This is a genomic window from Methylobacterium sp. WSM2598 (assembly GCF_000379105.1).
Classification (GTDB): Bacteria; Pseudomonadota; Alphaproteobacteria; order Rhizobiales; family Beijerinckiaceae; genus Methylobacterium.
In genome coordinates this window covers 6568381-6679914 of the sequence record NZ_KB900609.1, presented here as the reverse complement: position 1 = coordinate 6679914, position 111534 = coordinate 6568381, and the positions used below count along the sequence as shown (strand labels likewise).

General features: G+C 73.0%; 104 protein-coding genes, 1 tRNA gene and 1 pseudogene (2 of these 106 cut by a window edge). 60 read left to right on the top strand and 46 right to left on the bottom strand.

The window, feature by feature from the left end; genetic code table 11:
- The 6 genes and pseudogenes from MET2598_RS0131060 to MET2598_RS0131040 all read left to right on the top strand — a co-directional run.
- On the top strand, nt 1-144 hold the final stretch of the coding sequence (locus tag MET2598_RS0131060; protein ID WP_210163412.1) for a hypothetical protein. 1377 nt of this gene lie to the left of the window's left edge; only the last 144 of its 1521 coding nucleotides appear in the window; the start codon falls outside the window, past its left edge; it ends in the stop codon at nt 142-144.
- Nucleotides 126-1799, top strand: a complete 1674-nt coding sequence (locus MET2598_RS0131055) for a Dyp-type peroxidase (RefSeq protein ID WP_018263504.1) — start codon at nt 126-128, stop codon at nt 1797-1799. Before MET2598_RS0131060 ends, MET2598_RS0131055 begins: the two co-directional genes overlap by 19 nt.
- Nucleotides 1800-1858: 59 nt before the next feature.
- Nucleotides 1859-3031 carry a cytochrome P450 gene (locus tag MET2598_RS37675; protein ID WP_157182292.1) on the top strand — a complete coding sequence of 391 codons (1173 nt, stop codon included), beginning with the start codon at nt 1859-1861 and terminating at the stop codon, nt 3029-3031.
- Between the two features lie 174 nt (nt 3032-3205).
- The gene (locus tag MET2598_RS43930) at nt 3206-3457 is read left to right on the top strand and encodes a recombinase family protein (protein ID WP_084673963.1); all 252 of its coding nucleotides are present in this window, start codon (nt 3206-3208) and stop codon (nt 3455-3457) included.
- 604 nt (nt 3458-4061) lie between these two features.
- The gene (locus tag MET2598_RS0131045; RefSeq protein WP_018263501.1) at nt 4062-4580 is read left to right on the top strand and encodes a winged helix-turn-helix domain-containing protein; all 519 of its coding nucleotides are present in this window, start codon (nt 4062-4064) and stop codon (nt 4578-4580) included.
- Between the two features lie 17 nt (nt 4581-4597).
- Nucleotides 4598-5134: pseudogene (locus MET2598_RS0131040) on the top strand (IS630 family transposase); the annotation flags it as partial.
- A gap of 54 nt (nt 5135-5188) precedes the next feature.
- Here MET2598_RS0131040 and MET2598_RS0131035 read toward each other — a convergent pair.
- The 4 genes from MET2598_RS0131035 to MET2598_RS0131020 all read right to left on the bottom strand — a co-directional run bounded on the left by MET2598_RS0131035 (nt 5189) and on the right by MET2598_RS0131020 (nt 7651).
- Entirely contained in the window at nt 5189-5515 is a 327-nt protein-coding gene (locus MET2598_RS0131035) for a 3'-5' exonuclease (protein ID WP_018263499.1), read from the bottom strand.
- 428 nt (nt 5516-5943) lie between these two features.
- Nucleotides 5944-6021 (bottom strand) — tRNA-Pro (locus MET2598_RS0131030).
- Between the two features lie 117 nt (nt 6022-6138).
- Complete coding sequence (locus MET2598_RS0131025; RefSeq protein ID WP_012335910.1) at nt 6139-6621, bottom strand: peroxiredoxin; 483 nt, start codon at nt 6619-6621, stop codon at nt 6139-6141.
- Nucleotides 6622-6745: 124 nt separating this feature from the next.
- The gene (locus MET2598_RS0131020) at nt 6746-7651 is read right to left on the bottom strand and encodes a protein-disulfide reductase DsbD domain-containing protein (protein ID WP_012335911.1); all 906 of its coding nucleotides are present in this window, start codon (nt 7649-7651) and stop codon (nt 6746-6748) included.
- 166 nt (nt 7652-7817) lie between these two features.
- On the opposite strand from MET2598_RS0131020, the gene MET2598_RS0131015 reads away from it, so the two are divergent.
- Nucleotides 7818-8450 (top strand): YqgE/AlgH family protein, encoded by a 633-nt coding sequence (locus MET2598_RS0131015; RefSeq protein WP_012335912.1) that lies wholly within the window; start codon nt 7818-7820, stop codon nt 8448-8450.
- A 157-nt stretch (nt 8451-8607) separates the two neighbouring features.
- Here the strand turns inward: MET2598_RS0131015 and MET2598_RS0131010 are convergent, their stop codons facing one another.
- On the bottom strand, nt 8608-9564 hold the full coding sequence (locus tag MET2598_RS0131010) for a hypothetical protein (protein WP_018263498.1): 957 nt from the start codon (nt 9562-9564) through the stop codon (nt 8608-8610).
- A 449-nt stretch (nt 9565-10013) separates the two neighbouring features.
- On the opposite strand from MET2598_RS0131010, the gene dnaK reads away from it, so the two are divergent.
- The 11 genes from dnaK to MET2598_RS0130955 all read left to right on the top strand — a co-directional run bounded on the left by dnaK (nt 10014) and on the right by MET2598_RS0130955 (nt 21232).
- On the top strand, nt 10014-11933 hold the full coding sequence (gene dnaK, locus MET2598_RS0131005; protein WP_012335914.1) for a molecular chaperone DnaK: 1920 nt from the start codon (nt 10014-10016) through the stop codon (nt 11931-11933).
- A gap of 227 nt (nt 11934-12160) precedes the next feature.
- Complete coding sequence (dnaJ, locus tag MET2598_RS0131000; protein ID WP_012335915.1) at nt 12161-13324, top strand: molecular chaperone DnaJ; 1164 nt, start codon at nt 12161-12163, stop codon at nt 13322-13324.
- Between the two features lie 169 nt (nt 13325-13493).
- Nucleotides 13494-14120 (top strand): class I SAM-dependent methyltransferase, encoded by a 627-nt coding sequence (locus tag MET2598_RS0130995; protein ID WP_026191026.1) that lies wholly within the window; start codon nt 13494-13496, stop codon nt 14118-14120.
- A gap of 136 nt (nt 14121-14256) precedes the next feature.
- Nucleotides 14257-14691 carry a GlcG/HbpS family heme-binding protein gene (locus MET2598_RS0130990; RefSeq protein WP_012335917.1) on the top strand — a complete coding sequence of 145 codons (435 nt, stop codon included), beginning with the start codon at nt 14257-14259 and terminating at the stop codon, nt 14689-14691.
- 97 nt (nt 14692-14788) lie between these two features.
- The gene (locus MET2598_RS0130985) at nt 14789-15037 is read left to right on the top strand and encodes a hypothetical protein (protein ID WP_012335918.1); all 249 of its coding nucleotides are present in this window, start codon (nt 14789-14791) and stop codon (nt 15035-15037) included.
- A gap of 445 nt (nt 15038-15482) precedes the next feature.
- On the top strand, nt 15483-15623 hold the full coding sequence (locus MET2598_RS42425; RefSeq protein ID WP_012335919.1) for a hypothetical protein: 141 nt from the start codon (nt 15483-15485) through the stop codon (nt 15621-15623).
- Nucleotides 15624-16010: 387 nt separating this feature from the next.
- Nucleotides 16011-17195, top strand: a complete 1185-nt coding sequence (locus MET2598_RS0130975) for a septal ring lytic transglycosylase RlpA family protein (RefSeq protein ID WP_018263496.1) — start codon at nt 16011-16013, stop codon at nt 17193-17195.
- Between the two features lie 376 nt (nt 17196-17571).
- Nucleotides 17572-18780: a D-alanyl-D-alanine carboxypeptidase family protein gene (locus tag MET2598_RS0130970; protein WP_012335921.1), complete on the top strand. Its 1209-nt coding sequence runs from the start codon at nt 17572-17574 to the stop codon at nt 18778-18780.
- Nucleotides 18777-19457 (top strand): dTMP kinase, encoded by a 681-nt coding sequence (gene tmk, locus MET2598_RS0130965; RefSeq protein WP_012335922.1) that lies wholly within the window; start codon nt 18777-18779, stop codon nt 19455-19457. Before MET2598_RS0130970 ends, tmk begins: the two co-directional genes overlap by 4 nt.
- On the top strand, nt 19447-20490 hold the full coding sequence (locus MET2598_RS0130960) for a DNA polymerase III subunit delta' (protein WP_018263495.1): 1044 nt from the start codon (nt 19447-19449) through the stop codon (nt 20488-20490). The genes tmk and MET2598_RS0130960 overlap by 11 nt, the downstream gene beginning before the upstream one ends.
- A 391-nt stretch (nt 20491-20881) precedes the next feature.
- Nucleotides 20882-21232, top strand: coding sequence for a YunG family protein (locus MET2598_RS0130955; RefSeq protein ID WP_018263494.1), 351 nt, complete (start codon nt 20882-20884; stop codon nt 21230-21232).
- A gap of 9 nt (nt 21233-21241) precedes the next feature.
- Here MET2598_RS0130955 and MET2598_RS0130950 read toward each other — a convergent pair whose 3' ends face one another.
- The gene (locus tag MET2598_RS0130950; RefSeq protein WP_018263493.1) at nt 21242-22015 is read right to left on the bottom strand and encodes an SDR family NAD(P)-dependent oxidoreductase; all 774 of its coding nucleotides are present in this window, start codon (nt 22013-22015) and stop codon (nt 21242-21244) included.
- A gap of 251 nt (nt 22016-22266) precedes the next feature.
- Here MET2598_RS0130950 and MET2598_RS0130945 point away from each other — a divergent pair, with 251 nt between their 5' ends.
- Nucleotides 22267-23274 carry an LLM class flavin-dependent oxidoreductase gene (locus MET2598_RS0130945; RefSeq protein ID WP_012335926.1) on the top strand — a complete coding sequence of 336 codons (1008 nt, stop codon included), beginning with the start codon at nt 22267-22269 and terminating at the stop codon, nt 23272-23274.
- A 184-nt stretch (nt 23275-23458) separates the two neighbouring features.
- Complete coding sequence (locus MET2598_RS0130940; RefSeq protein ID WP_018263492.1) at nt 23459-25162, top strand: lysine--tRNA ligase; 1704 nt, start codon at nt 23459-23461, stop codon at nt 25160-25162.
- Between the two features lie 9 nt (nt 25163-25171).
- Here MET2598_RS0130940 and MET2598_RS41685 read toward each other — a convergent pair whose 3' ends face one another.
- The 3 genes from MET2598_RS41685 to MET2598_RS0130925 form a co-directional block, all read right to left on the bottom strand.
- Nucleotides 25172-25330 carry a hypothetical protein gene (locus tag MET2598_RS41685; RefSeq protein WP_157182291.1) on the bottom strand — a complete coding sequence of 53 codons (159 nt, stop codon included), beginning with the start codon at nt 25328-25330 and terminating at the stop codon, nt 25172-25174.
- Nucleotides 25327-25611 (bottom strand): hypothetical protein, encoded by a 285-nt coding sequence (locus MET2598_RS0130930; protein ID WP_012335929.1) that lies wholly within the window; start codon nt 25609-25611, stop codon nt 25327-25329. The genes MET2598_RS41685 and MET2598_RS0130930 overlap by 4 nt, the downstream gene beginning before the upstream one ends.
- A gap of 67 nt (nt 25612-25678) precedes the next feature.
- The gene (locus MET2598_RS0130925) at nt 25679-26104 is read right to left on the bottom strand and encodes a hypothetical protein (protein WP_036271078.1); all 426 of its coding nucleotides are present in this window, start codon (nt 26102-26104) and stop codon (nt 25679-25681) included.
- Nucleotides 26105-26311: 207 nt separating this feature from the next.
- Between MET2598_RS0130925 and MET2598_RS0130920 the strand changes: the two genes are divergently transcribed.
- Genes MET2598_RS0130920 through MET2598_RS0130910 form a run of 3 tightly spaced genes read left to right on the top strand, consistent with a single transcriptional unit; the run spans nt 26312 to nt 29534 of the window.
- On the top strand, nt 26312-26611 hold the full coding sequence (locus MET2598_RS0130920; RefSeq protein WP_012335931.1) for a hypothetical protein: 300 nt from the start codon (nt 26312-26314) through the stop codon (nt 26609-26611).
- Nucleotides 26611-28545 carry an AAA family ATPase gene (locus tag MET2598_RS0130915; protein ID WP_018263490.1) on the top strand — a complete coding sequence of 645 codons (1935 nt, stop codon included), beginning with the start codon at nt 26611-26613 and terminating at the stop codon, nt 28543-28545. The genes MET2598_RS0130920 and MET2598_RS0130915 overlap by 1 nt, the downstream gene beginning before the upstream one ends.
- Nucleotides 28542-29534: a hypothetical protein gene (locus MET2598_RS0130910; RefSeq protein ID WP_012335933.1), complete on the top strand. Its 993-nt coding sequence runs from the start codon at nt 28542-28544 to the stop codon at nt 29532-29534. The genes MET2598_RS0130915 and MET2598_RS0130910 overlap by 4 nt, the downstream gene beginning before the upstream one ends.
- A 246-nt stretch (nt 29535-29780) precedes the next feature.
- Here MET2598_RS0130910 and MET2598_RS0130905 read toward each other — a convergent pair whose 3' ends face one another.
- The gene (locus MET2598_RS0130905) at nt 29781-31184 is read right to left on the bottom strand and encodes an aminotransferase-like domain-containing protein (protein WP_018263489.1); all 1404 of its coding nucleotides are present in this window, start codon (nt 31182-31184) and stop codon (nt 29781-29783) included.
- 137 nt (nt 31185-31321) lie between these two features.
- On the opposite strand from MET2598_RS0130905, the gene MET2598_RS0130900 reads away from it, so the two are divergent.
- Complete coding sequence (locus MET2598_RS0130900; RefSeq protein WP_198293078.1) at nt 31322-32206, top strand: DMT family transporter; 885 nt, start codon at nt 31322-31324, stop codon at nt 32204-32206.
- 34 nt (nt 32207-32240) lie between these two features.
- On the opposite strand, the gene MET2598_RS0130895 is transcribed toward MET2598_RS0130900, so the two are convergent.
- Nucleotides 32241-33179, bottom strand: a complete 939-nt coding sequence (locus tag MET2598_RS0130895) for a hypothetical protein (protein ID WP_018263488.1) — start codon at nt 33177-33179, stop codon at nt 32241-32243.
- On the bottom strand, nt 33151-35556 hold the full coding sequence (locus MET2598_RS0130890) for a YfhO family protein (RefSeq protein WP_018263487.1): 2406 nt from the start codon (nt 35554-35556) through the stop codon (nt 33151-33153). Before MET2598_RS0130890 ends, MET2598_RS0130895 begins: the two co-directional genes overlap by 29 nt.
- A gap of 176 nt (nt 35557-35732) precedes the next feature.
- On the opposite strand from MET2598_RS0130890, the gene MET2598_RS0130885 reads away from it, so the two are divergent.
- The 5 genes from MET2598_RS0130885 to MET2598_RS0130865 all read left to right on the top strand — a co-directional run bounded on the left by MET2598_RS0130885 (nt 35733) and on the right by MET2598_RS0130865 (nt 40632).
- Nucleotides 35733-36296 (top strand): nitroreductase family protein, encoded by a 564-nt coding sequence (locus MET2598_RS0130885; RefSeq protein WP_018263486.1) that lies wholly within the window; start codon nt 35733-35735, stop codon nt 36294-36296.
- Nucleotides 36297-36475: 179 nt separating this feature from the next.
- Nucleotides 36476-37102 carry a flavin reductase family protein gene (locus MET2598_RS0130880; RefSeq protein ID WP_012335939.1) on the top strand — a complete coding sequence of 209 codons (627 nt, stop codon included), beginning with the start codon at nt 36476-36478 and terminating at the stop codon, nt 37100-37102.
- A gap of 115 nt (nt 37103-37217) precedes the next feature.
- Nucleotides 37218-38249, top strand: coding sequence for a lytic transglycosylase (locus tag MET2598_RS0130875; RefSeq protein WP_036271077.1), 1032 nt, complete (start codon nt 37218-37220; stop codon nt 38247-38249).
- A 28-nt stretch (nt 38250-38277) separates the two neighbouring features.
- Nucleotides 38278-39498, top strand: coding sequence for a DUF2336 domain-containing protein (locus tag MET2598_RS0130870; RefSeq protein WP_012335941.1), 1221 nt, complete (start codon nt 38278-38280; stop codon nt 39496-39498).
- Nucleotides 39499-40194: 696 nt separating this feature from the next.
- A complete protein-coding gene (locus MET2598_RS0130865) occupies nt 40195-40632 on the top strand; it encodes a MucR family transcriptional regulator (protein ID WP_018263484.1) in 438 nt (145 codons plus the stop codon).
- Nucleotides 40633-40839: 207 nt separating this feature from the next.
- On the opposite strand, the gene lpdA is transcribed toward MET2598_RS0130865, so the two are convergent.
- From lpdA to MET2598_RS0130840, 5 genes are all read right to left on the bottom strand, one after another.
- On the bottom strand, nt 40840-42714 hold the full coding sequence (lpdA, locus tag MET2598_RS0130860) for a dihydrolipoyl dehydrogenase (RefSeq protein WP_018263483.1): 1875 nt from the start codon (nt 42712-42714) through the stop codon (nt 40840-40842).
- 12 nt (nt 42715-42726) lie between these two features.
- Nucleotides 42727-44049 carry a dihydrolipoyllysine-residue acetyltransferase gene (gene aceF / locus MET2598_RS0130855; RefSeq protein ID WP_018263482.1) on the bottom strand — a complete coding sequence of 441 codons (1323 nt, stop codon included), beginning with the start codon at nt 44047-44049 and terminating at the stop codon, nt 42727-42729.
- A gap of 116 nt (nt 44050-44165) precedes the next feature.
- Nucleotides 44166-46835: a pyruvate dehydrogenase (acetyl-transferring), homodimeric type gene (aceE, locus tag MET2598_RS0130850; protein WP_018263481.1), complete on the bottom strand. Its 2670-nt coding sequence runs from the start codon at nt 46833-46835 to the stop codon at nt 44166-44168.
- Between the two features lie 274 nt (nt 46836-47109).
- A complete protein-coding gene (locus MET2598_RS0130845; protein ID WP_012335946.1) occupies nt 47110-47862 on the bottom strand; it encodes a YoaK family protein in 753 nt (250 codons plus the stop codon).
- Between the two features lie 160 nt (nt 47863-48022).
- Nucleotides 48023-48289, bottom strand: coding sequence for a DUF6489 family protein (locus tag MET2598_RS0130840; RefSeq protein ID WP_012335947.1), 267 nt, complete (start codon nt 48287-48289; stop codon nt 48023-48025).
- Between the two features lie 495 nt (nt 48290-48784).
- Between MET2598_RS0130840 and MET2598_RS0130835 the strand changes: the two genes are divergently transcribed.
- Together MET2598_RS0130835 and MET2598_RS0130830 are read left to right on the top strand one after the other, a co-directional pair.
- Nucleotides 48785-49084, top strand: coding sequence for a GCG_CRPN prefix-to-repeats domain-containing protein (locus tag MET2598_RS0130835; protein ID WP_018263480.1), 300 nt, complete (start codon nt 48785-48787; stop codon nt 49082-49084).
- Nucleotides 49085-49484: 400 nt separating this feature from the next.
- Nucleotides 49485-49685: a hypothetical protein gene (locus MET2598_RS0130830; RefSeq protein WP_012335949.1), complete on the top strand. Its 201-nt coding sequence runs from the start codon at nt 49485-49487 to the stop codon at nt 49683-49685.
- A gap of 24 nt (nt 49686-49709) precedes the next feature.
- On the opposite strand, the gene MET2598_RS0130825 is transcribed toward MET2598_RS0130830, so the two are convergent.
- The 4 genes from MET2598_RS0130825 to MET2598_RS0130810 form a co-directional block, all read right to left on the bottom strand.
- On the bottom strand, nt 49710-50153 hold the full coding sequence (locus MET2598_RS0130825) for a hypothetical protein (RefSeq protein ID WP_012335950.1): 444 nt from the start codon (nt 50151-50153) through the stop codon (nt 49710-49712).
- Between the two features lie 101 nt (nt 50154-50254).
- Nucleotides 50255-50509, bottom strand: a complete 255-nt coding sequence (locus MET2598_RS0130820; RefSeq protein ID WP_012335951.1) for a hypothetical protein — start codon at nt 50507-50509, stop codon at nt 50255-50257.
- A gap of 89 nt (nt 50510-50598) precedes the next feature.
- On the bottom strand, nt 50599-54210 hold the full coding sequence (mfd, locus tag MET2598_RS0130815) for a transcription-repair coupling factor (RefSeq protein ID WP_018263479.1): 3612 nt from the start codon (nt 54208-54210) through the stop codon (nt 50599-50601).
- 159 nt (nt 54211-54369) lie between these two features.
- Nucleotides 54370-54666 carry an FAD assembly factor SdhE gene (locus MET2598_RS0130810; RefSeq protein WP_018263478.1) on the bottom strand — a complete coding sequence of 99 codons (297 nt, stop codon included), beginning with the start codon at nt 54664-54666 and terminating at the stop codon, nt 54370-54372.
- A 172-nt stretch (nt 54667-54838) separates the two neighbouring features.
- Between MET2598_RS0130810 and recG the strand changes: the two genes are divergently transcribed.
- Nucleotides 54839-56953 (top strand): ATP-dependent DNA helicase RecG, encoded by a 2115-nt coding sequence (recG, locus tag MET2598_RS0130805; protein ID WP_018263477.1) that lies wholly within the window; start codon nt 54839-54841, stop codon nt 56951-56953.
- Nucleotides 56954-56974: 21 nt separating this feature from the next.
- Here the strand turns inward: recG and MET2598_RS0130800 are convergent, their stop codons facing one another.
- Complete coding sequence (locus tag MET2598_RS0130800) at nt 56975-57316, bottom strand: hypothetical protein (protein WP_012335955.1); 342 nt, start codon at nt 57314-57316, stop codon at nt 56975-56977.
- Nucleotides 57317-57497: 181 nt separating this feature from the next.
- Nucleotides 57498-58775, bottom strand: a complete 1278-nt coding sequence (locus tag MET2598_RS0130795) for an AMP-binding protein (protein ID WP_018263476.1) — start codon at nt 58773-58775, stop codon at nt 57498-57500.
- A gap of 248 nt (nt 58776-59023) precedes the next feature.
- On the opposite strand from MET2598_RS0130795, the gene MET2598_RS0130790 reads away from it, so the two are divergent.
- Nucleotides 59024-59785 carry an invasion associated locus B family protein gene (locus MET2598_RS0130790; protein ID WP_012335957.1) on the top strand — a complete coding sequence of 254 codons (762 nt, stop codon included), beginning with the start codon at nt 59024-59026 and terminating at the stop codon, nt 59783-59785.
- 136 nt (nt 59786-59921) lie between these two features.
- Here MET2598_RS0130790 and hspQ read toward each other — a convergent pair whose 3' ends face one another.
- Complete coding sequence (gene hspQ, locus MET2598_RS0130785) at nt 59922-60269, bottom strand: heat shock protein HspQ (RefSeq protein WP_012335958.1); 348 nt, start codon at nt 60267-60269, stop codon at nt 59922-59924.
- Nucleotides 60270-60433: 164 nt separating this feature from the next.
- Nucleotides 60434-61483: an HpcH/HpaI aldolase/citrate lyase family protein gene (locus tag MET2598_RS0130780; RefSeq protein ID WP_018263475.1), complete on the bottom strand. Its 1050-nt coding sequence runs from the start codon at nt 61481-61483 to the stop codon at nt 60434-60436.
- A gap of 671 nt (nt 61484-62154) precedes the next feature.
- Between MET2598_RS0130780 and MET2598_RS0130770 the strand changes: the two genes are divergently transcribed.
- Together MET2598_RS0130770 and MET2598_RS0130765 are read left to right on the top strand one after the other, a co-directional pair.
- A complete protein-coding gene (locus MET2598_RS0130770) occupies nt 62155-63456 on the top strand; it encodes an SLC13 family permease (RefSeq protein WP_012335960.1) in 1302 nt (433 codons plus the stop codon).
- 265 nt (nt 63457-63721) lie between these two features.
- The gene (locus MET2598_RS0130765; RefSeq protein WP_018263473.1) at nt 63722-65044 is read left to right on the top strand and encodes a patatin-like phospholipase family protein; all 1323 of its coding nucleotides are present in this window, start codon (nt 63722-63724) and stop codon (nt 65042-65044) included.
- 7 nt (nt 65045-65051) lie between these two features.
- Here the strand turns inward: MET2598_RS0130765 and hisI are convergent, their stop codons facing one another.
- Together hisI and folE are read right to left on the bottom strand one after the other, a co-directional pair.
- On the bottom strand, nt 65052-65459 hold the full coding sequence (gene hisI / locus MET2598_RS0130760) for a phosphoribosyl-AMP cyclohydrolase (protein WP_018263472.1): 408 nt from the start codon (nt 65457-65459) through the stop codon (nt 65052-65054).
- Nucleotides 65459-66118, bottom strand: coding sequence for a GTP cyclohydrolase I FolE (folE, locus tag MET2598_RS0130755; protein ID WP_012335963.1), 660 nt, complete (start codon nt 66116-66118; stop codon nt 65459-65461). Before folE ends, hisI begins: the two co-directional genes overlap by 1 nt.
- A gap of 264 nt (nt 66119-66382) precedes the next feature.
- Here folE and MET2598_RS0130750 point away from each other — a divergent pair, with 264 nt between their 5' ends.
- The 3 genes from MET2598_RS0130750 (at nt 66383) to thrS (ending at nt 69248) form a co-directional block, all read left to right on the top strand.
- Nucleotides 66383-66835 carry an iron-sulfur cluster assembly scaffold protein gene (locus tag MET2598_RS0130750; RefSeq protein WP_012335964.1) on the top strand — a complete coding sequence of 151 codons (453 nt, stop codon included), beginning with the start codon at nt 66383-66385 and terminating at the stop codon, nt 66833-66835.
- On the top strand, nt 66832-67137 hold the full coding sequence (yidD, locus tag MET2598_RS0130745) for a membrane protein insertion efficiency factor YidD (RefSeq protein WP_018263471.1): 306 nt from the start codon (nt 66832-66834) through the stop codon (nt 67135-67137). Before MET2598_RS0130750 ends, yidD begins: the two co-directional genes overlap by 4 nt.
- 98 nt (nt 67138-67235) lie before the next feature.
- Nucleotides 67236-69248 carry a threonine--tRNA ligase gene (thrS, locus tag MET2598_RS0130740; protein ID WP_018263470.1) on the top strand — a complete coding sequence of 671 codons (2013 nt, stop codon included), beginning with the start codon at nt 67236-67238 and terminating at the stop codon, nt 69246-69248.
- Between the two features lie 15 nt (nt 69249-69263).
- Here thrS and MET2598_RS0130735 read toward each other — a convergent pair whose 3' ends face one another.
- Entirely contained in the window at nt 69264-69566 is a 303-nt protein-coding gene (locus MET2598_RS0130735) for an alkylphosphonate utilization protein (protein WP_018263469.1), read from the bottom strand.
- A gap of 78 nt (nt 69567-69644) precedes the next feature.
- On the opposite strand from MET2598_RS0130735, the gene MET2598_RS0130730 reads away from it, so the two are divergent.
- Nucleotides 69645-70091, top strand: a complete 447-nt coding sequence (locus MET2598_RS0130730; RefSeq protein ID WP_012335968.1) for an NUDIX hydrolase — start codon at nt 69645-69647, stop codon at nt 70089-70091.
- 64 nt (nt 70092-70155) lie between these two features.
- Here MET2598_RS0130730 and MET2598_RS0130725 read toward each other — a convergent pair whose 3' ends face one another.
- On the bottom strand, nt 70156-70827 hold the full coding sequence (locus MET2598_RS0130725) for a hypothetical protein (protein WP_012335969.1): 672 nt from the start codon (nt 70825-70827) through the stop codon (nt 70156-70158).
- A 347-nt stretch (nt 70828-71174) separates the two neighbouring features.
- On the opposite strand from MET2598_RS0130725, the gene MET2598_RS0130720 reads away from it, so the two are divergent.
- The 7 genes from MET2598_RS0130720 to MET2598_RS0130690 all read left to right on the top strand — a co-directional run bounded on the left by MET2598_RS0130720 (nt 71175) and on the right by MET2598_RS0130690 (nt 76481).
- Nucleotides 71175-71954, top strand: a complete 780-nt coding sequence (locus MET2598_RS0130720; protein ID WP_018263468.1) for a hypothetical protein — start codon at nt 71175-71177, stop codon at nt 71952-71954.
- A 384-nt stretch (nt 71955-72338) separates the two neighbouring features.
- Complete coding sequence (locus MET2598_RS0130715) at nt 72339-72764, top strand: response regulator (protein WP_012335971.1); 426 nt, start codon at nt 72339-72341, stop codon at nt 72762-72764.
- Between the two features lie 281 nt (nt 72765-73045).
- The gene (locus MET2598_RS0130710) at nt 73046-73255 is read left to right on the top strand and encodes a NepR family anti-sigma factor (RefSeq protein WP_012335972.1); all 210 of its coding nucleotides are present in this window, start codon (nt 73046-73048) and stop codon (nt 73253-73255) included.
- Nucleotides 73256-73430: 175 nt separating this feature from the next.
- Nucleotides 73431-74669 carry an alpha/beta hydrolase family protein gene (locus MET2598_RS0130705; RefSeq protein WP_018263467.1) on the top strand — a complete coding sequence of 413 codons (1239 nt, stop codon included), beginning with the start codon at nt 73431-73433 and terminating at the stop codon, nt 74667-74669.
- Between the two features lie 22 nt (nt 74670-74691).
- A complete protein-coding gene (locus MET2598_RS0130700) occupies nt 74692-75294 on the top strand; it encodes a glutathione S-transferase (protein ID WP_018263466.1) in 603 nt (200 codons plus the stop codon).
- Nucleotides 75295-75347: 53 nt separating this feature from the next.
- Nucleotides 75348-75542, top strand: coding sequence for a hypothetical protein (locus MET2598_RS0130695; protein ID WP_012335975.1), 195 nt, complete (start codon nt 75348-75350; stop codon nt 75540-75542).
- A 150-nt stretch (nt 75543-75692) separates the two neighbouring features.
- A complete protein-coding gene (locus MET2598_RS0130690) occupies nt 75693-76481 on the top strand; it encodes an SDR family NAD(P)-dependent oxidoreductase (protein WP_012335976.1) in 789 nt (262 codons plus the stop codon).
- Nucleotides 76482-76500: 19 nt separating this feature from the next.
- On the opposite strand, the gene MET2598_RS0130685 is transcribed toward MET2598_RS0130690, so the two are convergent.
- The 3 genes from MET2598_RS0130685 to MET2598_RS41680 form a co-directional block, all read right to left on the bottom strand.
- A complete protein-coding gene (locus MET2598_RS0130685; RefSeq protein ID WP_018263465.1) occupies nt 76501-77370 on the bottom strand; it encodes a MipA/OmpV family protein in 870 nt (289 codons plus the stop codon).
- A 393-nt stretch (nt 77371-77763) separates the two neighbouring features.
- Nucleotides 77764-78993, bottom strand: a complete 1230-nt coding sequence (locus MET2598_RS0130680) for an amidinotransferase (protein WP_018263464.1) — start codon at nt 78991-78993, stop codon at nt 77764-77766.
- 32 nt (nt 78994-79025) lie between these two features.
- Nucleotides 79026-79289 (bottom strand): hypothetical protein, encoded by a 264-nt coding sequence (locus tag MET2598_RS41680; RefSeq protein WP_157182290.1) that lies wholly within the window; start codon nt 79287-79289, stop codon nt 79026-79028.
- Here MET2598_RS41680 and MET2598_RS0130675 point away from each other — a divergent pair.
- From MET2598_RS0130675 to hpnK, 5 genes are all read left to right on the top strand, one after another.
- A complete protein-coding gene (locus MET2598_RS0130675) occupies nt 79288-80364 on the top strand; it encodes a flippase-like domain-containing protein (protein WP_012335979.1) in 1077 nt (358 codons plus the stop codon). The two genes, MET2598_RS41680 and MET2598_RS0130675, sit on opposite strands and share 2 nt — an antisense overlap.
- Nucleotides 80365-80369: 5 nt before the next feature.
- Nucleotides 80370-81035 carry a Tgt2/MlaC family protein gene (locus tag MET2598_RS0130670; protein WP_236728844.1) on the top strand — a complete coding sequence of 222 codons (666 nt, stop codon included), beginning with the start codon at nt 80370-80372 and terminating at the stop codon, nt 81033-81035.
- Between the two features lie 63 nt (nt 81036-81098).
- On the top strand, nt 81099-82286 hold the full coding sequence (hpnI, locus tag MET2598_RS0130665) for a bacteriohopanetetrol glucosamine biosynthesis glycosyltransferase HpnI (RefSeq protein WP_018263463.1): 1188 nt from the start codon (nt 81099-81101) through the stop codon (nt 82284-82286).
- A 41-nt stretch (nt 82287-82327) separates the two neighbouring features.
- Complete coding sequence (gene hpnJ, locus MET2598_RS0130660; protein ID WP_012335982.1) at nt 82328-83767, top strand: hopanoid biosynthesis associated radical SAM protein HpnJ; 1440 nt, start codon at nt 82328-82330, stop codon at nt 83765-83767.
- Nucleotides 83764-84639: a hopanoid biosynthesis-associated protein HpnK gene (gene hpnK / locus MET2598_RS0130655; RefSeq protein ID WP_018263462.1), complete on the top strand. Its 876-nt coding sequence runs from the start codon at nt 83764-83766 to the stop codon at nt 84637-84639. The genes hpnJ and hpnK overlap by 4 nt, the downstream gene beginning before the upstream one ends.
- Nucleotides 84640-84672: 33 nt before the next feature.
- Here hpnK and MET2598_RS0130650 read toward each other — a convergent pair whose 3' ends face one another.
- Nucleotides 84673-87321 carry an MMPL family transporter gene (locus MET2598_RS0130650; protein ID WP_018263461.1) on the bottom strand — a complete coding sequence of 883 codons (2649 nt, stop codon included), beginning with the start codon at nt 87319-87321 and terminating at the stop codon, nt 84673-84675.
- Nucleotides 87322-87977: 656 nt separating this feature from the next.
- Here MET2598_RS0130650 and hpnH point away from each other — a divergent pair.
- The gene (gene hpnH, locus MET2598_RS0130645) at nt 87978-89132 is read left to right on the top strand and encodes an adenosyl-hopene transferase HpnH (protein ID WP_018263460.1); all 1155 of its coding nucleotides are present in this window, start codon (nt 87978-87980) and stop codon (nt 89130-89132) included.
- Here the strand turns inward: hpnH and MET2598_RS0130640 are convergent.
- From MET2598_RS0130640 to dxs, 10 genes are all read right to left on the bottom strand, one after another.
- Nucleotides 89055-89789 carry a phosphorylase gene (locus MET2598_RS0130640; RefSeq protein ID WP_036271076.1) on the bottom strand — a complete coding sequence of 245 codons (735 nt, stop codon included), beginning with the start codon at nt 89787-89789 and terminating at the stop codon, nt 89055-89057. The two genes, hpnH and MET2598_RS0130640, sit on opposite strands and share 78 nt — an antisense overlap.
- Nucleotides 89790-90017: 228 nt before the next feature.
- Complete coding sequence (locus MET2598_RS0130635; protein WP_063824149.1) at nt 90018-90875, bottom strand: NAD-dependent epimerase/dehydratase family protein; 858 nt, start codon at nt 90873-90875, stop codon at nt 90018-90020.
- A 287-nt stretch (nt 90876-91162) separates the two neighbouring features.
- Nucleotides 91163-91798 (bottom strand): YdcF family protein, encoded by a 636-nt coding sequence (locus tag MET2598_RS37670; protein ID WP_157182289.1) that lies wholly within the window; start codon nt 91796-91798, stop codon nt 91163-91165.
- A 245-nt stretch (nt 91799-92043) separates the two neighbouring features.
- Nucleotides 92044-93075 (bottom strand): TIGR03885 family FMN-dependent LLM class oxidoreductase, encoded by a 1032-nt coding sequence (locus MET2598_RS0130620; RefSeq protein WP_012335988.1) that lies wholly within the window; start codon nt 93073-93075, stop codon nt 92044-92046.
- A 121-nt stretch (nt 93076-93196) separates the two neighbouring features.
- Nucleotides 93197-95188 (bottom strand): squalene--hopene cyclase, encoded by a 1992-nt coding sequence (gene shc / locus MET2598_RS0130615; protein ID WP_018263454.1) that lies wholly within the window; start codon nt 95186-95188, stop codon nt 93197-93199.
- 115 nt (nt 95189-95303) lie between these two features.
- On the bottom strand, nt 95304-96578 hold the full coding sequence (hpnE, locus tag MET2598_RS0130610; RefSeq protein ID WP_018263453.1) for a hydroxysqualene dehydroxylase HpnE: 1275 nt from the start codon (nt 96576-96578) through the stop codon (nt 95304-95306).
- On the bottom strand, nt 96578-97432 hold the full coding sequence (gene hpnD / locus MET2598_RS0130605; protein WP_018263452.1) for a presqualene diphosphate synthase HpnD: 855 nt from the start codon (nt 97430-97432) through the stop codon (nt 96578-96580). The genes hpnE and hpnD overlap by 1 nt, the downstream gene beginning before the upstream one ends.
- A complete protein-coding gene (gene hpnC / locus MET2598_RS0130600) occupies nt 97429-98313 on the bottom strand; it encodes a squalene synthase HpnC (RefSeq protein ID WP_012335992.1) in 885 nt (294 codons plus the stop codon). Before hpnC ends, hpnD begins: the two co-directional genes overlap by 4 nt.
- A complete protein-coding gene (gene hpnA, locus MET2598_RS0130595) occupies nt 98310-99347 on the bottom strand; it encodes a hopanoid-associated sugar epimerase (RefSeq protein WP_012335993.1) in 1038 nt (345 codons plus the stop codon). The genes hpnC and hpnA overlap by 4 nt, the downstream gene beginning before the upstream one ends.
- A 173-nt stretch (nt 99348-99520) precedes the next feature.
- Nucleotides 99521-101485 (bottom strand): 1-deoxy-D-xylulose-5-phosphate synthase, encoded by a 1965-nt coding sequence (gene dxs / locus MET2598_RS0130590; protein ID WP_018263450.1) that lies wholly within the window; start codon nt 101483-101485, stop codon nt 99521-99523.
- Between the two features lie 374 nt (nt 101486-101859).
- On the opposite strand from dxs, the gene MET2598_RS0130585 reads away from it, so the two are divergent.
- From MET2598_RS0130585 to ettA, 4 genes are all read left to right on the top strand, one after another.
- Entirely contained in the window at nt 101860-102081 is a 222-nt protein-coding gene (locus MET2598_RS0130585) for a hypothetical protein (RefSeq protein ID WP_012335995.1), read from the top strand.
- Nucleotides 102082-102109: 28 nt separating this feature from the next.
- Nucleotides 102110-102991: a DNA/RNA non-specific endonuclease gene (locus MET2598_RS0130580; protein ID WP_018263449.1), complete on the top strand. Its 882-nt coding sequence runs from the start codon at nt 102110-102112 to the stop codon at nt 102989-102991.
- A gap of 12 nt (nt 102992-103003) precedes the next feature.
- Nucleotides 103004-103267, top strand: coding sequence for a hypothetical protein (locus MET2598_RS0130575; protein WP_018263448.1), 264 nt, complete (start codon nt 103004-103006; stop codon nt 103265-103267).
- 207 nt (nt 103268-103474) lie between these two features.
- Nucleotides 103475-105127 (top strand): energy-dependent translational throttle protein EttA, encoded by a 1653-nt coding sequence (gene ettA, locus MET2598_RS0130570; protein WP_012335998.1) that lies wholly within the window; start codon nt 103475-103477, stop codon nt 105125-105127.
- A gap of 76 nt (nt 105128-105203) precedes the next feature.
- On the opposite strand, the gene MET2598_RS0130565 is transcribed toward ettA, so the two are convergent.
- Entirely contained in the window at nt 105204-106373 is a 1170-nt protein-coding gene (locus tag MET2598_RS0130565) for a polysaccharide biosynthesis/export family protein (protein WP_012335999.1), read from the bottom strand.
- A gap of 257 nt (nt 106374-106630) precedes the next feature.
- Between MET2598_RS0130565 and MET2598_RS0130560 the strand changes: the two genes are divergently transcribed.
- On the top strand, nt 106631-107896 hold the full coding sequence (locus tag MET2598_RS0130560; RefSeq protein ID WP_012336000.1) for an alpha/beta hydrolase: 1266 nt from the start codon (nt 106631-106633) through the stop codon (nt 107894-107896).
- Between the two features lies 1 nt (nt 107897).
- The gene (locus MET2598_RS0130555; RefSeq protein ID WP_018263447.1) at nt 107898-108713 is read left to right on the top strand and encodes a Cof-type HAD-IIB family hydrolase; all 816 of its coding nucleotides are present in this window, start codon (nt 107898-107900) and stop codon (nt 108711-108713) included.
- Between the two features lie 39 nt (nt 108714-108752).
- Here the strand turns inward: MET2598_RS0130555 and MET2598_RS0130550 are convergent, their stop codons facing one another.
- Complete coding sequence (locus tag MET2598_RS0130550) at nt 108753-109331, bottom strand: tyrosine phosphatase family protein (RefSeq protein WP_012336002.1); 579 nt, start codon at nt 109329-109331, stop codon at nt 108753-108755.
- A 213-nt stretch (nt 109332-109544) separates the two neighbouring features.
- Here MET2598_RS0130550 and MET2598_RS0130545 point away from each other — a divergent pair, with 213 nt between their 5' ends.
- Nucleotides 109545-110624 (top strand): TRAP transporter substrate-binding protein, encoded by a 1080-nt coding sequence (locus MET2598_RS0130545; RefSeq protein ID WP_012336003.1) that lies wholly within the window; start codon nt 109545-109547, stop codon nt 110622-110624.
- Nucleotides 110625-110627: 3 nt separating this feature from the next.
- Here MET2598_RS0130545 and MET2598_RS0130540 read toward each other — a convergent pair whose 3' ends face one another.
- Nucleotides 110628-110816, bottom strand: coding sequence for a hypothetical protein (locus tag MET2598_RS0130540; protein ID WP_012336004.1), 189 nt, complete (start codon nt 110814-110816; stop codon nt 110628-110630).
- A gap of 321 nt (nt 110817-111137) precedes the next feature.
- Here MET2598_RS0130540 and MET2598_RS0130535 point away from each other — a divergent pair, with 321 nt between their 5' ends.
- Nucleotides 111138-111534, top strand: the beginning of a protein-coding gene (locus tag MET2598_RS0130535) for a deoxyribodipyrimidine photo-lyase (RefSeq protein WP_018263446.1). Its footprint extends 1001 nt past the window's final position; 397 of the gene's 1398 nt are visible here — the first part of the coding sequence; its start codon is at nt 111138-111140; the stop codon falls past the right edge of the window.

Here is a 111534-nt window from a genome sequence, read left to right as displayed (position 1 = left end):
TCTCGAGCCATCAGCCGGTTCTGGTACAGCGCCTATCGCGATCTCACCGTAGATCAGATCGAGCGCAATCACCGGATCGCTAATGGATTGCGCAAGCGGACTGTCAGTGAGGAGGAGGCAAGGGCATGGCTGGCGGAGCTGTGAGCACGCGGACGGAAGGCGAGCCCCGACCGAACTGGAAGTTGGCCGATCCGGTCGCCAAGTGCACGCAGGGCCTCGTCGCGAGTGGATTTGCGCATCTTCCATTCGGTCGCGCACTCTTTCTCGAATTTGCGTGGGACGACCGTGTGCAGGGCGGTATGTGGATGCGCCAACTCGCTCAAAGGGTTGAGATCAACGACGGGGCGCCGGACGAGAAGACGCCGTGCGCTGCGGCGCTTGCCTTCACCTGGACCGGCCTACAGAGGATGGCGCTCGACGCGCGGGCACTCGCCTCATTCTCGCGACCGTTCCGCGAGGGGATGTTCCAGGAGGACCGCCTGCGCCGCCTTGGCGACCGTTGGAGAGGCAAGTGGTGCCAGACCGTCATCAAGGGCGGCCCACGATGGAGCGGGAATGTCCCGCTTAATGATCCAACCCGGCCAGACCACAATTGGATCGGCGCGACCACGGTTCCGCGTTCTGGCCCGGCGGAGGAGGACGTGCGCACGCCGCTTACGGTGCACGCTCTCCTGCTTCTTTACACCAGAACGATGGAGGAGGCAGAAGCTTGGTCCCAGCGCGTGCGGGAACTGCTCGGCGAAGCGGGCGTCGTAGTCGTTCACGAACTTGACCTGCTGCTCGATGTTCAGAAAAAGGAGGGATTCAGCCGCGAGCATTTCGGCTTCGCGGATGCCCTCTCGCAACCCATCCCATTCGGCCTGAAGGAGCCGACGAACGAATCCGAGCTGGTGCGCTTCAACGGCGCGCCCGCGCCGAAAGATCCAGTCCAAGGCGTACCCCTCGGCGAGATCCTGATGGGATACCAGAACGGCCACAGCGAGCCGGCGCCCGGCCCTGTGGTGGCCCGTCAGAAAGAGGGCGATCTAAGCGCCGTAGACACGCGAATTGAGAAGGCCGGCCTGCCCGAACACTCGCTGGCCGAAGGGTTCGCCGATCTCGGGATCAACGGCAGCTATCTCGTCGTGCGCGAGCTGAAGCAGGACGTTGCCGCCTTCTGGAACTCCTTTCATGCCAATGCGACGCGCCTCAAGGAGGCTGATCCGAGTATCGGCAACATCGACGCCAGGTGGCTCGCGGAGCGGGCGGTCGGGCGCAGCATTGACGGACACTTACTCTGTCCTGGAAACGTCACTCTGCCACCAGATCGGTATCGCATGCCCGACAGCAGCTTTCGGTTCAGTGTGTCCGACCCGCGCGGGCTCGGCTGTCCGCCGGGCAGCCATATCCGCCGCGCCTTCCCGCGGGACGGACTATCTCACTTCTCGACCGAGGAGAGTCACGAGACTATGCTGCAGGCGGCCAACAATCACCGCATCCTGCGCCGGGGCCGCAAATATGGCACCGAAATTGCCAATCTTTGCGAGGACGATGAAGCGGATCGCGGCCTGCTTTTCATGTGTCTAAACACGGATATTGAGCGTCAATTTGAGTTCGTCCAGCAGAATTGGCTGCTGAACTCCACCTTCTCGACGCTTTTCAATGAGGTCGATCCCCTGGTTGGACCCGCGGGTCCTCTCACGATCCCGCAGGATCCATTGAGACGTACCGTGCACGTAGAGACCTACGTTCAGTTGGTCGGCGGCGAGTACTTCTTTTTGCCGAGCATGCCGGCACTACGTTACTTGTCGCTGCTATGAACATTTTAACTTTGAACAAATACTTTCGGCAACAGCCCAGCGGTATCCGCGGTTGGCTGATGGACAGGGCGCTATCCACCGCCCCGTTCGTCATGAGCGTGCTGCGGCGGTGGGCCCCGATTGCAGGCTTTCGCTCTGTCTGGATTGTCACGCGTTACGACGACGTGCTGGAGGTGTTCGGCAATGATCGCGTCTTTAGCGTCCCGTACGCCGACAACCTCCGAGTGATCACCGGGAATCAGCCCTTCTTCCTCGGAATGGGCAACACGCCCGAGTATCGCGAGCAGCTGAATGCCATGCGGGCAGTGGTGCGCCCAGATGACCTACCCAGGCTTGGCGCCGAGGCCGAAGCGCGTGCCCGGGCGCTTATCGAGGAGGCGGGCGGGTGCGTGGACGTGGTCACGCTCGTCCGGCGCGTGAGCTTTGGGCTCATTGGCGACTATTTTGGCGTCCCGGAACCGAAGGACGGAAGCCTTGCTGTTTGGGGCTCTCGGCTATTTGAGTTTCAGTTCACCGGGTCGCTCACCGACGTCGCGTGGGTCGCCGAGGCGGACGAGATCGCGCGCGCGTTCCGCGACCATATCGACCGGGCGATCGCGACCAGGAAAGCCGCGCGCGGCCGCGTGGACGACGTGCTTGAGCGCTGCCTCGCGCTGCAGGCCGCAGGCCAGCCAGGCTACACGGACCCGGAGATCCGCACCGCGCTCCTCTGCATGGTAGTCGGCGGGCCGCCACAACCGCCGATGGTGGTGCCGCAGGCATTGGAGCAGCTGCTCCGCCGCCCAGAATGGCTGGCCCAGGCCCGCCAGGCGGCGCGTGCGGGCGACGACGCCCGCCTGCACGACATCGTCTTTGAAGCAATGCGATTCGATCCGCTCGCTCCTGGGCTCAAGCGCACTGCCCTCCAGGACTGTGAGCTCGCATCCGGCACCAAGCGAGCGAGAACGATCCCGAAAGGCGCAACGGTTATCGCCTCGTTTGCATCTGCTATGATGGACGGGCGCCGCATACCGGAACCGCGCCTCTTCGATCCGGACCGTCTGCCTTACGAATACATTCATTTCGGCCACGGCCTCCACGAGTGTTTCGGGCAGCACATCAATCACGCGACACTGCACCGGATGTTGAAGCCTCTGCTCGCGACAAGGGAGCTCCGCCGCGCGCCAGGAGCATCCGGCCACCTTCGCAAACGTGGCGCTTTCGCACAAAAGCTCGATATCATCACCTCGTAAGGCCGCAAAGACCCTGCCGACATTCCGAATTGTGACCGCCTACAGGCTCGCGATCCACACCGGACTGCCAGCTCGGTTGCTTTGAGAAACGGCCACCAAACGTTCGATGTCCGCCGTCAGCGCCCGTAGGACAGAGAGGTGGCTTGGTATGTCTGAACAGCGCCCTGGGTCTGGATAAGTGGGATCCTGCCGGGTTCAGGTGGCTGCGGCAAGCAACCCATCGACACAGCTGAGGATTTAAAGCGACGGGGAATCGGCCTTGAATCCGTGCCTGACGCCATTGACACCTCGTCGCCCGGCGGGATGCTCGTCTTTCACATGCTGGGCGCCATTGCCGAGTTCGAGCGGGCGCAAATCCGCGAGCGCACAACAGCAGGGTTGGCAGAGGCACGCCGGAGGGCCGCGTGGGGGGGCGACCGAAGCTGATGGAACCAAAGCATGTAGCTGCCGCCCGTGCGTTGCTGACGGATGGCTCTCGCACCTCGAAGGAGGTTGCTGCCCACTTTAACGTTTTGAAGGCCACCTTTTACCAGCATCTCGGCGCGGAGCCGTCCTTGCGAATGTCATGATTTAGACCAAAAGCTTAGCTCTCTCGGCATAGAGGTGCCGCTTGCCTCCGACCGTGATAGGACCCATCCAATTCCACTGAGGCGGCGATCAGCTTCCCTATAACCCCTTGGGCTTTCGTTCTCACAGCTTATGGTTTGGCGGCTTTGCTCAGCCTATTGCCTGTGCTGATAGCTAGGTTGCGCGGCGTACAACTTCATGCTGGCGGCCCCGCCTTTGACGATTTTCCTCATTTTTCCGAGGACAGCAAAAACCGTCTCAAGCAAAATTATGACCGCATGCGCGGAACATTAGGATTTTGGAAGCAACAAGCGGTCAAATATGAACGCATTCACATATGCTGCATGCTGTGGACAATCGTGTTGTCAGGCATAATACCGCCGCGCTCTGGCGTTAACTCGAACGTGAGTTGGTCGTGACGCACGTCTGTGCTGGCCTGCGGCCTGTGCAGCAGGAGGCCGCCATGGCACGACCGGGCCTGACGATCCGCACCGACCTCGCGAGCGCCGCCGCGTTGCGTCGCTTGGCCCGGCGTGAGCCCCGCCGCCGCACGATGCAGCGCCTCCTGGCCGTGGCCAACGCGCTGGAGGGCATGAGCCGCGCCGAAGCGGCGCGGGCGGCCGGGATGGAGCGCCAAACCCTGCGCGACGCGGTGATCCGGTTCCATGCCGAGGGGCTGGCCGGGCTGGTGGATCGTCCGCACGGCCACAGGCGGGAGATCCTCAGCGAGGGCGAGCAGGCGGTGCTGGTGCAGCGCATCCTGGTCGGGCCGGATCCCGAGCAAGGGGAGCCGTCGAGCTGGACGCTGCCGGACCTCTGCCGCTTCATCGAGGAGCGGTTCGACAAGACCATGGGCCCGCAATCCATGTCGCGGGTCGTGCGTCGGCTCGGGCTGTCGAAGCAGAAGGCCAGGCCCGTTCACCCGAAGCGGGACGCCCGTGCCGCTGCCGCTTTCGCCAAAAGGGGCTTCGCACCGCCGTAGCGGCGGCGGCCCAAGCCCATCCGGACAAGAGGATCGCGCTCTGGTTCATGGACGAGGCGCGCGTGGGCCAGAAGGGCCGGACCGGCCACCGCTGGTGGGTGCGCGGCCAACGCCCGCCAGGGCTGTGCGACAAGCGCTTCGCCTCGGCTTACATCTTCGCGGCCGTGCGGCCTGCCACCGGGGAGGACTTCGCCCTCGTGCTGCCGCGGGTCTGCACTCCGGCCATGGACCGCTTCCTGACCGACTTTGCGGCCAGCATCCCGGCCGACACCCACGCTGTGATGGTGCTGGACGGCGCTGGCTGGCACGATCCGCGCGCGGTGACGCTCCCGCCCAACCTCACCCTCGTGCCCCTGCCGCCCTACAGTCCCGAGTTGAACCCGGTCGAGCGCGTCTGGCTCTACCTGCGCGAGCGCTACCTCTCCCATCGGCTCCTGGCCGATTACGAGGCCGTCGTGGAGGCGTGCTGCCGGGCCTGGAACGCTCTCGCGGCAGAGACCGGCCGCATCAAGTCCCTCTGCGCATACCCCTACCTCGAACAGATCAGTTCATAAGCGCGGCGGTATCAACCAGTGTTTCCAAACCGAATCGGCATATCCTAACGGGATTCAGATGCAGGCACAGGCGCAATGCCTCGGAGCGTCGCTCCTCGTGCCTTCTCCGGAGAAAAATGACTCCTGAAGCTTATAGTGCCATACAGGCATTGATGCGCTCAGCTCGACTAGGAGTTCTGAGCCCGGCTTGACGTCTGACACGAAGAGGCGGTCCCGGACCCTGGTGGCCGCCGCATAGAGTAGCCGGCGGTCGGTCGCGACCACCTCGTCGAGTTCGAACGCGTCGGCGACGTCGTCCACGCGCTCGGTAAGTGGCAGGACGCCCTCGTCGCAGCCGATGAGGGCGAAGGCGCGGAATTCTTGCCCCTTCGCGAGGTGCATTGTCCCGAGCAGCGCCGCTGTCCCATTGCTCCCGGTCTCCCCCGAGCAAGCGCACGGAAAGTCCAGCCGCTTCAGCCACGGCCCTTGCCCGATTGATCTGCGCCTCGGAGCGGACGAAGAGGCCGATCGCCGCTGGTCTAATACCGGCGCGCCTTTGATCTGATCCGTCCATACGAACCATGCTGCGCGGAGGTGCGGGGGCGAGGAGAATGCGTCAACTCAAACGCGCGACGGTATGATACCTGCCATCGCAGAGCGGCCGAATAGCGCAGCCGGTCCGAGTGCGAGTAGCTCCCGCGGCGACTGAGCATGGGACGGCGGTAAGGTGAGAACCTCGACACCCCAGTCACGGCTTACTATTGGCTTACTAAGCCCAATCTGCAGTAAGCCGGTAGCAACGGACTGTCACCTAAGTCATTGATTTTCAATGGTCGGAGCGGCGGGATTCGAACCCACGACCCCTAGTCCCCCAGACTAGTGCGCTAACCGGGCTGCGCTACGCTCCGACGGCCCGAGGCGGTCGAGGCCGCCCGTGAGCCCGGGGGTCTTAGCCGGCCCGGCTCGGCCGCGCAACCCCTTTCGCGGGCCCTCCGCCGCCGCGGCGGCGGAGGGCCCGCGACGCCTCAGAGCGACTTCAGCAGCGCCTCGGCGCTCGACACCTCGGCCTTCGAGGGCGTGTCCTCGACGTTGAGGGCGCGCACCACCCCGTCCTCGACCAGCATCGCGTAGCGCTTCGAGCGCACGCCGAGGCCGAACCCGGCCCCGTCCATGTCGAGGCCGATGGCCTTGGCGAAATCCCCGTTGCCGTCGGCCAGGAACTCGATGCCCTCCGCCCCGGCCGCCTTCGCCCACGCGTCGAGCACGAAGACGTCGTTGACCGAGGTCACGGCGATCCCGTCGATGCCGTGCGACAGAATCTCGGCCCGCTTGGCGACGTAGCCCGGCAGGTGGTTGCGGTGGCAGGTCGGCGTGAAGGCGCCCGGCACGGCGACCAGCACCACGCGGCGGCCCTTGAACACGTCGTCGGTGGTCTTGGCCACGGGGCCGTCCGCGGTCATCACGCGGAAGGTCGCCTGGGGCAGGTGATCCCCTACCTGGATGGTCATGGTGCTCTCCCGATGGTGAGGCCGCCGGGTCCCTTCGCCCCGGCCCCGGTGCCCGTTCCGGAGCGTCCAGCCCTCCGGAGGGCGCGTGCGCCCGGGGACGTCCGCCCCCGCGGGCCGCGGGTGCTTAGCGCGACCATTCCCGGGTGTCGAGATTGGCCTCGGTCGTCACCGGGCGCTGGCCCGGGCTCGCCAGGATCAGGCTGAGGGGCAGCTGGTCGGGGCCCTCGGGCGGACGCTCCAGGACGGGGATGCGGAACAGCACCGTACCGGGCGCTTCGGGCAGGGGGCGGGGCGGCGGCAGCAGCAGCCAGCCGGGGGGCGCCGAGACGAACAGGTCCGCCTTGTCGCCGCTCGGCACCCGCGCCCGCACCGCGACGAAGAGCCGGCCGGCGAGGCCCGGCGGCTCGGGCACCGCGCCCAGGACCGCGAGCGGCCCCTCGCCCAGGCGCACCGGCCGCGGCGAGGCCGCCACCGCCTCCGCCACCCGCGGGTCGCCCACCGCCGCCGCATCGGCCGGCAGGGTCAGCGAGAGATCCGCGCGCACCGGAATGCAGATGTCGTTGCACACGCCGTAATCGAGGCGCAGCCGCAGGGAGACCGGCGCGCGGCCATCGGCCGGCACGACCCGGATCGGCAGCACGACGCGGTCCTCGTAGCCGAAGACCACGTCGCCCGCCTCCTTCATCCGCCGCGGCACCGGCCAGAGCACGTCGACCGCCGCGGCGTTGCGCGAGCTGGACCAGTCGATCGCGGGCGGCATCCCGGCCTCGCCCGGATCGCGCCAGAAGGTCTTGAAGCCGCGATCGAGCAGGATCTCCAGCCCGGCGAAGCGCACCCCGTCCGCCTGTCCCCCGGGGATCAGCCGCGCCCGCGCGTGCAGGCCCGTGGCCCAGGCCGAGGCCGCCCGGGCGGGCCCGGCCGCCTGGACCAGCGCCAGCACCGTCAGCGCCGCGCAGGCGGCCAGGGCGGCGGGGCGGGCGGCCCGGCGCCGCCCGGAAGCGCGATGGGTCCCGGAAGCACAGAGGATCATGGCCTACTCGTCCGCACTCGCGCGGTGCGCGATACGCCGGCTCAGGTCACGTCGGATGAGCGTACCAGCAGGAAACGGACCAAGGCGAGAAACGATCACGTGACCGTGCCGGATCCGCGGCGGCGTGGAGGATGGACAAAGGCGGCCCGGGGCGTAGCATAGGGCCATGCGCACGCGATCCGCTCCTGACGACACGACGGCGCCGGGCCGGGCCTCCGCGGCGGGCTACCTCGACGGGCAGCTGCTGGTGGCAATGCCGGGCATGGCCGACGAGCGCTTCGCCCGCTCGGTGATCTACCTCTGCGCCCACTCGGCCGAGGGGGCGATGGGGATCATCGTCAACAAGCCCGCGGCCGACCTCAACATGCCGGATCTGCTGGTCCAGCTCGACATCATCCGCCAGGACGACGCCATCCGGCTGCCGAACCGGGTCGGGCACATGCCCGTGCTGATGGGCGGCCCCGTGGAGTCGAGCCGCGGCTTCGTCCTGCACTCGCCCGACTTCCACATCGACCAGTCCACCCTGCTGATCGACGACGGGATCTGCCTGACCGCGACGGTCGAGATCCTGCGGGCGATCGCGGCCGGGACGGGCCCGCGCGACGCCGTGCTGGCCCTCGGCTACGCGGGCTGGCAGCCGGGCCAGCTCGAGAGCGAGATCCAGGCCAATGGCTGGCTGCACTGCCCGGCCGATCCGGACCTGATCTTCAACGCCGCCCTCGATGCCAAGTACGACCGGGCCCTGCGGGCGATCGGGATCGAGCCCGCCATGCTCTCGATGAGCGCCGGGCACGCCTGAGGGCCGCGCGGCCGCCCCCGGCCTCATCCGACATCCGGTTGGTGGCTTCGCCATCTCCGATTTCGGCCATGCGGATGGCGGCGTCGCTCAGGCGCCGCGCTCAGGCGCCCGCGCGGGCTCGTGATCCGGGACCCGCTTCGATCAAGCGGAGCCCGGATCACTCCCCGGTGTCGAGGAAGCCCGGGTTCATCCCCTCCACCGGCGGCGGGCGCCGGCGGACCGGGCGGGGCGCGTTGCTGGCGGTCGGGGCCGTGCTCACCGTCAAGCCGAGCCGCGTCGCGAGCGAGAGCACGCGCGCCTCGGTGATGCGCAGGTGGCAGAAGCCGTGCACCCCCTCGCGGGCATAGGCGCGGCACATCTGCTCCCGGTCCGCCGAGAAGGCCGCCTGCTCGGCGACGATCGGGCGGATCTCCTCGCGCTTGGCGCGCTGGGTCATCACCCGGTAATTCTCGCGCACGGCGCGGTCGGCCGCCCCGCGGGCGCCGTCGAATTCCTGGGCGCGCGTCACCAGGGAGGCCGCGCCCGGCCCCCACAGGCCCTTCGGGGTGGTGGCGCAGTCCTGGGCCTGGAACACGCAGATGTCGGGCTCGGTCAGGGGCGTGACGAGCACGCTGCCCTCCAGGATCTCCATTCGGAGCGGGCAGACCGGGTCCGACGAGGCCAGCCGCGTGACCCCGTTCGGCCGCCCCTGGTCGGTGAGGGCGAGGGGCGCCCCTTTGCTGAGCGACACCCGGCAGGATTCGATCGGCTGCGAGATCCGGGTGCCCTCGAGGGTGACGCGGGCGGTGAGGCCGCCCTGGGCCCGTTCCAGCTTCAGGCTGCCGGCGCTGCCGTTCTGCAGCAGGTCCTGGCCGATGGCGCCGTCGTCGCTCGGCGCCTTGATCACCACCGGCCTCGGCGCCGGGGGCGGCGCCGCCGGGCGCGGATCGGCCGCCGGGGGCGGCGCGTCCATCGGGGCCGCGGGCGCGGCCGGGCGGGGCGGCGCGGCCGGGCGCGCCGCCCGCCCGATGCCGAACAGCTCCTCGAAGAAGTTCTGGGCGGAGGCCGGGGCGGGCAGGGCGGCCCCGGCGAGGGCCAGGACGAGGGCCGTGGCGAGGGGGCGGAACGAGGGCATCAGGCTCCTGAGCAGGCTCGCGGCAAGCGCCCGGTCGGTCCCGGACGACGACAGGCCCGCATCCCGACCGACAGGGCGGCCCGCCCGGGGCAGGTCCACCCGGGGCAGGTCCGCGCAAGGACGCGACGCGCAGACCTTCCTCGTAGCATGCGCCCCGTGGCGGGCGCGTGGCAAGGCCGCAACATTCTCGTGGCGGCTTGGCCGCTGGCCCGGATTCGCAGTTGACGGACGGGCCGCGCGCGGGCCGTCTCGGCGGGAGGGGACCTCGCCTTGCGGGCCTCCGGCGGCGTTCTTATATCGCGTCCGGCGCGGGTCCCGGATCGTCTCTCCCCCCGAGGTTCCAGCGGATCCCGCCCGGCACAACCGATCTTCGTCACCTGTAGCACCATGGGCCGAGCTGCTTCGGGGCTCGGCGGTCTGCTTAAAAAACATCAACGAGGGATCCCACCATGGGTAAAGTCATCGGTATCGATCTTGGCACGACGAACAGCTGCGTGGCCGTGATGGAAGGCACGCAGCCCAAGGTCATCGAGAACGCGGAAGGCGCGCGCACCACCCCGTCGATCGTCGCCTTCACGGACGAGGGCGAGCGCCTCGTCGGACAGCCGGCCAAGCGCCAGGCGGTCACCAACCCGTCGCGCACCTTCTTCGCGATCAAGCGCCTCATCGGCCGCACCTACGACGACCCGATGACGCAGAAGGACAAGGGCCTCGTGCCCTACCACATCGTGCGCGCCGGCAACGGCGACGCCTGGGTCGAGGCGGACGGCAAGCAATTCTCGCCCTCCCAGATCTCCGCCTTCACGCTGCAGAAGATGAAGGAGACGGCCGAGTCCTACCTGGGCCAGCCGGTCACGCAGGCGGTCATCACGGTCCCGGCCTACTTCAACGACGCGCAGCGCCAGGCCACCAAGGACGCCGGCAAGATCGCCGGGCTCGAAGTGCTGCGCATCATCAACGAGCCGACCGCGGCCGCGCTCGCCTACGGCCTCGACAAGAAGAAGTCCGGCGTGATCGCGGTCTACGACCTCGGCGGCGGCACCTTCGACGTCTCGATCCTGGAGATCGGCGACGGCGTCTTCGAGGTGAAGTCGACCAACGGCGACACCTTCCTGGGCGGTGAGGATTTCGACAACCGCATCGTCGAGTACCTCGCGGCCGAGTTCAAGCGCGAGCAGGGCATCGACCTGACCCGGGACAAGCTCGCCCTGCAGCGCCTGAAGGAGGCGGCCGAGAAGGCCAAGATCGAGCTGTCCTCGGCCACCCAGACCGAGATCAACCTGCCCTACATCACGGCCGACGCGTCCGGCCCGAAGCACCTCGCGCTCAAGCTCAGCCGCGCCAAGTTCGAGTCGCTCGTCGACGACCTGATCCAGCGCACCATCGAGCCCTGCCGCAAGGCGCTCAAGGATGCGGGCGTCGCGGCGAGCGAGATCGACGAGGTGGTGCTGGTCGGCGGCATGACCCGCATGCCGAAGATCCAGGACGTGGTGAAGACCTTCTTCGGCAAGGAGCCCCACAAGGGCGTCAACCCGGACGAGGTCGTGGCGATCGGCGCGGCCGTGCAGGCGGGCGTGCTCCAGGGCGACGTCAAGGACGTGCTGCTCCTCGACGTGACCCCGCTCTCCCTCGGCATCGAGACGCTGGGCGGCGTGTTCACCCGGCTCATCGACCGCAACACCACGATCCCGACCAAGAAATCCCAGGTCTTCTCGACGGCGGAGGACAACCAGAACGCGGTCACCATCCGGGTCTTCCAGGGTGAGCGCGAGATGGCGGCCGACAACAAGCTGCTCGGCCAGTTCGACCTGGTCGGCATCCCGCCGGCCCCGCGCGGCGTGCCGCAGATCGAGGTGACCTTCGACATCGACGCCAACGGCATCGTCAACGTCACCGCCAAGGACAAGGCGACCGGCAAGGAGCACCAGATCCGCATCCAGGCCTCGGGCGGCCTGTCCGACACCGAGATCCAGCGCATGGTGCAGGAGGCCGAGGCCAACGCGGCCGAGGACAAGAAGCGCCGCGAACTCGTCGAGGTGAAGAACCAGGGCGAGAGCCTGGTCCATGCGACCGAGAAGTCGGTCAAGGAGTACGGCGACAAGGTCTCGGAGAGCGACCGGGCCGGCATCAGCACGGCGATCGACGCGCTGCGCCAGGCGCTCGCCGGCGAGGATGTCGAGACCATCAAGGCCCGCACGACGGACCTGATGCAGGCCTCGATGAAGCTCGGCGAGGCGATGTACGCCGCGCAGGCGGGCGGCGGCGAGGCCGCGTCCGCCGGCGCGGAGGACCCGCAGGCCAAGAAGGACGACGTGATCGACGCCGACTTCCAGGAAGTCGACGACAAGGATCACAAGAAGCGGGCCTGAGGCCCGGCGCGGCCGGGGGCGAGAGCTCCCGGCCGCGCGCGCGTTTGCGTGAGCGCTCGCGCCCGGGCGGGCGCGCAGGATCCCCGCATCCCGCCAGGATGCGGGGATCCTGCGCGCCGTCCTGACGCGGAATTCGGGGAAAGGCCGCCGCGGTCCCGGGCGCTCGCAGCGCCGGGGGCCGCGCGCCTTTGGGACGACACGGGGCCCTCCAGGCTCGGGGACGGGGAATGTCGAAGCGCGACTATTACGAGGTGCTGGGCGTCGCCAAGACGGCGGGCGAGGCGGAGCTGAAATCGGCCTTCCGGAAGCTCGCCATGGCCTACCATCCCGACCGGAACCCCGGCGACAAGGAAGCCGAGATCAAGTTCAAGGAGGTCAACGAGGCCTACCAGACCCTGTCGGACGACCAGAAGCGCGCCGCCTACGACCGCTTCGGCCACGCCGCCTTCTCGCAGGGAGGGCCGGGCGGGCCGGGCTTCGGGGCCGATTTCGGCGACTTCATGTCGGACATCTTCGACACGTTCTTCGGGGATGCCCGGGCGGGCGGCGCCGGCCCGCGCGGCGGCGGCGGCCGGGCTGGCGGCCGGGAGCGGGGCGCCGACCTGCGCTACAACCTGGAAATCTCGCTCGAGGAGGCGTTCACCGGCAAGACCGAGACGATCCGGCTGCCGACCTCGGTCACCTGCGAGGTCTGCGCCGGCTCGGGCGCCAAGGCCGGCTCGAAGCCCCGCGTCTGCCCGACCTGCGGCGGCTACGGCCGGGTGCGCGCGGCGCAGGGCTTCTTCGCCATCGAGCGCACCTGCCCGAATTGCCAGGGCCGCGGCGAGATCATCGACGATCCCTGCGCGGCCTGCGGCGGTGCCGGCCGGGTCACGCGCGAGCGCACGCTCTCGGTCAACGTGCCGGCGGGCGTCGACGACGGGCTGCGCATCCGGCTCGCCGGCGAGGGCGAGTCCGGCCTGCGCGGCGGCCCGGCGGGCGACCTCTACATCTTCCTCTCGATCAAGCCGCACCCGTTCTTCCAGCGCGACGGGGCCGACCTGTTCTGCCGGGTGCCGATCTCGATGGTGACGGCGGCCCTCTCCGGCGAGATCACGGTGCCGGTCATCGACGGCTCCCACACCACCGTGCGGGTCCCCGGCGGCACCCAGACCAACAAGCAGTTCCGGCTCAAAGGCAAGGGCATGCCGGTCCTGCGCTCGCGCGACGTCGGCGACCTCTACATCCAGGTCTTCGTCGAGACGCCGCAGAACCTCACCAAGCGCCAGCGCGAATTGCTGCAGGAATTCGACCAGCTCGGCAGCCAGGCCGATAACCACCCGGAGAGCGCGGGCTTCTTCTCCCGGGTCAAGGAGTTCTTCGACGGGTTGAGCGGCTCGGGCCGCGCCTGAGCTCGCGCCGCGAACCCGGGCCCCCGACGCGCGTTTTCCGCCCGGTCGTGCGGGGATCCGCCGCGCCGCGGCGGCGGCGGGTTTCTTGCCGGCTCCAGGCTTGACGGCGGCGCCCCTTTGGTCGAGAGCCGTTTCCCAATCGTCCGCGTGATTTAAGGGTCCGACCGTCTTGCCCTTGCCCCGCCGATCCAGCGCGAAAGCCGTCGCCCTGCCCCGATCCGCGCCGCGGCGCGACCTGTTCGAGGACGAGGCGCGGTTCCTGCGCTCGTGGCTGGAGCGGCCGCTGGTGACCGGCGCGGTGACGCCCTCGGGGCGGCTGCTCGCCCGCACCATGGCCTCCTACGTCGATCCGCGCAGGCCGGGGCCGGTGATCGAGCTCGGGCCCGGCACCGGACCGGTGACGGACGCGCTGGTGCGCCGCGGCATCGAGCAGGAGCGCCTCGTCCTCGTCGAGTACAACCCGGATTTCTGCGACCTCCTGCGCCGCCGCTTCCCGCGCGCCACCATCCTGCGCGGCGACGCCTACCGGATGCGCGAGACCCTCGGAGACGTACTGGCCGAGCCGGCCTGCGCCACCATCTCGAGCCTGCCGCTCTTCACCAAGCCCCTGGAGCAGCGCCTCGACCTGCTGCAGGAGGCGCACGACCTGATGCACCCGGACGCGCCCTTCGTGCAGTTCACCTACGCGGTGGTGCCGCCGATCCCGGCCCAGGCCTTCGGCTACACGGCGAGCCGCTCGAACAAGGTCTGGCTGAACCTGCCGCCGGCCCGGGTCTGGGTCTACCGCCGGTCCTGACGGGCCGGCGACCGGCGCGCCCGCTTGCCCGGGTCTCGCCCGAAGGGCGGAGCGCGCCGCGCATCGCCGCCGGGCGCGGGCTGCCTATCTCCCCCCCGGCGCGGCCAGCACGCCGCGTCGCGCGAGGAGAGAGACCATGCACGTCACGATCGAGGAAGCCGAGAAGGCCATCGCGGCCGCCCGCGCCAAGGCGCAGGCGATCGGCACCCAGATGTGCATCGCCGTCGTGGATTCGGGGGGCAACCTCAAGGCCTTCTCCCGGATGGACGATGCCTGGGTGGGCTCGATCGACATCGCCCAGAAGAAGGCCCGCACCGCGCTGTTCTTCGGCATGCCGACCGGCCAGATCGGGGCGCTGTCGCAGCCCGGCGGCCCCCTCTACGGCATCGAGCACTCGAATGGCGGGCTGATCACCTTCCCGGGCGGGATCCCGATCGTGGACAAGGACGGGGTGATGTCCGGGGCGATCGGCGTCAGCGGCTCGACCGTGGAGGACGACCACGCGGTGGCCGAGGCGGGGGCGCGGGCGGTGGGGGCGACCGAGCTTCCCGCGCATCCCTGGCGGACCTGACGGGGGCGGCGGCACGGCCGAGCTACCCCCTTTTGGACGCGTTCCTCTGCTTTCAGCGCCGGGCCCGGCCGAACCGGGCTTGTCCAGGAGTGTCCCCGTGCTGCATCGCCTCGCCCTCGTCCTCGCCCTGACCTCGACGGGCGCCCTCGCGGCGCCCGTGCAGACGCCGGCTCCGGACCGCGCCGCCCTGAAGCAGTTCTGCACGGGCGACTACCTCACCTATTGCGGCAACTTCCCGCCGGACGGCCCCGAGGTGCAGGCCTGCTTCAAGCAGAACAAGGCCAAGCTCTCGCAGACCTGCCAGGCCGCGATCACCGGCTACGTGAAGGCGCAGCGCAAGGGCTGATCACCGTCCCCGGGCGCCGCGACGCGCCCGGCGCCGGACGAACCGCGAGGTTGCCCAGGCCGTTGCGGCCCGTGCCTGAGGCGGCGTCTCATCCAACCTCCGGTTGATGGCTTCGCCATCTCCGATTTCGGCCATGCGGATGTCGGCGTCGCTCAGGCGCCGCGCACAGGCGCCGCGCAGGCTCGCGATCCGGGATCCGCTTCGATCGAGCGGATTTCGCCTCAGGCGGAGGGCCGCCCGGCCCGGGCGAGGCCGCGGGGCGGACCGCCCGGCCGATCGGTGAGCCGGCGCACATCCTCGGGCAAGCTGTTTCTGCCACAGTTGCGGAGGATCGGCCGCAGGGAGGGCCGGATCCGACGGGATCGCCCGATCGTGTCGCGCCGCGGCACTGGCGCCCCGCCGCCTCCGCCGCTCCACTGGACGGCCCTTGAGTGAGGCACGGCCCATGGCGGATGCATCCCTGTTCCTGAACCTCGGCGGCGCCATGGCGCTCGCCGCGCTCGCCGGGCACGGCATCCGCTGGGCGCTCGACGCCTGGGTCCGGCTCGCCCCGGCCGGCAGCGACGAGGTCGAGCCGGCCGAGTAGGCCGGCCCCCGCCGCCAGGCCCGATCGCGGGACCGGGGCCCGGTCCGCGGGACCTCGGCCGGGAAGGCGTCCGAGAAAGCTGTGGGCGGGCCCGAGCCGGGTCGGGCTCACCGTGGTTCCAGAAAAATTCTTTTTCTGTCAGGATCTTGCTGGCCTTTCTTGCGGTGCCGCACGAGAACTCGGCCGGAACCGCCGGCCGCCCTCCCGCGGGCCGATCTCCTCGTCCCTGCGGGGACTTGGCGGCTTGTCCTCGGGTGCCCGCCCCGTGCCGCGGCGGCGTTTGACTCCCTCCCGTCAAGTCTTCCTTCATGAAAGCGCGTCAGCGTGGCTGGAAGGCGGTCGCGGCCCGGAGGGCGGCGGCGGGGCGGCAGGGGGACCGAGAGCGCGATGGCAGGATCCCAGAACGGTGGCTCCGGCACGGCCTCGGCCCTGCGGCTCGCGGCGGTGGCCGGCGTGGCGCTGCTCACCGCGAACTGCGCCGGGACCCCGCATCCGGGCGCGACGGCCTCGGTCCGCGGCGGCCGGCAGGTCGACCCGAAATACGGCGTGGTGCCGAGCCCCCGGCTCTACGGGGAGAACGACCCGATCCCGAAGGGGGGCGGGCGCGCCATGGTGGGCAAACCCTACGTGGTGGCCGGCCACACCTACGTCCCGCGCGAGAATCCCCGCGGCTACGTCCGCGAGGGGCTGGCCTCCTGGTACGGCACCGCCTTCCACGGCCGCCAGACCGCCAACGGCGAGGTCTTCGACCGCTTCTCCGTGGCGGCGGCGCACCCGACCCTGCCGCTGCCGAGCTACGCCCGCGTCACCAACCTCGCGAACGGCCACTCGATGGTGGTGCGCGTCAACGACCGCGGCCCCTATCATGCCGGGCGCCTGATGGACGTCTCCGAGCGGGTGGCCGAGGCGCTGGAATTCCACCGCCGCGGCACGACCCGGGTGCGGGTCGAGTATCTGGGCATGGCCTCGGTGGCGGGCAGCGACGACCGCAAGCTGATGGCGACGCTGCGCACGGATGGCAGCCCGGCGGGCAGGCCCTCCGGCGCCAACCTGATGGTGGCGGATGCGGGCGAGGAGGCGAAGCCCTTCGCCTTCCGGCAGCCGGAGCCCGAGGCCGCGCCCGTGCGGCCGGTCGTCGAGCGCCCGCGGGTCGCCCCGGCGCCGGTCGTGGTGGCCGAGGCGCCGCGGCGGGCCGCCCCGGTCCGGGTGGCCGAGGTCGCGCCCCGGCCCGCGCCCGCCCCGGCCCCGGTGCGGGTCGCGCAGGCGGCCCCGCCGCGGCCCGGTCTCCGGGCCCTCCCGGCAGCGATGCGGCCCGACGCGGCGGCGCGGGACCGCGGCGCCCTGGCCCAGGCCATGCTGGCCGCCGCGCAGGCGGCCCCCGCCGCGCGGGCGGCCACGCCGCGCCACGCCGCGCCGCTGCCTCTGACCTCGCCGCTCCAGCTCAGCGGCGCTCCCCCGCGGCCGCCGCTGCGGCCCGGGCCTGAGCACAGCCTGACCGCCAAGCTCGACGGGGCGGAGGCGGGCGAGCGCAAGGGCCGCGCGCCACGCGCCCGCACGGCCGACATGCTCTGATCCGCTGTCCGGACGCTCACGTCCGGACAGCGGATGACGCGCCCGCGCGGCGCGAGCCCGCGCGCGCGTGAGCGAAGCCCCAATCCGCCATCCCGAAGGGATCATGCGGATTGGGTATGACACGCCCGCGCGGCGCCTGAGCGACGCCGACCTCCGCATGGCGACGCAATCCGTCGTATGATGGGTGGCGGGCGGCGCGTTCCTCGCCGGACCGGCCGCCGCGGGGCGGCCGCCGTCCCGCCGCGCCTCCGGCTCGGTCGCGGCCGCGCTTCGGCAAGATGGGCGTTCCGCCGCAATGACGGGCGTTCCGCCGCAATTGCTCCGTCCGGGCCGGGGCGGCAGAGTGGCGCCCGGTCGAGGACGCGGATGGTGGCGCATGACGGGCAGGGCGGGACGGGCGGGCAGGGCGGTCACGGGGCTCGTCGCGGGGCTCCTCCTCGCGGCGGCGAGCGCGGGCGCCGCGCGCGCGCAGGGCTTCCAGAGCCAGGCGCCCCACGCGATCCTCCTCGACGCCGATTCCGGCTCGGTCCTCTACGAGAAGAACGCCGACGAGCCGTTCTCGCCCGCCAGCATGGCCAAGCTCATGACCGTCGAGGTGATCTTCGACGAGATGCGCAAGGGCCGCCTCAATCAGGACAGCGAGTTCCCGATCAGCGAGAACGCCTGGAAGCACGGCGGCGCGGGCGGGGGCGGCTCGTCGATGTTCGCTCAGCTTAACAGCAAGGTGAAGCTGCCCGACCTCCTGCGCGGCATCATCGTGCAGTCGGGCAACGACGCCGCCATCGCGGCGGCCGAGGCGATCGGCGGCACCGAGGACAATTTCGCCCAGATCATGAACCGTCACGCCCGCGAGATCGGGCTGACCCGCTCCACCTTCCGCAACCCCACCGGCTACTCGGCGCCCGACCAGAAGGTGACGGCCCGCGACCTCGCGAAGCTCGCCATCCACCTCATCGAGACCTACCCGGACGAGTACAAGCTGTTCTCCGAGCGCGAGTTCACCTGGAACAAGATCCGCCAGCAGAACCGCAACCCGCTCCTCACCATGGATCTCGGCGCGGACGGGCTCAAGACCGGCTACCTGGAGGAATCCGGCTACGGCCTGACCGGCTCGGCGGTGCAGAACGGCCAGCGGCTGATCCTGGTGGTGAGCGGCCTGAAGAAGGCCAGCGACCGGGCGGCGGAATCCCGCAAGCTCCTCGACTGGGGTTTCCGGGCCTTCGAGGGCCGGCAGGTCTTCGCCCCCGGCGAGACCGTGGCCGAGGTCGACACCTATGGCGGGGAGAAGGGCAAGGTCGCCCTGGTCGCCAAGAAGCCCGTGCGCGTGCTCCTGCCCCGGGGCTCCGCCGACCGACTCACGGCCCGCGTCGTCTATCAGGGGCCCCTGAAGGCGCCGATCGAGGCCGGGCGCGAGGTGGCGCGGCTCAAGGTCACCCGGGGCGAGCAGCAGGTGCTCGACATGCCCCTCTACACCGCCGAGAGCGTCGGCCCCGGCAGCATGACCCAGCGCGCCCTCGACGCGGCGCTCGAGGTCGGCACCGGCTGGGTGCGCGGCGCCTTCGCCAAGCTGACGAACCGGTCGTGAGCGGGGCGCCGCGCCCGGGCCTGTTCATCACCCTCGAGGGCGGGGAAGGGGCCGGCAAGTCGACCCAGGTGGCGCGCCTCGCCGAGTGGCTGCGCCGGAGCGACCGGGAGGTGGTCACCACCCGCGAGCCCGGCGGCTCGCCCCGGGCCGAGCAGATCCGCACCGCCCTGCTCGCCGGCGCCGCCAAGGATCACGGGCCCTTCGCGGAGGCGCTGCTCTTCTCCGCCGCCCGCCTGGACCACCTCGCCAGCCTGATCCGGCCGGCCCTGGCCCGCGGTGCCGTGGTGGTCTGCGACCGCTTCGCGGACTCGACCCGGGCCTACCAGGGGGTCGCCGGCGGCATCGATCCGGAGTGCGTGGCGGCGCTGGAACGGGTCGTGGTCGGCGCGACGCGGCCCGACCTGACGCTCATCCTCGACCTGCCGCCGGAGATCGGTCTCGCCCGCGCCCGGGGGCGCGAGCGCGGCCTCGCCCGCGGCCCGGACCGGTTCGAGGCCGAGGCGCTCGCCTTCCACCAGCGCCTGCGCGAGGCGTTCCGCGGCATCGCCGCGCGGGAGCCGGCCCGCTGCGCGCTCGTGGACGCCGCCGGCGAGCCCGACGCGGTGGCTGCCGCCATCCGGGCCGTCGTGGCCGGGCGCCTGCCGGAACTCGGCCTGGGGCTCGGCCATGCCGCCTGAGGCGACAGCCGAGGATCTCGAACCCGGCGACGTGCCGGGAATCGCCCGGCCCCGGGCGCGGGCGGTCCTGATCGGCCAGGAGGCCGCCGAGCGGGCCTTCCGGGAGGCGATCGGCGCGGGCCGGCTGCACCATGCCTGGCTCCTCGGCGGCCCGCGCGGGATCGGCAAGGCGACGCTCGCCTACCGGGTGGCGCGCCACCTCCTCGCCCACGGGGCGGGGCGGGGCCTGCCCGAGACGCTCGCCGTGCCGGAGACCCATCCGGTCGCCCGGCAGGTGGCGAGCCTCGCCCATCCGAACCTCGTGGTGCTGCGCCGCCAGCGGGCCCCCGGCGCCAAGACGCTGCCGACCCAGATCACCGTCGAGGCGGCGCGCCGCGCCCTCCACCTCTTCGCCGAGACCTCGGCCGATGCGGGCTACCGCGTCTGCGTCGTCGATTGCGCGGAGGAACTGAACCTCGCGAGCGCCAACGCCCTGCTCAAGCTGGTCGAGGAGCCGCCGCCGCGCTCGCTCTTCCTGATCGTCAGCCACGCGCCGGGCCGGCTGCTGCCGACCATCCGCTCCCGCTGCCGCCGGCTCGGCCTGCGCCCCCTCGGCGAGGGCGAGGTGGTGCGGGTGCTGCGCGGGCTCGGCGAGGCCGTGGCGGCGCATCCGCCGGAGGTGCTGGCCCGGGCGGCCGCCCTGAGCGAGGGCTCCGTCGCCCGCGCGCTGGGGCTCCTCGATCCGGCCACCCTCGCCCTCGTGGACGAGGTCGAGGCGCTGCTCCGCGCGCCCGACTGGCGGCGCGTCCTGGCGCTCGCCGAGCGCCTGAGCGGGCGCGAGGCCGAGGCGCTCTACGAGGTGGCCCTCGACACGGCGCAGCGCCACCTCGCGGCCGAGATCGGCCGGCGCCTCGCCGAGCCGCCGGCCCGGCTCGCGGCCCTGGCCGAGGCGAGCGAGCGCATCGCCCGCGTCGCCCGCGAGGCCGCGACCTACAACCTCGACCGCCGCCCGGTGATCCTGTCGCTGTTCGAGGAGGTGGCGGCGGCGCGCTGACCGGGCACGCGGCGCACCCGCCCCACGCCGCCGGCTGCCTCGGCGCGGGCCGCCGGCGCGCGGTGATCGCCCGCACCGCGCCGCCACCGGGCGCCATCGCGCGACCCCGCCGGACTCCCTCGCGGACGCAGCGCGCGCCGCGGGGCTGGTCTCCCGCGGCATCGCCGGCCCGGAGGATGCCGGGATGCGCGGCCTCGTCGGCTTCGACGGCGCGGCGCCGATCGCGGATGTCCTCCGGCCATCGCGGCCTTGCCCGGGAGCCGGCGCGCCGCTACATTCCCCTGCGTCAAGCTCCTCGCAATCCTGCCCGGTGGAGCGGCTGCTCCGACCGGCCGCGGTTCTGTGACCGTTCGGCCGGCGCGGAGGGCGACCCCCGCCCGAGGCGAGACCGATGACATCGTCCCCCGACTCCCTCCTGCCGATCCTGCAGCAATGCTGGTCCGCCGAGACCAGTCCCGAATGGCGGCCGGACAATCCCGCGCGCGGCCAGTGCGGCGTCACCGCCCTGGTCGTCCACGACCTCCACGGCGGCACCATCCTCAAGACCGAGACGGGCCGCGGGTGGCACTTCTACAACCGGGTGGACGGGACGCGTCACGACCTGACGGCCGGCCAGTTCGAGACCTCGATCGACTATGCGGACATCGCCAGCAGCCGGGAGGAGGCGCTGGCCGGCACCACGATGGAGCGCTACCGGACCCTCAAGATGCGGGTCAGGCAGCGCCTCGCGCAGCTTTCCTGAGCGCCCCGCTCAGGCGACGGTGTAGCCGCCGTCGATGACCGCGACCTGCCCGGTCATGTAGGCGGAGGCCGCGCTCGCGAGGTAGACCGCGATGCCGCCGAAATCCGCCGGCTGTCCGTAGCGGCGCAGCGGGATGCGGGGGAGGGTGTTCGCCACGAACTTCTCGTTTCCCATCAGCCCCGCCGTCATGTCGCTCGCGATCCAGCCCGGCAGGATCGCGTTCGCGGTCACGCCGTAGCGGGCGAGTTCGACCGCGAGCGCCCGCACCAGGGCGTTGAGCGCTCCCTTGGTCGCCCCGTAATGCTCGTTGCGCGCGGCGCCGAGGAGCGAGGCGACGCTCGAGGTCGCGACCAGCCGCCCGTAGGCGTCCCCGGCCTCGGCCCGCGCGGCCATGTGCCGGGCGGCCTGCTGGAACACCCCCACCACCCCGTCGAGGTTGACCGCGAAGGTGCGCCGCCACTCGGCCGCGTCCCGCTCCAGGAAGGAGCGCCGCCCGCCGCCCGCCACGCCCGCATTGGCGAAGACCGCGTCGACCCGCCCGAAGCGCCGCAGCGTCGCGGAAAAGCTCGCCTCCACCGCCTCCGGCTCGGCCACGTCGCACAGGAAGGCCTCGGCCGGCGCGCCCGTCGCGGCGAGCCGCGCCAGGGCGGCGCGGTTCTTGGCCTCGTCGCGGCCCCAGATCGCGACCGCGGCGCCCGCCCCGGCCAGCGCCTCCGCCATGCCGAGCCCGATGCCGCCATTGCCGCCGGTCACCAGCGCGACCCGCCCGGTCAGATCGAACATCCCCGCCATCCCGCCTCCCGGCCCCGCGCGGTGAGCCGGTCCGCCGCGGGGCGGCGGCGGACCGGGATCCGGACCCTCGGCCAAAGCCGCCGGGCGGGCAAGCGGCCGCCCCGTCGGGCCGCCGGCCGAACCCGGTCCGCGGCCGCGAGCGCGGGGTCCCGCGCATGGCACGCCTGCCCCGGGCGCGCTTGCATCCCGGGCCCCGGCGCCAAATCTGGGACGGGGCCTGACGCGACACACGGGAGCCCGCGATGCCGCCCTTCTCCGTCCTCGACCTCGCGCCGATCCCGCTGGGCGCGACGCCCGGCGACGCGCTGCGCAACACGCTCGACCTCGCCCGCCACGCGGAGCGCCTCGGCTACACCCGCTACTGGCTCGCCGAGCACCACAACATGGTGGGCATCGCCAGCGCCGCGACCGCGGTCGTCATCGCCCACGTGGCGGCCGGCACGGCGCGCATCCGGGTCGGGGCGGGCGGCATCATGCTGCCGAACCACGCGCCCCTGGTGATCGCCGAGCAGTTCGGCACGCTCGCGTCCCTGCATCCGGGCCGGATCGATCTCGGCCTCGGCCGCGCCCCCGGCACCGACGGGCGCACCCTGCGGGCCCTGCGCCGCGACCCCGCCGCCTCCGACACGTTCCCGCAGGACGTGCTCGAACTCCAGGCGCTGCTCGGCCCGGTGCAGCCGGGGCAGGTGGTCCAGGCGGTGCCGGGGGCGGGCACGCAGGTGCCGCTCTGGATCCTCGGCTCCAGCCTGTTCGGGGCGCAGCTCGCCGCGATGCTCGGCCTGCCCTTCGCCTTCGCGTCGCATTTCGCGCCCGACGCGCTGATGCAGGCCCTCGACCTCTACCGGTCGCGCTTCGAGCCGAGCGCCCAGCTCGACCGACCCTACGCGATGGTCGGCGTCAACGTGATCGCGGCCGAGACCGACGCCGAGGCGCGCCGGCTGTTCACCTCCGCGCAGCAATCCTTCACCAACCTCTTCCGCGGCACCCGCGGCCAGCTCCTGCCGCCCATCGACGACATCGAGACCTACTGGTCGCCCGCCGAGAAGGTGCAGGCCTCGCGCATGCTCGCCTGCTCCTTCGTGGGCGCGCGGGAGACGGTGCGCGAGGGCCTGGCCGCGTTCCTGGCCCGCACCGGGGCCGACGAGATCATGGTGGCGGCGGCGATCCACGACCACGGCGCGCGGCGCCGCTCCTACGAGATCCTGGCCGAGCTCCGGGAGGCGCGCCTGCCCGAGCCGGCCCTCGCCTGATCCCGACGGTCGCGGGACATGGCCGTCCCGGGACATGGCCTTTGGGGGGGACATGGCCGTCGGGACCGACGGCCGGCGGCCTCCGGACCGGGGGCGAGCTTCGTTGACCGGGGGGAGCGCACTCCCTAGGGTGCGCGCCTCACCCACCCGCCCGCGCCCGCCCGTCCGGGGCCCACGAGACACCATGCCCGCCTCGCTCCGCATCGACCCCGCCCTCCTCGACGCCGCCGCGACCTCCGCGGCCTGGCCCTTCGAGGAAGCGCGCAAGCTCGTCGCCCGGCTGGAGCGGAACCCGAAGGCCGAGCTGCTGTTCGAGACCGGCTACGGCCCCTCGGGCCTGCCGCATATCGGCACCTTCGGGGAGGTCGCCCGCACCTCGATGGTCCGCCACGCCTTCCGGCTGCTGACGCGGGACGCGGTGCCGACCCGGCTCATCGCCTTCTCGGACGACATGGACGGGCTGCGCAAGGTGCCGGACAACGTGCCGAACCGGGCCCTCCTGGCCGAGAGCCTCAACAAGCCCCTCACCGCCGTGCCGGATCCCTTCGGCACCCACGACAGTTTCGGCGCGCACAACAACGCCGAGCTGCGCCGCTTCCTCGATTCCTTCGGCTTCGACTACGAGTTCCTCTCGGCCACGGAATGCTACCGGGCGGGGGTGTTCGACGCGGCGCTCCTGCGCGTGCTGGAGCGCTACGACGCCGTCATGGCGGTGATGCTGCCCTCGCTGCGGGCGGAGCGCTCGGCCTCCTACTCGCCCTTCCTGCCGCTGCACCCGGTCACCGGCCACGTCATGCAGGTGCCGATCGACGAGGTGAAGGTCGCCGCCGGCACGATCGTCTGGCGCGACCCGGCGACGGGCGAGCGCTACGAGACCCCGGTGACCGGCGGCCACGCCAAGCTGCAGTGGAAGCCCGACTGGGCCATGCGCTGGGTCGCGCTCGGGGTCGATTACGAGATGGCCGGCAAGGACCTGATCGACTCGGTGAAGCTGTCGAGCCAGATCGCCCGCGCGCTCGGGGGCGAGCCGCCCGAGGGCTTCAACTACGAGCTCTTCCTGGACGAGAAGGGCCAGAAGATCTCGAAGTCGAAGGGCAACGGCCTCACCATCGACGAGTGGCTGGCCTACGGCACGCCCGAGAGCCTCGCGCTGTTCATGTACAACAAGCCGCGGGAGGCCAAGCGCCTGCACTTCGACGTGATCCCGCGCCACGTCGACGACTACCTGTCCTTCCTGGAGAAGTTTCCCGGCCAGGAGCCGAAGCTGCAGCTCGGCAACCCGGTCTGGCACATCCATGCGGGCGCGCCGCCGGCGCCGGAACTGGCGGCGGGCGGCGGCGCCATCACCTTCGCGATGCTGCTCAACCTGGTGGCGGTGGCGAATACCGAGGATCCGGCGGTGCTGTGGGGCTTCATCCGCCGCTACGCGCCGGAGGCCTCGCCGCGGACGCAGCCGCGCCTCGACCGGCTCGTCCACCACGCGGTGCGCTACTTCCGCGACTTCGTGCGGCCGCAGAAGCAGTACCGGGTGCCCGACGCCCAGGCCGGGGCGGCCCTCGCCGACCTGTCGGCGACCCTGGCGGAGCACGAGGGCTCGACCGATCCCGAGGCCCTGCAGGCCTTGGTCTACGAGGTCGGACGGCGCCACTACCCGGACCTGTCCGGCAAGGCCAAGAGCCCGGACGGGCGCCCGGGCGTGGCGCAGGCGTGGTTCACCACGCTCTACGCCAACCTGCTCGGCGAGGCGCGCGGACCCCGCTTCGGCTCCTTCGTGGCGCTCTACGGCGTGGCGGAGACCCGGGCCCTGATCGCCCGCGCCCTCTCGGGCGACCTCGCCGCCGAGCACGAGGCCTTCCTGGAGAGCCGGGCGCCCAAGGCGGCGGAGTAGACGCCCCGCTCAGGAGGCCCGGCGGGCCCGGGCCAGCCGCACCGTCCGCAGGGAGAGGTCGCGCCGCACGCGCGCGAGTTCCCGTTCCTGCATCCGCACGGCCGCGTAGGCGAGCGCCACGACGAGGGCCGGCGTGGCGGCGAAGGCGAGGAGCGCGGTGGCCATCATGGCAGAAGCCCGTTGAGGAGACGCCTCGCCAGGCAATGTAGGAGGATCGCCGCCGCGAGCCAACCGAGAACCCCGAGCCCGAGCACCGCGAGGCTCAGCGAGGTCTGCAGGCCGCTGACATTGTAGAGCCAGCCCGCCGCGGGCGTGGCGACGCCGACCGTGAAGCAGGCCGTGGAGGCCCGGTCGATGTTGCCGGCGAGGAGCCGGACCCGCTCGTTGACGCGCTGCTTCTCGGCGAAGAGCGGGTCCGCCGGGGCAGGATCGGGGTCGGCGGGCGTCACGCCTCGGCGGCGCCCGCCGCAGGCTCGGGCCGCCGCGCCGCCTCAGGCGCCCGCACCCGCGCGCCGCCTACGCGCCCAGCGCGAGCGCCCGCGGCGCCCGCGCCGCGGCGGCCCGGCGCCGGGGGGGCGGGGCGAGGCGCACGAGGTCGGCCAGCGGCACGAAGCCCTCCGTCTCCGGCGCGGGCAGCCGCGTGCCGAAGCCGAGCGCGAAGGAGAGGGTGAGCTTCGAATCGGGCGCGATGCCGAAGGCCTGCAGGGCGGCCAGGAACGCCTCGCGGAAGCTGCGCACGCCGCACCACGCCTTCTCGGAGAGGTGCAGCGGCCAGTCCCAGTAGCCGTCCGGGCGCTTGGCGCCGAGGCTCCCGCGGGCGATGAAGTAGCCGGTGGCGCGGTGCTCCAGCCCGTCCTCCGACAGGATCCAGTCCCGGTTCTCGAACAGCACCGCGTCGTCGAGGCCGGTCGCCGCCGAGGTTGCCGTCAAGGTCGCCGCCATGATCACAGGCCTCCCGGTCCCGGTGCGGGCCCGTGCCGCGTGGCGCCGGCGCCCGATTCATGGAACAGATAAGGAACACTGGTCCGATTTGCGGCACAGGTCAATGGCTCTCGGCGAACAATCCCGGAACGGCGTCGGGGCGGACTTTCCCCCTGGCGCCCGGGCCCGCCCGATGCCACCTCTGTCCCGCACGCGACGGGGAGGAGCATGGAGCGCAGCCGGACGAGCCAGGAGACCGAGGCCCTCAGGCGGTTGGAGGCCCTGCGCCCGGCCTACGAGCGCCTGCGGGCGGACCGCATCCGGGCGGAGGGCGACGTCGAGCGCCTGAGCGCGGAGCTGGAGGCCGCCCGCGCCCAGGCCCGGGAGGAGCTCGGCACCGACGACGAGGCGGCGATCCGGGCGATGATCGAGGAGGTCCGGGCCGAGAATGCCCGCCGGGTCGAGGCCTTCGCGCAGGCGCTGCGCGCCGTGCAGGCCGAGCTCGACGGCCTCTCCGAGGCGCGCTGATGAGCCCTGCGGAGGCCGCGGCCGCCCTCGACCGGCTCGGCCGCGCGCTCGCGCGCGCCGAGGCGCGCCGGGCCGCCCTGACCGGGGAGCGCGACGGGCTGGTCCGGGCGGTCGCGGCCGCCAAGGGCCGGCTGGAGCGGCGCGACGCGGTCGATCTCTGCCTGCGAGAGCTGCAGCAGGAGACCCACCAGCGCAGCCTCGCCCGCATCGAGACCCTGCTCTCGGCCGTGGTGCAGGAGGTGCTGCCGGGGGAGAAGCCGGTCTCCCTCGACCTCACCACGGAGCGCGGCCTGCCCGCCCTCGACATCGGCCTGCTGCGGCCGGACGGCGGCCGCGAGGACGTGCTGGAGGACAATGGCGGGGCCATGACCAACGTGGTCGGGATGGGCCTGCGGCTGATCGCGGTGGTCAAGGCGGGTTTGGGGCGCTTCATCGCCCTCGACGAGGCCGATTGCTGGATCGCGCCGGCGCGGGTGCCGGCCTTCTACCGGGTGCTGGAGGACGGGGCGGCGCGGCTGTCCCTGCAATGCCTCGCCATCTCGCACCACGACGTCACGGGCTTTCCGCCCGGCACGCGGGTGAGCCGCATCGGTGGCGACCCGGCGCGCGGCGTGCTGATCGACGGCCCGGCCGAGGAATGCGCCGCCGCCTGGGAGCCCGACGCGCCGGGCTTCCGCCACATCCGCCTGACCGACGTGCAGGGCTTCGCCGACGCGGTCCTGCCCCTCGCGCCGGGCGTCAACGCGCTGGTGGGGCCGAACAACCGCGGCAAGTCGACGGTGATCCGGGCCCTGCGCGCGGTCTTCTACGGCGAGGCCCGCGACGGGCTGGTGCGGGCCGGCAAGCCCGCCTGCCGGATCGAGATCGGGGTGGCGGGGGGCCGGATCCTGCGCTTCGCGCGCCAGGTTCGGCGCTCGCCCGTCAACCTGTGGTCGCTGCACGAGCCGGACGGATCCCTGGTCCGCCAGGACGGGGCGACGCTGGAGACCGGCGGCCGGGACGTGCCGGACTGGGTCGACCGGCTCTTCGGCATCACCCGGGTCGAGGAGCTGGAGGTCCACGTCGCGCACCAGAAATTCCCGGTCTTCCTCCTCGGCGAGAAGGCGCCCAAGCGCTCCGCCGTGCTCTCGCTCGGCCGGGAGGCCGGCTACATCCGCGCCATGCAGGACCTCCAGCGCGAGCGCGTGGCGGAGGACCAGCGCGCCGTGCGCGAGGGCGAGCGGCGCCTCGCTCTCCTGGCCGAGCTCCTCGCCCCCCTGGCCGGACTCGAGGCGGCGGCCGCCTCCCTCGCGGCCCTGCGCGAGGAGGCCGGGCGCCTCGCCGAGGGCGAGCGGCGCCTCGCCGGAATCGAGGCCGGGCTGAGCGCCCTGGCGCGGCTGCGCGCCGCCCGGGACGCGGCCTCGGGCCGGGCCCGGGCGCTCGCGGCCCTGCCGGGCCCGGAGGTCCCGGCCGACCTCGCCCGCGGGCTCGCCGAGGCGCGCCACCGGGAGGGCGTGGGGGAGCGTCTCCTCGGCCTGTCCCGGGACCTCGCCCGCGCGCGGGCCCAGCTGGCGGCCCTGGCGGGCCTGCCGGCGGCGCCGGTGCCGCGGGCGAGCGCCGCCGCCGAGGCCCACGCCGCCGCCCTGGCGCGCCTCGCCGCCGACCTCGCCCGGGCGCGCGCCCGGGCGGCGGCGCTCGCGGCCCTGCCCGAGGCGGCGCCGGCCCTCGCCGCGCCGGAGGCGGCCCTGCGCGGCGCCCGGCGCCTCGCGGAGCTCGGCCGGCAGCTCGCCGCGGCGCGGGGGCGGACGGCCGAGGCGCGGGCGGGCCTCGCCGCGATCGAGGCCGAGACCGCGGCGCTGCTCGCCGCGACCGGCGGGCGCTGCCCGGCCTGCGGCGGCACAGCCGCCCCGGAGAGCCTGCTCGACGGGCACCGCCACGCGGGGGCGGCCGCGTGATCCTGGCCGGCGAGCGCCTCGACGCCCCGCCCGTGCCCTGCGCGGGCCTGCTCCTGATCGGCGATCCCCACGTGGCCTCGCGGCGGCCGGGCCGGCGCAAGGACCCGGACTGGCCCGCCCCCGTCCTCGCCAAGCTCGACCATTGCGTGGCCCTGGCCAATGCCCGCGACCTCGCGCCGGTGCTGCTCGGCGACCTGTTCGAGCACCCGGTCGAGCCCGACGAGAGCCTCAAGGCGCGCCTCATCCGCACCCTGAAGGGGTTCCGCCACCGGCCGCTCGCCAATGTCGGCAACCACGACATCCGCCACACCCGCCTGTCGGACGGGGACAGCCTCGCCGTGCTGGCGGTGAGCGACGTCCTCGACGCGGCGGCGGAATCCGGGCCGGCCGCGCATTACGCCCTGCCGGGGCTGCGGCTCGGGGTCGGGGCGACGCCCTACGGCCAGCCGATCCCGGCGGACGTGCGCGGGCTGATGCCGGAGGCCTCCCGGGTGCTCTGGCTCACCCACCACGACCTCGCCTTCGGGGCGGGCTATCCGGGGGCGGTGCCGCCGCACCCGATCGCCGGCTGCGCGCTCGCCGTGAACGGCCACGTCCACAAGCGCCACCCGCCCGCGCGGCTCGGCGGGACCGTCTGGTTCAACCCCGGCACGATCACCCGGGGCTCGGTCGATCTCCTGACCCATGCGCCCGCGGTGTTCCGGCTCGGCCCGGACCTCGCGCCGGTGGAGGAGGTCCTGCCGCACCGGGCCGAGGTCTTCGACCTCACGGGAAGGCAGGTGGCGCCGGCGCGCGGCGAGGCGGAGCCGGCGGAGAGCGCCTTCGTGTCGCTCCTCTCCGCCGAGAGCGCCACCGACCTCGCGCGCACCGACGACGGGGCGGTGATCCGCGAGGCGATCGAGGCGAAGTTCCTGCGCGACGGCACGCCCGAGCCGGTGCGGGCGGTGATCCGCTCCCTGATGGAGGAGGCGGTGGCGCGGCGGCGGTGAGGGGCGGGCGCCCACCCGTCCGGGAACGGGGGAGCGGGAACGCGCAGGCCGGGCAGCCGGTCTCAGCCTCGCCGTGCGGCGACGCTGAACCGATCGACCGAGAACCGCGTGATGCGGGATCCGGTTGATCGAAGCGGATCCCGGATCACGCGCCCGCGCGGCGCCTGAGCGAAGCCCCAATCCGCCATCCCGAAGGGATCGAGCGGATCGGGCGTGACGCCCCCCGGAGAACCCGGCCGCCCGGGCTCAGCGCGCCGCCCGCTCCGCCGCCATCGCCCGCTCCAGCACGGCGAAGACCTTCGGGTCGGCGCATTGGGCCACGTTGAAGCGCAGGAACGATCCGGCGCTCTGCGACAGGCTGAACACGTTGCCCGGCGCGAGCACCACCCCCTCGGCCAGGGCCCGGCGGGCGATCCCGGCGGCGTCCAGCCCCTCCGGCAGGGACACCCAGAGATAGAGCCCGCCGCGGGGTTCGAGCCAGGGCGTCAGGCCGGCCGCGGCGAGCCGGCGGCGCGTCGCGCCCATCGCGTCGGCGAGGCGGGCGCGCAGACCGTCGAGGGCGCGGCGGTAGCTGCCATCCGCCAGGAAGCGGTGCACGAGGCCGGCCGCGAGCCGCCCGCTGCCGAAGCTCGCGGCGAGCTTGAGGTCGACCACCCGGTTGACCCAGTCCGGCCGCATCGCCGCGTAGCCGCAGCGCACCGCCGCCGAGAGCGTCTTCGAGAAGCTGCCGATCGCGATCACGCGGTCGAGCCCGTCGAGGGTGGCGAGCCGGGGCGCCGGATCGGGGTCGAGATCCTCGAACAGCGCGTCCTCGACCACCAGCACGTCGTGCGCCTCGGCGAGCCGCAGCAGCCGATGGGCGATCCCGGCGCTCATCGTCGCGCCGGTCGGGTTCTGGAAGGCCGAGTTGGTCACGTAGAGGCGGGGGCGATGCGCCCGCAGGGCCGCCGCGAAGGCGTCGAGGTCGGGGCCGGCCGGCGTCCACGGCACCCCGACGAGCCGCGCCCGGTGGGCCTGCAGCAGGGACCGGAAGTTGAAGTAGCAGGGATCGTCCACCAGCACCGGGTCGCCGGGCTCCAGGAGCAGGCGGGCGACGAGGTCGAGGGCCTGCGTGGCCGAATCGGTGAGGACGATCCGCTCGGGGCCGGCCGGGATGCCGCGGTCGTGCAGGCGGCGGGCGAGGGCGCGGCGCAGGGGGGCGTGGCCCAGGGGCTCGTCGTAGGCCAGCAGGTCCGCCGCCTCGCCGCGGGCGAGGCCGCGCAGGGCCCGGCGCAGGGCCTCGTCCGGCAGCCAGGAGGGCGGGAGCCAGCCGCAGCCGGGCATCGGCACCCCGGTCCCCGCCTCCAGGCTCTGGCGGGTCACCCAGAGGGAATCCACCGCCCGGTCGAGGCGCGGGCCGATCTCCGCCAGGGTGAGGGGCCGCGCCGTCCCCGCCACGTAGAAGCCCGAGCCGGGCCGGGCCGCGATGGCGCCCTCCGCCACCAGCCGGTCGTAGGCCTCGACCACCGTCGATTTCGACACCCCCATCTGGGCGGCGAGGCCGCGCACCGAGGGGATGCGCGCGCCGGGGCCCAGGGCGCGGGCCGCGATCCGCGCGCGGATCGCCTCCGCCACCGCCTCGGTCCGGGTCGCGTCCCGCGCCGTCTCCATCCGTACTGGCCTCCGCACCCGGACAGTTCGTCCGGATCGTACCGGTTCCGTCCCTGTCGCGACAGGGCCGTCCACCCGATGGTGGCGCTGATCGGGGGGATGCGATGCGCAGCGAGGTCTTGGCCGCCGGGACGACGATGCCGGAGCGGGAGAGGGCGGACCGGGCCGTGGCCCGCCGGGCCCTGCGCGACGGGCTGATCGGCGTCGTGATCTTCGCCGGCTCCCTGCCGGCGACCCGGGTCGCGGTGGCGGACCTCGACCCCTTCTTCGTGACGGCCTTCCGGGCCGGGGCGGCGGGGCTGACGGCGCTCGGGCTCCTCGCTCTCCTGCGCCAGCCGGCGCCCGGGCGGCGCGACCTCGGCGCGCTCGCCCTGGTGGCGCTCGGCGTGGTGCTCGGCTGGCCGCTCTGCACGGCGCTCGCCCTCCGGACCGTCACGGCCGCGCACGGCACCGTGACGGTCGCCTGCCTGCCGCTCGCCACCGCCCTGTTCGGCGTCTGGCGGGGGAGCGAGCGCCCGCGGCGGGCCTTCTGGCTGTTCTCGGGCCTCGGCAGCGCGATCGTGGCCGGTTTCGCCCTGCGCCAGGGCGGGGGCCGGCTCGGGGCGGGGGATGCGTGGCTGTTCCTCGGGATGGTGCTCTGCGCCCTCGGCTACGCGGAGGGCGCGCGGCTCGCCCGGCGGCTCGGCGGCTGGCAGGTGGTGGCCTGGGCGCTCGTGCTGTCGCTCCCGGTCTCGCTGCCCGCCGCGTGGCTGCTGCGGCCGGGGGGGTGGGCGGGCGTCGGCCTGCCGGCGCTGGCGAGCCTCGCCTACGTGTCGCTGTTCAGCATGCTGATCGGCTTCGTGTTCTGGTACCGGGGCCTCGCCCGGGGCGGCATCGCGGCGGTGGGGCAGGTGCAGTTGCTCCAGCCCTTCTTCAGCCTGATCCTCGCCGGGCTCGTGCTGGGCGAGCCGGTCGACGCGGCCCTGGTCCTCGCCTGCGCCGGCGTCGTCGCCACGGTGGCGGCCGCCAAGCGCTTCGCGTGATACCCCGACCGGGGCGGCCCGGGTGCGGCGGGGCTCAAGGGTCCTTGGCGATCGCCTCGATGTCGCGGTCGACGCCGCTCTCGACCTTGAAGTCCTGGGTGTAGACCTTGCCGTCGTGGCGGGCGATGAGCTGGTACTCGCCCTCCGCCAGGGTCACCTGCGGGAAGGCGCCGATCGCCTCGCGGATCGTGTCGCCGCCCGGGGTGAGCACCGAGAAGGCGGTGCCCGCGAAGGCCTCGGTGCCGGGCGCGGCCACGAGCTTGAGGGTCACGGTCGCGGCCCGGTGGTTGAGGGTCGCGTCGGTGATGCGGCCGTTCTCGACCTTGAGGTCGGCGCGCTGGATGGCGTTGGAATCGCCCCAGGTCGAGACCACGTGGTAGGTGCCCTCCGGCAGCCGGATCAGCTCGCCGGCCTTGACCCCGTCGCGGACCAGCCGCCCCTCCGGGTTGTTGCCGATCGGCACGAAGATCGCGAAGGCGAGCTGGCCCGGCGGGATCCGGGCATCGCCGACCGCGCCGGCGAGGCGCAGCGCCCCGGCATTGACCGTGACCTGGTCCTGCAGCCCGGTCGGCGCCAGGGTGACGCGCTTCGAGGTGCTGACGAAGCCGTAGGTGACGTTGGCGAGGTAGCTGCCCGGCGCCAGCCGGAAGGTCGGCTGGGGCTCGTCCGAACGGGCGAGCAGGGCGGGTTTCCCGGCATCGCCGCGATCCTCGTAGATGCGCCAGGTCAGGCCGCCGCGGATCGGCTTGCCCTCGCTCGTCAGCACGGCGCGCAGGGAGAGCGGCGCCTCCGCGGGGCCCGGCGCGGGGGGCGTCATGGCGGGATTGGCCAGGGGCGGGTTCGCCATGGACGGCGTCGGGCGCCCCGGTTCCTGGGCCGCCGCCGGACCCGCGCCGGCGAGCCCCAGGGCCGCGCCGCCGAGGACGACTCCGCCGAGGACCGCCTTACCGAAGAGCCGTCTCGCCCGCCTCATTCCCGTCCCTCGCCAGCAGGTCGCTCGCCGCCGCCATCAGGTTGCCGACCGAGAGGGGCCGGAACCGGAACTCCACCACGTGGCGCCCCTTGGGCACCTCGACGCCGCGGAACAGCAGGTTGGTGCGCAGGATCGGCCGGCGCACGCCGTCCACCCGCGCCTGCCAGCCCGGATAGTAGAGATCGTGCAGCACCAGCACGGCGTCGCGGTCGGTGTCGACCTCCACCGTGACGAGAGTGCGGCGATAGGCGAGGATCTGCGCGCCGCCGGCGGCGGGCGTCACCTGGGCGGCGGGATCGGCCTGGCCGTAGGATCCCTTGACCTTCGGCAGGCTGTCCTGGTCGATCAGGGCGGTGTCGTTCCCCTCGAATTCCGGCAATTCGTCCTGCGAGAGCACGTCCTCGGACTCGACCGGGACGAGGCGGGTGGCGAGGTAGGCGCGGGGCCGGGCCGGGTCGAGGCGGTAGATCCACATCTGGCCCGAGCCGTAGAGGAGCTTCGCCCCGGTCAGCTGCGGGAAATGCCTGGGCAGGCGCTCGGCCGGGCGGTCGAGGACGAGGTATTCGAGGCCGAGCAGGCTCGCGAGCCGCGAGCGGTAGCCGCGGAACAGGGCCGGGAACTGGCGCAGGTTCGGGTCGGCGGCGTTCTCGCCGGGGCCGACGGCCCGCTCGTAATCGGACAGGCGCAGGGGATTGTAGCCGATCGTGTCCTCGAGCCCGAGCACCATCGAGGCGTTCTGCCACGCCCCGCCCAGCCCCAGGATCTCGACGCGGGGATGGTCGCCCTTGGCGTGGCGGGCGTCGAGCTCGGCCTTGAGGATGGTGAGGCCCTGGAGCTGCTCGGGGGGCAATTGCCGGAACACCGCGTAGCGCTCGGCGGGCTCGGCGTTGAGCGACGAGCCGGCATTGCGCCAGATCAGCTCCGCCCCGGTCACCGCGACGAGGCCCGCGGCCGCGAGCGCCCGCGAGCGCGGCCGGCGCAGGACGAGCACCGCCGCCCCCGCGAGGCCCGCCCCCAGCGCGATGTCCCGCAGGGCGTCAGCGAGGTGCCCGCGCGGCCCCGAGAAGAGCAGGGCGCCGGCGAGCGCGGCGGCCAGGAGCGCGAGTGCGAGGAGCGGCAGCAGGCGGCCCCGGCCGCGCGGCAGGGCGGGCAGGCCGTCGCGCACGTAGCGGTGGACGAGGTAGCCGGCCGTGAGCGCGAGGCCGATATTGACCACGAAGGTCGCGTCGGCGGGCCGGCGGTAGAGGTCGATGCCCGGCACGTGGTCGAACAGCAGGGCGAAGAGCGGGGTGTAGCGCCCCAGCGCGTAGGTCAGCGCGCCGGCCAGCACCAGGACCGGGAAGCGGATCTCGCGGGCGAGGAGCCGCCCGCCCGCCACCCCGTGCCAGAGGATCAGCAGGGCCGGGATGGTGCCGGCGAAGATGTAGTTGATCGCCCGGTCGGTCCAGGTGCCGCCCTCCAGGGACGACCAGTCCGGGCCCCAGTAATCGTAGGTCCAGCGCAGGGACCCGAACACGTCCGCGAACAGGCCGGTGGCGAGGCTCTGGGGCGGCAGCGAGCCCATGGCGGCGACGCCGTAGCCGAAGGAGGGCCGGGTCGAGGTCATCAGGAGCTGCATGGTGAGCAGGGAGGGCACCGCCAGCAGCGCCCCGCCGACGAGCCCCATCGCGGCGAGCAGGGGAAGCCGCGTGCGCAGGAAGGCGAGGGGCGCCGGCGCCTCCAGCACCGCCCAGAGGGCGCGGGCGATCAGCACGGTGCCGCACAGGAAGGCCACCTGGTCCCGCCCGACCGTCATCAGCGCCGCCGCCACCGCGAAGCCGAGGCCGAAGGCGAGGGAGCGCCGGTCCAGCGCCTCCTCAAGCAGCCAGAGGGCGAGGGGGAAGTAGCCGTAGGACAGGATCATGCCCGTGTGCTGCAGCCGCGCCGAGGCCGAACCGCCGAGGACGAAGATCATGGCGGCGGCGACCGCCCCGGCCGGGTGCCAGCCCCGGCGGCGGAACAGCGGCAGCATCGCCACGGCGGCCGGCAGGAGATGGGCGAAGACCACCGCGTCGAACAGCTCCATCGAGGGCGACGGGTCGAGCCACGCGAAGAGCAGCATGGTCGGCGTGAACAGGAGCGATTGCGGGTCCGCCACGGAGGGGTGGCCGGCGAAGTGGTAGGGATTCCACAGCGGCAATTCCCCGTTCGCCAGGGCGGCGCCGAGGTAGCGCAGCATCGGGTAGAAGTGGTTCTTGGAATCCCACGGCACGACCGCGCCGGTGAGCGGCCAGACCGCGGCGGCGGCGGCCCAGAAGATCAGCACGGCGGCGAGCGCGAGGCGGACGTCGCGCGGCGTCCAGGCCTGGTCGCGCGGCGGGGCGGGGAGGCGGCTCATGGTCGGGCTTCCGGCAGGTCGTGTCCCACGGGTGCGGTCGGCGGGCCGCGTGCCCGATCCCCGTGACGGTTTTCGGGCCGGATTGCAAAGCCCGCCGCGCGGCGCCTAAGAGGAGGGGCGGCGCGGCGGCCCGCCTTGCCCCGCCTCGTCTCTGGCTCATCCGCACTGAAGGTCCGATGAACGCGACTCTCGACTTGCTGCGCCGCCGACGCTCGGTCCCTCCCGCGCTCCTCGCCGGCCCGGGCCCGACGCCCGAGGAACTCGCGACGCTCCTCACCATCGCGTCGCGGGTGCCGGACCACGGCAAGCTGGCGCCCTGGCGCTTCCTGGTGATCGAGGGCGAGGGGGCGGCGCGGATCGGCGCGGTGATCGAGGCGGCCTACGCGGCGGACCACCCGGAGGCCGACGCGGCGCGGCGCGCCCTCGAGCGCGACCGGCTCGCCCAGGCGCCGCTCGTGGTCGGGGTGGTGTCGCGGGCCGGCCCCCACGTGAAGATCCCGGACTGGGAGCAGGTGCTGTCGGCGGGGGCGGCGGCGATGAACCTCGTCGTGGCGGCGAACGCGATGGGCTTCGCGACCGCCTGGCTCACCGAGTGGATCGCCTACGACCGGCGGGTGCTCGACGCGCTCGGCCTCGCGCCGCAGGAGCGGATGGCGGGCTTCGTCCATGTCGGCCGCGCCGCCCAGGCGCCCGCGGACCGGCCCCGCCCGGACCTGGCGGCGATCGTCACGCGGGTCTGATCCGGGAGCCGCTTCGATCAAGCGGATCCCGGATCATCCCGACGGCCCAGGATGCGGACGCGCCGGGCCGTCGACCCTCTCGGATCGCCGATGCCGGGCCGAAGGCTCGTCCGCGTCGTCGCACCGGTGACCGCGGCCGCGAATAGTGCTTAGGCTCGGCCCATCCCCGGAGGCCCGCCATGCACTACGACGCCGAGACCCGCCCGCTGCCCCACAACCCGTTCAAGGCCCTCGTCGCGCCGCGGCCGATCGGTTGGATCAGCGCGCTCGACCGCGAGGGGCGGCTCAACCTCTCGCCCTACTCGTTCTTCAACGGGGTCGCGGACAATCCCGAGATGGTGATGTTCTCGTCCTTCGGCCGCAAGGACGCGCTCGCCTTCGCGGAGGAGGGCGGCGAGTTCGTCTGCAGCTTCGCCAGCCTCGCCCTCAAGGACGCCATGAACAGGACCTCGGCGCCCCTGCCGCGGGGCGAGAGCGAGTTCGCCTTCGCGGGGCTCACCCCGGCGCCCTCGCGCAAGGTGCGCCCGCCCCGGGTGGCCGAGGCGCCCGCCGCCATCGAGTGCCGCTGGCTGCAGACCGTCCCGCTCGTGCCCCTGGGCGGCGGCGAGGCCCGCTACTTCATGGTGATCGGGCAGGTCGTCTCGATCTACGTCGACGACCGCTTCGTCACGGAGGCGGGCCGGGTCGATACCGGCGCCATGCAGCCGCTGATGCGGGGCGGCTACTTCGACTACTTCGCGGTCGACGGCCAGAGCCGCTTCGAGATGCGCCGGCCCGAGGGCGGCGGAGACGTGACGCGGCGCTGAGCGGCGGCCCGGCCCGTCCGGTTTCGGGACGCTTCAACCTTCATTTACCATGATCCGAGCATGGTGACCCTTGGAGACGGCACCCGCCCGGGCGGTGCCGCCCCGCCGGGGCGCCATGTTCCTGTTCACCACATCCCCCCCACCATCCCGCGAGGCCCCGCCGGCGCGCGCGGCGGGCGCCGGCCCGGTGGTCGAGGCGATCCGCCAGGGCGCGGAGAAGACCGGCACCGGCTTCGACTACCTCCTCGCCACGGCGCAGCGGGAATCGAGCCTCGACCCGAGCGCCAAGGCCGCGACCTCCTCGGCGAGCGGGCTGTTCCAGTTCATCGAGCAGACCTGGCTCGCGGTGCTCAAGCAGGACGGCCCGTCGCTCGGCCTGTCCTCCTACGCGGAGGCGATCACGCCGCGCCCCCAGGGCGGCTACACGGTGAGCGACCCGGCCGCGCGGCAGACCATCCTCGACCTGCGGCGCGACCCGGACGTGGCCTCCGCCATGGCGGGCGCGCTGACCCGGCGCAACCACGACGCGCTCCTCGCCGAACTCGGCCGCGAGCCGACGCGCGGCGACCTCTACGCCGCCCACCTGCTCGGGCCGCGGGGCGCCGCGACGCTGATCCGGTCGGCCCAGTTCACGCCCGCGCGGGCCGCCGCTGCCGACCTGCCCGAGGCGGCCGCCGCCAACCGTGCCCTGTTCTACGACCGCTCCGGCCGGGCCCGCGGCGCGGCGGAGCTCTACGCGCTGCTCTCCGCGAGCCAGGCCGCCCCCGCGCCCCCCGTGGCCGCCGCGGGTGCGGCCGCCGCGGGCGAGGCTGCCGGGAGCGAGGCCGCCGCCTACGCGCCGGCGCGCGAGACGGGCCTGCGCTCCCTGTTCCAGACCGAGGCGAGGCGCGGCCCGGTCTCGGACGGGGTGGCGCGGCTCTGGCAGGGGCGGGCGGGCGGGGAGCCCGCCGCCCCGAGCTACTTTCCGCGCTCCGACGACGATCCCGCGCCCGCGGCGCCCGCCGGCGCGGCGCCCCGCCCCGACCCCGCCCCGCCCACCCTGTCCGCCGCGCCGCTCCCGCCGGCCCGGCCGCCCGAATTCGCCGCCCGGCCGCCCGCGGCCGCCCGGCCCCTTGTCACGCTCTACCGCACCACCGACCGTCCCTGACGCCGCCACGCCTCCCGGATTGCCCCCGATGATGATCCGCCAGTTCCTGCTCTGGACGCAGCACGAATCCGCCGGCCGGCGGGCCGAGGCCGCCTCGTCCCTGGCGCGGGCCTACCTCTACGCGGACCTCGACCCGGAGGCGCGCTGGGAGGCCAAGACCGCGGTCACGGCGCTCCTCGACGATTCCTCGCCCCTGGTGCGCCGGGCGCTGGCGGAGGCCTTCGCCAACGCCGCCGAGGCGCCCCGGCCGGTGGTGGTGGCCCTGGCGCAGGACGTGCCCGAGATCGCCGCCCTGGTCCTGGCCCGCTCGCCGGTCCTGTCGGATGCCGACCTCGTCGATTGCGCGGCGATCGGCGAGGAGGAGGCCCGCTGCGCCGTCGCGGCGCGTCCGAACCTGTCGCCGATGGTCTGCGGGGCCTTGGCCGAGATCGCCGGGGTGCCGGCCCTGCGCGGCCTCGCGGCCAATCCGGGCGCCGCCATCACCCCCGGCAGCCTGCTGCGCATGGTCGAGCGCCACGGGGAGGACGGGGGCCTGCGCGAGGCGCTGCTCGCCCGGCCGGACCTGCCGCTGGAGGTCCGCCAGGCCGTGACCGCCCGGCTCGCCCAGTCGCTCTCGGACTTCGTGGTCGGCTGCGGCTGGCTCAGCCCGGATCGCGGCGAGCGCGTGGCGCGCGAGGCGCGCGACCGGACCACGCTGGGCCTCGCCGAGGGGGCCGCCCGGGAGGACCTGCGCCGTCTCGTGACCTACCTGCGCCGGAACGGCCAACTCACCGCCGGCCTGGTCCTGCGGGCGATGCTGTCCCGGCGCATGGCCTTCACGGAGGCCGCCCTGGCGGATCTCTCGGGCCTGCCGCCGGCGCGGGTCGCCGGCCTGCTCCTCGACGGGAGCGGCCAGGGCTTCTCCGCCCTCTACCGCCGGGCCGGCCTGCCCGCCTCCCTCGAACCTGCCTTCGCGGCGGCGATGTCGGCGTGGCGCGAGGAGGCGCAGGGCTTCACCGAGGAGAGCGGGCCGGCCCTGTCCCGCCGCATGATCGAGCGCGCGGTGACCGCCTGCGAGCGCCTGCCCTTCGCGGAGAGCCACGCCCTGGTGGCGCTGCTCAACCGCTTCGAGGCCGAGGCGGCGCGCGAGGAGGCCCGGGTTCTCGCCCAGAGCCTCGCCACCGAGGCCGCCGTGGCGGCGGTGCTGGACTCGATCCCGGCCGCCCTCATCGAGAGCTACCGTCAGGACCGCCTGCGCATCGCGGCCTGACCCCGCGGCCGCGCGGCGCGGCCCGCGCGGGCCCGCCGCGGGCCGTCCGGGCCGGCCTCCCGCAGGGTTAGGGCGGCCGGTGCGGCGCCGGGTCTCAGAATCCATCGCCGCGTCCGGCCCGGACGAGCGGACGGACGCGTCGCGCTCCGCCCGGCGCAGGTCAATCCGGACAAGCTGAAGTCAAGACTCGGGCCTGACCCGCCGCGGCGGCATCTCTTCGTGCACCTGATGGACGAGGGTGAGTACCGTCATGGGGCGCGCAAGTTTGCTTCTCTCATCTTCCCTGATTGCGCGGCCGCGGGTCGTCTGCGCGGCGGCGCGCGGCCGGTGAACTCCTCTGGTCGCCGGGTCGGAACAGCTGCGCGAAACCTGTGCCTTGACCGGTTCCAGGGCCAAAAGAACGGGGATGAATTTCTTACAAATTTTGCTGCAACCATAACAGAAACATACAACCTAAGGTTTGTTTTTCTCCGCCCTTTCGCAGGGATCGTCCACAAGAACTACGTATCTGGGGCAGCAATGTTTCGTTCTCCATCTTGCGGGATGGGGCAAACGGAGCGAACACATCTGCTGCGCACTCCCGGGTAGTGCATTCGCACCGTCAGGAGAGCGCCCAAGGAGACCAAGAGGGCCGACCGTCGACGCCTCGTGCGGGGACGGGCCCGGCCCCATCAACCTGACGGACGGATCTGGATGATGACTGACGTGGACGGCCAGGATGCGGACCCTGAGGATCTCGTCGCCCTGACGGCCGACATCGTGTCGGCCTACATCTCGAAGAATTCAGTGCCGGCGGCGGACCTGCCCGGGCTGCTGACCTCGATCCACGGCACGCTGCAGGCGCTGGTCCTGCCGCCGCCGCCCGAGCCGGCCAAGCCGGTGCCGCCGATCCCGATCAGAAAAACGGTGACGCCGGACGCGATCATCTCGCTGGAGGACGGCAAGCCCTACAAGTCGCTGAAGCGGCACCTGACGACCCGCGGGCTCACCCCCGAACAGTACCGGGAGAAGTGGGGCCTGCCGCCGGACTACCCGATGGTGGCGGCGAACTACGCCGCGCAGCGCTCCGAACTCGCCAAGAGCATCGGGCTCGGCCAGCAGCGCAAGAACCGCGTCCCGCCGCGCAAGGGCTGACGCGGGTGGTGCGGGCCGCCCGCTCGGCGGGCGGCCCCACGTCGCTGCGCGGACGACCCGCCGCGGCCGCCCGCTCGGCGGGCGGCCCGGCCTCGTGGCGCCGGAGGACGAGGCGCTGGCCGCCCGCTCGGCGGGCGGCCTCGCGTCCCTGCGCGGACGACGAGGCGCGGGCCGCCACGCGCGGCGGCGCGGCGGCCGCCCGACTCCTCAATGGGCGGCGCGCTTGGGCATGTAGAGGTCGGTGATCGTGCCCTCGAAGGCCTCCGCCGCCATGCCGACCGTCTCCGACAGGGTCGGGTGCGGGTGGATGGTCAGGCCGATGTCGCTCGCATCCGCCCCCATCTCGATGGCGAGCGCGGCCTCCGCGATGAGGTCGCCCGCCGAGGGGCCGACGATGCCGCAGCCGACGATGCGGTCGGTCGCCTCGTCGAACAGCACCTTGGTCAGGCCCTCGTCGCGCCCCAGCGACAGCGAGCGCCCGCTCGCCGCCCACGGGAAGCTGCCCTTGCCGACCTTGATGCCCTTGGCCTTGGCCTCGTTCTCGGTCAGCCCGACCCAGGCCACCTCCGGGTCGGTGTAGGCCACCGACGGGATCACCTTCGCGTCGAAGAACGAGTTCTTCCCCGCCGCGGTCTCGGCCGCGACCTTGCCCTCGTGCGTCGCCTTGTGGGCCAGCATCGGCTGGCCGACCACGTCGCCGATGGCGAAGATGTGCGGCACGTTGGTGCGCATCTGCTTGTCGACCGGGATGAAGCCGCGCTCGTCCACGATCACGCCCGCCGCCTCCGCCCCGATCAGCTTGCCGTTCGGTCGCCGCCCGACCGAAACCAGGATCTTGTCGAAGGTGTCGTGGGCCGGCGCCGACCCGCCCTCGAACGTCACCTTCAGCCCCTCGGGCCGGGCCTCGACCGCCGTGACCTTGGCCTTGAGGTGAATCGCCTCGTATTGCTTGCTGATCCGCTTCATCAGCGGCGTGACGATGTCCTTGTCGGCCCCCGGGATGATCTGGTCCATCAGCTCGACGATGGTCACCTTGGCGCCGAGCGCGTGGTAGACGGTGGCCATCTCCAGCCCGATGATGCCGCCGCCGATCACGAGCAGGCGCTGGGGGATGCCGCCGAGTTCGAGCGCCCCCGTGGAATCGATCACCCGCGGGTCGTCGTGCGGGATGAACGGCATCTGGATCGGTTCGGAGCCCGCCGCGATGATCGCCTGCTCGAAGCCGATGATGCGCGTCTGGCCCTCGTGCTCGACCGCGATCTGGTGCGGGCTGACGAAGCGGCCGGTCCCGGTCACGACCGTCACCTTGCGCTGCTTGGCGAGGCCCTGCAGGCCGCCGGTCAGCTTCTTGACCACGCCCTCCTTCCACGACCGCAGCTTGTCGATGTCGATCTGCGGGCTCGCGAAGCTGATCCCGTGCGCCGCCATGCCGTGGCTCTCGTCGATCACCTTGGCGGCGTGGAGCAGGGCCTTCGAGGGGATGCAGCCGACGTTGAGGCACACGCCGCCCAGCGAGGCCCAGCGCTCGACCAGCACCACCTTCTTGCCGAGATCGGCGGCCCGGAAGGCGGCGGTGTAGCCGCCCGGCCCGGCCCCGAGCACCAGCACCTCCGCCCGCATCTCCTCGCCGGAGACGGGCGCGCGCCGCCGGGCGGGAGCCGAGGCGCCGTTGCCGCGCGCCGCACCGCTGGCCGCGGCTCCCTGGGCCCCGGCTCCCTGGGCCCGGGCTCCCTGGGCCGACGAGCCGTAGCCCGCCTGGCCCTCGCCGGGCGCGTGCCCGGCCCCGCCCGCGGCGGGCGCCGCGGGTCTGTCGGGCGTGGCGGGCTTCGCCGCCCCGGCGCCGGCCGCCGCGGCCAGCACCAGGATCAGGTCCCCTTCCGAGACCTTGTCGCCCGGCTTGACCTTGATCTCCGCCACCGTGCCCGCCACCGGCGAGGGCACGTCCATCGTGGCCTTGTCGGATTCGAGCACGATCAGCGTGTCGTCGACCGCGATCGTGTCGCCGGCCTTCACCACCACCTCGATCACCGGCACGTTCTTGAAGTCGCCGATGTCCGGCAGGCGGACCTCGTTGCTGCTCATCGCGCGGGCTCCTCAGATCACGAGCCGCCGCACGTCTTCCAGGACGTGGGCGAGGTGGCGGGTGAAGCGGGCCGCGAGCGCCCCGTCGATGACGCGGTGGTCGTAGGAGACCGAGAGCGGCAGCATCAGGCGCGGCTTGAACTCCGACCCGTCCCAGACCGGCGCCATCCTGGAGCGCACGACGCCGAGGATCGCCACCTCGGGCGCGTTGACGAGCGGCGTGAAGGCGGTGCCGCCGATGCCGCCGAGCGACGAGATCGTGAAGCTCGCCCCCTGCATGTCGCCGCTGCCGAGCTTGCCGTCGCGGGCCTTCTTCGACAGGGCGCCGAGCTCCTGGCTGATCTCGCCGATGCCCTTGCGGTCGGCATCCTTGACCACCGGCACCACGAGCCCGTCGGGCGTGTCCACCGCCACCCCGATATTGTAGTAGCGCTTGAGGATCAGCGCCTCCTTGTCGGGCGACAGCGAGGCGTTGAACTCCGGGTGCTGGCGCAGGGCCGAGACGGCGGCCTTGATCAGGAAGGCCAGCAGCGTGACGCGGTAGCCCTTGTCCTTGGCGGTCTTGTCGAGGTCCTTGCGGTAGGCCTCGGTCTCGGTGATGTCGGCCTCGTCCTGGTGGGTGACGAGGGGCACGTTGAGCCAGGCCCGGTGCAGGTGCGGCCCCGAGATCTTCTTGATCCGGGCGAGCGGCTTGGTCTCGGTGGGGCCGAACTTCGAGAAGTCGACGGCCGGGATCTCCGGAATGCCCATGCCGCCGCCCGCGAAGACCGCGCCGGAGGGCGCCGGGGCGGCCGAGCGGGTGAGGTGGCCCTTCACGTCCTCCTTGGTGATGCGGCCCTTCTCGCCGGTGCCCTTGATCGCGTTGAGGTCGACGCCGAGTTCGCGGGCGAGCCGCCGCACGGCCGGGCTGGCATGGATCTGCGAGAAGTCCGGGATACCCGCCCCGGAGGCCGCCGGGGCCGGAACCGGGGCCGGCGGCGCCGCGCTCTCGGGCGGCTCCTGCTTGGCGATCAGGGCGGCGGTGTCGGCCGGGGCGGCCCCGTTGCCCTTGCTCTCGCTTTCGCTCCTGGGCGCGCTCGTCGCGTCGCCCTTGGCATCGCCCTCGCCCTTGAGCAGCAGGATCGGGTGACCCTCGCTCACCTTGTCGCCGATCTTGATCAGCAGCTTCTCGACCACGCCGCCGGAGGGCGCCGGCACCTCCATGGTGGCCTTGTCGGATTCGAGCGAGATGATCGGGTCGTCCGGCCCGATCGTGTCGCCCTCCTTCACGTGCACCTCGATGATCGGCACATCCTTGAAGTCGCCGATATCCGGAACCTTGACCTCGGTCGCCACGACGTCTCTCCCGTCACGTCACTGGGTGGGCTGGATGGGACGCGCGGGGCGCGGACCGCGGATCCCTCGCCCGCGGGCGAGGGATCCGCGGCCTGCGCGCCGCGCGGGGGCCGGACTCACACCGTCCAGGGCGCCGGCTTCTCCGGATCGAGGCCGTACTTGGCGATCGCCTCCGAGACCTTCGCGGTCGGCACCATCTGGTCCTCCGCGAGGCTCTTGAGCGCCGCCACCGCCACCCAGCGCCGGTCGACCTCGAAGAAGTCGCGCAGCCGCACCCGGTAATCCGAGCGCCCGAACCCGTCCGTCCCCAGCACCTTGTAGCGGGCCGGCACGAAGGGGCGGATCTGGTCGGCGAACAGCCGCATGTAGTCGCTCGCCGCGATCACCGGGCCGGAGCGGCCCGACAGGCAGGTCTCGACGTAGGATTTGCGCGGGGTCTCGTCCGGGTGGAGCATGTTCCAGCGCTCCACCGCCATCGCCTCGCGGCGCAGCTCCGTGAAGCTCGGGCAGGACCAGATGTCGGCCACGATGCCGAAATCCTTCTCCAGCAGCTCCGCCCCGGCGATGACCTCGCGCAGGATCGTGCCCGAGCCCAGGAGCTGCACCCGCGGGCCCTTCCCCTTGCCCTCGCGGAACAGGTACATCCCCTTGATGATGCCCTCCTGCGCTCCGTCCGGCATGCCCGGATGGGCGTAGTTCTCGTTCATCACGGTGATGTAGTAGAAGACGTCCTCCTGCTCGCCGTACATCCGGCGCAGACCGTCCTGCACGATCACCGCCACCTCGTACGAGAAGGTCGGGTCGTAGGAGACGCAGTTCGGGATCGTGGCCGAGAACAGGTGGCTGTGGCCGTCCTCGTGCTGCAGCCCCTCGCCGTTGAGCGTGGTGCGCCCGGCCGTGCCGCCGATCAGGAAGCCGCGCGCCCGCAGGTCGCCCGCCGCCCAGGCCAGGTCGCCGACCCGCTGGAAGCCGAACATCGAGTAGTAGATGTAGAATGGGATCGTCGGCGCGTTCGAGTGCGAGTAGGAGGTCGCCGCCGCGATCCAGGACGACATCGCCCCGGCCTCGTTGATGCCCTCCTGCAGCATCTGCCCGTTCTTGTCCTCCTTGTAGTACATCAGCTGGTTGGCATCCTCGGGCCGGTAGAGCTGGCCGACCTGGCTGAAGATGCCGAACTGGCGGAACATGCCCTCCATGCCGAAGGTGCGGCTCTCGTCGGGCACGATCGGCACGATGCGCTTGCCGATCTCCTTGTCGCGCAGGAGCGTGTTGAGCACCCGCACGAAGGCCATGGTGGTGGAGATCTCCCGGCCCGCCGTCTCCTTGAGCTGCGCGTCGAAGGCCTGGAGCGGCGGGATCGCGAGGCTCTCCGACTTCCGCCGCCGGGCGGGGAGCGGCCCGCCGAGCGCCTGCCGGCGCGCCATCAGGTAGCGGTGCTCCGGCGAGCCCTCGGGGAAGCGGATGAACGGGATGCCGGAGACCTTCTCGTCCGAGAGGTCGATCTGGAAGCGGTCGCGGAACTGCCGGAGGACCGCCTCGCCCATCTTCTTCTGCTGGTGGGTGATGTTCTGGGCCTCGCCGGCCTCGCCCATGCCGTAGCCCTTGACGGTCTTGGCGAGGATGACGGTGGGCTGGCCCTTGTGGTTCACCGCGGCGTGGTAGGCCGCGTAGACCTTGCTCGGGTCGTGGCCGCCGCGGGTCAGGCGCCAGATGTCGTCGTCGCTCCAGTCGGCGACCAGCGCCTTGGTCTCCGGATAGCGGCCGAAGAAGTGCTCGCGGATGTAGGCGCCGTTCTTCGACTTGAAGTCCTGGTACTCGCCGTCGACGCACTCGGCCATCACGCGGGCCAGCATGCCCGAGGAATCGCGGGCGAGCAGCTGGTCCCACCCTGAGCCCCACAGCACCTTGACGACGTTCCAGCCCGCGCCGCGGAAATTGGCCTCGAGTTCCTGGACGATCTTGCCGTTGCCGCGCACCGGCCCGTCCAGGCGCTGCAGGTTGCAGTTGATCACGAAGACGAGGTTGTCGAGCTTCTCGCGGGCGGCAAGCGAGATCGCGCCGAGCGACTCGGGCTCGTCCATCTCGCCGTCGCCCATGAAGGCCCAGACCTTGCGGCGGTCGGTGTCGGCGAGGCCGCGATGGTGCAGGTAGCGGAGATACCGCGCCTGGTAGATCGCCATCAGCGGCCCGAGGCCCATCGAGACGGTGGGGAATTGCCAGAAATCCGGCATCAGCCAGGGATGCGGATAGGAGGACAGGCCCTTGCCGCCGACCTCCTGGCGGAACGAGAGCAGCTGCTCCTCGCTGAGGCGCCCTTCGAGGTAGGCGCGGGCGTAGATGCCCGGCGAGGAATGGCCCTGCACGAAGATCAGGTCGCCGCCATGCGTCTCGTCGGCGGCGTGCCAGAAATGCATGAAGCCGGTGTCGTAGAGGGTCGCGGCCGACTGGAAGCTCGCGATGTGGCCGCCGAGCTCGGAGGATTCCTTGTTGGCCCGCAGAACGATCGCGATGGCGTTCCAGCGGATCGCCGAGCGGATGCGGTGCTCGATCGCCCTGTCGCCCGGGTGGGGGGGCTGCGCCTCGACCGGGATCGTGTTCAGGTAGGCGGTGTTGGCGGAGTAGGGGACGGGGGCGCCCTTCTTGCGGGCCTCCTCGATGACCTGCTCGATCAGGAAATGCGCCCGCTCGGGCCCCTCGACTTCGAGCACCCCGTCGAGGGACTCGAGCCATTCCCGGGTCTCGATGGGGTCGGGATCACGCGGGTCGCGTTCGCGGCTGCGTTCCACTCGTCTGTCCTCCCTCGTTGGTGCCGCGGCCGCCTTTCGGGGGCGTCCGGCGGTGTCCGGCCCGCATCGAGCACAGGCCGTGCCACCACTCACGCTATTGGACCAGCGAGGAAGTGCAAGGGGTTGCGAGTGCTCCCGGCCATCGTCGTTCCGGAATTTCGGAATGGAACCGAAACGCTGTCCGGAAGTTCAGACCGTCGCGCATGCCGCCCGGCCGCTCGCGAGGCGGCCGGGATGTCTTCGCGCGCGGCGAGGCCGGGCGTGCGGACAACGTTCAGAAACGTTCGGCCGTGCGGAGCCGGGAGACGGGCCTTGCGTCGCCCGGCGCGTCCGGGGCGGGCGCCGTGCCGGCGACGAGCGGGCTGCCGGGCCTGGCGAGCGTGAGGAGCGTGACGCCGACCGCCAGGACGGCCGCGAGGCTCGCCGGAAACAGGAAGGCGCGCTCGTCGAACTGGCCGTGCAGCAGGCCCCCCACCACCGCCCCGGTGCTGAGCGCGCCCCAGAGCGGCGCCTGGATCCAGAAGGACTTGGCCGGCTTGTGGAGGAGCAGGTTGGCGAGCCCGGTGCCGAAGCGGACCACCGCGCCGGTGACGTAGGTGAGGGCGAGGCTGCGCCCGTCCTCGTCCTGGAGCGTGGCGTTCTGCATGCCGAGCGCGAAGACGACCGGGTAGGCGTGGACCGGGAAGGCGAAGGGCCCGGGCGGCATGACGAGCCCGATGGTCAGGAAGCCGGCCTGCAGGCCGAGCAGCACCGGCAGGCGCCAGCGCCCGGCCCAGGCGGCGATCACCGTGCCCACGAAGGCGCCGAAGCAGAACACGGCGATGACGGAAGCGACGCGGGTCGTGCCGTCCCAGTCCCCGTGCGCCGCCGCCACGCCGAAGCGGGTGGTGTTGCCGGACATGAAGGACATGAAGAGCTGCGAGAATTGCAGGAAGCCGATCGCGTCGGCGCATCCCGCGAGGCCCGACAGGGCGAGGGCGAGCGGGATGCGCGTGGTCGGGCTGGCGGGAAAGGACTTGTCGTGCATGGGATCTCCGGTTCCGGCCCAAAACCGCCGGAGCCGTCGCACGTTCCCCTAGGGCGGGGCGGGCCGGATGCCGCAGCCTTCCTCGGGATTAGAGTCCGTCATGGGCCGGAGCAGGAAATTCCCCCGGGGGCAGGTTCGACCGCCGCGGCACGCCCCGCCCTCACTCGTTGCGGGCCGGCGGGGAGGACCCGCCGCCGAAGCCCTGCTGGAACATCTTCAGGAACAGGGACTGCATCTGGTCGGCGTTCTGGGGAAACAGCGAGAACCAACTGCGCATGATCGTGTCGGGGGAGAAGCGCTCCATGTCGGCGAGCATGCGCCGCTCGACCTCGGCCATCACCGCCGCCTGCATGGGCTCGACGTTCGGGAGGCCGACGAACTGGCGCGCTTCGAGCGGAGTGCAGTCGACCTCGACGCGGAACTTCATGACCACCTTCCCTCAAGAGCGCGCGGCGCCCCGGATCACACAGGGGCATTCCCGTCCTTTTGTAAAGGGCGCGGACCGGGAATCGCCCGAAACCCCTAGTTGATATGGATCAACGCGGGCTCGGTCGCGCCCGGCGAGGATCGCTCGTCGGCCCGCTTCGGCTTGGTGGCGAAGGGACGACGACGGGCCGGGTCTTGCTGGACCGGGGGGACCTTCGAGCCCGGCCCGCCTCTTCGCCCCATTTCTCCAGCAAGCTCGTCCTATGTGAACAGCGCGGCCGCTCGCCCCGTGCGAGAGGAGTTCTGCCGCGCCGATCGTCCAGCCCCTCTCCTGACGGCGCGGCGGCGGGCCGGGCTCCTCGTGTCCGATTGCGCCAAACCCGGCCCGCCCCTTCCCGGTGACATTCGGCACATTCGTCTGGGCTGCCGAAGACTATTCCTTCTCTTGTTCCTGCTTCGCGATGCCGCGAATGGATAATCGAGAGGAGATGTCACCATGATCAACACCAAGGTTCTGGCGCTGGCCGTGGTCGCCGGCGGTCTCGGGTTCGCTTCGGCGGCGAGCGCCGCGCCGGGCGCGGTGGCGCCGGCCGGCCTGATCGCGGGCGACGCCCAGGTCCAGACCGTCGCGTATGGCTGCGGCCCGGGCTGGGCTCCGAACGCCTGGGGCCACTGCCGCCCGTTCTACCGTCCCTACGGCTACGGCTTCTACCGCCCCTACCGCCCGGTCTACGGCTACGGCTACGGCTATCGTCCCTGGCACCCCCATCACGGGTTCGGCATCCGCTTCTTCTGAGGCCCGCTTGGCGGGCCCTCACGGCGGCCCGCTTGGCGGGCCCTCACGGCGGCCCGCTTGGCGGGCCCTCACGGCGGCCCGCTTGGCGGGCCCAGGGCGGCGTCCCGCCGGGCGGGACGCCGCCACCGCGCGCGGCGGCCGGGCGGCGGGGCAGGGGCGGCGCTCCCCAGGGGTCCGGGTCGGGGCGGCGAGTCGCGGGTGACGTCGCGCGCAGGCCCGACCCGCCCGCGCGGGGAGACCGGCGCAGCCGCGGCTCCTCAGAATCATGTTGATAACGGGGACAAGTGGCCCGACTCGGCCGGCTCCCCCGCGCGGTGGCGCGGCTGTCGCATCCCGTTCACGGGCCGGGCCCTGTCAGTCTAGGGCCCGATTGTGCGAGGCGGAACCTTGCGAGGCGGCCATGGAGTTTCGGGTCGAGCAGGAAGGACCGGGGAAGTGGGGCTGGCGCCTGCTCGGGCCGCGCGGCGCGACTCTGCTGCGCTCGGACGAGACCTACGGCAGCCACGTCCAGGCCTCGGCCGCCGCGACCGCCTTCGCGCGCCTCGTCGCCCAGGCCTCGCGCCGCATGACAGCGCCGGGGCCGCTCGGCGCGGCGCCGTAGCGGCCCCCATCGCGGCGCCCCCGCTCAGCGGATCAGGCAGGCCTCGTTCGCCCCCGGGCCCAGGACGATGTCGCCCTGGCGCGGCGCGTTGACCGCGAAGGGGCCCGTGCCCTGGAGTCCGAGGAAGCCGCGCCCGAACGTCGAGGCCAGGACGTTCGTGCCGATCTCCACGTAGCAGCGGTCGAGGACGGCCTCGTAGGGGACGTGCAGGTCCGCCACGACGCTGCCCGCCGGCCCGCAGGTGGCGAGGAGGTCGAACTGCCCCGGCGCCGCGAGCCGCACGGTGCGGGAATGGCCGGGCGGCAGCACGAAGGCCGGCCCGCCGTTCTGGCTTCCCACCAGGGTCAGCGCCGAGCGGTTGGTGATCCGCCTCGTGCAGCCGGCCTGCGCCGCGTCGAGGCCCGCCGGCAGCAGGACGAGCGCCGCCAGGGCGGCGCGGAGCGGACGGAGGCGGGAGGCAGCGCGCATGTCAGGGATCCCTCGCCGTGGCGGCCCGCGGCCCGGGTCCGCGACGGTCAAGCCTATCTGCCCCCGAAACGGGGCGAGTGCAAACCGGTTCCGGCGCAACTTCAGCGGCAGCCGGCGCAGATCGTGCCGTCGATCGCGTCGTCGCGGCGCTCCTCGCGGGTGCGGCCCTCGATGCCCCGCTCCAGGGCGCGGTCGTCGCCCCGGGGCATCGTCCGCCCGCTCGAGCTCGTGTGCGGCGCCGTGATGGTCGAGCGCGGTCCGCCCCCGGTCCCGGTCCGGTCGGCGTCGGATTGCGCGCGGGCGGCGGCGGGCGCCAGGAGCGCCCCCGCCAGCAGGAGGCTCGTCGCGGATCTCACGGGGTTCCTCCACCTCGGATGGAGCCCCGAGTGTCGTTCAACCCCGGATCGATAACAACCGCCCCGATCGAGGGCCGCGCGGCTCCGGATCAGGCCGCCTTGCGGCGGCTCGTCAGCTTGGTGAGGTCGCGCAGGATGGCGGTCGTCTCCTTCAGCCGCTCGGCCACCGTGTCGAGGTTGCGGATGAACACCACGCTCATGTCCGGACGGACCTTCGCGAAGGAGCGCTGCTCGGCGATGTAGGCGGCGAGCCGCGCCGGATTGGCGAAGGCGCGGTCGCGGAAGTGGAACACGATCCCCTTCGGCCCGGCCTCCACCTTCTCGACGTTGGTCTCCCGGCACAGGATCTTGATCGTGACGATCTTGAGGAGCTGCTCGACCTCGGGCGGGAGCGGGCCGAAGCGGTCGATCAGCTCGGCCCCGAAGCTCTCCAGCTCCGCGTCGCTGTCGAGGGTGGCGAGGCGCCGGTAGAGGCCGAGCCGCACCGACAGGTCGGAGACGTACTCCTCCGGCATGGTGACCGGGGCGCCGAGCGCGATGGTGGGCGACCATTGCTCGTCGGCCGGCACCGCCTTGCCCTCCTTGAGGGCCGCGACCGCGTCCTCCAGCATCTGCTGGTAGAGTTCGTAGCCGACCTCCTTGATGTGGCCGGATTGCTCGTCGCCGAGCAGGTTGCCGGCGCCGCGGATGTCGAGGTCGTGGCTGGCGAGCTGGAAGCCCGCCCCCAGCGTGTCGAGGGATTGCAGCACCTTGAGCCGCCGCTCGGCCTGCACCGTCAGGGCCTTGCCCTCGGGCGTGGTGAAGAGCGCGTAGGCGCGGGCCTTCGAGCGGCCGACCCGGCCGCGCAGCTGGTAGAGCTGGGCGAGGCCGAACATGTCGGCCCGGTGCACGATCAGAGTGTTGGCGGTCGGGATGTCCAGGCCCGATTCGACGATGGTGGTCGAGAGCAGGATGTCGAACTTGCCCTCGTAGAAGGCCGTCATCACGTCCTCGAGCTGGCCGGCCGCCATCTGCCCGTGCGCGATCCCGACCTTGGCCTCCGGCATCTCCCGGTCGAGGAAGCGCTTGACCTCGTCGAGGTGCTCGATCCGCGGCACCACGTAGAAGGCCTGGCCGCCCCGGTAGCGCTCGCGCAGCAGCGCCTCGCGGACGAGCAGCGGGTCGAAGGGCGTCACGAAGGTGCGCACCGCCAGCCGGTCCACCGGCGGCGTCGCGATGATCGAGAGTTCGCGCACCCCCGTCATGGCGAGCTGCAGCGTGCGCGGGATCGGCGTCGCCGAGAGGGTGAGCACGTGCACCTCGGCGCGCAGGGCCTTGAGGCGCTCCTTGTGGGCGACGCCGAAATGCTGCTCCTCGTCGATGATGATCAGGCCGAGGTCCCGGAACGCGATCGTCTTGGCGAGCAGGGCGTGGGTGCCGACCACGATGTCGACCGTGCCGTCCGCGAGCCCCTCCCGCACCCGCTTCAGCTCCGCGCTCGACACGAAGCGGCTGGCCTGGGCGACCGTCACCGGCAGGCCTTTGAAGCGCTCCAAAAAGGTGCGGTAATGCTGGCGGGCGAGCAGGGTGGTGGGCACCACCACGGCGACCTGCCTGCCCGAGATCGCCGCCACGAAGGCGGCGCGCAGCGCCACCTCGGTCTTGCCGAAGCCGACATCGCCGCAGATCAGCCGGTCCATCGGCCGCCCGGCCGTGAGGTCGCCGAGGGTCGCGGCGATCGCCGCCTCCTGGTCCTCCGTCTCCTCGTAGGGGAAGCGGGCCGCGAACTCGCCGTAGGTGCCGTCCGGCGGCACCAGCTTCGGGGCGGGGCGCAGGAAGCGCTCGGCCGCCACCTTGATGAGCGCGCCCGCCATTTCCAGGATGCGGCGCTTCAGCTTCGCCTTGCGCGCCTGCCACGCCCCGCCGCCGAGCTTGTCGAGGGGGACGTCGGCCTCCTCCGAGCCGTAGCGGGTCAGGAGTTCGATGTTCTCGACCGGCAGCAGCAGCAGGCCGCCATTGTACTGGATCTCCAGGCAATCGTGCGGCGCGCCCGCCGCCGTCACGGTCTTGAGCCCGGTGAAGCGGCCGATCCCGTGATCCGCGTGCACCACGAGGTCGCCGGGGCTCAGCGCCTGCACCTCCAGGATCACGTCCTGGGGGCGCTTGGCCTTGCGCTTGGGCCGCACCAGCCGGTCGCCCAGGATGTCGCCCTCGGCGACGACCGCGAGGCGCTCGATGGTGAAGCCCGCCTCCAGCCCCCAGACCGCCACCGCCACGTCCTGGCCGCGCTTCAACGCCAGCGTGTCCGACAGGCGGGTGACGGTCTTCGGCTTGGGCAGGCCGTGGTCGGTCAGCACGCCGCAGAGCCGGTCGCGCGAGCCCTCCGACCACGCCGCCAGGATGACGTGGTGGCCCGAGCCCTGCAGGGCGCGCACGTGCTGCACCGCCGCGTCGAAGACGTTGATGCCCTCCTGCGCCCGCTCGGGCGCGAAGTTGCGGGCGGGCTCGGCCTCGCAATCGACGATCGGGCGCCCGGGGCTCTCCGGCACCGCGAAGGGGGTGAGGCGGGCGACGCGGGCGCCCTCGACCCGCTTCGCCCACTCGGCCGGCGAGAGGTAGAGCGCGTCGGACCCGAGCGGCTTGTAGGGCGCGACGCCGGGCTGCGGCGCCTTCAGCGCCTCGCAGCGGGCGTCGTGATACTCCTGGACCTGGCCGAGCCGCTCGCCCGCCGCGTCGTCCACGTCCTTGTCGAAGACCAGGGGCACGCCCGCCAGGTAGTCGAACAGCGTGTCGAGCCGGTCGTAGAAGAGCGGCATCCAGTGCTCGAGCCCGGCCGCGCGCCGCCCCTCGCTCACCGCCTCGTAGAGCCGGTCGTCGCGGGTCGCCGCCCCGAAGGCCGCGACGTAGCCCTGGCGGAAGCGCCGGATCGTCTCGGTGGTGAGCTGCACCTCGCTCATCGGAACGAGGTCGAGGGAGCGCAGCTGCCCGATCGTGCGCTGGGTCTCGGGATCGAAGCTGCGGATCGATTCGAGCGTGTCGCCGAAGAAGTCGAGGCGGACCGGGTTGGGCAGGCCCGGCGGCGAGAGGTCGATGATGCCCCCGCGCACCGCGTACTCGCCGGTGTCGCGCACGGTGCCGGTGCGCAGGAAGCCGTTGGCTTCGAGCCAGGCCACGATCTTGTCGGTGTCGACCGCGTTGCCGACCGCCGCCGAGAAGGTCTCGACCGCGATGCGGTCGCGGGCCGGCACCCGCTGCACCAGGGCGTTGACCGTGGTCACGACGACGCGCGGGCGCTCCTCGGAGCTGCGCGTGCGGGCCAGCCGCGACAGGGCCGTCATCCGCTCGGCCGCGATGGCCGGGTTCGGCGAGACCCGGTCGTAGGGCTGGCAATCCCAGGCCGGGATGCTCAGCACCTCGATCTCGGGCGCCACGAAGGCGAGCGCGCCCGCGAAGGCCGCCGAGCGGGTGCCGTCCCGGGCGACGTGGACGAGCGCGGCCGGGCCCTGCGAGGCCCGGCTCTGCGGATCTTGGCCAAGCACCCGCGCGAGGTCGGCCACGACCAGGGCGTCGAACCCGTCCGGGACCCGGGCGAGGGTGGGGCTGTCGCCCCGCCGCAGCGCCTCGACGGCCCGGGTGAGGGCGGCGGATTTGGGAAGCGCGAACCGGGCGACCGGCGGCTTGGAAGGCGGCTTGGAAGACGGGTTGGGATCGGCTTTGGCCATCTCGAACGAATCTCGGGAATCCGGGGCTGCGCGGCCCCTGCGGGGCGGGGGCGGGTCCCCTGCAGGGCGAGGCGGGCCCCCGCGGGGGAGAGCTTCGCCCGCAGGGGGGCCCGCGCGGCCCCTTACCCGCGCCGAAGGGGCCTCGCTCCCTCGGATTCCTCAGGTGTGGATAGGAGCGCCGTGCTGGTGGAAGCCCTTCAGGCGGCGGAAGACGGGGGTGTCGTAGTTCGACGGGGCCTCCTCCTCGCCGCTGATCCAGCGGAAGAGGTCGCGGTCCGGCACCTCGATCAGGCGCTCGAAATCGTCGAGCTCCTCCTCCGTGAGGGTGCCGATCTCCGCATCGGCGAAGCGGCCCATGATCAGGTCCATCTCGCGGATGCCCCGGTGCCAGGAGCGGAACAGCGTGCGGCGGCGGCGCGGATCGAGGTCGGCGCTGCTGCGGGTGGTGCCGGTCATCGTCGGGTCCCGAAGCGCAACGGGGGACATCCGCAGGGCCACGCGGCCCGCGCGGATCGGTCTCGTATATGGGAGATGCCGCCGCCCGCGTCATCCCGCATCGTCGCAGGGCCCTCCGGGCCCGCCGCGCTCGTGTATACCGCCCCGGTCCCGCTCCTCGCCCACCCCCCGCATGTCGCTTCGTCCCTCCCTGCTCGATCCCCTGTTCGCGCCCGCGACCGTGCTCCCCGGGGCGGGGCCCAAGATGGCGGCGCTGCTCGACAGGCTCCTCGGCACGCCCGAGCACCCGGCGCGGGTGGTCGACCTGCTCTTCCACCTGCCGCACGGCGGCGTGGCGCGGCAGCTGAAGGGGTCGATCGCCGAGGCGCCGACCGGCGAGCCGGTGACGCTCTGCGTCACCGTCGTGGCCCATCGCCCGCCCCAGACCGTCGGCGCCCGCAGGCCCTACCGGGTGCTGGTCGAGGACGGGAGCGGCGACATCAGCCTCGTCTTCTTCAACATGCCCCGCGCCCGCATCGAGAAGATGCTGCCGGTGGGCGCGCGCCGCTACGTCTCGGGCCGGATCGAGCTCTGGGACGGCTTCCGCCAGATGGTCCATCCGGCCCGCATCCTCGACGACAAGGGTTTCTCGGACCTGCCCGCCGTCGAGCCCCTCTACGGAGCGACCGAGGGCCTGACCTCGCGGGCGATCGGCAAGCTGGCGCAGGGCGCCGTCGAGCGCCTGCCGGACCTGCCCGAGTGGCAGGATCCGGCCTGGCTCGCCCGCCAGCGCTGGCCCGGCTTCGCGCAGGCCCTGCGCGCCGAGCACCGGCCCGACGCGCCGCCGCCCGCCGAGGGCGAGCCCCCGCCCGCGACGCGCCGCCGCCTCGCCTACGACGAACTCCTCGCCTCGCAGCTCGCCCTGGCGCTCGTGCGCAGCCGGATGCGGCGGCCGCCGGGGCGGATCAACGCGGGCGACGGCGACCTCTCGCGGCGGATCGAGGCGGCGCTGCCGTTCCGGCTCACCGGGGCGCAGATCCGCGCGCTCGCCGAGATCCGCGGCGACATGCGCTCCGACCGGCGCATGCTGCGCCTGCTCCAGGGCGATGTCGGCTCGGGCAAGACCGCGGTGGCGATGCTCGCCATGGCCTCGGCGATCGAGGCCGGGCGCCAGGCGGCCATGATGGCGCCGACCGAGATCCTGGCCCGCCAGCACGCCGAGCGCCTGCGCCCCCTGGCGGAATCCGCCGGCCTCTCCCTGGTGCTGATGACGGGCCGCGACCGCACCGCCGAGCGGCGCGCGACCCTGAAGGGGCTCGCCGAGGGCTCGATCGCCATCGCGGTCGGCACCCACGCCCTGTTCCAGGAGGAGGTGGCCTTCCGCGATCTCGGCCTCGCCGTCGTCGACGAGCAGCACCGCTTCGGCGTGCATCAGCGCCTCGCCCTCGGCGCCAAGGGCGAGGCGGTGGACATCCTGGTGATGACCGCGACGCCGATCCCGCGCAGCCTCGCGCTGACCTATTTCGGCGACATGGAGGTCTCGGTCCTCGACGAGAAGCCGGCCGGCCGCCAGCCCATCGCCACCCGCCTCGTCTCGACCGAGCGGATCGACGAGGTCGTGGCCGGGCTGGAGCGGGCGCTCGCCCGGGGCGAGCGGGTCTACTGGATCTGCCCCCTCGTCGCCGAGTCGGAGGTGATCGACCTCGCCGCCGCCGAGGAGCGCTGCGCCGACCTGCGCCAGCATTTCGGCGCCGCGGTCGGCCTCGTCCACGGCAAGATGCCGGGGCGCGACAAGGACGAGGCGATGGCGCGCTTCGCCTCCGGGGAGACCCGCATCCTGGTCTCGACCACGGTGGTGGAGGTGGGCGTCGACGTGCCGGAGGCGACCATCATGGTGATCGAGCACGCCGAGCGCTTCGGCCTCGCGCAGCTCCACCAGCTGCGCGGCCGGGTCGGGCGGGGGGCGGCCGCCTCGACCTGCCTGCTCCTCTATCGCGGGCCGCTCGGCCAGGTGGCGCGGGCGCGGCTCGAGATGATGCGCGAGACCGAGGACGGATTCCGCATCGCCGAGGAGGACCTGCGCCTGCGCGGGGAGGGCGAGGTGCTGGGCACCCGCCAGTCGGGCCTCGCCGCGTTCCGGCTCGCCCGGCCGGAGGTGGACGGCGACCTCCTGCTCGCGGCCCGCGACGACGCGCGGCTGATCGTCGAGCGCGATCCCGGCCTCGCGGGCGAGCGCGGCCAAGCGCTGCGGGTGCTGCTCTCCCTGTTCGAGCGGGACGCCGCCGTGAGGCTGCTCGGAGCGGGGTAGGGGGCGCCCGCCGCGGGCGCCTCAGAGGTCGGGCTCGTTCAGCACCCGCGTGCCGATCCGGCTCTGCAGGTCGATCGGCCCGCCATTCTGACCGCCGGCCTCGTCGATCACGATCACCGGGATGCCGGCCGTGCGCATCTGCTCGCGCAGGCGCTCGGCCATGGCGCGGAACGACCCCGCCTCGCGCGGGGGCACGTGCAGCAGGACCGCCGCCGGCCGGGGGATCACGGCCAGAACGTCATCCGCGGCTTCGAGCGAGGCGGTCACGCTCGCGTAACCCAGCCCGGCCAGCTCGGCGGAGAGAGCCCGATCGATGGCGCGGTGGCCATCGTCGACGACGAGAACTTTCTGCAGCGCACCCATGAGGCAAGTGGTAATCCGTCGCGCGCCTCTCGTGAAGGCGCCGCAGCATCAACTCGGATAGCCACCAAAGGTTCACCGCGGCACGGCGCGGGGCTCCCGGCCGCGCGGCGCGCGGATCCGCCGGGCCATTGTCTAAGGCCCTGGTAAACCAAGCGTAAGCGGCGTCGCGAGCCGCCCCGTCTCAAGCCGGCTCCAGGGCCGTGGCGACCCCGCCGAGCCGCGTCGCCCGAAAGCGCGACACCGTCCACTCATCCACACTTTCGTTGCGGGCGATGCCGCGCTGCAACACACGCGCGGAGGCGGCCGGCCCCCGGACCGCGAGGCGCCCGTCCGGCTCGCGGCGAAGCTGCAGGAGGCCGCCCGCGCCGGCGCGCTCCGGCGCGGCCAGCATGAGGGCGACGTCCTGCGCCTCCCGGCGGCCGGCCACCAGGGCGAGCTCGTCGAGCACGACGACGTCGGTGACGCCGCGCCGCCCGGGCGCGCGGCCGCTCAGCCGGACGGGCGCGCGATGCACGAAGACGAGGCTGCGCAGGCGGGCGGGCACCTCCGTGCGGCCGAGGCCCGGCTCCATCCAGCCGGGCGCGACGAGATGCGTCGGGACGTCCCGCGCCAGCGTCGCCGCCAGGGAGGCGCTGTCGAAGACCGGGTGCGATTCCAGGGTCGCCCCCGCCAGCAGGGCCGCGGCGAGGCCGGGCACGAGGCCGCGCAGGTCGGCGGGCGGGAGCAGGCTGACGATGCGGTCGCCGGGCTCGATCCGGGCCGGGACCAGGAACTGGGCGGTCGCGGCCGTCAGCCCGTCGCCGTCGCGCAGGACCGGCCGGGGCGTCTCCTCGCCCGCGAAGGTGACGAGGCCGGCCACCTCGGCGCTGCCGAAGGCCGCGTCGGCCCGGTGGTCCAGCACCAGCCGGTCGATTCCCAGCACCCCGTCCGGGACGTGGGGACCGAAGGCGGCGACGAAGCGCAGGGGGAAGTAGCGCGCCGCGACCCGGCACAGGCGCTCGGCGGGGCGGTCCTCGCCGATCTGGCCCTGGGTGATCACGGCCTGGACCTGCGCCGCCTCGACGGCCTGGAGCAGGCGCGCCTCGTCCCAAGTTACCGGCAGCAGGCAGGGCAGGTGGCCCGCCTGCTCGATCGCCAGCAGGGCGAGGTGGCTCTCGGTGATCCCGGCCATGCACAGGCCGACGGGGCTGCGCGGCGGCAGGCGCAGGGCCTGCAGGCCGGCCGTGAGCCGCGCGGCGATCTCGCGCGCCGCCGCGAAGGTCCAGGTGATGGCGGGGCGCCCGCACCAGCTCGGCTTGTCGGGCTGGTCGATCAGGGCGATGCGCTCGGGATGGCGGTCCGCCGTGGCGGCGAGCAGCGCCGCGAGGCCGAGCGACCGCGCCGGCGCCTCCCCGGGCTCCCGCTCCGCTCCGGGGCGCGAGGCTCCCGCGTCCCGCATCACCGCATTCTGAGCCGCCACCGCGCACCTCGCCCGTCCGGCGCCACCCTCGCCGCTCGTGGTTAAGATCGGTTGAAGATGGCTCTCGCCAGGGCGGCGCCCCTGCGCTAAGGGCGGCGCCGGGAGGTCATGTCTTCGCCTCAATCGGCGGGGAAGCAGGCGCCCGAAGGTCGAGCGAGGTCGCCGGCCCCGCTCCCCACACCGTCCACACGCCGCCCGCGCGGCGCACGGCTTCAAAAAACCAAGCCGAACCGAGGGGTTCCCAGCTGATGTTCTTCGCGACACGTCCCGCGCGCCCGCACCAGGCCGCCCTCTGTCTCGCCCTGGCCGGGCTCGGGCTCGGCCTCGCGACCGGCCCCGTTCTGGCCCAGCCGAAGAAGCCCGCTCCCGCGCAGCCGGCGGCCCCGGCCCCGGCGGCCCCCGCGCCGCAGGGCGCGGCCCCGCAGCAGACCGGCCCGCAGATCGTGACCGTGAAGTCCGAGCCGTCCCAGACGGAATGGACCAAGGTCTGCGGCAAGGACCAGGGCAGCAACGCCGAGGTCTGCTACACCACCCGCGACTTCGTCTCCGAGCAGGGCCAGCCGGTTCTCGCCGCCGCGATCTACGACCTCAAGGGCGCGCAGGGCAACGTGCGCGTCGCCCGCTTCCTGCTGCCGCTCGGCCTGCTGCTGCAGCCGGGCATCCTGTTCTCGGTCGACCAGGGCCAGTCGACGCCGGGCAAGTACGCGGTCTGCTTCCCGAACGGCTGCTTCGCCGAGGTGGCGGGCCTGAAGGACGACCTCATCGCCGCCCTCAAGAAGGGCACGACCCTGAACCTGACCGTGCAGAACCAGGCGCAGCGCCCGGTGACCTTCGCGGTGCCGCTCGCGGGCTTCGGCAAGGCCTTCGACGGCCCGCCGATCGACCCGAAGGTGCTGGAGGAGCAGCAGAAGAAGCTGCAATCCGAGCTGGAGCGCCGCAGCGAGGAGATGCGCAAGCAGCTCGAGGCCCAGAAGGGCGGCGCCCCGGCCGCGGCCGCCCAGCCGAAGTGAGGGGGGGCCCGGCAGGGACGAGGACGGCCGGGCGGCGACGCCCGGCCTTTTTCATGGGCGCCTTTCATCGGCGCGTGTCATGGGTGCGTGTCATGGGCGCCGTCCCGCGCGGCGGGCCGGAGGCCGGGGCGCCGGCCTAATTCGCGGTCTCGGCCCGCATCCGGTAGGTGCCGGTCGCCGCGTCGTGCACGAAGAGGTCGGGGATGCGGGCGTGGCGCAGGGCCTCGCCCGAGGTGTCGGGCACGAGGTTCTGCTCGGAGACGTAGGCCACGTACTCGGTGTCCTGGTTCTCGGCGAGCAGGTGGTAGAAGGGCTGGTCCTTGGCCGGCCGCACCTCCTCGGGAATCGCCAGCCACCATTCCTCGGTGTTGTTGAATACCGGGTCCACGTCGAAGATGATCCCGCGGAACGGGTAGATGCGGTGGCGCACCACCGCCCCGATGTTGAACTTGGCGCGGCGGATCGCGACGGGCGGCGGAGACATGGCGGGGCCGATGGCGGGACTGACGGCGGGGTCGGGGGGACGGGTGTGCATCGCGCACAGGTAAGTGCGGCGGCACCGGCTTTCACCGGGCCGCCATGCCGCATCATGCCACAGGACGCGCGTCCCGGGGAGCCTCGGAGGCCGCAGCCTCGGAGGCCGTCGCCTCAGAGCCCGTAGCTTTTGGCGAGGTCGGGATCCTTGGCGGCGACGAGCCGGGCGAGGTCCACGATCACCCGCGCCTGCTTCCAGGTCGCGTCGTCCTGCATCTTGCCGTCGATCATCACGGCGCCGGTGCCGTCCGGCATGGCCGCCAGGATGCGCGTGGCGAACGCGACCTCGGCCGGGTCCGGCGCGAACACCGCCTTGGCGATGGCGACCTGGCTCGGATGCAGCGTCCAGGCGCCGGCGCAGCCCATCAGGAAGGCGTTGCGGAACTGCGCCTCGCAGGCGGCGGCGTCGGAGAAGTCGCCGAAGGGGCCGTAGAAGGCCTTGATGCCGTTCGCCTGGCAGGCATCGACCATCTTGGCGATGGTGTAGTGCCAGAGATCCTGCTGCGCGCTCGCCCGCGCGGCCCCGCCCTCGGCCGGGTCGGCGAGGACGCGGTAATCCGGGTGGCCGCCGCCGACCCGGGTCGTCTTCATGCCGCGGGAGGCCGCGAGGTCGGCCGGGCCCAGGCTCATCCCGTGCATGCGCGGCGAGGCGCAGGCGATGGCGTCGACGTTGGCCACGCCCTCGGCCGTCTCCAGGATGGCGTGGACCAGGATCGGCTTGGCGATCCCGGCCCGCGCCTCGAGCTGGGCGAGGAGCTGGTCGATGTAGTGGATGTCCCAGGGCCCCTCGACCTTGGGCACCATCACGACGTCGAGCCGGTCTCCGACCTCGCCGACGATCTCGATCAGGTCGTCGAGGATCCAGGGGCTGTTGAGGGCATTGATGCGCGTCCACAGGCCGGTGCCGGCCGCCGCGAAGTCGGTGGCCTTCGCCATGGCGATGAAGCCCTTGCGCGCGGCGAGCTTCTGGTCGGCCGGGACCGCGTCCTCCAGGTTGCCCAGCACCACGTCGACCTGGCTGGCGAGGTCCGGCACCCGGGCCCGGACCTTGTCGTTGTGGGGCGGCACGAAGTGGATCATCCGCTCGAGGCGCACCGGCAGGTCGCGGAACGGGGCGGGCGCCCCGGTGGCGAGGGGCTGGAAGAAGCGGCGCGGCAGTTTCATGGCGTGATCTCCTGGTGGGGGTCGGGTCCCGTCGGGGGCTTCCCCCGGCCCGAGCCCAGCGCCGCGCGGGGCGGGGAGGCCCGTCCGCCGCCCTGGCTCGCCCGCGAGGGTTAGTGCATGCGCTGCGCCAGCGTAAAGACGCGGGCGCTCCGCCGATGGTCGGGGGCGGACCGGCGGCCGGGAGCGGAGCGTGGATGTCCAGGGATTGTTCGATCTCTTGGCCCCGTTCTTCGGGCTGATCGCCGTCGGCTGGGTCTCGGGGCGCTTCGTGCCGCGGCCCGAGGGGCGGCGGGCTTCGCGTGGCTGCAATTCTGCGTCATCTCCGTGGCGCTGCCCTGCCTGTTCTTCCGCCTCGTCTCGGACGAGCCCCTCGGCGAGACGACGCCGATAGGGCTGGCGGGCGCTTGCGCCCATAGCGGCCACATGGCTCCGCCCCTGGTGCTGGGGGCGCTCGGGCCCGCCGCGGGAGCGCCGGTCGCCCTGATCTTCGTGGCCGACAGCCTGTTCCTGGTCACGGCCGTGCCCCTGCTGATGGCGCTGGCCGGCCACGAGGGGCGGTGCCGTGAGGCGTCGCGCGGGAGCCCTTCGCGCGGCGCGAAGCGCCCCTTGCCCACTCACGCATGTCGGCGCGGCCCCCGTCATGCGATGCGGGGGCCAGGAGGAATCGCCACATGGGACCTGCCCTCGCCCCCGGGAGCCTGCTGCTGCCCGGCCTGATCGCTCTCGGCACGATCCTGCTCTGGGCCACCGCGCGGCTGCCCGAATACCTCACCGCGCTGCTCTTCTTCGCCGCCGCCATGGTGCTGCGGGCCGCGCCCGCCGACGCGGTCTTCGCGGGCTTCCAGTCCGCCGCCTTCTGGCTGGTGCTGAGCGGCTTCGTGATCGGGACGGCGATCCGCAAGGTCGGCCTCGCCGACCGGGTCGCCCGCGCCCTCGCCCCGCATCTCTCGGGCTCCTGGCCGCGCCTCGTCGGCGGCACCGTGGCGCTCGCCTACGCGCTCGCCTTCGTGATGCCCTCCAACATGGGCCGCATCGCCCTGCTCATGCCGATCGTGATGGCGCTGAGCGAGCGCTGCGGCCTCGCCGAGCCGGGGCGGATCGCGCTCGCGCTCGCGGTCGGCTTCGGCACCTACGAACTCTCGGCCAGCATCCTGCCGGCCAACGTCCCCAACCTCGTCATGGCGGGCGCGGCCGAGAGCGCCTACGGACTCCACGTCCCCTACCTGTCCTACCTCGCCCTGCACGCGCCGGTGCTCGGCGTGCTGAAGGGGCTGGTGCTGACCGCCTGCCTGTGCGCGCTGTTTCGCGCGACGCCGCGCCCGGTCGCGCCCGAGCAAGCGGCCCCCTTGAGCCCGGCGGAGCGGCGCCTCGCCCTTCTCCTCGCCGCCACCCTGATCCTCTGGGCCACCGACGCGCTGCACGGCGTGCCCCCGGCCTGGATCGGGCTCGCCGCCGCCTGCCTCTGCCTGCTGCCCCGGATCGGCTTCCTCAGCGGCGAGGATTTCGCCGCGGGGGTCAACATCCGCACCTGCCTCTACATCGCGGGCGTGCTCGGCCTCGCCGCCCTGGTCGCCCGCACCGGCCTCGGCGACGCGATCGGGCGCGAGGTGCTGGCGGTGCTGCCCCGCGACCCCGCGCGGCCGGCGCTCGGCTTCGCGGGCGTGCTCGGCCTCGTCACGGTGCTCAACTTCACGGTCACCGGCAGCGCCGCCCCGGCCCTGTTCACCCCGCTCGCCCGCGCCCTCGCGGACGGAACCGGCCTGCCGCTCGCCGCCGTGGTGATGGCGCAGGTGATCGGCTACGCGACGCCGCTCCTGCCCTACCAGGCGGCGCCGGTCGTCGTGGCCATGGGCATGGCCGGGGTCCCGGCGCGGGCGGGCCTGATCCCCTGCCTCGCCGTCGCCCTCGTCACCTTCGTGCTCCTCGCCCCCCTCGACTACGCCTGGTTCCGCCTCCTCGGCTGGATCCCCTGACCTCCCGCGCGATGTTCAGCCGGCTCACAGTCCCGCGCGGACCAGGCCGAGACGTCGTGGGGCCGCTCCACTGCCGTCGATTCGTGCAAATCCCCGGGTGAGCCGGACGGATCGCCCCGGCGGCACCCGAGGGTGCGCGGATACTTGGGGGCGCAAGTCGAGCCAGCCCCCTCATGTGTCGTCCCGCACATGCGGCCGCGCCGGGCCGGAACGGGGCCGGGAGCGGGGCGTTTCCTCTGCGAGGCGGGCGGCGGAGGACGAGACGATGTCGGGATCGACCCGGCGGCGCGGCATGGCCTGCGCCGCGATTCTGCTCCTCGGGGCGGGCCTCGCGACGCCGGCGACGGCCGGCAACCCGGCGGCCCCCGGACGGCGCGGCGGCGCCCGCACCGAGTTCGCCCGCACCGAGTTCACGGCCGGCGACCTCGCGGCGGCGCGGCCCGAGGGTCTGCCCGCGCAGGTCCGCCTGAACGGCGACGACCCCGCAGCCTTCCGCGACCTCCTGGCCGGGGCGCCGCGGGCCGGGCAGGCGCCCTGGCTCGTGCTCTCGGGCGGGGGCGAGAACGGCGCCTACGCGGCGGGTCTGCTGAAGGGCTGGAGCGGCGCCGGGAACCGGCCGGATTTCGGCGTCGTCACGGGGGTCTCGACCGGCGCGCTGATCGCCCCCTTCGCCTTCGCGGGCGCCCGCTACGACGCGGCCCTCGAACAGGCCTACACGCAGACCACCGCCGCGGACGTGTTCGAGTTCGGGGGCAGCGACGCGGCGCTCACCGACACCTGGCCGCTGAAGCGCCAGATCGAGAAGAGCGTCACGCCCGCGCTCCTCGCCGAGGTCGCGGCCGAGCACCGCAAGGGCCGCCGCCTCCTGGTGGCGACGACCGAGCTCGACAGCGGCCGCCCGGTCCTGTGGGACATGGGGGCCATCGCCGGGATCGGCGGGCCCGCCGGGCTCAAGCTGTTCCGCGAGGTGATGCTCGCCTCGGCGGCGGTCCCCGGGCTCTTCCCGCCGGTGATGATCGACGCGGCCGGCCCGTCCGGCAAGACGTTCCAGGAGATGCATGCGGACGGCGGCACCACCGCCCCGTTCTTCCTGGCGCCGGGCCGCCAGATCCTCGGGGAGGAGCCGGGCGGCCTGCCCGCGCCCGCCGTCTACCTCGTCGTCAACAACAGCCTCGCGCCCGATTTCCAGGTCGCCTCGCGCACGATGCTGAGCGTCCTCGGCCGCTCGCTCTCGGCGGCGATCCGGGCCCAGACCGCCGCGGCGGTCGCGCTCGCCCGCGGCTTCGCGGGCCGGACCGGCCTGACGCTGCACGTGGCGCTGATCGATTCCCGCTTCAGCCGCTGCTCGCCCGCGCCCTTCGACCAGGGCTACATGCGGGCGCTCTTCGCCCATGGCGAGGCGCTCGGGCGCGACGGCACGGCCTTCGACTGGCGGCCGGACGCCGTCACCACGAGCGCGATCGAGGGCAAGGGCGGCGACGCCGAGGTCAAGCGCGGCGACGCCGAGGTCAAGGGCGGCGAAGCCGAAGTCAAGGGCGGCGAGACCGCACGGAAGGGCACGGACCGGCGCGCCGAGGCGGCGCGCTGAGGGCGCCTCACCCGGCCGGGACGAGGCGGGCCCCGGCCGGCCCGGCCTCGACCGCGCGGTAGAAGCAGGAGCGGCGGCCTGTGTGGCAGCAGCCGCCGTCGCCGCCGACCCTCACCCGCAGCAGCAGCGCGTCCTGGTCGCAATCGACCCGGATCTCCACCACGCTCTGGACCTGGCCGCTCGTCGCACCCTTGTGCCAGAGCTCGCCCCGCGAGCGCGACCAGTACCACGCCTCCCCGGTCTCCAGGGTGCGGGCGAGGGAGTCCCGGTTCATGTGGGCGAGCATCAGCACCTCGCCGGTCTCGGCGTCGACGGCGAGCGCCGTGATCAGCCCGTCCGGCCCGAAGCGCGGCGTGAAGGCGGTGCCCTCCTCGACCTGGTGCCGGTCCCCGGGCGGCGCGAAGGCGAGGGCCATCAGCGCTGGTCGCGCACGAGGGTGAGGAAGCGGACCTGCTCGTGCGGGTCCTGCTTGAACACGCCGGTGAACTGGGTGGTGAGCGTCGAGACGCCCGCCTTCTGCACCCCGCGCATCGCCATGCAGAGGTGCTCGGCCTCGACCATCACGGCGACCCCGCGGGGATTGAGCACCGCGTCGATCGTGTCGGCGATCTGGGCCGTCATCGTCTCCTGGGTCTGCAGCCGGCGCGCGAAGGCATCGACCACCCGGGCGAGCTTCGAGAGCCCGACCACGCCCCGGCGCGGGTAATAGGCGATGTGCGCCCGGCCGATGAACGGCACCATGTGGTGCTCGCAATGGGAGTGGAACGGGATGTCGCGCACCAGCACGATGTCGCCGTAGCCCTCGACCTCCTCGAAGACGCGGTCGAGGATGTGGGTCGGCTCCTGGCGGTAGCCGCCGAAGATCTGCTCGTAGGCGCGGGCGACGCGCTGGGGCGTCTCGCGCAGGCCCTCGCGCTCGGGATCGTCGCCGGCCCAGCGGATCAGGGTGCGCACCGCCGCCTCGGCCTCCTGCCGGGTCGGCCGCTCGGTCACGCGCTCGGGGCGGCCCGTGTCGCTGCGCTTGTCGGCGGCGTCCGGCAGGCGGACCGACAAGGACTTCAGCACCGCATCCATGGAGCCTCCCGCCCGCGGGATACGGGCCTCACCTGCGCCTCTTCCCCGCCGGCCCCCGCCCCGGGAGGCCCGCGCCGCCCGCATGGGCGCGCCCACGCGCCGCGCCTCGCGATCCGGGGTCGGGCCGCCTATATCGTGCGTCTGCGTCCGGCGCGCAATGCGCCGGCTGCACGGCAGACCACCATGGTCCGGTGCCGATCCGAAGTCCACGGTGGAGACCATCGTCCCCGGCGGGGGCTCCCTCGTCCAAAGTCCGAAGCGGCCATGCTGAGCGACATCTACAACAGGCGCATCCTCGAACTCGCCGCCGACATCCCCCGGCTCGGCCGCCTGGCGGCCCCGCAGGCGAGCGCGAGCAAGCATTCCAAGCTCTGCGGCTCGACGGTGACGGTCGACCTCGTCACCGAGGGCGGGACCGTCACGGACTTCGCCCACGACGTGAAGGCTTGCGCCCTCGGCCAGGCCTCCTCCTCGCTGATGGCGCGGCACGTGGTCGGGGCGAGCGCCGCGGAGCTGCGCGACCTGCGCGACCAGGTGCGGCGCATGCTCAAGGAGGGGGGACCGGCCCCGGCCGGCAAATGGGCCGCCTTCGCGGTGCTGGAGCCGGTGCGCGACTACAAGGCGCGCCACGCCTCGACGCTCCTCACCTTCGACGCGGTGGTGGAGGCGCTCGATCAGATCGCGGCCCGGCCGAGCCCCGCCGAGGCGGGGGCGTGAGCCTGCCCCGCCGCGCCGCCCACGCGGCGATCCGCGCCTACCAGCTCACGCTGTCGGGCCTCGTCGGGCGCCAGTGCCGGCACTGGCCCTCCTGCTCGGCCTACGCGGACGAGGCGATCCAGCGCCACGGGCTCTGGGCCGGCGGCTGGATGGGCCTCGCCCGGATCTGCCGCTGCGGGCCCTTCGGCACCCACGGCATCGACCTCGTCTGCGAGGCGCTGCCGGAGGGCGCGGCCTGGCACCGGCCCTGGGCCTACGGCCGCTGGTGCGGGGTCAACGCGCCGGCACCCCTCGGCGAGTGAGCCGTCTGGCCTTTTCCGGCCGCGCTGCTATGGAGGCGGCCCCGATCCGATCCGCTTACCTGCACGGTGCGCAGGAGTGAGCCGAAGGAGCCCGTCCCATGCCGATCCTGACATTCCCCGACGGTGCCACCCGCGCCTACGACGCCGCGGTCACCGGCAGCGCGGTGGTCGAAGGCATCGCCAAGTCCCTGGCCAAGCGCACGGTCGCGATGGCCCTCGACGGCCAGGTCCGCGACCTCGACGACGCGATCACGCGCGATGCCCGGATCGAGTTCCTCGACCGCACCGATCCGCGCGCGCTCGAACTGATCCGCCACGATTGCGCGCACGTCCTCGCCGAGGCCGTGCAGTCGCTCTGGCCCGGCACCCAGGTCACGATCGGCCCGGTGATCGAGAACGGCTTCTACTACGACTTCTACCGCGAGACCCCGTTCTCGCCGGAGGACTTCCCGGCGATCGAGGCGCGGATGCGCGAGATCATCGCCCGCGACGCGGCCTTCACCAAGGAGGTCTGGGCCCGCGACGCCGTGCGCGCGCTGTTCGCCGAGAAGGGCGAGAGCTTCAAGGTCGAGCTCGTGGACGCCATCCCGGAGGGCGAGGATCTCAAGATCTACCGGCAGGGCGAGTGGCTCGACCTCTGCCGCGGCCCGCACATGACCTCGACCGGCAAGGTCGGCACGGCCTTCAAGCTGATGAAGGTCGCGGGCGCCTACTGGCGGGGCGACTCGACGAAGCCGATGCTGAGCCGGATCTACGGCACGGCCTGGGCCTCGCAGGCCGACCTCGACGCCTACCTGCACCGGCTGGAGGAGGCCGAGCGGCGCGACCACCGCCGCCTCGGCCGCGAGATGGACCTCTTCCACTTCCAGGAGGAGGGACCGGGCGTCGTGTTCTGGCACCCGAAGGGCTGGACGCTCTTCCAGGAGCTCATCGCCTACATGCGGCGCCGCCTGAAGGCCGATTACCGCGAGGTGAATGCCCCCCAGATCCTCGACAAGGCCCTGTGGGAGACCTCGGGCCACTGGGACTGGTACCGGGAGAACATGTTCGTCACCAAGACCGAGGACGAGCGCGTCTTCGCGATCAAGCCGATGAACTGCCCCGGCCACGTGCAGATCTTCAAGCACGGCTTGAAGTCCTACCGCGACCTGCCGCTGCGCCTGGCCGAGTTCGGCGCCGTGTCGCGCTACGAGCCGTCCGGCGCGCTGCACGGGCTGATGCGGGTGCGCGCCTTCACGCAGGACGACGCCCACGTCTTCTGCACCGAGGCCCAGCTCGCCGCCGAGTGCCTGAAGATCAACGACCTGATCCTCTCGACCTACGCGGATTTCGGCTTCGACGAGATCGTCGTGAAGCTCTCGACCCGGCCGGAGAAGCGGGTCGGCTCGGACGCGCTCTGGGACCACGCCGAGGCGGTGATGACCCGGGTCCTCAGCGAGATCGAGGAGCAGTCGGGGGGACGCATCCGGACCGCGATCAACCCGGGCGAGGGGGCCTTCTACGGGCCGAAATTCGAGTACGTGCTGCGCGACGCGATCGGCCGCGACTGGCAATGCGGCACCACGCAGGTGGACTTCAACCTGCCCGAGCGGTTCGGCGCCTTCTACGTCGACGCGGACGGCCAGAAGAAGACGCCCGTGATGGTGCACCGGGCGATCTGCGGCTCGATGGAGCGCTTCGCCGGGATATTGATCGAGCATTTCGCCGGCCACTTCCCGCTCTGGCTCGCGCCCCTGCAGGTGGTGGTGGCGACGATCACGAGCGACGCCGATCCCTACGCGAGCGACGTGCTGGCCGCCTGCGAGGCGGCGGGGCTGCGGGCCGAGATCGACCTGCGCAACGAGAAGATCAACTACAAGGTCCGCGAGCACTCGCACGCCAAGGTGCCGGTGATGCTGGTGGTCGGGCGCCGCGAGGGCGAGGAGCGGACGGTGTCGATCCGGCGGCTCGGCAGCCAGCAGACCCGCACGCTGCCCCTCGACCAAGCGCTCGCCGACCTCGTCGGCGAGGCCACCACCCCGGATCGCCGCCGCCGCGACGCGGTCGCCGCGACGGTGCCGACGGAGGCCGCCACCCTCGACGCCCATCACGGGGTCGCGGCGGCGCCCTGACGGGGCGCCCCGGCCTCAGCGCTTGCGCACGAATTCGGTGCGCAGCACGAGGCCCTTGATCGTGTCGTGGCGGCAGTCGATCTCCTCGGGGTCGTCGGTCAGCCGGATCGAGCGGATCACCGTGCCCTGCTTGAGAACCTGGTTGGCGCCCTTGACCTTGAGGTCCTTGATCAGGGTGACGGAATCGCCGTCCGCCAGCAGGGTGCCGGAGGCGTCGCGCACCTCCACCCGCGCCGCGGCGGCCGCCGCGGCCGCGACCTCCGCGGCCGGGCGCCACTCGCCGGTCGCCTCGTCGTAGACGTAATCGTCGTCGCCCATCATCCTGGCCCCACCTCGCGCGGACGGTCACGCCTTCTCGCTGCCGCGGGGGCAGATCGCAAGGGGGCCGGAGAGCCGATGTGGGACGGTGAGGCCTTCGTCGGCGCCAAGCTCGCCCTCCTGTGCGGGGCGGACCTCGTCGCCTACCGGCGCGACCGGAATCCGGGCATCCCCTTCCCGGGTCTCTGGGATCTGCCGGGCGGCGGGCGCGAGGGGGACGAATCGCCGGTCGCCTGCGTGCTGCGGGAGCTCGGCGAGGAGTTCGGGATCCGGCTCGCGCCCGGCCGGCTCGCCTGGGCGCGCCGCTACCCGCCCCTCGCCGAGGGCCGCGCGGCGAGCTGGTTCTTCGCCGCCGCGATCGGCCCCGAGGAGGTGGCGCGGATCCGGTTCGGGGATGAGGGCGAGGCCTGGACCATGATGCCGGCCGGGCTCTTCCTGCGCCGCGCCGACGCGGTGCCGTACCTTCAGGCCCGCCTCGCGGATGTCCTGGCCGAGACTCCGCCCGGTTCCGCGCTCGGCCGATGACCCGGGGGCGCCGGCTCGGCGCCGCGATGCCGGTCCCGGCAATCGCTGCGGCGGGCCGTACCGCTCAGAACCCGAACGGGTCCGCGAAGGGCAGGGGGCGGCGGCGCACCGGGGTCTCCGGCAGGATCGGCCGCGCGATGTCGATCGCGACGAGCCCCTCGACCGCCAGCGCCAGCACGGCCGCCACCCCGTCCACGGCGTTCTGCACCACCCCGGCGCAATCGACCAGCCGGCCGGTCCCGCACTCGTCGAGGTAGTGCAGGATGCGCACCCGGTCGCCCGCCGACACGAAGCTGCGCCGGCAGGCCATCACCAGCCGCACCGTCGAGAGCCGCGGCTCGGCCCGCACGGTGGCGGCGCTCTCGATCACGAAGCGGCGCCCGTCCTCGGCCCAGACCGGTTCCCCCGCCACGTAGGCGGTGCGGAGCGGGTGGCGGGCGAGGTCCGCCTCCGCCACCACGTCGACGAGGAGCCCCGGCTCGTCCGTCCGGCTCACTTCGAAATCGGCCGCGTGCGCCACCGCCTCGTCCCCGAGCAGCAGCCGGGCCGGCGCGGGCCCGGCGCGCAGGGTCTCCACGGCCGGGTCGAGGGCCGCGATCGCCAGGAAATCGGCGACGAGCGCCATGCGGGGGGCGGCCGGGGCCGGCGCCGCCCGGCGCCCGCCCGCCCGGGCCGCGCCGCGGCGGGCCCCCGGGCGTTCGAGGAGGGCGGGATCGTGCAGGAGCGGGGCGGTCATGGCGGTGAGGGACTCCCGGAGCGCCGGCAGGCGCGGCCCAGCAGGCCACGCTGCAAGATCTTCTTGGATGAGGTAACAAGAACGATACGCGAACATTGCCCGGCGGGTCAACGACCCGGCAGTGACCGCACCGCAAGCTTGGCCATTATGATCTTGAGCTTCTGCCGGATCTGCGTCGTCTCTAGCCGGAGCTCGGGTCCGAAATGCGGCGGTCGGGCGCGGCTGTGCTTCGCAAAAACGGTACAAATCACTCGCTGTTCGGAGTGATTCGTGCTAGACCAGCGGACGTGGTGGCGGGTGTCCCGCGCGGGCCCCGGCGCCGCCTTCGAGCAGGTGAGATCGATCGCATGAGTGCAACGACCGACAAGCAGATCGCGGAGATCCTCGCGACCTACGGGGAGCCTCTGGCCGGCAACGTCTGGCGGGTGCAGGGAACCGCCGTGATCTATCACAAGGCCCTGGAGCGGATCGCCGCCCAGGCCCGCATCCGCTTCGACGCGCCCGTGATCGTGCGCGCGGAGCGCGACGAGGCGGTGATCCTGGTCACCGGGCACATGCCGGGCCCGAACGGCGAGCGCAGCGAGTGGTCGATCGGCGAGGCGCTCATCGGCGTGAACTACAAGATCGGCGGCAAGCAGCCGGCCTACGTCTACGCCATGGCGGAGAAGCGGGCGAAGGACCGCGTGATCCTGAAGCTCGTGGGGCTCCACGGCCTGCTCTACTCGGAGGATGAGGCGGACGAGTTCAGGGCCTCCCGGCCCGACCTCCAGGGCGGCGCCTCCGCGCCGCACGGCGCCGTCGCGTCGCAGGCCGGCGCATCGGCCGCGCGGGCCAAGCCGGCGCGGATCCAGGCGCCCGACGAGGAGGACGCGGAGGATCTCGCGGACGCCACCCGCGAGGGCGAGGCCCTGCCGGACGCCTCCCAGGCGGCGGAGGCCGACCTGAAGGCCGAGATCGACAAGGCCAAGAGCATCAACGCCGTCACCGACCTGATGCTCGACCCCGCGACCCAGGCGCGGCTCGCCGCCATGGCGCCGGGGCTGCGCGACGAGGTGCGCGAGCACGCCAAGCAGCGCCTCGTGGCCCTCGGCTGGCCGGCGAAGAGCCGCAAGGCCGCCGCGGCCTGAGTCGCGCGGGAGCCCGCGGCCCGAGCCGCGACGGGCGGGCGGTCCGGCCTCCGGGCCGCCCGCCCGTGTGCGGAGGCGCACCCGCTGCGCTCTTTTGCTGAATCGTGAACGGAATCCGGCCGCGCACCGCCTTGCGGGCGCGCGCCGATGCCGCAACATGGGGGTGGGAGACATCGACATCCGCGAGGAGCGGGTTGGCGAGGGGCCGACGCGGCACCGGGCGGGGCGTTCCGCCGAGGCCGGACGCGGGGGCTCGTGGCCGGCGCGCCCTTGATTCGGTTCATCAAGAGCAAGATGATGCGCTGGTGGTCAAGCTTCCGTGAGCCCGCCGGGAGAACCGTTCAGGGCGATGCAACCAGTGGACTGGATTCCCGTTCCATGGCTATGAGCGAGTCCGGTGCCGCCAAGACGCAACCCGTGATCCTGGTCGTCGAGGACGAGCCGGAGGAGCGCTTCCTCGCGGCCACGCTTCTCGAGGAGACCGGCTTCCGCGTCATCGAGGCCGACACCGCCGAGAAGGCCCTCGCCATCCTGCGCGAGCGGGGCGGGGAGGTGAACGTCGTCTTCTCCGACGTGCGCACCCCGGGGCCGATCGGCGGGTTCGAACTCGCGCGGATCATCGGCGTGACCTGGCCGCGCGTCCACGTGCTGCTGACCTCGGGCGATGCCGGCGACCAGCCGAGCGACCTGCGGATGTCGGCCACCTTCATTCCGAAACCCTGGCGGGCCCTCGACATCCTCACCCTCGTCGAGCAGGCCGCCGGCTACCACGGCGGGCGCTCGGCCGTGGGCGACGCCAGCGCCGGCTGAGCGCCGCCGCGCCCGTTCCGGGCGCGCGGTGACGTTGCGGAACCGGCCGGTCACCGCCGCGCGGGCGCGAATGCGGTCCCAGTCGTTCCGGGCGCGCCCGCCCGTGACGGCCGTGCAAGGTTGACGACCGAGAATCGCATCATCGCACCCTCGATCCGGAGGATCTGCGCAACCCGGCCCGGGGAGCCGCGTTGTTACTCGGGATTTGTTGACGCCTGCCGCCTCACGGTCCCGCGCGGCTGTTGCAAACCGGAGGCAGGGCACCCGCCCGAAGACGATCCATGAAGGTCATCCCGAGCAACCACGCGGCGAGCTTCGGCCAGACGCATGCGACGGCCTCGTCGCTGGCGGACGCCCTGCTGCTCGCCAAACTCGGGCACGATCTGCGCTCGCTCTACACCGACACGGTCAACCAGCCCGTGCCGGAGACCCTCACCCAGCTGATCGCGCAGCTCGACGCGCTCGACCGGGAGCGGCGCGAGGAGCGCTGACGGGCGCTCGTCCGTCAGCGCTCCTCGCCGCTGGACTGTACCGCGGAAGCGACACACCTGCCCGTGCCGGGCCGCGTGCGACCGATGAAGCCTTGAGATTGCGGGCGAAGTGGTGTCGGGTGGGGCGGATCGACGGTCCGGCTACCGCCGGCGGATCCCCGCTCGTCCCGGTCGCATGCGCCTCACGATCCGTTCCTGCCACGCCCTCGTCCTGACACTCGGCCTCTGCGCGGGGATCGGTCAGGCGGGGGCTGCCACGCCGCCCGCCCAGCCCAAGGAGGGACCGGGCGGCCAGGCCTACACCGCGTCCTCGGTGGTGAAGCGGGCGCTCGGCCGGACGGGGGCGATCACCTTCGCGTTCTACGGCAGCGGCCCGGCCCCGGCCGAGGGCCGGCCGGTCGCGGTGGTGCTGCACGCCTGGGGCGCGGTCAACCCGCAATCCTACGGCTCCTGGATCGAGCACCTCGCCCGCGAGGGCTACCTCGTCCTGTTCCCCCGCTTCCAGGAGGTGAACCGCACGCGTCCGGCCGATGCCAGCGCGGCGGCGACCCGGATGGTCAAGGACGCGCTCGACGCGCTCGCGGGCGACCCCGAGGCCAAGCCGGACCCGGCCCGGCTCGCGCTGATCGGCCACCTCGCGGGCGTGCCGATCGCCGCCAACCTCGCGGCGGACGCGGCGGAGGCCGGCCTGCCGGCCCCGAAGCTGATCTTCGGCGCCATGCCGGGGGGCATCGCCCGGGACGAGAAGACCCGCGGCATCGCGCTCCACGACCTCTCCCGGATCGCGCCCGGCACGCTCCTCATCACCATCATCGGCGACCGGGACGCGCGGGCGGCCGATCTCGCGGCGCGCCGCCTGATGCGCGAGACCGCGGCGGTTCCCCCCGCCCGCAAGCTGCTGATGCGGGTGCTCTCGGACGATCACGGCTTCCCGGCCCTCTCGGCGACCCTGGCCTCTCCGGCCGGCAGCAACGCCGCCTACGACGCGGCGGCGATCAAGCTGCCGCCCGAGCCGCCCAAGGATCAGAGGCAGAAGCCGCCGCCCTTCAAGTGGTCCGCCGACATGGCGCTCACCGGGGAGCAGACGACCCTCGTCGCGCAGATCAACGCGGCGGGGACCGACACCCTCGACTACCTGGGCTTCTGGAAGACCTTCGACATGGCGGCGGCCGCCGCCTTCGCGGGGCAGGACGCCGCCTCGCTCAAGGCCAATCCGCGCTTCACCGACATGGAGCGCTGGAGCGACGGCTGGCCGGTGCGCCGCCTCGCCGCCGAGAGCCCGCGCCCGCCGGCCGAGCGGCCGGCCGCCACGGCCGCCACCGCCGCCAAGCCCGCTTCCGCCAAGCCCGCTTCCGCCAAGCCCGCCGCCCCGAAGCCGGGCCCGCGCCCGGTCGGCCAGCGCCCGCGGCACTGACGCCCCTGTCCGGGAGGTCCCGATGCAGCTCTACCACTCGGTGACGTCGCCCTTCGTCCGCAAGGTGATGGTGACGGCCCACGAACTCGGCCTGGTCGGCCGGCTGGAACTGGTGCCCGCGGCGGCCCATCCGGTGAACCGGGACGGCGGCCTCGTCGCCCGCAACCCCCTCGGCCAGGTGCCGACCCTGGTCCTCGACGACGGCACCGTGCTGGCCGACAGCCGGGTCATCTGCGAGTACCTCGACCATGTCGGGGAAGGCGGGCTGTTCCCGCGCAACGCCACCCGCTGGGGCGTGCTGACGGCCCAGTCCCTCGGCGACGGCCTGCTCGACGCAGCCCTGGTGACCGTCTACGAGACCCGCGTGCGGGCGGAGAACGAGCGCTCGGAGGCCTGGGTGGCGGGCCAGCGCGCCAAGATCGAGTGCGCGCTCCAGGCGATCGAGGCGGCTGCGCCGGGCCTCGGGGACCGGCTCGACATCGGCACCATCACGTTCGGCTGCGCCCTCGGCTACCTCGACCTGCGCTTCCCCGAGATCGACTGGCACGGCCGCTACCCGGCGGCGGACGCGTGGTTCGCCCGCTTCGGCGCCCGGCCCTCGATGCAGGCGACGCGGCCGGTCTGATCCCGGCTGGCCCCGGCCTTGCACGGAGGCCCGGACATCTCCGGGCCGGAACCATGAACGACTTCCTCGCGCTCCTCCTCGCCGCGCTCGCCTTCTGCGGCGCGTTCCTGCTCCTCGGCCTCGCCGTGCGGCTGGCGCACCAGCTCCAGCTCGGCTCGCCCTACCTCAGCGACGGCAACTTCCTGCAGGTCGCCCTGGCCCTCGGCCTCGCCGTGGCGACCTGGCGGCGGGCGACGCGGGCGGCCTGATCCGGGCATCGGGGCGCGCAGGCCGGGCGGGTCCCTTGCGGGCGCCGCGGCGGGGAGCCATGCGGGCGCCGGATGGCGGTCCTGCTCCCCGGCCGGTTGCGGGAGGACGGGGTTTCTCGCGAGTCTCCCGGGGCACGCGAGACTGCCCCCATGCCCGACCGCCTCATCGGAAAAACCGCGATCGTCTTCGGCGCCGGCTCGGCCGGAACGGGCTGGGGCAACGGCAAGGCCGCGGCCGTGGCCTTCGCGCGCGAGGGCGCGCGGGTGGTCTGCGTCGACCGGCTGGCCGAGGCCGCCGAGGAGACCGCCCACCTGATCGCCGAGGAGGGCAACGACGCCGAGGCGCTCGCCGCGGACGTGACCGATTCCGAGGCGGTGGTGCGGGCCGTCGCGGCGGCCGAGCGGCGCTTCGGGGGCATCGACATCCTGCACAACAATGTCGGCCTGGCCGAGCCCGGCGGGCCGGAGGACCTCGACGAGGCGGCGTGGCGGCGCGCCATCGAGGTGAATGTCGGCGGGGTCTGGCGCACCTGCCGGGCCGTGCTGCCCGGCATGCGGGCGCGCCGGCGGGGGGCCGTCGTCAACATCTCGTCCGTGGCCTCGATCCGCTGGACCGGGGCAGCGGCCTTCGCCTACGGGGCCGCCAAGGCCGCGGTGAACCAGGCGACGGTCGCGGTGGCGATGCAATATGCCCGCGACGGCATCCGGGCGAACGCCATCCTGCCGGGGCTCCTCGACACGTCCCTGCGCGACGATTGCCGGGCGGCCGGGACCCGCGACGCGGGCCGCGACCGGCTCGTGCCCCTCGGGCGGCTCGGCGAGGCCTGGGACATCGCCCACGCGGCGGTGTTCCTGGCCTCGGACGAGGCCCGCTTTATCACCGGCGTCTGCCTGCCGGTCGATGGCGGCCAGAGCTGCAGCATGGCCCACCTCGCCTGAGGGGGCGAGCCGCCGACGCTCAGAACGGCGCCGGCATGGTGAAGCTGTAGTCGACCCGCGTGCCGAAGATGAACTGGTCGGGCGTGCCGAAGCGGCCGCGCACCAGCGGGCTCGCCCCGGCATCCGCGACGATGCGATTGTAGCTCGCGTAGCCGGTGGCCGACCATTGCTCGTTGAACGTGTAGGTGAGGGCGGCGAGCGCCCCGACCGTCACGTAAGTGTCGGGCCGGTAGGGGGTGACGAGGCCGTTGAGGGCGGCCTCGTCCGGCGTCACGCCGAAATAGCGGCGGGCGAAGGACTCGTCGCCGAAATTGAAGCGCGGGCCGAGCGAGAGGACGAAGCGGTCGACGGGCTGCACGTAGTCGAGCGCCACCGTGCCGACGAGGCCGTGATGGCCGAAGACGCCGTGGCGCAGCTCGCCCCGCGCGCGCAGGATCGGGATCGGCCAGAACTCGACGAAGATCCCGGGCTCCACCGACCAGCGCACGTCCTTGAAGCCGAACAGGGCCTTGCGGTTGTCGCCGAAGTAGCGGCCCGTCAGGATGCGGGCGGTCGGCCCGATCCGCAGGCTCGGCGAGTCGTAGAGCGCGAAGCTGATCCCGTCGTCCGGGGCCGAGAAGCGCTTCGGCTCGCCGAGCCGGCGAATGCTGCCGGACGGATAGACGATCCCCGTATAGTCCTTGCTGCCGGGATATTGCGGCATGGCCTGGACGTTGGCGGAGAGCGTGACGACCCACATCGGGGGCGGCGCCTCGACGAAGGCCGGCACCGGGCGGGGCGTCAGGTCGGCGGCGAGCGCGGCCGCCGGCAGGAATGCCCCCGCGGCCGCGACGAAGCGAGCGAGGCGCGGGAGGGGGAGGCCCGCCATCAGCTGTTCGATCAGATCCATGGCCAGGATCTTAGGCCGCGGCGCGTCGATGACCTACCAACCGGACCGTGAAGCGTGGCGATTAGCCGGCCCTGTGTCACCGCGGCAACGCACGAGAAACAACGGAAAGTCAGCCGCGACGAGGCGGCAGATCGCGAAGTTTTCTTCATGCCCGTGACAAATTGGGCGCGCCCGGCGGCAATATCGGAGCAGCAGGGCCCGAGATGGCGCCGTCGCCTGCCCCAGGGGCGGCCGGCGATGCGCGGCCCGGGCCGGGTGGCGCGGGCCGCGCGCTCATGCGGGATCCGGTTGATCAAAGCGGATCCCGGATCCCAAGCCCGCGCGGCGCCTGAGCGAAGCCGCCATCCGCATGGCCGAAATCGGAGATGGCGAAGCCATCAACCGGATGGCGGTTCAGAAGTAGGACTTGAGCGTGCCGCGGCGGCGCACGTCCAGCGTCGCGCAGTGGAAGGAGCCGCCGAACGGCCCGTAGGACAGGAAGGGCGCCGGGATCGGGTCGAAGCCCCAGCCCTTCAGCGCCTTGATCAGGGTCGGCTGGCTCGCGTCGACGACGACTTTCTTCTCGTCGAGCATCAGCACGTTGATCGAGGTCCAGGGCGAGCACATCGAGATCCTGCTCATGAAGCCCTCGACCGGGTCGGGCCGCGGGGCGATCAGCACGTCCCAGGACTTCAGGACCTTCGGCAGGCGCTCGACGTCGACGTAGTCGGGGTTGACCAGCACCTTGCCGGGGGCGAGCGGCATGAAGGAGGAATCGATGTGCATCGGCTGCGGGCAGCGGCTCTCGATCTCGTGGATGCGGAAGCCCGGCCCGAGGTGGCGGCGCAGCCACTCGATGCCCATCAGGTTGGTCACGTTCGAGCGGGTGACGAAGAGGTCGCGCCCGCAGCGCACGAAGTCGGCCGCGTCGAAGACCGGCTCGAACTCGTTGACCGTGTAGCGCATCGGCTCGCCGGCCTTCAGGTTCGGCACCCGGTAATCGTAATTGTAGAGCTCGTCGGTGAGCTGGGGCCGCGGCGCCGAGGTCCAGCGGGCGCCGGCCCGGAAGTACTCCTTGAACAGCGAGCGGTAGGCGTCGCCCTCGAAGTAGCGCGAGCGCCAGCACATCGGCGACTCGATGATCTCGTCGCCGATCACCAGGTAGGGGTCGCGCGGGCAGGCGACGCAGAAGCCGCGCGAGGTCCAGCGCGGGGCCCTGAACTTCTTCGAGAAGTCGACCGCGTCGGGACGGCGCACCCTGACGCCCTCGCCCGCCAGGATGCGGATGAAGTTGTCGAGCTCGGCCTGCGCGAGCTTCTTCATGAATTTCGGGTATTTCCAGCCCGAGGCGAGCCGGTAGAAGGGCTGGGCGGCCCGCGGCAGGTTGAAGATCACCGTGAGGTGGTGGGTCGGGATCGTCGCCCCGTCGAGGCTGCCGACGATCACCTCCTCGAGCGGGTCCCACTCGTTCCAGGCCATGACGGGCGATCGGGGCGCGGGCACCCGGTGGCTGCCCGCCTGCGGCCCCTCATGGCCGCTCGCCTGCGGCCCCTCATGGCCGCTCGCCCCCGTGTCGAGGAGATCCCGGCCAGCGGCGGCGTCGAGCAGGTTCTGCCCGCTGTCGATGGTCGTCTCCCGGTCCATGTCGTCTCCTTCTCGGCCGTTGCAAATCGGCCTCATTGGGGCGCTTCCGCATCCGGCGCGAACCGCGCCCCGACCGGAAAAGCGCCCTGCGCCATAATCTTGCGGGCATTTCCGGTCATGCGCCCTGGAGGCTGGCGCGGCGCGTTTACCCGGCACTGTGTCCGGCCGGTGATAGACAGGCGGTGGCGGAGCTGCAACGTCACCCGGGACACGCTGATGATTTGCGCCGCATCCGTTGCACGAATGGCGCGCATTCCGGGGCCGGCCAGCGGCCGCGGCAACTGAAAGAGGACCATGAGGCGTCTCACCACCCTGGCCCTGGCGGCAGGCCTGTGCACCGCCATCGGCCTGTTCGTGTCCTCGGGGCCCGAGGCCGTCATGGAGGCGGCCTGGACGGCCGGGTGGGGCGCCGCCCTGGTGGTCCTCGCCCGCGTGGTCGCAGTCGCCTGGGCGGGGCTCGGTTGGTGGGCGGTCTTCCCCGCCGCGTCCCGGCCCGCCCTGCGGGTCTGCGTCGCCATCCGGTTCGTCCGCGAGGGCATTAACACGCTGCTGCCGGTGGCGCAGGTCGGCGGCGACCTGATCGGGGCGCGGCTCCTGACCCTGCAGCGGGTGCCGGGGGGGCTGGCGGGCGCGAGCATGTTCGTCGACCTGATGCTCCAGGCGCTGACGCAGTTCCTGTTCACGGTGATCGGGCTCGGCCTGCTCGTGGCGCTCGGCGGCGAGGGGCCGATCGTGCACTACGTCACGGTCGGGCTCCTGATCGCGGCGCCGGCCCTCGGCGCCTTCTACCTCGTGCAGCGGCGCCACGGGCACCGGCTGCTCCAGGCCGCCCTGCGCCGCTTCGCGAGCGGGCGCGAGTGGCGGGCGCTCGGCGCCGTCGACGTGCTCTACGACTGCCTGCGCGGGCTCTACGGGGCGCCGCGCCGGATCGCCACGGCGAGCGGCCTGCACCTCGTCGGCTGGGTGATCGGCGCGCTCGAAGTCTGGGTGGTGCTGCACTTCATGGGCTACGGCGCCCCGTTCCTGGAGGCGCTGGTGATCGAGAGCCTCGCCCAGGCCGTGCGCGGCGCCGCCTTCGCGGTGCCCGGCGCCCTCGGTGCCCAGGAGGGCGGCCTGATCGCCCTCTGCGCGGTGTTCGGCATCCCGGCCGAGTCGGCCCTCGCCCTGTCCCTGGTCAAGCGGGTCGCGGATCTGGCGGTCGGCGTGCCGAGTCTCGGCCTCTGGCATGCCCTGGAGAGCCGCGCCCGCGGCGAGACGACCGGGCTCGGGTCGTCCCTGCGCTCGCTGTTCGGGTCGGCGCCGATCGCGCCGCCCCTCGATCCCGCCTACGGCTACGCGCCGGCGGCGGCCGACGCCAAAAGGGGAGAGTGACGCTCGTGCGGAATCGACGGGAGTTCCTGCGGGCCGGCCTGTCGGCCGGTGCCGGCCTCGCGGCCGGGGCAGCCCTGGAGTGCTGGGTCGGGGTGGGGGCGCTCGTCGCGCCCGGGCCGGCCCGGGCGGCCGACGATCCGGCGGTCGCGACGGTGCAGCGGATGATCGCGGCCTTCACCGAGGCGCTCAAGCAGCCGGACGTGCGCGGGCGCGTCGCGGTGCTGACCGGGCCGGTGGCCGAGTCCTTCGACCTGCCCGCCATGCTGCGCCTCGCGATCGGCAGCCGCTGGAAGGACGTGCCGGCCGACAAGCAGGCCGCGCTGATCGAGGCCTTCGGGCCCTACCTCACCGCCACCTACGCGACCCGCCTGTCGGCGGCGGCCGGCGGCCGCTTCGACGTGCAGCCCGCGAGCGAGGCGCGCGGCAGCGGGCGCATCGTGCGCAGCACCGCCACCGACGCGAGCGGCGATTCCTCCCCGGTCGACTACATCACGACCAACGACGGCAAGATCACCGACGTCTACCTGCAGGGCACGATCAGCGAGGCGGGCACCCTGCGGACCACCTTCGCCGAGCCGCTGAAGAGCGGCGGTCCGGACGCGCTGCTCGACTTCCTGCGCCAGACCACCGCCACGATGCTCGCCGCCGCGCCTCCCGCCCAGAAGCCCTGACCTCGCGGGGGCCGCCCCCGACCCGCCGCCCCGTGGCGGCCGCCAGCGTCCTCGGAACCCCTCATGGACTCCACCTGGATCTCCACCCTGCTCCTCACCCTGGCGGCGGCGGGCTGCGCCTACGCCCTCGCGGCGGCGTGGCTCGCCGGCCGCGCGGCGGGGCGCCCGACGCCGACGCTCCCGGCCGGCGCGGCCCGGCCCTCGGTCACGCTGATGAAGCCGCTCTGCGGGGACGAGCCGAACCTCTACGAGAACCTGACCAGCTTCTGCCGCCAGGATTACGCCGGCCCGGTCCAGATCATCTTCGGCGTGCAGAGCGCCGCCGACCCGGCCCTGGCGATGGTCGCCCGGCTCAAGGCCGAGCACCCGGACCTGCGCATCGACCTCGCGCTCGACGCCCGCCAGCACGGTTCGAACCGCAAGGTGTCGAACCTGATCAACATGGCCGGGCTGATCGCGCACGAGGTCGTGGTGCTGGCCGACAGCGACATGGTGGTGCGCCCGGACTACCTGGAGCGCATCGTCGCGGAGCTCGGCCGGCCGGGCGTGGCGGCGGTGACCTGCCTGTATCACGGCGTGCCGGCCCAGCGGAGCGTCTGGGCGCAGCTCTCGACGCTGGCCATCGACACGCAGTTCCTGCCGAACGTGCTCGTCGGCACCGGCCTCTCCCTGGCCGAGCCCTGCTTCGGCTCCACCATCGCGTTCCGGGCCGAGGCGCTCGCGGCGATCGGCGGCTTCGAGCGGGTGAAGGACGACCTCGCCGACGATTACGCGCTCGGCGCGGCCCTGCGCGGGGCCGGGGGCGGGATCGTCGCCATCCCGAACTTCACCATCGGGCATACCTGCGTCGACACCTCGCTCTCGGACCTGTGGCGCCACGAGACGCGCTGGAACCGGACCATCCGCAACGTCGACCCGGCCGGCTACGCGGGCAGCCTCGTCACCCACGCCTTCCCGCTCGCCCTGATCGGCGCGCTGATGCCCAACACCAGCCCGCAGGGCCTCGCCATCGCCGCCCTGGCGCTCACCTGCCGCATCGTCCTGTGCCTGCGGCTGGAGCGGGCCTTCGGCCTCGACCCGCATCCCTACTGGCTGCTGCCGATCCGCGACCTGGTCTCGTTCGCCGGCTTCGTGTGGTGCTTCGCCTCCGGCGCCGTGACTTGGAAAGGTCACGATTATCGCGTTGTGGCTGACGGCACGCTCATCCCCGAGCCGGGCCTCGCGCAGGAGACCGGCGCCCCCACGACCTGACGGCCGCCCCGGCGGCCTCACCTCATCGCGAGAATTCCCCGATGCGCACCCTCTTCCTCCAGGCCCCCACCTTCGACGGCTTCGACGGCGGCGCCGGCTCCCGCTACCAGGCCAAGCGCGAGATCAAGTCGTTCTGGTACCCGACCTGGCTCGCCCAGCCGGCGGCGCTCGTCGAGAATTCCAAGCTGATCGACGCGCCCCCGCACAACCTGAAGCTCGGCGACGTGGCCGCCCAGGCGAAGGATTTCGACCTCGTCGTGCTCCACACCTCGGTCCCGTCCTTCAAGCAGGACGTGGCGACGGTCGAGGCGCTGAAGGCCGTGAACCCGAACCTGAAGGCCGGCCTGATCGGCGCCAAAGTGGCGGTGGACGCGCAGGGCTCGCTGGAGAAGGCGCCGGCGATCGACTTCGTGGCCCGCAACGAGTTCGACTTCACCTGCAAGGAGGTCGCCGACGGCCGCGACCTCGCGCAGATCAAGGGCCTGTCCTACCGCAACGCCTCCGGCGTCATCGTGCACAACGAGGACCGGCCGGTGATGATGGACATGGATCAGCTGCCCTTCGTCACCAGCGTCTACAAGCGCGACCTGGTGATGGAGAACTACTTCATCGGCTACCTGAAGCACCCCTACATCTCGTTCTATTCCGGCCGGGGCTGCAAGTCGCGCTGCACCTTCTGCCTCTGGCCGCAGACGGTGGGCGGGCACACCTACCGGACGCGCTCGGTCGGGCACGTGATCGAGGAGATCAAGTACTGCCTGAAGGCGTTCCCGCAGACGAAGGAGTTCTTCTTCGACGACGACACCTTCACGGACAACCTGCCGCGCGCCCAGGAGATCGCCCGCGAGCTCGGCAAGCTCGGCGTGACCTGGTCCTGCAACGCCAAGGCGAACGTGCCGCGCGAGACCCTGAAGGTGCTGCGGGACAACGGCCTGCGCCTGCTGCTGGTCGGCTACGAGTCCGGCAACCAGCAGATCCTGCACAACATCAAGAAGGGCATGCGGGTCGAGGTGGCGGAGAAGTTCACCAAGGATTGCCACGACCTCGGCATCGCCATCCACGGCACCTTCATCCTCGGGCTGCCGGGCGAGTCCAAGGAGACGATCCAGGAGACGATCAAGTTCGCCACCCGGATCAACCCGCACACCATCCAGGTCTCCCTCGCGGCGCCGTATCCGGGCACCTTCCTGTACAAGCAGGCGGTCGAGAACGGCTGGCTCGACGAGGCCAATGCCGAGCTCGTCGACGAGAACGGGGTGCAGATCGCGCCGCTGCACTATCCCCACCTGTCGCACACCGAGATCTTCAACTCGGTGGAGGAGTTCTACAAGAAGTTCTACTTCCGGGCGCCGAAGATCGCCTCGATCGTCGGCGAGATGGTGCGCTCGCCCGAGATGATGAAGCGCCGCCTGCGCGAGGGCGTCGAGTTCTGGCACTTCCTGAAGGAGCGTCAGGCGGGCGGCAGCGCCAAGGCGGCGTGAGCCCCCGGTCCCGGGACGGGCGCCGGCAGGTCAGGCGCCTCGTCGTCACCTCCGACGATTTCGGCCTGTCGCCCGAGGTGAACGAGGCAGTCGAGCGGGCGCACCGCGAAGGCATCCTCTCGGCCGCGAGCCTCATGGTGGCGGCCCCCGCCGCCGCGGACGCGGTCGCCCGCGCGCGGCGGCTGCCCTCGCTGCGCGTCGGCCTGCACCTCGTGATGGTCGAGGCCTGGCCGTGCCTGCCGGCGGCGGAGCTGCCCGACCTCGTCGACGGGCAGGGCCTGCTGCGGCGGGACATGGGCGGGCTCGGCCTCGACCTCGCGGCCAAGCCCCGCGCCCGCCGCCAGCTCGCCGCCGAGATCCGGGCCCAGTTCGAGGCCTACCGGGCCACCGGGCTGCCCCTCGACCACGTCAACGCGCACAAGCACTTCCACGTCCACCCGGTGATCGCCGGCCTGGTGCTGCGGATCGGGCGCCCGCACGGCATGCGGGCCCTGCGCGTGCCGCGCGAGGACCGGGCCGTGCTGCGCCGGGCGGAGTCGGGCGCGGCCCCGGGCCTCGCCCTCGACACGGCGCCCTGGGCGGCCCTGCTCGGCCGGCGCGCCCGCCGGGCCGGGCTCCTGGTGCCGGACGGCGTGCTCGGCCTCGCCTGGTCGGGGCGGATGAGTCCGCCCCGGGTCGCGGCGCTGCTGCGGCACCTGCCGGCGGGGCTGACCGAGCTCTACACCCATCCGGCGACGCGGGGCGGCTTCCCGGGCGAGGCGCCGGGCTATGCCTACGCGGAGGAACTCGCGGCCCTCACGGCCCCGGAGAGCCGGGCGGCGCTCAGGGAATCGGGCGCAGTCCTGGGCGGGTTCGGGGATTTCCTCGCCTGATCCGGGATCCGCCTGATCAAAGCGGATCCCGCATCACACCGCCCGGCGCGCCACCACGCCCTCGGGCTCCCGCACCGGCTCCGGGGCCCGGGCGGGCGCGTCCTTCCCCTTCGCCTTCGGCGGCGGGCCGAGGAAGGCCGGCACGATGAAGAAGGCCGCCACCAGCGTGAAGAACAGCGAGAGCGCGAGCAGCTTGCCCATGCTCGCGGTGCCCGGATGGCTCGACAGGACCAGCGAGCCGAACGCCGTCCCGGTCGTCAGCGCCGAGAAGAAGATCGCCCGGGTCAGGCTCGAGGCCAGCATGTCGGCCACGCCCGCCCGCCACGCGATCACGTAGTAGATGTGGAAGGCCACGCCCACGGCCAGCATCAGCGGCATCGCGATAATGTTGGCGAAATTGAGCGGCATCCCGATCAGGTAGAGCGCCTCCAGCGTCCACAGGGTCGCGAGCACCAGCGGGCCGAGCGCCATCGCCACGTCCCACGGGCGGCGCAGCGCGACCGACAGGATCACGAAGATCGACAGCAGGGCGAGGGCGCCCGCCTCGATGAAGGCGCCCAGGATCGTGCTGCTCGACCGCGTCGTGGCGATCGGCGCGCCGGTCGCGTGCGGCGCCACGCTCAGCACCTCCTTGGAGAAGCGGCGCAGCACCGTATTGTCGTTCGAGTTGCCCTTGGGCTGCACCTCCAGCCGGGCGCGCCCGTCCTTGGCGATCCATTCCGAGCGGATCTGCTCGGGCAGGCTCTCCAGGGTGATCTTCTCCGGCGAGAGCAGGCCGCGCAGGCGCGCGAGAAGGCCCTTGAGGTCCGGCACGGTCGCGGCCGCGGCCGCCTCCCGCACCTGCGGGGAGGCCTCGGCGAGGCGGTCGAGCGTGTCCGTGAAGGCGAGCACCTCCTTCTCGGGCGCGCTCTCGCCCTTGCCGGCGATGCCGCGCAGGGCGCCCGAGGCGGATTTGAGCGCCTGGACCACGTCCCGGTCGCTCGGCGGCGGCGCCACGCGGGGCGGGTTCAGCACCGGGCCGAGCACGCTCGCCGCGTCCTCGATGGTCGCGAGCTTCTGGTCCTGGTCCAGGGGCACGAAGGTGTCGATGTCGATCACGTTCGCGACGATCGGCAGCGCCCGCAGGCGCTCGGCCATCGGCCGCACCGCGTCGCGGTTCGGCACCAGCACGTCGATCGTGTTGGGGCTCGTGGCCGGGTCCTTGGCGAGGTCGAGATAGGTCGCGACCGATTCCACCTTCGGGCTGCGCAGGTGCATCGGGTTCGAGTCGAACGGCAGGTAGTAGAGGAGCGGCAGGCCCGCCACGGTCACGAGCCCGGTCAGCACCAGCACGAGCTTGCGGTTTTCGATGATCCAGTGATCGACCTTGGCCAGCGAGGCGGTGCCGACCTCCTCCTTCTCGCCCCGCGGCTTGAACACCGCGATCAGGGCGGGCAGCAGCGTCAGCGCGAACAGGTAGGCCACGATCATGCCGACGCCGGCGATGAGGCCGAGTTCGGACACGCCGCGGAACTCCGTCGGCAGGAAGGAGAAGAAGCCCGCCAGCAGCGACACCGCGGCGAGCGTCAGGGACCAGCCGACCCCGTGGGCGGCCGAGCGGATCGCCTTGGCCAGGTCGGGCTGCACGAAGCGGTCGGCCCGGTAGCGCACCGCGAACTGGATGCCGAAATCGATGCCGAGCCCGACGAACAGGGCCGCGAAGGCGACCGAGATCGGGTTGAGTTCGCCGACCATCAGCAGGCCGAGCGCCGCCGTGACGATGAGGCCCGCGAAGGTCGTGATGATCACCGCGACCACGAGGCTCGGCGAGCGCAGCGCCAGCCACAGGAACAGGACGATGGCGCCCACCGTCACCGAGTTGTTGAGGAGGGCGTCGTCCGAGAGGGTGGCGAACTCGTCGTCCGCCACCGCGACCTGGCCGGTCAGGCGCACCGTCACGCCGTCCTGCGGCGTGAGGTGGAGGTCGCGGGCGGTCTTGCGGATCAGCGCGCTGGCGTCGGCGCCCGGCTGCAATTCGTCGAAGTCCAGGCGCGGCTGGGTGATGACGAAGCGGCGCAGGTCCCCCGTCTCGGCCTTGCCGCCCGAGAGCAGGAGCTGCCAGGACAGGCGGGCCGGCTCGCCCCTCAGCGCCTTCTCGAACGTGTCGCGCAGCTGGCCGAGCGGGCTCGTCAGGTCCTCGATCTTGGCCTGGCCGCCCTTCACGCCCTGCGCGCCCAGGCCCATCGCCTGCAGGATGCCGCGCAGCGACGGGTCCGCCGCGAGCGGCCCGAGCAGCCCCTGCTGCTGCACCAGCCGCTCGGTGGTCTGCTCCAGCTCCTTCTGCGGCATCAGCAGGAAGCCGTTCTTGTCGAAGAAGGGACCGCCGTCGGGCCGGTAGACCACCGGCAGGCGGCTCCTGTGCTGCGACAGGGCCTCGGCGAGGCGCGTCGCCGCCTCGTCCGCCTGCTCGGGGGTGCGCGCGTCGATCACCGCCACCAGCAGGTTGCTGCGCTGGGGGAAGGCCTTCTCGAACTGGATCTCGTCCTGACGCCAGCCCACGTCGGGCGCGATCAGGCGCTCGACGTCGGTGTTGATGCGGAAGCGGTGCGCCGCCGTCAGCGCGCTCGCCGCCGTCAGGGCGAGGCAGGCGAGCAGCACCAGCCAGCGATGGCGGACGGAGAGCGCGACGAGCCGTTCGATCACGTGGTCTAGCCTAACCTTGTGCGGGGCCGGGAGCGCGCTCCCGCCCGGATCCGTCGGTGCCGCGACCCCACGCTTGCGCACGCCGCACATGCGGGCGCACGCCGCGCGTCGGGGCGGGCACGGTGCCGGGGGCCCTCGTCCGGCAAGCCGGAGCGCCCCGCATCGTTCCCGGGCGTTGGCGCGCTAAGTAGTGGCCCCGAGAGGCGATTGCAACGCGCCGGGCTCCGGACGGGTGCGCGTCCCCGGCGCGGCGCGCCCGCCCGGACCTCGCGAGGACGCGCTCCCGCGGCCCGTCCCGAGGCGCCGCGTCCCTCGCCCGGGAGGGCCGCACCCCGTCTCGAACGGGCCGGCGCGCGGGAGCGAATCGTCCGGACGGGGCAGCGAATCCCGGGACGGGCACCGAATCGCCCGGGCGCCCGGTTGCGCCGCCGCGCGGCGCCCGGCCGCCGCCCGGGCCGTGGCTTGCTGCGCTGCAGCGTCGCATCAAGGTTGCGCCCGCGGCATTGGTCGACGCGCGAGGGCGGGTTAGCGTCGCCGGACCGTTGGGTTTGGGCAACGGTTAGAGCCATTCGAACCTAGGTTGCTGGAATTCCGCCGTTTTTCGCGCTAAGGACCCTCGGTTCATCCCCCTGCAAGCGAGACAAGGAGCCTCGATCTTGGGCATCCCTCTTCGGTACGTCGCAAAGATCGGCGGCTACATCCTCAAGCAGCACCTCACGGGCCGCAAGCGCTACCCGCTCGTGATGATGATGGAGCCGCTGTTCCGCTGCAATCTGGCCTGCGCCGGCTGCGGGAAGATCGATTATCCGGACGAGATTCTCAACAAGCGTCTGCCGGTCGACGAGGCCCTGGAATCGGTCCGCGAGTGCGGCGCGCCGGTCGTCGTCATCGCGGGCGGCGAGCCTCTGCTGCACAAGGACCTGCCCCAGATCGTCGAGGGCATCATCCAGCAGAAGAAATTCGCGATCGTCTGCACGAACGCTTTGCTGCTCGAGAAGAAGATCTCGCAGTACAAGCCGAGCCCGTACTTCACTTGGTCGATCCATCTCGATGGCGACAAGGAGATGCACGACAAGTCGGTGTGCCAGCGCGGCGTCTATGACAAGGCGGTGGCGGCGATCAAGAAGGCCAAGGATCTGGGCTTCCGCGTCACGATCAACTGCACCTTCTTCAACAACTCCGCGCCGGAGCGGATCGCCGACTTCTTCGACAGCGTGACCCGGATGGGCATCGACGGCATCACCGTCTCGCCCGGCTACGCCTACGAGCGCGCGCCCGATCAGCAGCACTTCCTGAACCGGAAGGCCACCAAGGAGCTGTTCCGCGGCGTGTTCCGCCTCGGCAAGCAGAAGGGCCGCGAGAAGTGGACCTTCCAGCAATCGGGCCTGTTCCTCGACTTCCTGGCGGGCAACCAGTCCTACCATTGCACGCCCTGGGGCAACCCGACCCGGACCGTGTTCGGCTGGCAGAAGCCCTGCTACCTGCTGGGCGAGGGCTACGCCAAGACCTTCAAGGAGCTGATGGAGACGACCGACTGGGACGCCTACGGCACCGGCAACTACGAGAAGTGCGCGGACTGCATGGTGCATTCCGGCTACGAGGCGTCCTCGGTGGTCGATTCGGTGCGCAAGCCCTGGAAGCCGCTCGTCTTCGCGCTGCGCGGCATCCGGACCGAGGGCGAGATGGCCCCGGAGATCTCCCTGGAGAACCAGCGCCCGGCGGAGTTCGTCTTCTCACGCAACGTCGCGCAGAAGCTCTCCGAGATCCGGAACGCCGAGGCCGACGCCAAGAAGCGCGCGACAGCGGCCTAGGGAGGCGAAGGCCGCCGAGGAATCGCGGGCGAGGCGCACGAGCCCGCCCACCTTGGCGGAGCGGCGCGCCAGCGCCGACAGGACGGCGAGCAGGTCGGGCTCGCCGTTCGGCTTGAGGGCCTTGGCGATCGCGGCGGGGAGCGCCCGGTCGGCGGGGTCGCAGATCACCCGCACGGCGCAGAAGGGCAGCCCGTGCGCCTGCGCGAAGGACGCCGCCACGTGCGACTCCATGTCGACGGCGGCCGCGCCCGTCTGCACGTGCAGCACCGCCTTGGCGTGGGGCGAGAGCACGGCGAAGTCCTCCCCGGCGAGGTCGGCCCGCCGGACCCGGAACGGCGCGTCCGCGAGGCGCGCGGCCAGCGCCCGCACCACGTCCGGATGGGCGCCGTGGCGCCGGCCGGCCGCGACCACGCCGGTGGCCACCACCACGTCGCCGGGCGCCAGGGCCGGATCGAGCCCGCCCGCGATGCCGATGCTCATCACCGCGCGGCAGCCGGGCCGCACCCGCTCGCGCAGGACGGCCCGCAGGCGCTCGGGATTGCCGCCCGCGCCCACCGTGGCGACGCCCGGCCCCGCGGCGAGGCGCGCCTCGCGGGCGAGGCCGGTCACGGCCAGCACGGGATGGGGTCCGGTGAGACTGTCCTCGACGACGATCATGCGGATGGGCGCCCCGTGTGAGCGGAAGGGACCGGCGGGATCCCGCCGCGGTGCATCCTTCATACCAGCGGGCTCGGGGCGGGGATGTGGCGACGCTGCCACGGGCGGACCGCAGGCGCGCGGCGAGGGTCTGGTCCGCGGCGGGAGGGTGCCGGCGGTCCGGGCCTGCGGCAGGATCGCGGGTCCCGGGCGGGGCCCGGCGCCCGCATCCGCCCCGCCGCCGAACCCTCAGGACACCCATTTGAGCAGGCGGATGATCCCCATCCCGGCGGCGCGGCGATGGGCCGAGGCGCGTCGGCGGGCCGCGATCTCCGCGCGGTGGGCCGCGTCGCAGCGGTAGGCCGACAGCAGCATGGCGCCGTTCGTCAGGGTCGGGCGCCAGCCGAGCGCCGCCTTGAGGCGGGTCGTGTCGAAGACGAAATCCTGGGTGATCATGCGGTCATGGTAGGGCCCGAGGGGCGAGACCCGCAGGGCGTGGGCCGGCCGCATGGCGAGCAGGGTCGGGGCCGCCGGGAGATGCGCCGCGCGCGCGCCGGTGCCGGCCGCCGCCACCTGCGCGAAGGTGTCCCGCATCGTGCCGACATGGTCCGCGCCGATGCCGAAGGTGCCGGCGATGCGGGCGCGCCACGCGCGCAGCATCGCGTCGATCAGATCCTGGGCGGCGACGAACCGGGAGCGGTTCCCGCCCCGGCCCACCAGCCAGACCCTGCGCCCCTCGGCGATGAACTCGAACAGGATGGCGAGCAGCCCGAGCCGCCCCTCGTCGATAATGGTCGGCGAGCGCAGGATCGCGGCCGCGAAGTCGCCCGCGTGGTCGGCCAGGATCCTCTCGCCCTCCCACTTGCTGGCACCGTGGATCTCGCACGGCGCGGGCGGGTCGTCCTCGCGCACCGGGCGGTCGAAGCCGTGTCCCCAGAGACAGTTGCTGGAGACGAAGACGAGGTTCGGGACGCCGGCGGCGGCGGTCGCGCGGGCGAGGCAGCGGGTTCCCTCGACGTTGCTGGACCAGATCTCGCGGCGCCCGCGCGCCGCATGGGCGAGGAGGGCCGCGCAATGGAACACCCCCTCGGGGCCCTCGGCGAGCAGCCGGCCGACCAGGAGGGTGCCGAGGAAACCGGAGCCCTCGTGACGAAGAGCCGTGCCATCGCGGTGTTCCCTGGTGGTGAGGGCGGGATCAGGCCGCTGGGGCGCGCCGCGGCGGTCGGAGGGCGGGCAGGAGCCGCGCCGCGGCGGGCAGGCGCGCGGCCTGCGCGAAGCGCGCGCAGGGCACGATCGCGCCGAGGATCGGGAGCCCGGCCCGCACCAGAGGCCCCGCGAGCGGCACCAGCAGCCAGGGCGCGGCGAGGGCGGGATTGGTTAAGCTTGACCTTACGTCAGGTGCGTCCGGCGATCGCCGGCTCGGGCGCGGGCAGCAGCCGGTCGCTGCGGCCGCGCAGGCGGTAGGCGAGCAGCCCGGCCCATTCGTGCGCGGCGAGGTCGATGGCCGCGAGCTTGGCGCCGAGGGGCCGCAGGGCCGCCGCGCCGCGCCGCGTCGTGCGGTAGGCCACGGGCCAAGCCAGGAGCGGCGGCCACCCGGCCCGCCGGAACGCGCCCATGGCCCGGGGCATGTGGCTCGCGGAGGTCACGAGCAGCCACGTCTCCCCGGGCCCGGGCCGCGCCAGGGCGCGGGCCTCGACGGCGTTCTCCCAGGTGCTCCGCGAGCGGTCGTCGACGAGGAGCCGGCCGGGGGGCAGGCCGATCTCCTCGAGCAGGGCCCGGCTCGCCTGCGCCTCGGTGAGCCCCTCCCGCCGCCCCGAGGCCGGGCCGCCCGCGAAGACGAGCTTGGCGGCCGGGTAGCGCCGCGCGAGCGCCGCGAAGGCGACGAGCCGGTCCGCCTCCCGGTTCAGGCCCGGCGCGCCGCGCTCCGCCCGGATGCCCTCCGCCAGGGCGCCGCCGAGGACGACCACCCCGTCGACCCGCGCCAGCTCCGCGGCGGCGGGAAAGCGCTCCTCCAGGGGCCGCAGCAGCACTGGTCCAGGGGCAGGACCAGGACGAGGCCGAGCGCCGCCGCCGCGGCGCCGAGGAGCAAAGCCCCGCCCGCGCGCAGGCGCCGCGGCCCCCCGAGGACCAGCCCGGCGCCGGCCGCGCAGCCGAGGGCCAGCAGGCAGCTCGGCGCGCCGAGGGCGCGCAGCGACGCCAGCACGTCCATCATCATGCCCCCCGCCGGCCCGCGGGGCCGCCCGAATCCGTCGCGACGGGCCGCCGGGCGGGACTCCTACCCGGCCCGCGCGGCCGGCCGCATCAGGGCCGGGTCGAAATCCGCCGCCGGCGCCCGGCGGGCGCGCAGGGCCGGCAGCACCCGCTCGCCGAAGGCGTCGATGAACGCGGCCTGGCCCCCGCCGACCTGGTGCAGGTCGATGCTGTCGAAGCCCAGAGCCGCGCAGGCGGCGATGCGCTCGGTCATCTCGCCGAGATCCGCCGAGACCAGCACCTGGGCGTGCATGTCCTCCGGCCGCACGAACCGCGACGCGGCGTCGAACTCGGCCGGGCTGCGCAATTCCCAGGCGACCGGGCTGCCGAGCTGGTTGAAGCGCCAGGCCGCGTGCGCCTGCGCCAGCGCCTCGGCCGGGTCGCGGGCGAAGCTGAGATCGAGCTTGAGGAAGATCGGCTTGTCGGCGCCGCCGGTCTCCCGGAAGGCCTCGACGATCGGGGCGAGCGCCTCGGGCCGGCTGCCCACCGTCAGGAGCCCGTCCGCCCAGGTGCCGAGCCAGGCGGCGGTCTCCGGCGTGGTGGCGGCGCCGACCAGCCGGGTCGGCGTCTCGGGGCGGGACCACACCTTGGCGTCCAGGGCCGAGACCCGGCCGCGATGGGTCACGGTCTCGCCCGCGAGCAGCGCCCGCATGATCTCGGCGCCCTCGCGCAGCCGCGCGTGGCGCTCGGGCCGGTCGGGCCAGGGCGTGCCGGTGACCGATTCGTTGAGGGCCTGCCCGCTGCCGAGCGCGACCCAGGGCAGGCGGCCCGGATACATCTGGCCGAGCGTCGCCACCGCCTGGGCCAGCACCGCCGGGTGGTAGCGCCAGCCGCCCGGCACCGTGATGATCCCGAAGGTCAGGCGCTGCGTCGCCTGGAGCGCCGCCCCGAGCCAGGCCCAGGCGAAGCCCGACTGGCCCTGCGCGGCCGACCAGGGCTGGAGGTGGTCCGACGAGAAGGCGCCGTCGAAACCCGCCTGCTCGGCCCGCTGCACGTGGGCGAGGAGGTCGCGCGGGGCCACCTGCTCGTGCGAGGCGTGGTAGCTGAAGAGCGTCATCGCGCAATCCCGCCGGCCGCCGGTCGGACCGGCTCTCGATGGAGGAACCGCGCAGGCAGGCGCAGGCTCCGCGGAGGGGGCGCGGCCTGCCCGCGCGGGCGGGCCGGCCCCTCCGCCGGGGTCACATCCCCACCGCCACCTTGAGGCTGTTGCCCCGCTGGAGGTTGCGGTAGCGGGCCAGCGCCCAGAGGGGGAAGAACTTCGCGTAGCCGTGGTAGCGCAGGTAGAAGACGCGCGGGAACCCGGTCGCCGTGTAGCGGTCCTCGGCCCAGAGCCCGTCCGCCCCCTGGGTGCGGGTCAGGTAGTTGATGCCGCGCGCCACGGCCGGGTTGTCCGCCTCGCCGGCCGCCATCAGCGCGAGCAGCGCCCAGGCGGTCTGCGAGGCCGTGCTCGGCGCCCGCTCGTAGCCGCGATATTCGAGCTTGTAGCTCGACGCGTCCTCGCCCCAGCCGCCGTCGGGGTTCTGGATCGCGGTGAGCCAGGTCACCGCCCGCCGCACCGGCTCGCAGGCGGGGTCGATCCCGGCCGCGTTGAGGGCGCAGAGCACCGACCACGTCCCGTAGATGTAGTTCATGCCCCAGCGGCCGTACCAGCTGCCGTCCGCCTCCTGGTCGGCGAGCAGGTAGGCGACGCCGCGGTCGAGGGGCGGGCAGGTCTCCCGGGTCTCGCCGAGCTGGGACAGCATCGAGACGCAGCGCGCCGTCACGTCGGCGGTCGGCGGGTCGAGCAGCGCCCCGTGATCCGAGAACGGAATGTAGTTGAGGTAGTGGTAGGTGTTGTCCGCGTCGAAGGCCGCCCAGCCGCCGTCGCGGCTCTGCAGGCCCTCGACCCATTCGCGGGCGCGGGCGATCGAGAGCCCGTAATCGGCCGCGTCGGGCCCGGGGCTGCGGCGGCTCTGCACCCGGTCCATGGCCATCACCACGACCGCGGTGTCGTCGAGGTCCGGGTAGTGCGGGTTGGCGTACTGGAAGGCCCAGCCGCCCGGCCGCACGTCCGGCTTGGAGGCCGCCCAGTCGCCCTTGATGTCGAGCACCTGCAGGGGCTTCAGCCAGTCCATGGCGCGCTTGGCGTGGCGCTCCGCCTCGGTCCCGCCGGCTTCCATCAGGGCGTGGGCGGCGAGCGCCGTGTCCCAGACCGGGGACAGGCAGGGCTGGACGTAGGCCTCGTGCTCCTTGACGGTGACGAGCTTCTCGACCGAGGAGCGGGCCGTGACCGCGAGGGGGTGGTCGTCCGGGTAGCCGAGCGCCTCGAACATCAGCACGGTGTTGACCATGGCCGGGAAGATCGCGCCGAGCCCGTCCTCGCCGTTCAGGCGCTCGCTGACGAAGGCCACCGCCTTGTCGATCGCCCGCGCCCGCGAGCCGGCCGGGAAGAAGCCCTCGACCTTCTGCAGCACCTTGTCGATGGCCGCGAAGACCGGGCGCCAGGGCGAGGATTCCTGCGGGCCGGCCGGCCAGCGCTTCACGCGCTCGGGCGCCTCGACGAAGAGTTCGCGGATGCCGATGCCGCGCGGGTTGCGGGCCCGCGGCTTCTTGGCCTGCAGGACGAAGAGCGGCACCATCACGGTGCGGGCCCAGTAGGAGACCTTGTCGAGGTGGAAGGGGAACCACCGCGGCAGCAGCATCACCTCGACCGGCATCACCGGCACGGCGGTCCACGGCACCTCGCCGTAGAGGGCGAGCATGATCCGGGTGAAGACGTTGGCGTGGGCGGCGCCGCCCCGGCGCAGGATCGCGTCGCGGGCCCGGCGCATGTGGGGCGCGTCGATCGGGTCGCCGACCATCTTGAGGGCGAAGTAGGCCTTGACGGTCGCGCTCATGTCGAAGGGGCCGTCATGGATCAGGGCCCAGCCGTCGTGCTGCGCGCTCTGGGTGCGGCGCAGGTAGGCGGCGATCTTCCCCTCCAATTCGGCCGTCGGGATCGAGCCGCGGAAATGATGGTAGAGGATGTACTCGGACGGAATGGTGGCGTCGGCCTCCAGCTCGAAGCACCAGTGCCCGTCCGCGTTCGCGAGGCGCATGAGAGCCTTCGACGCGAGCGTGACGCGCCGCTCGACGTCGTCGAGCGTGATGTCCTGCGTGCTCGTGCGGTGGAGCGTCTCGACCTTGCCCACGATGATCTCACCTTCTCCTGTCGGGCGGCGCGCCCGACGCCGGTTGGATCCCTGATTCGCGGCGATGCAAGAACGCCGCCTATGCTCAAGCTGTTCCGACGCGGCGCGGCCCTCGTCAAGCCGCTCCGCGCAGAGCTGATCGTTCCTGTGTGAAAAGGGCCGCGGCCGTGGCGCCGGAGCGGATCGCGCCCTCGATGGTCGAGGGCAGCCCCGTCGCGGTCCAATCTCCCGCAAGGGCGAGGTTGGCGAGGTGCGTCCGCGCACCTGGGCGCCGTGCCGCCTGCGCGGGCGTGGCCGCGAAGGTGGCCCGCTTCTCCTTGACGACCTGCCAGCGGGGCAGGGCCGCGCCGGCCTGGCCGGTGAGGCGCGCGACCTCGGCCCAGATCCGCTCGGCGAGATCCTCGCGCGGGGTCTCGAGCAGGCGGTCGGCGCCGCTGATCGTCACCGAGAGCCGGTCCGGATAGGCGAAGAGCCACTCGGTCAGGCCGCCGATCACCCCGAGCAGGAGCGGCGAACCCGGGGGCGGCGCCACCGCGAAATGCGCGTTGACGATGGCGCGGTGCTCCTGCGGGGCGTCGAGGCCGGGCAGCAGGTCGGTCGCCACCCAGGCCGGCAGCGCCATCACGGCGCCGTCCTCCGGCCCCAGCGCCTCGGCGCCGTCCGCGAAGGCGAGGGCGGCGACCCGGTCCCCGGCGATCTCGAGGGCGCGCAGGCGCCGGCCGAAGCGGATCTCGGCGCCCGCGCGCTCCAGGAAGCGCAGGGCCGGCTCCACGAAGGCCGCCGACAGGCCCTCGATCGCCACCAGGGGCCGGCAGGCCCGGCCGCCCGCCCCGAGCGTCTCGCGCAGGATCGCGGCGGCGAGCGCGGCGTCGCTCTCGCGCGGGTCGGTGTTGAGGGCCGCGAGCAGCACCGGATGCCAGAGCCGCTCCCAGAGCAGCCCCTCGCAGGCCATGCTCTCCCCGATCGTGCGGGGATGGCCCGCCCGCATGAGGCCGATCGGCGCGAGGTAGTCCCGCGCGCGGCTGCCCGGCACGCGGCGGCTCGCGTCGAGCACCCACCAGGGCAGGCGGCCGGCATTGGGCCGCAGGGTCCAGCGCTCGCCGGTGGCGAGGTCCGCGAACGGGAAGGCGGCCTCGTCCGGGCCGGTCAGCGCCCCGGCCGGAGCCCCGACCGCGCGCAGGAAGGCGAGGGCGTCGCGGTTGCCCGACAGGAGCAGGTGGTTGCCGTTGTCGATGGTCAGCCCGAGGGCCGGATCGTGGTAGGAGCGGCAGCGCCCGCCGGCCTGCTTGGCGGCCTCGTGCAGGACGACGGGCCGGCCGGCCTGGACCAGTTGCACGGCCGCCGAGAGGCCGGCGAGCCCGGCGCCGAGGACGTGGACGCGGCCGGCCATCACAGGATCCCGTGGCGCAGGAGGACGCCGACCAGCGCGAGCTTGCCGGGCTTCACCCGGGGGCGGGGCGCCGCCCAGCCGCGCGCCCTCAGCCCGTCGAGGATGAGGTGGTAGGCCGCCGCCATGATCCGCGGCGCCTTGGTGGCCCGGCGCGGCGAGGCCGCGATGATGCGCCAGGAGGCCCGGTAATGGGCCTCGGCCTCGGCGGCGAGCGCCTCGCAGACCTCCCCGAGCCGGGGGTGGCGCAGGGCCGCCTCCGGCGTCGGCCGGGGAAGGCCGATGGCGGCGAGGCGCTCGCGCGGCAGGTAGAGCCGCCCGCGCTCCGCGTCCTCGTCGACGTCGCGCAGGATGTTGGTCAGCTGCAGGGCGCGGCCGAGATGGTGGGCGAGGTCGCGGCCCGGCCCCTCGGCGAGGCCGAAGATCCGCACCGAGAGCCGCCCGACCGCGCTCGCGACCCGGTCGCAGTAGAGGTCGAGCACGGCCTCGTCCGGCGCCACGATGTCGGCCTCGGCATCCATCGCCATGCCGTCGATGACGGCCTGGAAATCCTCCCGGCGCAGGCCGAACTGCCCCACCGGCCCGGCGAGCGCGGCGGTGCGCGCCACCGGGCGCCCGGCATAGAGCGCGTCGATGTCGGCCCGCCAGCGGTCGAGCTCGGCCGCGCGCTGCTCGCGCGGGCCGCCGTCGTCGGCCACGTCGTCGACCGCCCGGCAGAAGGCGTAGACCGCGTACATCGCGTCGCGCTGCGCCGCCGGGAGCAGGCGCATCGCCGCGTAGAAGGACGATCCCGCGGCGGGGAGGGCCGGGGCGTCCGGCGCCGGCGGGGCGGGGGCGGGGGAGACGATGGCGGTCACGGGCGGGCTCCCCGGACGGAGGGGGCGAGGTGCCGCCGGAAGGGCCGGCGGGCGAGGGCGGTGCCGGCCGCCCCGAGGGCGATCAGCGCGAAGGCGGCCTTGCCGTGATGGACGCGCTGGCTCAGCGGGTCGCGGGCCGTGAGGCCGCGGGCGAGCATCACGGCGAGGCGGTGGATGGCGGCGATCTCCATCGCCAGCCGGGTGTCCTCGATCAGGTCGGGCAGGGCCCGTCCCTCGTGCAGGAGGTCGAGGCAGCGGTGGGCCAGCGTGCCGATCACCGCCCGCAGGCCCGGCGAGGCCCGCGGCGCGCCGAGGTCGCCCGCCGCGACCCCGTGCGTCGCCATCAGGTCCTCCGGCAGGTAGACCCGGTCGAGCTGCGAGAAGTCCTTCCCGCAATCCTGCAGGTGGTTGATGATCTGCAGCGCCGCGCAGATCGCGTCCGAGGCCGCCCAGGTCGCGGCCGGATCCTCGCCGTGCACGTCGAGGACGAAGCGGCCGACCGGCATCGCCGAGTAGCGGCAATAGTGCATCAGCTCGTCGAAGCTGGCGTAGCGCGACTTGCGCGCGTCCATCCGGAAGGCGTCGAGCAAGTCGAGGGCGTGGCGCGGGGAGAGGCCGCGCTCGGCCAGCGCCGCGCGCAGGGGCGCGGCCTCGGGATCGTCCGGGCCGGTGCCGGTCAGCGCCGCCGCGAGCCCGTCGAGGAGCGCCACCTTGCGGGACGGGTCGAGGCCCGCATTGTCGGCGACGTCGTCGCCCGCGCGCACGAAATCGTAGAAGGCCAGGATCGGCCGCCGGTGGCGCGGATGGATCAGGTGCGACGCGACCGGAAAGTTCTCGTCGCGGTGCGACTTGCCGGAGCGCGCCTCGGTCGCGGTGGTCATCGGACGTATCCTGCCTGGCGGAACCACGCGACGGCGTCCTCCAGCCCCTGCCGGTAGGGCCGCGCGGCGTAGCCGAGTTCGGCCCGGGCCTTGGCGTCGGAGAAGAACATCCGGTAGCGCGACATCCGGATCCCGTCGAGGGTGGCGAGCGGCGCCTTGCCGGTGAAGCGGGCGGCGAGTTCGGAGACGAGGGCGACCGGGTAGACCGCCGCCCGCGGCAGCCGGATGGTCGGGGGCCTGCGCCCGACGAGGCCCGCGATGTCGGCGAGCATCCGCGACAGGAGCACGTTCTCGCCTCCCAGGATGTAGCGCTCGCCGATGCGGCCGCGGCGCAGGGCCAGGAGGTGACCCGCCGCCACGTCGTCCACGTGGGCGAGGTTGAGGCCCGTATCGACGAAGGCCGGCATCCGGCCGTTGGCGGCCTCCACGATGATGCGGCCGGTCGGCGTCGGCTTGACGTCGCGGGGGCCGATCGGCGTCGAGGGATTGACGATCACGGCGGGGAGCCCGTCCCGGGCCACCATCTCGTCGACCACGCGCTCGGCCACGACCTTGCTGCGCTTGTAGGCGCCGATCGCGGTCTCGGGCGTCAGCGGGCGCCGCTCGTCGGCGGGCGTGCCGTCGTCGTGCGGTTTGATCGTCGCCACGCTCGACGTGTAGACGACCCGCTCGACGCCCGCGTCGAGGGCGGCCCGCATCAGCACGCGGGTGCCGTCGCGGTTCGTGCGCACGATCTCCTCCGGGTCCGGCGCCCAGAGGCGGTAATCGGCCGCGGCGTGCACGAGGTAGCGCATGCCCCGCAGGGCGGCGGCGGCGGCCGCCGGGTCGCGCATGTCGCCCTCGGCCACCTCGACGTCGCTCCAGGTCAGGTTGGTGCGCGGGCTCGTCGCCCGCACCAGGATGCGGACCGGAAAGCCGGCGGCGCGGAACACGTCGACCAGCGCCGGTCCGAGAAAGCCGCTCGCGCCGGTGATCAGCACCGGGCCGACCTCCGGCCGGGCTTCAGACAGGGTGCGGTCCGAGGCCTCGATCATGCTCACGTCACTGTCCAGAGAGGCTGCCGCCCGAACCGGCGGCAGGACACCGCCGCGCCGGGCGGCGCACCGCAGGCTGCGGGGGCCAAAGGCCCGCCGCTTCTGCCATTTCGGGGCCCGCCCGACAAGCGCGGGAGGACCGCAGCGTTAACTTCCGCCGCCCAGGACCCGGGTCAGACCCGGCGCAGGCGCGCGCGCTCCCGGCGCACGTCCGGGAGCGCGTGCTCGACGGCTCGGACGATGGCGGGGGCGTCGAGGCCGGCCTGGGCGTACATGCGCTCGGGCGTGTCGTGGTCCTGGTAGCTGTCCGGCAGGGTCAGCGTGCGCACCCGCACCGTCCCGGCATCCAGCGCCCCGCGCCCCGCGAGCAGGTGCAGCACCATCGCGCCGAAGCCCCCGGTCGAGCCCTCCTCCACCGTCACCAGCACCTCGTGGCTGCCCGCAAGATCCAGCAGCAGCGCCTCGTCCAGCGGCTTGGCAAAGCGCGCATCCGCCACCGTCACCCCGATCCCGCGCTCCTCCAGCTGCTCGGCCGCCTTCAGCGCCTCCGCCAGGCGCGTCCCCAGGCTCACCAGCGCCACCCGCGCCCCCTCCGGCCGCCGGATCACCCGGCCGCGGCCCAGCGCCAGAACCTCGCCCTTCTCGGGCAGGTCCACCCCCACCCCCTCGCCCCGCGGGTAGCGGAAGGCGATCGGGCCGGCATCGTGCGCGTGGGCGGTCGCCACCATGTGCACCAGCTCCGCCTCGTCGGCGGCCGCCATCACCACCATGTTGGGCAGGCAGCACAGGTAGGCCAGGTCGAAGGCCCCCGCATGCGTCGCCCCGTCCGCCCCGACCAGGCCGGCCCGGTCGAGCGCGAAGCGCACCGGCAGGTTCTGCAGCGCCACGTCGTGCACGACCTGGTCGTAGGCCCGCTGCAGGAAGGTCGAGTAGATCGCGCAGAACGGCCGGTAGCCCTCCGCCGCCAGCCCGGCCGCGAAGGTCACGGCGTGCTGCTCGGCGATGCCGACGTCGAAGGTGCGCCCCGGGTGAGCCTTGGCGAACAGGTCGACCCCGGTGCCGGAGGGCATCGCGGCGGTGATCGCCACCACCTTGTCGTCGGCGTCCGCCGCCTTGACCAGGCTCTCGCCGAACACCCGGGTGTAGGTCGGGGCGTTGGCCTTGGCCTTGACCTGCTGGCCGGAGACGACGTCGAACTTGACCACGGCGTGGCCGCGGTCGGCGGCGGCCTCGGCGGGGGCGTAGCCCTTGCCCTTCTGGGTGACGACGTGGACCAGGACCGGCCCCTCGGGCGCGTCGCGGACGTTCTTGAGGATGGGCAGCAGGTGGTCGAGGTTGTGGCCGTCGATCGGGCCGACGTAGTGGAAGCCGAGCTCCTCGAACATGGTGCCGCCGCCCGCCAGGATGCCGCGGGCGTATTCCTCGGCGCGCACGGCGGTGTCGTAGAGGGCCTTGGGCAGCAGGCGGCCGAACTGGCGGGCGGTGTCGCGCAGGGAGCGGTAGGTGTCGCCGGAGACCAGGCGGGCGAGGTAGGCCGACATGGCGCCGACCGGGGGCGCGATGGACATGTCGTTGTCGTTGAGGATGACGACGAGGCGGGAGCGCAGGGCGCCGGCGTTGTTCATGGCCTCGTAGGCCATGCCGGCGGAGATGGATCCGTCGCCGATGACCGCCACGACGTTGCGGCGCTCGGGGGTCTCGCCGCGGGCGCGGGCGGCGGCCTCGGCGAGGTCGCGGGCGACGGCCATGCCGAGGCCGGCGGAGATGGAGGTGGAGGAGTGGGCGGCGCCGAAGGGATCGTAGGGGCTCTCGGCGCGCTTGGTGAAGCCGGAGAGGCCGCCGCCCTGGCGCAGGGTGCGGATGCGGTCGCGCCGGCCGGTGAGGATCTTGTGCGGGTAGGCCTGGTGGCCGACGTCCCAGATCAGGCGGTCGTCGGGAGTGTGGAAGACGTAGTGCAGGGCGACCGTGAGTTCGACCACGCCCAGCCCCGCGCCGAGATGGCCGCCGGTGACCGAGACCGCGTCGATGGTCTCGGCGCGCAGTTCCGCGGCGAGCTGCGCCAGGTCGCTCTCCGGCAGGGCGCGAAGCTCCGACGGATCACGGACGCGATCGAGGAGGGGAAGAACCAGTGCTGACAAGATCGTACACCCGTGGTTGAAGCGGCCAGGCTCGGCCCGGCGAGGCATATGCGGTGAAGTTCAGCGTCGTCCGCTGCGGGGTGCTGGCCCTGCATCGGGACACTTTGCGATCGGGACAGAACCGGGGTGCCATTGCGGTGCCATGATCATCCCGGCCGTGGCGGTGTGGTTTGTAACAAGTCCGAACAACATTCTGAACCCCCACCGCGTCGGGAAGGGATCCGCCCCTCCGGAGGGCCGTCCCGCCCGGTGTCCGCCCGGCCGGACAGCCGCCCGGCGGGGCGGCCGTCCGGCGGGACAGCCGTCCCGCCCTGGGGTAGAACGGGCCGGGCCGCGTGGCGCGGCCAGCCGGACGGGGCGGAGCGATGCGAGCGGTGGCGAGCGCCTGGTTTCTGGCGGGCGGGGTGCTGGGGGCGCAGGCCGCGGACGCGTCCCGGCCGGCGCTGCCGCCGCCGAACGCCCCGGCCTACGCCCCCGGCGGCACCCAATGCGACCTCTTCCTGCACTGCGCCTGGAATCCCCTCTACCGCCCCCCCTGCGGGTGGCGTTGGCGCCCGACGCCCGAGGGGCCGCGGCGGGTGCGGGTCTGTTTCTGAGATGGGCGGGTCTGTTTCTGAGATGGGGATGCGGTCCGGCCCGCGGCGCCTCCTGCCGGCGCTTCTCCTTGTCGCGGGGCCCGCCCTCGCGGAGGAGTGTCCCCAGCACTTCGCGGACGGGCAGCCGCCCGCCCTGACCAACCCGCGGCTCGCTGCGGGCGCGACGCTCCTGTGCTTCCGCGCCTTCGCGGTGCTGCATTCGAGCCTCTCGCGCACGCCGCTCTACGCAGCCGAGCATCTCGACCGGGCGCGCGTGGAGGCGGCGCGCCGGCTCGACCGGGTCGATTCCTTCCACGAGGAGGCGCGCCTCCCGGCGGCCGAGCGGGCCGACCTGTCGGACTACGTCGGCAGCGGCTTCGACCGCGGCCACATGGCGCCCTCGGGCGACATGCCGGACCCGGCCGCGATGGCGGAATCCTTCAGCCTGGCCAACATGGTGCCGCAGAACTCCGACCTGAATCGCGGGCTCTGGGCCGGGATCGAGAGCGCGGTGCGCAATCTCGCGGCGGAGCGGGGCGACCTCTACGTGGTGACCGGCCCGACCTTCGAGGGCGGCAACGTCCAGGCGCTGAAGGGCCGGGTGCTGGTGCCGACCCGGCTGTTCAAGGCGGTCTACGACCCGCGCCGGGGCGAGGCGGGGATCTACCTCGCGCGCAACGCCGAGAATGCCGGCTACGAGACGGTCTCGCCCGCGCAGCTCGCCGCGATCGCCGGCATCGTGGTCTTCCCGGGCCTGCCGGAGGCGGCCCGGGCCCGCGCGATGCGGCTGCCCGAGCCCCGGCGCGACGAGGTCTCCGGCGGCCACCGCCCGCGCGGGAGGCCGGAACCCTCCTTCGTCGACTGGCTCGCCCACGAGCTGACCCGGATGGCCAAGCGGGCGCTCCGCGAGGCGATCCGCTCGCTGTTCTGAGGAGCCCCGCCCATGGCGTCCCGCCCGCTCATCCCCTTCTCCGACGACGCCACCGTCCAGACGCTCGGCGCGTTCACGGTCGAGAACGGCACCGAGCGGATCGTCCTGCACGGCTCCCTGGAACTCGCCCGCGACCGGCTGAGCCTGGAGCGGGCGCGGACGCTCCGGGCGATCCTGGAGGGGGTGGTGACGGCGCTGGAGGCGCAGGCCCACCTGCCCGAGGAGGCGCCGCGGCGGCAGCCGCGCACCGAGAGCGTGCGCAACCCGTTCGGGTAGCCCCTTCCGGGGGGCCGCGATCCGATCCCGCGCGGGGGGATCCCGGCGCGGTCGGGCCTCCCGACCCCCGCCTTGCACACCCCCCGGCCGCCCTGCTATCGCGGAGGCGACCCCTTATCCTCGCGCGGACCTTCGCGCCGGCGCCCGCGACGGTCGGCCCGGCGCGCCGGCTTTGCGGGACCGCGCCGCTCGACCGAAGGAACTCCGATGGCCCGTGAATTCATCTACCACATGCGGGGTCTGACCAAGACCTACTCGGGCGGCAAGAAGGTGCTCGACAACGTGCACCTCTCCTTCTACCCGGACGCCAAGATCGGCGTGCTCGGCGTCAACGGCGCCGGCAAGTCGACCCTGCTGCGCATCATGGCCGGCATCGACAAGGATTTCACCGGCGACGGCTTCGTCGCGGAGGGCGCCCGGGTCGGCTACCTGCCCCAGGAGCCCCAGCTCGACACCAGCAAGACCGTGCGCGAGAACGTCATGGAGGGCGTGGCCGAGAGCCAGGCCATCCTCGACCGCTACAACGAACTCGCGATGAACTATTCCGAGGAGACGGCGGACGAGATGACCCGCCTGCAGGACGAGATCGAGGCCAAGGGCCTGTGGGATCTCGATTCCAAGGTCGACCAGGCCATGGACGCCCTGCGCTGCCCCGGCGACGAGGTCGCGGTCGCCACCCTCTCGGGCGGCGAGCGCCGCCGCGTCGCCCTCTGCCGGCTCCTGCTCTGGCAGCCCGAATTGCTGCTCCTCGACGAGCCGACCAACCACCTCGACGCCGAGACCGTGGCCTGGCTCGAAGGCCACCTGCGCACCTATCCGGGCGCGATCCTGATCGTCACCCACGACCGCTACTTCCTCGACAACGTCACGGGCTGGATCCTGGAGCTCGACCGCGGCCGCGGCATCCCCTACGAGGGCAATTACTCGTCCTGGCTCGTCCAGAAGCAGAAGCGCCTCGCCCAGGAGGGCCGCGAGGAGGAGGCGCGCCAGCGCACCCTCGAGCGCGAGCAGCAATGGGTCGCGGCCTCGCCGAAGGCCCGGCAGGCCAAGTCCAAGGCCCGCATCGCCCGCTACGAGGAGCTCGTGGCGAAGTCGCAGGAGAAGGGCCCCTCGACCGCCCAGATCGTCATCCCGATCGCCGAGCGCCTCGGCAACAACGTCATCGAGTTCGACGGGCTCGGCAAGGCCTTCGGCGACCGGCTGCTGATCGACGATCTCAGCTTCAAGCTGCCGCCGGGCGGCATCGTCGGCGTCATCGGGCCGAACGGGGCCGGCAAGACCACCCTGTTCCGCATGATCACCGGCCAGGAGACCCCCGACAAGGGCACCATCACGGTCGGCGAGAGCGTCAAGCTCGGCTACGTCGACCAGTCGCGCGACACCCTCAACCCCGACGCCACGGTCTGGCAGGAGATCTCGGGCGGGAACGACATCCTCTATCTCGGCAAGCGCGAGATCAACAGCCGGGCCTATTGCGGCGCCTTCAACTTCAAGGGCTCGGACCAGCAGAAGAAGGTCGGCGTCCTGTCGGGCGGCGAGCGCAACCGGGTCCACCTCGCCAAGATCCTGAAGAGCGGCGCGAACGTGCTGCTGCTCGACGAGCCGACCAACGACCTCGACGTCGACACCCTGCGGGCGCTGGAGGAGGCGCTGGAGGATTACGCCGGCTGCGCGGTCATCATCAGCCACGACCGCTGGTTCCTCGACCGCATCGCCACCCACATCCTCGCCTTCGAGGGCGACAGCCACGTCGAGTGGTTCGAGGGCAATTTCGCGGATTACGAGGAGGACAAGAAGCGCCGGCTCGGGGTCGATTCCACCATCCCGCACCGCATCAAGTACAAGAAGTTCACCCGCTGAGGCGGCGGGGAGCCGGCACCGGCTCCCCCCTCCGCCGCCGGGACCACGAGGAAGGGCCCCCCGCGGGCCCCTCGCCTCATCGCGTCGTCTGGTAGAGCGAGGCGCCGGCCGAGACCGGCGCGGTGACGGTGGAGAAGACGCTCAGCACCTTCTGCACCTCGGTGAAGGGCGCGTTCGAGACGTAGAGCATGTCGCGGTTGCGCATCCGGAAGGCCTGGGTGACGAACAGGCTGTTGGGATCGCGCATGTTGACCCGGTAGACCACCGGCACCTGCGGGCTGGCGAGGAGCGGGCTGCGCGGGCGCAGGCGGCGCACCACCGAGGCCGGCTCGAAGCGGAACACGAACACGCCCTGCGCGTCGGCCTGGAAGTCGCGCAGGCCCCCGGCCTTGGCGATGGCCTGGGCCAGGGTGATGCCCTCGGCCTGGAACGGGATCTCGTAGTTCACGCCCGTGGCCCCGGTGGCCAGGAAGGTCTGGGGGTCGCGCACGAGGGTGAGGGTGTCGCCCGGGCGCAGGTAGATGTTCTCGCGCGGGTTCGAGACCACCGCGGTCAGCGGCACGGTGGCGGTGGTCTGGCCCCGCGAGAGGCGCACGAAGGTCTCGCTCACCGCCGCGCGCACGCCGCCCGCCGAGGCGATCACGTCGAGGAGCCGGTCGCCCTTGGTCGAGAGGGGGATGCGGGCGCCCGCCGTGACCTCGCCGGTCACCGTCACCACGGTGCTGGCGGGCTGCGTCACCGTGACGATCACCTGCGGCTCGATCGCCTTGCCGGCGAGTTCCTGCTCGATCTGCCCCTGCACGTCCTGGACGCGCTTGCCCGCGACCTGGATCCGGCCCGCGTAGGGCACCGTGATGGTGCCGTCGCGGGTGACGACCTGCGGCGGGATGGTGGCGGATTTCGAGCCCGCCGAGAACCGGTCCGCCACCAGGGCGCCGGAGAACAGGCCGCCGGTGCTCGCCTCCCAGATCGTCACCGTGACGGCGTCGCCGATCCCGATCACCGGCTCGACCGAGGGGCGGCGGTCGCCGAACGAGGCGAGCAGGCTGTCGAGGGGCCGCCCGCGCAGGGCCTCCACCGTCGACGCGTCGACGTCGATGATCTCGTAGCGGGCGAACAGGCCCTGGTCGGTGGCGATGTCCGCGCCCTCGGCGACGGCGCTGCCGGTCGGTCCGGAGGCGGGCAGGAAGCTGCTGCAGCCGGAGACGGCGAGCGCGGCGCAGAGAGCGATCGGGAGGGGGCGCATCCGTTCGTGGCTCGTCCTTGTCCGCGTGAGCTTGGCTCCTACTCCAAGCGGCGGGGGCTGTCCGTGGCCGCCGTGTCACACTGGGTCGGGCAGGGGGGAGGCTCCCCGCACTCCCCGTATCGCACAGGGCCGCCCGCGTGCCGGAACACGATCTTGACGGCCCGCCGGGCCGCGCCGCCGGTTGGACCCGCCCGCCCGGAGGGGCTAAGACCCCGGCCTCGCGGCGCGGTCGAGGAGCGCATGCGGTCGAGGGGCGCATGACTGGAACGATCGGCTACACGCCGCCCGATTTCCCCCAGGGGCCGGGCGGCCCGGTGCGGCGGCGGCAGGTCTTCTACCTGCCGGGCTACGACCCGGAATCTCATAAGCGCTACCGGGCGCTCTTCGTGCGCGAACTCTCCCGCTACGGCCGGCGCTTCGACCTGCCGCGCCGCCGGGTCTCGCCGGCGCGCGCGAGCCCGGACGGGCTCGTCCAGGCCTGGACCGTCGAGGCCGGCCGGGCGACCTGGGAGACCCGCATCGACTACGAGGTGCTGCTCTGGGACGACCTCGTCCGGCAGGATTTCCGCCGGCCGCTGCCGCTCTCGATGCTGCTGCTCACCGTCGGCATCCTGCACGCCCTCGCGACCGGGAAGTTGTTCCGCCTCTACGCGCTGAACTGGAAATACGGGAACGTCATCCTGTACCCCTTCGTGATGACGGTGCTGCTCGTGGTCCTGGGCGTGTTCCTCGGGCTGGGGCTCGGGGCGGGGCTGGAGCGCGGCGGGACGGGGCTGCCGGCCCTGGCGAGCGTCGGGTTCGGGCTCCTCGGCGGGGTGGGGGCGGTGATCCTGGCGACGCCTCTCCTCGACCGGATCTTCCTGCGCCAGCTCATCAACGACTGGGTCTTCAACTGGCAGCACAGCAACGGCTGGCGGCCCGACTACGAGGCGCGGCTGTCCGCCCTCGCCGACCACGTGGCGGCGCGGATCGCCGAGACGCCGGCCGACGAGGTCATGCTGGTCGGGCATTCCTCGGGCGCGCTGACCGCGGTCGAACTCGCCGCGCGGCTGCTGGCGCGGACGGGCCGGCGGGACCTCTCCCTCGTCACCCTGGGGGCGGGGCTGCCGCTGGTGGCGGTCAACCCGCGGGCGCGCCGGGTGCGGGCCGAGATCGCCGCGCTCGTCGAGAGCGAGCGGGTGGTCTGGGCGGATTTCCAGGCGCCGCAGGACTGGATGAACTTTCCGGGCTTCAATCCCGGCCGCGACCTCGCCCTGCCGCCGCGGCGGCGCACCGCGAACCCGGCGATCCGCTCGGCGCGGTTCAAGGACATCCTCAGCCCCGAGGTCTACGCCAAGATCAGCGCGCGGCCGTTCCGGATGCACTTCCAGTACCTGATGTCGAACGACCTGCCGGGGGAGTACGACTTCTTCGCCCTCGTGCTCGGGCCGCAGCGCCTGCGCGAGCGGGTGCTGGCGCCCGAGATCGTGCCGGCCCGCGCCGAGATCCCCGCCGAGCCGGATTCGGCCCATCGGGAGATCTGAGATGGCGATCCGCCTCGTGGTGTCGGACGTGGACGGCACGCTGGTCGCCCCCGACAAGCGCCTGACGCCGGCCGCGGTGGCGGCGGTGGCGGCGCTGCGGGAACGGGGCATCGCCTTCACGGTGGCGTCGAGCCGCCCGCCGGTGGGGCTGCGGCCGCTCGCGGCGGCCCTCGGCCTCACCCTGCCGATGGGCGCCTTCAACGGCGCGACCGTGCTGGCGCCGGATTTCTCGGTCCTGTCGGAGGCGTTCGTGCCGGAGGCGGCGGCGCGGGCGGCCGCCTCCCGCTTCGCGGCCGCCCGCATCGACCTCTGGGTGTTCGCGGAGGGCGCGTGGCTGCTGCGCGACCCGCGCGCGCCCTACACGGACCTGGAGCGGCGCACCCTCGCGGCGCAGCCGCGGGTGGTGCCGGACCTCGCGCCCTTCCTGGCGCGGGCCGCCAAGCTCGTCGGGGTGAGCCGGGACGCGGCGGCGCTCGCCTCCTGCGAGGCGGCGCTCGCGGCGGAACTCGGCGGGTCGGCCTCGGTGCACCGCTCGCAGGCCTACTACCTCGACGTGACGCCCCCCGGCGCCGACAAGGGCCGCTTCGTGGCGCGGATCCGGGAGGAACTGGGGCTCGCGCGCGAGGAGGTGGCGACCCTCGGCGACATGGCGAACGACGTGGCGATGTTCGCGCAGAGCGGCCTGCCGATCGCCATGGGGAACGCCGCCGAGGCCGTGAAGCGGGCGGCGCGGGAGGTCACGGCGGGCAACGACGCGGACGGGTTCGCGCGGGCGATCGCGCGGTTCGTGCTGCGTTCCCCCGCCTCGGGGGCGTGACGCCGGGGCCGGCGGCCGGTCCGCCGGCCGCGATCGCGGCTACCCCCTCAGCGCCGCGTCGACCTCCTGCCCGCGCCCCAATTCCCGCATCAGCCCGTCGAGATGCGGACGCACCTTGAGCTGCAGGGCGTGGAGCCGGCGCACCGCCTCCGAGAGCCGGCCGCGGCGGCCGAGGGCCTCGTCCGCGAAGGCGATCATGCGGGCGTTGGGCCACGCCTTCTCGCGCAACTCGTGCACGCGGGCCACCACCGCCGCCTCGTCGAGGTCCGGATGGGCCTGGGCCAGCAGCATCGTCATCGCGGCGGTCGAGCGCGAGATGCCGGCGTGGCAGTGGATCAGCAGGTGCCGGTCGCGCGGGCGCTCCCCGGCGAGGTCCTGCCCGAAGGCCAGGATCGCCGCCACGTGGTCGGGCTCCGGCAGCACCTGCCCTCGCGTCGGCGCGATGATGTCGTGGAAGCGCAGGGTGGTGCGGTGATGCGCGTCGTAGGTCCCGAACGCGTCCGGCTCCGGCCAGCCCGGATCCAGGATCGAGAGCACGTGCGTCACGCCCCGGGTCGCGTGGTGCCCCAGCTCTTCCAGGCCGCAGACGGTGTGGAGGGAGATCGGTTCGGGTGTCACGCCATCCCGCTAGCACAGGCGCGGGCCCGGTTCGAGCGCGTTCTTCCGCGTCCCCGGTGCGCCAGGCGGGGAACCGGGCTAAGCATCGGGCGCGCGAACGGCCGCCGCGACCGCGGCGACGCCGGCGCGGCGCGGACGATGCGCCCCGCGCCTCGGGACCGCAGCGGCGCTGGGGCGTTAGGGAGGCGGTGTGACACGGGCCGGGGAGTGGGCATGAAGCGTCGCGATCTGCTGACGGGGGGAGTCGGGCTCGCGGGGGCCGGATTCGCGGCGCCGGCCCTGGCGCAGGGGGCGCCCGACCTGCGCTGGCGCCTGCACTCGGCCTTCCCGCGCAGCCTCGATGCGCTCTACGGCGCCGCCGAACTCTTCGCCCGCGTCGTCGGCGAGGCCACGGACGGCCGCTTCCAGATCGAGGTCGCCCCCGCCCCCGGCGGCGAGGCCGGGCTCCTCGACGCGGTGGGGGCCGGCACGGTCGAGATGGGCTACGCGGCGGCCTCGTCCGATCCGGGCCGCGACCCCGTCTTCGCCCTCGCCACCGCGATGCCCTTCGGGCTCAACGCCCGCCAGCAGAGCGCCTGGATGCTCCAGGGCGGCGCCCTCGACCTGTTCAACGAGATCTTCGCCCGCCACAAGCTCTACGCCCTGCCGGGCGGCAATACCGGCGCCCAGATGGGCGGCTGGTTCCGCAAGGAGATCAAGAGCACCGCCGACCTGCAGGGGCTGCGCTTGCGCATCGGCGGGCTCGGCGCCCAGGTGCTGGCCAAGCTCGGCGTCGTGCCCCAGAGCCTGCCCGGTCCGGAGATCCTCGGCGCCCTCGAATCCAAGGCGATCGACGCCGCCGAGTGGATCGGCCCCTACGACGACGAGAAGCTCGGCCTCAACAAGGTGGCGCCCTTCTACTACTACCCGGGCTTCTGGGAGGGCGGGGCGATGCTGCACTTCTGGTTCGGTGCCCAGAAATGGAGCGAACTGCCCAAATCCTACAAGGCCATTGCCCAGATGGCGGCCGCCCAGGCCCATGCCGACCTGCAGGCGAAGTACGATGCCCGCAACATGGCGTCCCTGCGCCAGCTCCTGCGCGCCGGCACCCAGGTCAAGCCCTTCCCGCAGGACCTGATGGAGGCCGCGTTCAAGGCCGCCAACGAGATCTACGCCGACCTGTCGGCCAAGAACCCCGACTTCAAGCGGCTCTACGACTCGCTCAGGAGCTTCCGCAACGACGCCTATCTGTGGTTCCAGGTGGCCGAGTACACCTACGACAACTTCATGATCCGGGCGCGGGTGCGGGGCTGAGGGCTACTCGGCCGGCTCCTCGACCGGGCGCCCCGCCTTCTCGTCGCGGGTGAGGGCCTTCACCAAGCTCGGCACCGCCTGGAGGGCGCCGTCGAGGGTCTCGTCGGCGACGAACAGGCTCTTGATCTCCGGGCTGGTGATGCAGACGAGCCCGCTGCCGCTCTGCTCGATCCGAAGGGTGAAGTGCTGCATCTCGCCTCCGTCCGTGTCCGGCGCCGGCGATGCATGCGGCGGGCCAGGGCAGGGCGGCAACGCGGCCGCGCCCCGGCGGGTCGCACGGCGCAGAAAAAAGGCCGCACACGAGGTGCGGCCCAAGTCTAGGGAGGAAACGCCCAAGGAGGGCAGCGGGACCGCGACGCCATCGCGATCCCGCACTGCAACAAGATAGGATGCGCCGCCGCGAAGGCAAGCCGGCATTATTGGCAACGTTGCCGATTTTTGTCGCAGGGGCGGGCACTGGCCCGAACGGGCCGGCCGCTCCAGGTTGGCGCCGGGAATCGGGGAGGGGACGACATGGCGGGCGAGGGGCCGATCGAGGCGGCGCGGATCCGCGCGCTCAACCAGGCGCCGCCGCGGCAGGGGCGCTACGTGCTCTACCTGATGCAGCAGGCGATGCGCAGCCGCGACAACCCGGCCCTCGAACACGCGATCGACGAGGCGAACCGCCTCGGCCTGCCCGTGGTGGTGGGGTTCGGCCTCCTCGACGGCGGCCGGACCTTCCCGGAGGCGAATGCCCGCCACTACGCCTTCCTGCTGCAGGGGCTCGCCGCCGCCAGGGCCGGGCTGGAGCGGCGCGGCATCGCCTTCGTGCTGCGCCGCTCCACCCCGGCGGCGGCGGCCCTGGCGCTGGGCGCCGAGGCGGCCCTGGCGGTGCTCGACCGCGGCTACCTCACGGTGCAGAGGGCGTGGA

Excerpts from the sequence above, each read along its gene's own strand:
- MET2598_RS0131055 (WP_018263504.1), top strand. The coding sequence starts at position 126 with ATGGCTGGCGGAGCTGTGAGCACGCGGACGGAAGGCGAGCCCCGACCG.
- MET2598_RS37675 (WP_157182292.1), top strand. The coding sequence starts at position 1,859 with ATGGACAGGGCGCTATCCACCGCCCCGTTCGTCATGAGCGTGCTGCGG.
- MET2598_RS0131045 (WP_018263501.1), top strand. The coding sequence starts at position 4,062 with ATGGCACGACCGGGCCTGACGATCCGCACCGACCTCGCGAGCGCCGCC.
- MET2598_RS0131035 (WP_018263499.1), bottom strand. The coding sequence starts at position 5,515 with ATGCACCTCGCGAAGGGGCAAGAATTCCGCGCCTTCGCCCTCATCGGC.
- MET2598_RS0131025 (WP_012335910.1), bottom strand. The coding sequence starts at position 6,621 with ATGACCATCCAGGTAGGGGATCACCTGCCCCAGGCGACCTTCCGCGTG.
- MET2598_RS0131020 (WP_012335911.1), bottom strand. The coding sequence starts at position 7,651 with ATGATCCTCTGTGCTTCCGGGACCCATCGCGCTTCCGGGCGGCGCCGG.
- MET2598_RS0131015 (WP_012335912.1), top strand. The coding sequence starts at position 7,818 with ATGCGCACGCGATCCGCTCCTGACGACACGACGGCGCCGGGCCGGGCC.
- MET2598_RS0131010 (WP_018263498.1), bottom strand. The coding sequence starts at position 9,564 with ATGCCCTCGTTCCGCCCCCTCGCCACGGCCCTCGTCCTGGCCCTCGCC.
- dnaK (WP_012335914.1), top strand. The coding sequence starts at position 10,014 with ATGGGTAAAGTCATCGGTATCGATCTTGGCACGACGAACAGCTGCGTG.
- dnaJ (WP_012335915.1), top strand. The coding sequence starts at position 12,161 with ATGTCGAAGCGCGACTATTACGAGGTGCTGGGCGTCGCCAAGACGGCG.
- MET2598_RS0130990 (WP_012335917.1), top strand. The coding sequence starts at position 14,257 with ATGCACGTCACGATCGAGGAAGCCGAGAAGGCCATCGCGGCCGCCCGC.
- MET2598_RS42425 (WP_012335919.1), top strand. The coding sequence starts at position 15,483 with ATGGCGGATGCATCCCTGTTCCTGAACCTCGGCGGCGCCATGGCGCTC.
- MET2598_RS0130975 (WP_018263496.1), top strand. The coding sequence starts at position 16,011 with ATGGCAGGATCCCAGAACGGTGGCTCCGGCACGGCCTCGGCCCTGCGG.
- MET2598_RS0130970 (WP_012335921.1), top strand. The coding sequence starts at position 17,572 with ATGACGGGCAGGGCGGGACGGGCGGGCAGGGCGGTCACGGGGCTCGTC.
- MET2598_RS0130960 (WP_018263495.1), top strand. The coding sequence starts at position 19,447 with ATGCCGCCTGAGGCGACAGCCGAGGATCTCGAACCCGGCGACGTGCCG.
- MET2598_RS0130955 (WP_018263494.1), top strand. The coding sequence starts at position 20,882 with ATGACATCGTCCCCCGACTCCCTCCTGCCGATCCTGCAGCAATGCTGG.
- MET2598_RS0130950 (WP_018263493.1), bottom strand. The coding sequence starts at position 22,015 with ATGTTCGATCTGACCGGGCGGGTCGCGCTGGTGACCGGCGGCAATGGC.
- MET2598_RS0130945 (WP_012335926.1), top strand. The coding sequence starts at position 22,267 with ATGCCGCCCTTCTCCGTCCTCGACCTCGCGCCGATCCCGCTGGGCGCG.
- MET2598_RS0130940 (WP_018263492.1), top strand. The coding sequence starts at position 23,459 with ATGCCCGCCTCGCTCCGCATCGACCCCGCCCTCCTCGACGCCGCCGCG.
- MET2598_RS41685 (WP_157182291.1), bottom strand. The coding sequence starts at position 25,330 with ATGATGGCCACCGCGCTCCTCGCCTTCGCCGCCACGCCGGCCCTCGTC.
- MET2598_RS0130925 (WP_036271078.1), bottom strand. The coding sequence starts at position 26,104 with ATGGCGGCGACCTTGACGGCAACCTCGGCGGCGACCGGCCTCGACGAC.
- MET2598_RS0130920 (WP_012335931.1), top strand. The coding sequence starts at position 26,312 with ATGGAGCGCAGCCGGACGAGCCAGGAGACCGAGGCCCTCAGGCGGTTG.
- MET2598_RS0130915 (WP_018263490.1), top strand. The coding sequence starts at position 26,611 with ATGAGCCCTGCGGAGGCCGCGGCCGCCCTCGACCGGCTCGGCCGCGCG.
- MET2598_RS0130905 (WP_018263489.1), bottom strand. The coding sequence starts at position 31,184 with ATGGAGACGGCGCGGGACGCGACCCGGACCGAGGCGGTGGCGGAGGCG.
- MET2598_RS0130900 (WP_198293078.1), top strand. The coding sequence starts at position 31,322 with ATGCCGGAGCGGGAGAGGGCGGACCGGGCCGTGGCCCGCCGGGCCCTG.
- MET2598_RS0130895 (WP_018263488.1), bottom strand. The coding sequence starts at position 33,179 with ATGAGGCGGGCGAGACGGCTCTTCGGTAAGGCGGTCCTCGGCGGAGTC.
- MET2598_RS0130890 (WP_018263487.1), bottom strand. The coding sequence starts at position 35,556 with ATGAGCCGCCTCCCCGCCCCGCCGCGCGACCAGGCCTGGACGCCGCGC.
- MET2598_RS0130885 (WP_018263486.1), top strand. The coding sequence starts at position 35,733 with ATGAACGCGACTCTCGACTTGCTGCGCCGCCGACGCTCGGTCCCTCCC.
- MET2598_RS0130880 (WP_012335939.1), top strand. The coding sequence starts at position 36,476 with ATGCACTACGACGCCGAGACCCGCCCGCTGCCCCACAACCCGTTCAAG.
- MET2598_RS0130875 (WP_036271077.1), top strand. The coding sequence starts at position 37,218 with ATGTTCCTGTTCACCACATCCCCCCCACCATCCCGCGAGGCCCCGCCG.
- MET2598_RS0130870 (WP_012335941.1), top strand. The coding sequence starts at position 38,278 with ATGATGATCCGCCAGTTCCTGCTCTGGACGCAGCACGAATCCGCCGGC.
- MET2598_RS0130865 (WP_018263484.1), top strand. The coding sequence starts at position 40,195 with ATGACTGACGTGGACGGCCAGGATGCGGACCCTGAGGATCTCGTCGCC.
- lpdA (WP_018263483.1), bottom strand. The coding sequence starts at position 42,714 with ATGAGCAGCAACGAGGTCCGCCTGCCGGACATCGGCGACTTCAAGAAC.
- MET2598_RS0130845 (WP_012335946.1), bottom strand. The coding sequence starts at position 47,862 with ATGCACGACAAGTCCTTTCCCGCCAGCCCGACCACGCGCATCCCGCTC.
- MET2598_RS0130840 (WP_012335947.1), bottom strand. The coding sequence starts at position 48,289 with ATGAAGTTCCGCGTCGAGGTCGACTGCACTCCGCTCGAAGCGCGCCAG.
- MET2598_RS0130835 (WP_018263480.1), top strand. The coding sequence starts at position 48,785 with ATGATCAACACCAAGGTTCTGGCGCTGGCCGTGGTCGCCGGCGGTCTC.
- MET2598_RS0130830 (WP_012335949.1), top strand. The coding sequence starts at position 49,485 with ATGGAGTTTCGGGTCGAGCAGGAAGGACCGGGGAAGTGGGGCTGGCGC.
- MET2598_RS0130825 (WP_012335950.1), bottom strand. The coding sequence starts at position 50,153 with ATGCGCGCTGCCTCCCGCCTCCGTCCGCTCCGCGCCGCCCTGGCGGCG.
- mfd (WP_018263479.1), bottom strand. The coding sequence starts at position 54,210 with ATGGCCAAAGCCGATCCCAACCCGTCTTCCAAGCCGCCTTCCAAGCCG.
- MET2598_RS0130810 (WP_018263478.1), bottom strand. The coding sequence starts at position 54,666 with ATGACCGGCACCACCCGCAGCAGCGCCGACCTCGATCCGCGCCGCCGC.
- recG (WP_018263477.1), top strand. The coding sequence starts at position 54,839 with ATGTCGCTTCGTCCCTCCCTGCTCGATCCCCTGTTCGCGCCCGCGACC.
- MET2598_RS0130800 (WP_012335955.1), bottom strand. The coding sequence starts at position 57,316 with ATGGGTGCGCTGCAGAAAGTTCTCGTCGTCGACGATGGCCACCGCGCC.
- MET2598_RS0130790 (WP_012335957.1), top strand. The coding sequence starts at position 59,024 with ATGTTCTTCGCGACACGTCCCGCGCGCCCGCACCAGGCCGCCCTCTGT.
- hspQ (WP_012335958.1), bottom strand. The coding sequence starts at position 60,269 with ATGTCTCCGCCGCCCGTCGCGATCCGCCGCGCCAAGTTCAACATCGGG.
- MET2598_RS0130780 (WP_018263475.1), bottom strand. The coding sequence starts at position 61,483 with ATGAAACTGCCGCGCCGCTTCTTCCAGCCCCTCGCCACCGGGGCGCCC.
- MET2598_RS0130770 (WP_012335960.1), top strand. The coding sequence starts at position 62,155 with ATGGGACCTGCCCTCGCCCCCGGGAGCCTGCTGCTGCCCGGCCTGATC.
- MET2598_RS0130765 (WP_018263473.1), top strand. The coding sequence starts at position 63,722 with ATGTCGGGATCGACCCGGCGGCGCGGCATGGCCTGCGCCGCGATTCTG.
- hisI (WP_018263472.1), bottom strand. The coding sequence starts at position 65,459 with ATGGCCCTCGCCTTCGCGCCGCCCGGGGACCGGCACCAGGTCGAGGAG.
- folE (WP_012335963.1), bottom strand. The coding sequence starts at position 66,118 with ATGGATGCGGTGCTGAAGTCCTTGTCGGTCCGCCTGCCGGACGCCGCC.
- MET2598_RS0130750 (WP_012335964.1), top strand. The coding sequence starts at position 66,383 with ATGCTGAGCGACATCTACAACAGGCGCATCCTCGAACTCGCCGCCGAC.
- thrS (WP_018263470.1), top strand. The coding sequence starts at position 67,236 with ATGCCGATCCTGACATTCCCCGACGGTGCCACCCGCGCCTACGACGCC.
- MET2598_RS0130735 (WP_018263469.1), bottom strand. The coding sequence starts at position 69,566 with ATGGGCGACGACGATTACGTCTACGACGAGGCGACCGGCGAGTGGCGC.
- MET2598_RS0130730 (WP_012335968.1), top strand. The coding sequence starts at position 69,645 with ATGTGGGACGGTGAGGCCTTCGTCGGCGCCAAGCTCGCCCTCCTGTGC.
- MET2598_RS0130725 (WP_012335969.1), bottom strand. The coding sequence starts at position 70,827 with ATGACCGCCCCGCTCCTGCACGATCCCGCCCTCCTCGAACGCCCGGGG.
- MET2598_RS0130720 (WP_018263468.1), top strand. The coding sequence starts at position 71,175 with ATGAGTGCAACGACCGACAAGCAGATCGCGGAGATCCTCGCGACCTAC.
- MET2598_RS0130715 (WP_012335971.1), top strand. The coding sequence starts at position 72,339 with ATGAGCGAGTCCGGTGCCGCCAAGACGCAACCCGTGATCCTGGTCGTC.
- MET2598_RS0130710 (WP_012335972.1), top strand. The coding sequence starts at position 73,046 with ATGAAGGTCATCCCGAGCAACCACGCGGCGAGCTTCGGCCAGACGCAT.
- MET2598_RS0130705 (WP_018263467.1), top strand. The coding sequence starts at position 73,431 with ATGCGCCTCACGATCCGTTCCTGCCACGCCCTCGTCCTGACACTCGGC.
- MET2598_RS0130700 (WP_018263466.1), top strand. The coding sequence starts at position 74,692 with ATGCAGCTCTACCACTCGGTGACGTCGCCCTTCGTCCGCAAGGTGATG.
- MET2598_RS0130695 (WP_012335975.1), top strand. The coding sequence starts at position 75,348 with ATGAACGACTTCCTCGCGCTCCTCCTCGCCGCGCTCGCCTTCTGCGGC.
- MET2598_RS0130690 (WP_012335976.1), top strand. The coding sequence starts at position 75,693 with ATGCCCGACCGCCTCATCGGAAAAACCGCGATCGTCTTCGGCGCCGGC.
- MET2598_RS0130685 (WP_018263465.1), bottom strand. The coding sequence starts at position 77,370 with ATGGATCTGATCGAACAGCTGATGGCGGGCCTCCCCCTCCCGCGCCTC.
- MET2598_RS0130680 (WP_018263464.1), bottom strand. The coding sequence starts at position 78,993 with ATGGACCGGGAGACGACCATCGACAGCGGGCAGAACCTGCTCGACGCC.
- MET2598_RS0130675 (WP_012335979.1), top strand. The coding sequence starts at position 79,288 with ATGAGGCGTCTCACCACCCTGGCCCTGGCGGCAGGCCTGTGCACCGCC.
- MET2598_RS41680 (WP_157182290.1), bottom strand. The coding sequence starts at position 79,289 with ATGGTCCTCTTTCAGTTGCCGCGGCCGCTGGCCGGCCCCGGAATGCGC.
- hpnI (WP_018263463.1), top strand. The coding sequence starts at position 81,099 with ATGGACTCCACCTGGATCTCCACCCTGCTCCTCACCCTGGCGGCGGCG.
- hpnJ (WP_012335982.1), top strand. The coding sequence starts at position 82,328 with ATGCGCACCCTCTTCCTCCAGGCCCCCACCTTCGACGGCTTCGACGGC.
- MET2598_RS0130640 (WP_036271076.1), bottom strand. The coding sequence starts at position 89,789 with ATGATCGTCGTCGAGGACAGTCTCACCGGACCCCATCCCGTGCTGGCC.
- MET2598_RS0130620 (WP_012335988.1), bottom strand. The coding sequence starts at position 93,075 with ATGACGCTCTTCAGCTACCACGCCTCGCACGAGCAGGTGGCCCCGCGC.
- hpnE (WP_018263453.1), bottom strand. The coding sequence starts at position 96,578 with ATGGCCGGCCGCGTCCACGTCCTCGGCGCCGGGCTCGCCGGCCTCTCG.
- hpnC (WP_012335992.1), bottom strand. The coding sequence starts at position 98,313 with ATGACCACCGCGACCGAGGCGCGCTCCGGCAAGTCGCACCGCGACGAG.
- hpnA (WP_012335993.1), bottom strand. The coding sequence starts at position 99,347 with ATGATCGAGGCCTCGGACCGCACCCTGTCTGAAGCCCGGCCGGAGGTC.
- MET2598_RS0130580 (WP_018263449.1), top strand. The coding sequence starts at position 102,110 with ATGCGGTCCGGCCCGCGGCGCCTCCTGCCGGCGCTTCTCCTTGTCGCG.
- MET2598_RS0130575 (WP_018263448.1), top strand. The coding sequence starts at position 103,004 with ATGGCGTCCCGCCCGCTCATCCCCTTCTCCGACGACGCCACCGTCCAG.
- ettA (WP_012335998.1), top strand. The coding sequence starts at position 103,475 with ATGGCCCGTGAATTCATCTACCACATGCGGGGTCTGACCAAGACCTAC.
- MET2598_RS0130565 (WP_012335999.1), bottom strand. The coding sequence starts at position 106,373 with ATGCGCCCCCTCCCGATCGCTCTCTGCGCCGCGCTCGCCGTCTCCGGC.
- MET2598_RS0130560 (WP_012336000.1), top strand. The coding sequence starts at position 106,631 with ATGACTGGAACGATCGGCTACACGCCGCCCGATTTCCCCCAGGGGCCG.
- MET2598_RS0130555 (WP_018263447.1), top strand. The coding sequence starts at position 107,898 with ATGGCGATCCGCCTCGTGGTGTCGGACGTGGACGGCACGCTGGTCGCC.
- MET2598_RS0130545 (WP_012336003.1), top strand. The coding sequence starts at position 109,545 with ATGAAGCGTCGCGATCTGCTGACGGGGGGAGTCGGGCTCGCGGGGGCC.
- MET2598_RS0130540 (WP_012336004.1), bottom strand. The coding sequence starts at position 110,816 with ATGCAGCACTTCACCCTTCGGATCGAGCAGAGCGGCAGCGGGCTCGTC.